The following is an 81,601-nucleotide window of genomic DNA, read 5'->3' on the forward strand; positions in this document are numbered from 1 at the left end:
CTGCTCGATGCCGATGCGATCACGATCCGGGTCGAGGGCGACCGGGTCACCCTGGAGGGCGCCGTCTCGTCGCTGGCCGAGCGCGACGCCGCCGAGCGGGCCGCCTGGTCGGTCCCGGGCGTGCGCGCGGTCGAGGACCGGACCGTGGCCCTGACGTGAGGAGACGACCATGGCGCATGGAACGCACAGTCCCGGGCATGATCGCGGCCATGCCGCGGCCGGGCCGGGCCCGTCGGCGGAGCTGCACCGCGTGACCCTGACGTTGGCGCGCTGCCCCGAGCATCCCGAGGGCAGCGCGGGGCGCGGCTACGATCTCGTCGCGCCGCTCCGGCCGGACGGGCACCTCGATGCCGGACTCTGGCGCGCGTCCCGCGACCATTGCCGCGTGCGCCGCTTCTGGACCGGCGAGCCCGACCGCCACGGCCGCCTCGTGCACCGGGCCGGCGGGGAGGGCGGGGCGACCTGGCTCATCGACTACGACGACCGCACGACAGACGACGACGAACCCGGCTACCGTCTCGGAACGCATGCCTTCGTGGTCGGCGAGTACGTCTCGATCCGCGACGCCGGCAGCGGCGACTTCCATACCTTCATGGTCGCGTACGTGAGCGAGGTCACGCCGGACCGGGAGCCGTGATCGTCCGGGGTTCGGCAACGAGACTTTCGATTCTTCGCGACTCGTCGTGCCCTGCGGTGATCACGCGGCAGGGGTACGGTCGGTTCCGGACTTGGACTTTCCCGACGGCCTGCGTGATACGGTTTCCGGATTGATCGCTTCGCGATGCGGAAACCGGCTTCGCTCAGGCGCCGCGCGGGCTGGCGATACGGCTTACGGAAGGAATCTTCCGGAAGCGGTCTCAGGAGGAGGAGCGCTTGTCGTAGGCGTCGGCGCCGTGGCGCGCGACGCTCTTGGCGATCTGCCGGCGATCGAGTCCTCCCAGCCGCTGAACGAAGCGGGTCTCGTCGGGACGCATGTCCTGCCCGGATGCTCGGGTCTCGACAGCCGGACGCCTCCCGGAGCACCTCCGGCGTGGCAGGGCATGCATCCAGACCAAAAAGTTTCTCCGGACAGCCCTGCGCCCGCGGGGAGAGGGCTGTGTCTCCGTTCGGACGACGCAGCAAGCGGAGGCGCGGCCGGAGCGAGGGTGAGGGGGTCTCGATGCGTGAGGCTCCTGCGGCAACACCTCCTCACCCCGCCCTCCCGGCTCCCTGAGCCCCTTCGGAGATCAGGCCTCTTCCCGCCCGCGGGGAGGAGAGGGGATTTCCCGCGCCATTCTTTTTTCCCGGACAGCCCTGCCGCAGAGGGGGAGGGTTCGGGCGCGCATCTCCCGACCATGCGAGACCCCTCACAGTTCCGGATTCGTCGGCTCCGTCCGCCGCGCCACCACCGTGTAGCAGAGCCGCTTCTGTCCGAGCAGCGTCTGGCGGTGATAGGTCACCGTCGATTCGCCGAAACCCAGGATCGCCAGGAGTTCCTGCATCGTGGTCGGGGCGATGGTCCACCAGGCATCGAAGCGGATCCGCTGGTCGCTGCGGGGCAGGAGGAAAAGCGGCAGGCCGATGCTGCGCGGCAGGAAGCGCAGGAATTGCAGCGACTTCGGCAGCATCTCGGTCACCACCACGGTCTCGCGGGTGAGCCGCAGGGCGCCGTGGAGGGCCCGGAACGGATCGCGCAGGCGTGCCAGCGCGTTGCCGAGCACCGCGATGTCGACCGGGCCGATCGCCTCCGGCACGCCATAGAGCGAGCCGCCGGCCCGCCGCGCCCGCGAGCCGAGGGCGGCATGCGAGAACCAGAACGCGTTCTCGAATCGCCGCAGATGGTTGCGGATCTCCGGCGCGATCACGGCGCGCTCGAAATCCGGGTAGGGCACCATCTCCCAGCAGGCTTCGCCGGCGAAGTCGTAGGACACCACCTCGGCGCCGCGCGCCTCCATGGCGAAGCCGAGGAAACCGCTGGTGGCGCCGAAATCGAGCACGCGCTTGCCCGCCACCGCGACGTGGCCGAGGGACGCGTCGAGCCCGGCCCGCAAGTCCCAGGCTCCCGCCATGGTGCCGTGCCCGGGCAGGTCGATGGTGTGGTTGAAGGTGCAGGCCGCCGGGTCGTCGACGGCGCGCGACCGCAAGAACGGTCCATCAATGGACGGCCCATCGATCTCAGGGTGAGCGGTCGGGTCCGCCATCGTCATGCGGGCATCGTCTCGTGCGGCGGGGGTTGAGCTGGGTGAGCGGGGCGGTCAGGATCCGCGCGCCCGCGGATAGGCCGGCAGCCCGGGCGGCAGGGCGACCCAGGACAGGCGGCGGGAGACCCAGACGTGGTCGCGCGGCGGGAACCGCTCGGGATCGTCGAGGCTCGCCAGCGTCAGGTCGATCTCGTCGGGCAAGGCGTCGGCCCGGTAGGCGAGCGGCGTGCCGCAGGACGGGCAGAAGCCGCGCTCCGCCCGCGGGCTCGAGCGGAACCAGGCCGGGTCCGCGGTGAAGCGGCAGGCCTCCCGCCTGACGGTCAGCCAGCCGACCATCGGCGCGCCGGTGGCGCCGCGGCAATCCTCGCAGTGGCAGACCGTGAGGTTCCAGGGCTCCCCGTCGGCCTCGAATCGCACGGCGCCGCAGCGACATCCTCCTGAGATCATCGCGTCGCCTCCGTCAGCGGGCCGACCCGCGGCTGCGGGAACGCGGCCGTCGCGAGCCGCGGATACAGCAGCGCCTGGCCGAGGCCGCGGGCGGCCAGGAAGGTCAGCATGGCGAGCCAGAGCCCGGTATTGCCGAGGTCCCGCGTCGCCGCCAGCATCGCGGCATCGACCGCGAGCGCCGCCAGCATCAGATTGCGCATCGCCCGGGTCCAGGTCGCCCCGATATAGATGCCGTCGAACGCGAAGGCGGCCGCCGCCGCGAGCGGCGTCAGGGCGGCGAAGACGAGGTAGTCGCGCGCGAAGGCCCGCACCTCCGGGGCGCTGGTGACCGCATCGATGAACGGCCCGCCGAGGCTGAGGAAGAGCCCCGAGACCGCCAGCGCGAAGCCGAGGCACCAGCCGAGGGAGAGCCGCACCGCGCCCCGGAAGGCGCCCTCGTCGCGGGCGCCGAGCGCCTGGCCGCACAGCACCTCCGCGGCCGTGGCGAAGCCGTCGAGGAAGAAGCTGCCGATCAGGAAGAGGTTCTGGAGGACCGCATTGGCCGCCAGCGTCACGTCGCCGGCCCTGGCGCCGAGCCCGGTGAACAGGGCGAGCGCGGTGATGAGCGCGAGCGTGCGCACCATCACGTCGCCGTTGACCGAGAGCATCCGGGTGAGGCCGGTCCGCTCCAAGATCTCGGGCAGGGGTACCCGCCAGGGCCGCGAGCCGAGGCGGTGCAGCACCAGGAGCCCCAAAGCCGTGCCGGCCACCTCCGCCAGCAAAGTCGCGAGGGCCGCCCCGGCGACGCCGGCCCCGAGGCCGAGGACGAACAGGAGGGTGAGCGCGACGTTGACGGCGTTGATCGCCACCTGGAGGGCGAGGCCGAGATCGGTGCGGCCGCGCCCCAGGGTCGAGCCGAGGATGGCGTAGTTCGCCAGCGTGAAAGGCGCGCACCAGATCCGTATGCCGACATAGCCGGCGAGCGCCGCGTTCACCGCCGGGCTCGCGCCGAACAGCCGGAGCGAGGCCGCCCCGAGCGGGCCTTGCAGCACCACCATGGCGAGGCCGACCGCCAGTGCCACCGCGAGCGCCCGGGCAAGCGTCCGGTCGATCTCGAGGCCGTCGCCGGCCCCGGCCGCCTGCGCGGTGAGGCCGGCGGTGGCCATGCGCAGCGCCCCGAAGGTCCAGAACAGGTAGTCGAAGACCACCGCCCCGAGGGCGAGAGCCCCGAGGAGCGCCGCGTCGCCGAGCCGCCCCACTGCCGCCGTCCCGACGAGCCCGAGGAGCGGCGTCGTGACGTTGGCGAGCGTCATCGGCACGGCGAGCGCGAGGATGCGCCGGTGCGTCACCTCGGGACTCGCGCCGGGGCGTTGCGGGGCGGCGGGATGCATCGCGACTCAGCGGCTGCGGGCGAAGACGCGCGAGAGGAACCACAGCGGCACCACCACGACGGCCCCGGCGATGAACCAGCGGCCGGCATCGTGGAAGGTGTCGAAGCCGAGCGCGATCAGCGAGTGGATCGTCTCGTAGGCCTGGGCGAAGAGCAGGCCGGGCGTCACCCCCATCATCGCCATGCCGGCGCCGACGAGAAGCGACAGGAACACCAGCCGCACCAGCACCGCCCCCGGCGAGCCGCCGAGGAAGCGGTTCAGGTTCGACCGCCGGTCGTCCCGGTAGCCCGGATCGTAGCCGCCGGGGCCCTGGCCGAACGGCTCCTGGCCGTGCGGTGCCTGCCCGCCGAAGGGGCGGTGAAATCTCTGCTCGCTCATGCGTCCTCGCGACCCTGCCGTTGCGGAATCCGGTATCCGAACGTTGCGGGATTGTCACATCCCTGACGAAACCCGGCGCGGCCCGGCGCATTGCACCGTTTGGCAATCCGGACCTGAGATGGCAACCTTCGCGGAATAACCCAAGATGTCCGCCGTACCATTCGGGCAGGATGGTGACCCGCCCGCAACCCCGAGACGCTCCGCCGCCCCGCGCCGGCGGCGCAGCGCCGCGAGATTGATACCCCCAGCATGATCGACCACGCGATCTTCGACCCGGCGAAAGCCGATCCCGACGCCGAGCGCCTGAACCGGGAGATCATCGCCGCCCAGGCGAAGGCGCCGGACCCCTGGTCCATGCCGGTGGCGGAGGTGCGCGAACGCCGCCGGCGCGGCAGCCTGGCCTATCCGGCGATGCCGCACAGCCCCCGGGCCGAGACGATCACGATTCCCGGGCCCGGCGGGCCGCTGGCGCTCCGGGTGATCCGGCCGCAGCGGAAGGCTCGGGGCGCCTACCTGCACATCCATTCCGGCGGCTGGGTCTGGGGCGGCGCCGACGAGCAGGACCCCTGGCTCGAGCGCATCGCCGAGCGCTGCGGCTTCGTCTGCGTCTCGGTGGAGTACCGGCTGGCGCCGGAATACCCCTATCCGGCCCCGATCGACGATTGCGAGGCGGCGGCGCTCTGGCTCTACCACGAGGGCCGCAAGCTGTTCGGGGTCGAGGCGCTGACCATCGGCGGCGAATCGGTCGGCGCGCATCTGAGCGTGATGACGCTGCTGCGCCTGCGCGACCGCCACCGGCTGCCCAAGGCGTTCCGGGGCGCCAATCTGTTTTCCGGCCTCTACGACCTCGGCGTCACCGCCAGCGCCCGCAACTGGGGCGAGGAGCGCCTGGTCCTCAACTCCACCGACATACGCCGCTTCGCCGACGGCTTCGTGCCCGAGGGCGTCGCCCGGCGCTCGCCCGACGTGTCGCCGCTCTACGCCGACCTCGCCGGCCTGCCGCCGGCCCTGTTCTCGGTCGGCACCCGCGATCCGCTCCTCGACGACACCCTGTTCATGTCGATGCGCTGGGCCGCGGCCAACAACGGCGGCTACACCTCGGTCTATACCGGGGGCTGCCACGTCTTCATCCGCTACGAGCTGGCCATGACCCAGCGGGCCCTGGAGCTGATCGAGCGCTTCCTGATGGCCCTGGCGTAGGGGCGGTGAAACACGGCCATTCGGCCGCGGCCGCCTACGCGCTGCTCGCCTTCGCGACGTTCCTCTGGGCCGGCAACGCGGTGGCGAGCAAGGTCGCGGTGGGCCTCGTCTCGCCGCAGGCCCTCGTGGCGTTGCGCTGGTCGATCGCGCTCACCGCCATCGCGCTGGTCGCCGGGCGCGAGACCTGGGCGCATCGGCGCGCCCTCCTGGCGCATTGGCCGATGATCCTGCTGATGGGGGGCGTCGGCTATACCGGCTTCAACGCCCTGACCTACGAGGCGGGCGCGCTGACGAGCGCCGTCAACCTGTCGCTGATCGAGGGCACCATCCCGGTCCTGGTGCTGCTCCTCAACTTCCTCGTCCGCGGCGTCGCGGTACGGCCCGGCCAGATCGTCGGCTCGGTCGTCACGCTGGCCGGCGTGGTGCTGGTGGCGAGCCACGGCGACCTCGCGCGGCTGCGCGCCCTCGACTTCAATCGCGGCGACCTCCTGGTGCTGCTCGCCTGCCTGTTCTACGCCGGCTACACCGTCGCCCTCCCGTCGCGGCCGGCGGTGCCCGGCCTCGCCTTCTTCGCCGCCATGGCGATCGCCGCCTGGGCGACCTCGATGCCGCTGCTGATCGGCGAGTGGGCGGCCGGCCGGATCCTGTGGCCCGGTGCCGCCGGCTGGGCGCTGATCGCCTTCACGGCGCTCGGGCCATCGCTGGTGGCGCAGCTCGCTTACATGCGCGGGGTCGAGACGATCGGGCCCAACCGCGCCGGCCTGTTCAACAACCTCGTCCCGGTCTTCGGGGCGATCCTGGCAGTCGGGCTGGTGGGCGAATCCTTCGGCCTCGTCGAGGCCGCAGCCCTCGCCCTGGTGCTCGGCGGGATCGCGGTGGCGGAGCTGTCAGGGCGCCGCAAGGCGGCCTGAGCGATCACCCCTTCTGCCCGCCGAGCCCGAGGCGGCGGATCAGCAGGAAGGCCGCCGCCGCCGACATCACGGCGACCAGAATCGCGACCGTCGAGCCGTCCTCCCACTCGGCCAGCGGCAGGCCCTTGGTGTTCATGCCGAACAGGCCGGTGACCAGGGTCGGGGGCAGGAACAGGGCGGTGAGGATCGACAGGGTGTGGAGCTGGCGGTTCGACTGGCGGGCGAGCAGCCCCGACAGCTCCTCCTGCAGCAGCCGGCTGCGCTCGGCCAGCACCACCATGTCGCGATCCAGCGCGTCGAGGCGCTGGGCGATGCGGGCGGCCGCCTCCAGGGTCTCGTCGGCCAAGTCCTCGCCATCGTCCTCCAGGCGGTGGAACACCGCCCGCAGGCCGTTGAGCTGGCGGTGCAGCCGCACGGCGTCGCGGCGGATCGGCCCGAGCTGGCGGGTCTCGTCGCGGATGCGCTCGTCGAGGATGTGGTCCTCGATCCCGTCGAGGCGCTCGGACAAGGTCGCGCCCCGGGCACCGATCGCCGCCGCGACCCGGCCGATCAGCGTTTCCAGAAGCGCCACCGGTCCGGGCAACGCCCTGCCCTCGGCGATCGCCTCGCGCACCGCGTCGGGCCCGACGATCGGGTGCCGGCGCCCGCTGACGAGGTAGTTCGGTCCGAGCACGAAGTGCAGCCGCCCGGCGGCGTCGGGCAGGCGCTCCGGCGCGGCGGATGCCTCCGCGTCGCGAGTCAGGTCGGCGTCGCGGGTGAGGTCGGCGATGACGCCGCCGACCTGGCCGTCCTCGATCGTGACCCGTTGGTGGGGATCGCTGGCGAAGGCCGCCGCCGCGAGGTCCGGCGGGCCGAGGCGCCCCTCCGCCATCAGGGCCGGCACCCGCGCGTCGTTGAGGTTGACGTGGAGCCAGACGAAGCCTTCGCCGAAGCGGCCGAGGGCCGGGATCTCCTCGCCGGGTCCGACCAACCGTCCGTTTCCCGTCGCGTCGAACCGCATCGCCCAGATCAGGCCCGGAAGGGCGGGTTCGTCGCTGAGGAGGGGCGGCATCGGGCGTCCTTGTCGTCCCACCCATCTGAAGGGGAACGACCGGGACGCCGCCGCACCCGGCCACCGTCGCTAGGGGCCGGGCGCGACGGTTCGATGACGGCTCAAGCCTCCATCGCCTCAAGCTCCGCGATCATGCCCTCGATCATCGACAGGCCGATCTGCCAGAAGGCCGGGTCGCGGGCGTCCAACCCGAACGGCGCCAGCAATTCGCCATAGGGCTGGCTGCCGCCGGCCGCGAGCAGCGCGAAGTAGCGCTCGACGAAGGCCTGTTCCGCAACGGAGTCGCCGCTCGCCCGCTGGTAGACGCCGTAGAGCGAGTTCACCAGGCAGTCGCCGAAGGCGTAGGCGTAGACGTAGAACGGCGAGTGGATGAAGTGCGGGATATAGGCCCAGTACGGCTCGTAGCCCTCGTCGAGCCGAATCGCCGGCCCGAGGCTCTCCGCCTGCACCGACATCCACAGGGCGTTGATCGTGTCGGCGGTCAGCTCACCCTCGCGGCGAGCGAGGTGGACCTTGCGCTCGAAGGCGTAGAACGCGATCTGGCGCACCACCGTGTTGATCATGTCCTCGACCTTGGCGGCGAGCATCGCCCGGCGCTGTACCGGCTCGGTGGTCGCTTCCAGCACGCGGCGGAAGGTCAGCATCTCGCCGAACACGCTGGCGGTCTCGGCGAGCGTCAGCGGCGTCGGCGCCATCAGCGCCCCGTTATGGCCAGCCAGCACCTGGTGCACGCCGTGGCCCAATTCGTGGGCGAGCGTCATCACGTCCCGCGGCTTGCCTTGGTAGTTGACGAGCACGAACGGGTGGGCCGAGGGCACGGTCGGGTGCGCGAAGGCGCCCGGCGCCTTGCCGGGCCGCACCGGCGCGTCGATCCAGCCGCCGTCGAAGAAGCGCCGGGCGATCTCGGCCATCTTCGGCGAGAAGGCGCCGTAGGCCGACAGAACGGTCTCGCGCGCCTCGGCCCAGGGAATCGTGCGCTGCTCGACCTTCGGCAGCGGCGCGTTGCGGTCCCAGTAGGCGAGATCGTCACGCCCGAACCACCGCGCCTTCAGCTTGTAGTAGCGGTGCGACAGGCGCGGATAGGCCGCCTGAACGGCGGCGACCAGGGCCTCGACGGTATCACGCTCGACCCGGTTGGCGAGGTGGCGGGCATCCGACACGTCGGTGAAGCCGCGCCAGCGGTCGGAGATCTCCTTGTCCTTGGCGAGCGTGTTGGTGATGAGCGTGAACACCCGCAGGTTCGACCGGAACACGGTGCTTAGCGCGCCGGCCGCGTCCCGGCGCACGGTCTCGTCCGGGTCCTGGAGCTTGTTGAGGGTCGGCTCCAGCGTCAGCTCCTCGCCGCGCAGGGGGAAGCGCAAGGACGCGATGGTCTCGTCGAACAGCCGGTTCCAGGCGGCGCGCCCGGTCACCGACTTCTCGAGGAAGAGCTTCTCGGCCTCGTCGCTCAGCTGGTGCGGCTTCTCGCGGCGGATGTCCTCGAGCCAGGGGCGGTAGCGGGCGAGGGGCGGATGGGCGGCCGCCGCGTCGATCAGGGCATCCTCGACCCGGTTGAGCTCGAGGGTGAAGAACAGGAGGTCGCTCGATGCCGCGGTCAGGCGCTCCTGGGTGTCACCGTAGAACTTGGCGCGGGCCGGATCGGTGGTGTCGCCGGAATAGACGAGGCCGGCATAGGACATCAGCCGGCCGAGCCGGTCCTCGATCGCCTCGTAGGCCGCGACCGCGGTGCCGAGCCGGTCGGAGGCGTCCTCGCCGGCGACGAGGTCCCGGACACGGCCGCGATAGCTCTCGGCGAAGCCCCGGCACTCGGCCTCGGCGCGGTCGAGGTCGGCGGCGAAGGCCGGGTCGTCGAGGCCGGCATAGAGGTCCGACAGGTCCCATTCCGGCAGCGGCCCGAGATCGACGGCGCGGGCCGTGGCCTTCGCGGTGCTCAGGGCGCTGTCCGACGGCGCGGCGGCACTCAGCGGCATGGACGATGTTCCTCTCGGGGAAAAGCGGTGAGGGGGACATATCGGCCCCGAGGGCCCCGCGATCAACCGAGCCGGCCACGATTGCCGCGCAAGGCCTCCCTGTGTCTCCCGACCGGGAACCTCTCGTTGGCGTTAAGAGCGACTTTACGGTTGTGACGCAGCATACGGCTCGAAACGAAACAGCCGCGTGATTCGCGGATGGCTCGCTCGAGGCAGGCCTCCGGACACGGCAAGGCTTTGCGGGCGGCGCTTCACGGCGCCGGTCCCGCCTGAGGAGAACAGATGACCACCACGGTCCTCATCGTCGACGACGATCCCGTGCAGCGCCGGCTGGCGGAGGCCATGGTGCGGCGCCTCGGGTTCGAGGCCGTGGTGGCGGAGAGCGGGGCCGCGGGCCTCGACGCCATCCGGGCCCCCGATTCCAGCATCGACGTGGTGCTCCTCGACCTCGCCATGCCGGGCGGCCTCGACGGGATCGGCGTGCTGGGCGAACTGCGCAAGGCCGGCATCGACACGCCGGTGATCGTGCAGACCGCGAACGGCTCGATCGACGCCGTCGTCAACGCGATGCGGGCGGGCGCGGTCGATTTCGTGGTCAAGCCGGCGGGCCCCGAGCGGCTCCAGGTCTCGATCCGCAACGCGCTCCAGGTCGATCAGCTCCAGGACGAGATCCGGCGGATGCGCCGGCGCGCGTCGGGCGCCCTGTCGTTCCGCGACCTCACCTCGAAGAGCCCGGACATGGCCCGGGTGATGCGGCTCGCCGAGCGGGCGGCGAAGTCCAACATCCCTGTGCTGATCGAGGGCGAATCCGGCGTCGGCAAGGAGGTGCTGGCCCGCGCCATCCAGGGCTCGGGCGACCGCCGCGGCAAGCCCTTCGTCACGGTCAATTGCGGGGCGATCCCCGACAACCTGGTCGAATCGACCCTGTTCGGCCACGAGAAGGGCGCCTTCACCGGCGCCACCGAGCGCCATCTCGGCAAGTTCGTCGAGGCCTCGGGCGGCACGCTGTTCCTCGACGAGATCGGGGAGCTGCCCCTCGACGCGCAGGTGAAGCTCCTGCGGGCGCTGCAGGAGGGCGAGGTCGACCCGGTCGGCGGGCGCAAGAGCGTGCGGGTCGACATCCGGCTGGTCTCGGCGACGAACCGCTCGCTCCTCGACCTCGTCAAGCAGGGCCGCTTCCGCGAGGACCTGTATTACCGCCTCAACGTCTTCCCGATGACCCTGCCGCCGCTGCGGGCCCGGCGCGAGGACATCCCGGACCTCGCCCGCTCGTTCTGCGCCCGGTTCGCCGCCGAGGAGGGCAAGCGGGTCCGCGGCATCGCCGCGGAGGCGATGGCGCTGATCACCCGCTACGACTGGCCCGGCAACGTGCGCCAGCTCGAGAACGCGCTGTTCCGTGCCGTGGTGCTCGCCGACGGCGACGAATTGACGATCGCGGAATTCCCGCAGATCGCCGCCCAGGTCCAGGGCTTCGACGTGCGCATCCCCGCGGCCCCGGCCCAACCCGAGCCCGGCACCGTTTCGGCGCCGGTGCGGGAGATCGTCCGCGTCGAGGTGCGCGATCCCCACGCCCTCTCGCTCGTCGCCGAGGAGACCGGCGAGATGAAGACGATGGAGGGGCTGGAAGGTGAGATCATCCGCTACGCCCTGCAATTCTACCGCGGGCGGATGTCGGAAGTCTCGCGCCGCCTCGGCATCGGTCGCTCGACACTCTATCGCAAGTTGAAGGAACTCGGCCTCGACGACGAGAAGGCCGAGGACGCCGCCTGATCTTCGCGCCCGCACGGGCCTTCGTCCGAAGAAAACCGCATTTGACGGGTTTTGGGCGGAGCAGCGTGGTCGCCGATCCCGGTTTTGCACCGCGACCAAGGCCGCGGTGCGCCACGACACGTCGCGAACGCCCACGGTTGCATGTCGTCGGGGTGTGGCTGCCGTGCGATGGCACGGCCTGCGCCGACGTGTTTACTAGTCTAGATTGACCAGCGTGGCCGCTCGTGATGGCCGCGGCTTCGAGGAGAGGACCATGGCTCCCAGGCGCAGGACCGGGCGGAAGGCGGGCGCGGCAGCGACCCTCGCGGTGCTGCTGGCGGCGCAATCCGGCCTGCCGGGGGCGCGGGCCGAGGGCGTCGCCGCGGTGCCGGGGCCGGTCGCGGGCGTGACCGCGACGCCGCCTCCGGCGATCACCACGATCCCGGACGCGGCAAAGCCCAGCCCGGAGGTCCCCAGGTCTGAGATCCCCAGGTCGGAAGTCACGAAGCCGGAGGTCCCGACGCCCTCGGCGGACGGCAAGGCCGGCGATGCGGCAAAGCCCGCTTCCGCCTCGGCCGAACCCACCTCCGTTCCGCCGGAGGCCGCTCCGGTCCAGCCCGCCGCCCTGCCCGGCACGGCGGCGCCGGCACCCGCGGATGCGGGCCCCGCTCCGACGGAGGCCGCGGCGCCCGCCCTGCCCCCGCCCGCCCCCGGCGATCCCGTCGCCGAGGTGGTGGCGGCGCGCCTCGCCGACCCGAATTTCAGCCTGATCCGCCGCCTCAACACGAAGCAGCGCGAGGCGATGCAGGCCTTCTACGCCCTCGGCGCGTTCAAGTCGGTCTGGCTCACCGACACTGGCTGGTCCGACGCCGCCAAGGCGGTGATCGCTCGGCTCCAGGCGGCCGGCGAGGACGGGCTCGATCCTCTCGCCTATCCGATCCCGCTCCTCGATCCGCCCCACGCCACGCCGGCCGACCGGGCCGAGGCCGACCTGAAGCTCTCGGCGGCCGCCGTGCTCTATGCCCGCGACGCCCGCGGCGGGCGCCTCGACCCGGCGCGCCTGTCGCGCTTCATCACCCCCAAGCTCGACTTGGCCAGCGCCGACGCCGTGCTGACCCGCCTGACCCCGGCGGGCGCGAATGCCGGCGCCCTGCTCCAGGCCTACAATCCGGGCCAGCCCGGCTACCTCGCCCTCAAGGCGAAGCTCGCCTCGTTGCGCGCCCAGCAGCCGAACCGTGCCGTGCCAATGGTGCGCCTGCCCAAGGGCCCGGCGCTGAAGACCGGCATGCGCGACGCCCGGGTGCCGCTGATCCGGGCCCGGTTCGGGATCGGTGGTGCGCAGGACGCCACGGCTTACGACGAAGGCGTGGCGACGGCGGTGGCGAGCTTCCAGCGCCAGCGCGGCATGAAGGCCAGCGGCGTCCTCGATCCGGCGACCGTGGCGGCTTTGGCCGGCCCGGCGCCGGACAGGCAGGAAGCCGATCTCCTCGCCAACATGGAGCGCTGGCGCTGGCTGCCGGCCGATCTCGGCCGCACCCACGTCTTCGTCAACATCCCCGAATTCAAGGTGCGGGTCATCCGCGACGGCCGCGTCCTCGACGAGGCCCGCACGATCGTCGGCAAGCCCGATTCGCCGACCCCGATCTTCTCCGGCGAGATGACCTACGCGGTGGTCAACCCGTCCTGGACGGTGCCGCCCTCGATCCTGAAGAGCCAGTTCCTGCCGGGGCTGGCCCGCGACCCCAACTACGCCGCCCGCCTCGGCTACCAGGTGGTCAAGCGCGGCAACGGCATCGCCATCCGGCAGCCGCCGGGCGAGCGCAACGCGCTCGGCTTCATCAAGTTCATGTTCCCCAACGACCACGCGGTCTACCTGCACGACACGCCGAACCGCAGCCTGTTCTCCCGCTCCGAGCGGGCGCTGAGCCACGGCTGCGTGCGCGTCGACGATCCGTTCCGCTTCGCGCAGGTGGTGCTCGGGCCGCGCTGGCCGACCGAGCGGCTGAAAGGCCTGATCGGCAAGGGCGAGCGCACCGTGATGCTGCCGGAAAAAATCCCGGTCCACCTCGCCTACTTCACCCTGGAGGCCGACGCGAACGGAACCCTGCGCAGCCTGCCCGACCTCTACGGCGTCAATGCCCGGGTGAAGGTGGCGCTCGGCCTCTCGAACGAGGCGCTGCCGCCCGAGGCCGGCCACAAGCCGAAGGTCGCCGGCCCGAAGCCCACCACAGTCAAGCCCACCACGGCCCCCGGCGCCGCGCCGCGGCCGAGCCGCGACCTCGCCCAGCATCAATCGCCCACGCACCGTCCGGCCCCGCGCCGTCCGGTCGCCACCGCGACCGAGGCCGAGGAACCGGCGGCGGTGCAGCCGGCGCCGGACTATTTCGGCGAGACCGGGGCGATCCGGCGTGGGTGGTGGTGACGGAGCGGGCGGGCCCGTGCCCGCCCGCTCCGTCCGTGTAGGATACAGGTTCGTCAGGGGAACTTTCGAGACGAGAAGAACGCGGGTTTCCCGTCTCCCCGCGGGCGGCAGGGCTGTCCGGAGAAGCTAGGAGGCACGGTCCGTTCTCCTGCAGCGCGTGGTCGTGATCGGTGTCGCGGTTTGTCTTGGTACGAGCAGGTCTGTGACCTCGGTCCAGGTTTGAGGCTCGAACAAGCCCTGCCGCCGCAGGTCGACGAAGCGCAAGGATCGGCACCCGCGGGACAGTGGCGGCGCAGCTGGATCCGGCCCGTGCCCATGCCCAGGCGCGAATCACCCTTGCTGGCCAGGGCGACCGCGTGGTCGGCCAGCAGCGTGAAGCCGTCGCCCTCCCGCTTCGGCTTGGGCGGCAGGGGGCGGCGGGTCCGCACGCGCAGGCGCATGTTGGTGTTGGGCCGGGTGGCCGGCCAGGCCGCCGAAGGTCTCGGTGAACACCGCCAGCGGCCGGCGCTGGTTGGCATCCGGGAGGGTCGAGCGGCGCAGCGGCCCGGTGCCGAGTTGGCGATGGGCCGCCGCGTGAGCGTTCCGGGCCACCTCCAGGATCCGCAGGCTGGCGGCCGGGCTGAGCTGGCGAAGATCGGCGCCAGCAAGCGGTCTCAGGAGGAAAAGCGCTTGTCGTAGGCGTCGGCGCCGTGGCGCGCGACGCCCTCGGCGATCTGCTGGCGATCGAATCCTCCCAGCAGCTGAACGAAGCGGATATCGCTGGCGTGCATGTCCTGCCCGGATGCTCGTGTCTCGACAACCGGACGGCTCCCGGAGCACCTCCGGCGTGGCAGGGCATAGCACCTACCCGAGAATTTTCCCCGGACAGCCCTGCGCAGAGGGGAGAGGGTTCGGACGGTGCGGCCTTCAGTAAGGTCGGCGCTTCACGCCGAGCGCGCCAGCTCCTCTGCATCCCGCCCGACGACGTCGGCCAGGCTCCGAATCCCCTCCGCCTCCATCCGGCGTACCAGCCCGGCCTTGATCTCCTCGACCAGGCCCGGGCCGGCATAGACCAGCGCCGAATAGAGCTGCACCAGGCTCGCGCCGGCCCGGATCTTGGTCCAGGCGGCCTCCGCCGAATCGACCCCGCCGACGCCGATCAGCGGCAGCGCGGCCCCGACCCGCAGGAAGGTTTCGGCGAGCAGGCGGGTCGAGGGCGAGAAGAGCGGTCGGCCGGACAGGCCGCCGGTCTCTCCCTTCGCCGCCGCCGCGAGGCTCGCCGGCCGGGCCACGGTGGTGTTGGAGACGACGAGCGCGTCGACGCCGCGGCGGCGTGCCGTGGCGGTGATCGCGTCGAGGCCGTCGAGGCCGATATCCGGGGCGATCTTGAGGAGGATGGCCGTTCCCGCCCCGGATTCGTCGCGGGCCGCGACCACCCGGGCGAGCAGGTCGTCGAGGAAGGCCTCCCCCTGGAGATCGCGCAGGCCCGGCGTGTTGGGCGAGGAGACGTTGACGGTGACGAAGTCGACGAGCCCCGCGAGCCCCCGCGTGCAGGCGACGTAGTCGGCGATGCGGTCGGCCGCCTCCTTGTTCGCCCCGATATTGACCCCGACGATCCCCGGCCGGCCGCGGCGGGCCTCGAGGCGGGCGCGCACCACCGCCAGCCCCTCGCTGTTGAGGCCGAACCGGTTGATCACCGCCCCGTCCTCCGGCAGCCGGAAGACCCGCGGGCGCGGGTTGCCCGGCTGGGCCCGGGGCACCACGCCGCCGACCTCGACGAAGCCGAATCCGAGCCCGAGCAGCGCGTCCGGCGCCCGCGCACCCTTGTCGAATCCCGCCGCCAGCCCGACCGGGTTGGGGAAGCGGCGCGACATAACGGTTACGCAGAGACGGGGGTCGTCGACTGGCGGGCGCCGCAGGGGAAGGCGCGCGAGAGCCCCCAGGGTCAGGTTGTGGGCGGTCTCGGCATCGAGGGCCTGCAACACGGGGCGAACGAGCGGAAATACGGCCGAGAGCACGATCAACCCCTTATGATATCTGGAAAAACATGCACGCCATCCGGCCCGGCCGGCAGTTTTGCGACGTGCCGGACGGCGGAGAGCGGCAACGGGCCGTAGAGATGCGGAAACAGGGCGCCGCCGCGGGACGGCTCGTAGCGCAGGGCTTCCCCCAGCGCCTCCGCGTCGATCGCGATCAGGAGAAGATTGTCCTGTCCCGCGAAGTGCTTGGCGGCCGTCTCGGGGGCCTGCGCGGCGGTCGAGAAGTGGATGAAGCCGTCCGCCAGATCGACCGCCGCGCCGTCGAACCGGCCGGCCGCCTCGGCGTCGCGCCACAGGGCGGCGGGGCATATCTTGTAGATGAGGGTCATGGACGCCGCGAGCCTCCTCGGCGGGGTGGGGGCGAGCGATAGCCGCCCCGGGACGGGCCGGCAACGCCCGTTGCCTTTCGGTGAGGGTTCGGTAGTTTACATTTGTTAGTTCAGTGGTGAACACCGCCCCGCGTCAGGCCAGGTCTCCCATGCTGTCCCACGAGCGAATCTGGTCCGCGATCGATCACCTCGCCGAGCGCAACAACCTGACCGCCTCGGGCCTCGCCAAGCGGGCCGGGCTCGACGCGACGAGCTTCAACCGCTCGAAGCGGGTGAGCCCGGATGGGCGCAAGCGCTGGCCCTCGACGGAATCGGTCGCCAAGATCCTGGCGGCCACCGGTGCCACCCTCGACGATTTCCTGTGCCTGATCGAGCCGCGGAGCGCGGATGCCCGCATCGCGGTGCCGCTGATCGGCAGCGAGGCCGCGGCGGGCCATATCGGCGCCAACGGCCTGCCGGGCAATGGCAGCGTCGTCGAGGAAGTGGTCCTGCCGGGCCTCGGACCGGAACGCTGCTTTGCCATCGAGGTGCGCAACGGCGTCCTCGCCCCCCTCTACCGGGACGGCGACGTCCTGGTGGTCTCCCCCACCGCGGCGATCCGCAAGGGCGACCGGGTGGTGACGTGCCTGGACGGCGGCGACATCCTGGTCGCCGAATTGAAGCGGCGCACCGCCCGGGCCGCCGAACTCGGCGCGCCGGTCCTCGGCGAGCCGGACCGGATCGTCCCGATCTCCGAGATTACCTGGATGGCCCGGGTGATGTGGGTGCGGCACTGACCCGAACTAGTCCGCGGCCGCCCTCTGGTCGCGCCACCGGGTCAGCAGGGCGCGGAGCGCGGCCGGCTTGAGCGGCTTGCTCAGGACCTGGACCCGCTGGGCGCCCGCCGCGTCGCGGACGTCCGGCGAGCGGTCGGCGGTGAGGAGCACCGCCGGGATGTCGGCGGCGAGCGCCGCCCGCAATCCGGCGATCAGGTCGAGGCCGGTGCCCTGGTCGAGGTGGTAATCGGCCACGATCACGTCCGGGCGTAAACGGCCGCCGAGCACCAGGGCCAGGGCTTCGCTGAGCGAGCCGGCGGTGTGCAGGGTGCAGCCCCAGCTGCCGACGAGAACCCGCATCCCGTCGACGATCGCCGGCTCGTTGTCGACTGCCAGCACCGTCAATCCGGCGAGCGGCACGGTGGCCGGGCGCGGCGCTTCGCCCTGCGCCTCGACCACCGGCCGCATGGGGGCGCCCGGCACGGCGACGCAGAAGGCCGAGCCGCGGCCCGGCCGCGAGGCGAGGCTCACCGGATGGTCGAGGAGCCGCGCGGTCCGATCGACGATCGATAGGCCGAGTCCGAGGCCGCGGGCCACCCGCGCGCCCTGGTCGAGGCGCTGGAACTCGCGGAAGACCAGCTTCTGCTGTGCCGCCGGGATGCCGAGCCCGGTATCCAGCACCATCAGCGCCACCCGGTCGCCGCGACGCCGCGCCCCGACGAGCACGCGCCCTTGCGGCGTGTACTTGATGGCGTTCGAGACCAGGTTGTGCAGGAGCCGGCGCAGCAATTGCCGGTCCGAGCGCAGGGCCAGGGACGACGGCATCACGGTGAGCCTCAAGCCCTTCTCCTGCGCCATCGGGCCGAATTCGCGCTGGACCTGGCGGAAGAGTTCCGAGACCCGCACGATCGACAGCTGGGGTTGGAGCGCCCCGGTATCGAGGCGCGAGATCTCGAGAAGCGCGGTCAGGATCTCCTCGACGGCGTCGAGGGAGGCATCGACGTTCTCGGCCAGCGTCGGGTCGGTGCACCGGTCACGCTCGACGAGCGCGCTGGCATAGAGCCGGGCGGCATTGAGCGGCTGGAGGATGTCGTGGCTGGCCGCCGCCAGGAAGCGGGTCTTCGAGGCGTTGGCCCCTTCGGCCTCGGCCTTGGCGCGGGTCAGCGCGGCGTTGAGGCGGGTCAGCTCCTCGGTGCGCTCGCGCACCCGGGTCTCCAGTTCCTCGTTGAGGCGGGTGCGGGCCTCCTCGGCAGCGACCATGTCGGTCACGTCCGTATAGGTCGCGACCACGCCGCCATTGGGCAGGAGATTGGCGCGGATCTCGATCACCCGGCCGCTCGGATGCAAGCGCAGGCGCTGCGGTCCGGATTCGAGCCGGAAGGCGGCGATGCGCTCCCGTACCAGCGTGTCGGCGTCCCGGGCCCCGTAGGCTCCCCGCCCGGCATTGAAGCGGACGATGGCCTCGAGATCGATGCCGGTCTGGATCATGTCGGGCGGCAGGTCGTAGAGGTCGGCGAAGGCCCGGTTCCAGACGATCAGCTTCATGTCGCGGTCGAAGACCGTGATGCCCTGCTTGGCATGATCGAGGCCGTGCTGGAGGATGTCGCGGCTGTACTGGAACGCCGCCGAGGCGTCGTCGAGGAGCTTGAGCGCCGCCTTCGGCGAGACGTTGCGGCGGCGCAGGAGCAGCGACAGGGCGAGCCGGGCCGAGGAGGCGCCGATCGCCGAGGCGAGCAGATGCTCGGCGTGGCGCAGTTCCGGCAGGCCCGCCACCGCGTCGTCGCGCAGGGGACCGCGGCCCTGTCCTTGCGCGAAGTCCTCGAAGGCCCGTATCGCCCGTTCCTCGCCGAGGAAGCGGGCCACGGTCGCGCGCAGTTCGCCCAGGGTGACGGCGCTGCGGAACAGCCGGAAGCTCGGCGCGCCCAGGCCGGCCTGATGCCCGAAAGCCTCGGCCTGCAGGCGCTCGATCGCGCTCGGCCCGCGCAGGAGCGAGAAGCCGAGATAGGCCAAGGTGTTGAGGCCGAGGCTCCACAGCGTTCCGTGGACGAGGCGGGGAAAGTCGTCGACGCCCATCAGGGCGGTCGGGCTCAAGAAGCCGATGCCGAACGGCCCGTCGGCGATGAGCGAGGCACCCCAGCCGTCCCCGGTGACGAGGCTCGGCAGCAGGAGCGTGTAGAGCCAGACCGCGAAGCCGACCGTGAGCCCCGCGGCGGCGCCCAGGCCCGTGCCGCGGCCCCAGTAGAGCGCGCCGACGAAGGCCGGGCCGATCTGAGCCACCGCCGCGAAGGACAGAAGCCCGATCGAGGCGAGCGCCACCTCGCCGGCGACCCGCGAATAGGCGTAGGCCACCAGCACCACCGCGACGATCGCGATGCGGCGCACCACCAGCACGTAGCCGCCGAGATCCGGGGAAGCGGGTTCGGGGGAGGGGGCCCCCGCCACCAGGTTGCGCCGGCGGAGCGCCACCGGGATGACGAGGTGGTTCGAGATCATGATGGCGACCGCGACCGATTCGACGATCACCATCGCGGTCGCCGCCGACAGGCCGCCGATGAAGGCGACGAGCGCGATGCCGTCGGCCCGCTCGTGCAGGGGCAGCGCCAGCACGGTCATGTCGCGCTGCACCGTGCCCTCCGGGAAGAGGGCGAGGCCGGCGAGCGCCAGCGGCACCACGAACAGGTTGATGAGAACGAGGTAGAGCGGGAAGGTCCAGGCCGCCCGCCCGACATCGGCGACCGCACGGTTCTCCACCACCGCCATGTGGAACTGGCGCGGCAGCAGCAGCACGGCGGCGGCCGAGAGCAGGGTCTGCACGATCAGGGTGGCGGGGCCCGAGGTCTGCCCGGCGAGCGTTCCAAGGCCGTGCACCGCACTCGAGGATGCCGGTAGGTCGCGCAGCATCCAGCCCACCACGAAGCCGCCAACGGTGAGGAAGGCGAGCAGCTTGACGAGGGATTCGAGCGCCACCGCGAGCGTCAGCCCGTCCTGGTGCTCGGTGGCGTCGGCATGACGGGTGCCGAAGGCGACCGCGAAGCCCGCCAGCACCAGGGCCACGAACAGGCCGAGATCCCCCAGCATGCCGGCCGGCGCCCCGACCCCGTCGGTGGCGGTGAGGAAGACCTGGAGCGAGGCCGCCACCGCCCGCAATTGCAAGGCGATATAGGGCACCGCCCCCACCACGGCGATCAGGCAGACCAGGGCGGCGATGCGCTCGCTCTTGCCGTAGCGGGCGGCGATGAAATCGGCGATCGAGGTCGAGTTCTGGGCCTTGGCGATCCGCACCACCCGGGCGACCAGCCGATGCCCGAGGCCAACCACCAGGATCGGGCCGACATAGATGGTGAGGAAGTCGAGACCGGCATGGCTGGCGAGGCCGACCGAGCCGAAGAAGGTCCAGGAGGTGCAGTAGACCGCGAGCGACAGGGCGTAGATCGTCGGCCGCACCCGCGCGTCGCGCATCAGCGTCCGCCCGGCCACGTCGCCCCAATGGGCCACCGCGAACAGGGCGCAAATGTAGACGAGGGCCGCCAGTACCACCGTCCAGCCCGCGATCATCGCAATCGGCCCATCTCCGGCCCGGGGAACCGGGCGTTGCACATGGTCGGGGCTTTAGAGCATGTGGGGGGCGCAATCACGCCCCCGGGTGTCGCGTCAGCCGTGGCAGGTGCAGCCGGCGTGGTCGCAGCCGGCATGGTGGGGATGGCCCTCGGCGCATTCCTCGCAGCAGAAGGCCTTGCCGTCGCGGGACACGGCCTTCGCCGCGGGCACCACGCAGACGCAATCCTCGCAGGCGCACTTGACGGTTTCGGTGGTCGGGCTGGTCATGGTTCCGGTTCCTCGTCGTGGGTGTGGTGGCCGTGCTCGTGCGGCTCGGTGAGGTGGGCGAGCATGTTGCGCAACACGTCGCGCACGTGATCGTCGTCGATCGCGTAGGCGACGTGCCGGCCGTGGCGCACCGCGCGCAGGATGCGGGCGGTGCGCAGCAGGCGCAGGTGATGCGAGGTCAGCGATTGCGAGAGTCCGAGTGCCTCGCCGATCTCGCCGACCGTGCAGGCCCTCTCCAGGCAGGCGAGTACGATGCGCAGGCGGTTCGGCTCGCCCAGGAGCCGGAACACCTCCGCCACATCCCTGACCTGCCCGGGCGACAGGGGCTGCACGCCGACCCACTCCTCAACACATGAGCACATATTCATGTGTTACTGACGCAAGGAGAGTTGTCAAGTCGCGACTGCTCGTCGAGGGGGCCCGACGGCCCGGCATCGAACCGTAGCCGTACATAGGATTAAAAACCTATTCTCGATCGAGACGGATCCGGGCGGTCCTGCGCCCGAGGTCCCGGACGCGATCGACCCCGCGGTGCCGACGGCACCGCGGGGTCGATGAGCGCAAAACGATGAGGGCCGCGTCGTGCGCGGCGAGATGCCGGTCCTGATCAGGCCGCCGCGCGGCCGCGCATCAGATCCGCGCCGTTGCCGATCACCCGGGTGTAGAGCGAGGAATAGCCGTCGGCGGCCTTGTCCCAGCCGAACTCCCGGGCCATGGCGCTGCGGCGCATCGCGCCGAGGCGGCGCTTCGATGCGAAGGCGTCGAAGGCGCGGCGGATCGCGCCGCTCAGGCCCTTGAGCGAGGATTCACCGAACAGGAAGCCGGTGACGCCGTCCTCGACGGTGTCGGCGAGGCCCCCGGTGCGGTGGACGATCGGCAGGGAGCCGTAGCGCTGGGCGTACATCTGGGCGAGACCGCAGGGCTCGAAGCGCGACGGCATCAGCAGGAAGTCGCTGCCGGCAAACATGCGGTGGGCGTCGGTCTCCTCGAAGCCGACCCGTACCCCGACCGAGCCGGGATGGCGCCGGGCGAGGTCGAGGAAGGCGGCCTCGAAGCGCGGCTCGCCCTGGCCGGTCACCACGAGCTGGCCGCCCTCGGCGACGATCGACTCGGCTGCCGCGAGGGTCAGGTCGACGCCCTTCTGGTGCACGAGGCGCGAGACGATGGCGAAGAGGGGCCCGCGCGAGACGCCGAGGCCGAAGCGGGTGCGGACCGCATCGGCATTCGCGCGCTTGCCCTTCCAGTCGTCCGGCTCGAACCGGGTCGCGAGGAGAGGATCGGTGCGGGGATCCCACGATTCGTCGATGCCGTTGAGGATGCCGGCGAGCCGCCCCTGATGGGCGCGGGTCCGCAGCAGGCCGTCGAGGCCGCAGCCGAATTCCGGGGTGGTGATCTCGTGGGCGTAGGTCTCGCTCACGGTGGTGACGTGCGACGAATAGAACAGGCCCGCCTTGAGGAAGGACAGCTTGCCGTAGAACTCGACCCCGTCGATGTGGAAGGCGCTCTCCGGCACGCCGAGGCGACCGAGATTCTCCCAGGGGAACAGACCCTGATAGGCGAGGTTGTGGATGGTGAGCACCGTCGGCGTGCGCAAGCCTCGCCAGGCCAGGTAGGCCGGCGCCAGGGCCGTCTGCCAGTCGTTGAGATGCAGGAGGTCGGCACGCCACTCGGGATCGACGCCTTGCGCCAGTTCGGCAGCGGCGAGGCTGAGGCGGCCGAAGCGCAGGTCGTTGTCGGGGAAGTCGACGCCCTGGTCGCCGTAGGGCGAGCCGTCTCGCTCGTAGAGGCCGGAATTGAGGATGACGTAGACGGGCAGGCCGTCGCCGGTCTCGATCAGGCCGAGATCGCAGGGCGGCATCTCGGCGCTGCCGGCGAGATGGGCCACCACGGTGATCTCGGGGTGCCGGTCGACGACCTGGCGATAGCCCGGGATCAGGATGCGAACGTCGTAATGCTGGCGCAGAGCCCGGGGCAGGGAGGCCGCGACCTCGCCGAGGCCGCCGGTCTTGACGAAATCCGCCATTTCCGGCGTGGCGTAGAGGATCCGCGGCTTGAGCGAGCCGCGCAAACCCTCGACGGTTCCCCGCGGGGAGCCGCCAGACGGCAGAGCCGGCGCCTGCGAAGCCGACCGTGCCGACGCCGGAAATGTCATGAAAGAGCCCCCACGCCGCGAGCCGGACGGATCAAGAGCGGACGATACCGCGGCGTACTGCCACGACAACGCGCTACTCCCGCCCAGGTTCCAGTGCACTGCACAATATCATGGCGGCGCCGGGCGGCAAGAAAAATTTACGTAGATCGGAAGAAAGAAATCCCGATTCTCGCCGGTCCGCAAAGCTGTGCCGCGTGGAGCGCAGAGCTTAGGCGGGTAAAGGTCGGATCAGCCGCTGCCCCCCGGAGCGCACCGGACGAGCACCAGCGCCTCGTCTCCCGCGAGTGCGAAATGCCCGTCCTGCGGGCCCTCGCCGCGCCGGCCGCCGGCGCTCGACAGCAGCACCTCCCAGCCCGATCCGGGCGGCACCTCGGTCGTGCAAGCTTCGTGCCCGAAATTGAGCGCGACCCGGATCACCGCGTCGCCGTGCAGGCGCTCGTAGACGAGGACGCTTTCCGAGACCGACACCGCCCGGTAGGCGCCGATGCCGAGGGCCGGATGGTCGCGCCGGAGAGCGATCAGGCGGCGGTGCAGGGTCAGGATCGAGGTCGCGTCGTCGCGCAAGGTCTCGACGTTGCGGGTCCGGGCCTGCGGGTCGAGGGGCAGCCACGGCTCGACGGTGGAGAAGCCGGCCTGCGGCCCGGGCTCCCATTGCATCGGCGTGCGCTCCGGGTCGCGGCCGCGGCCGGGCTCGTTGTGCTCCCAGGGGTCGCGCACGCGCTCGGGGGGAATCGGCACGCGGCCGAGGCCGATCTCGTCGCCGTAATACAGCGTCGGCGTGCCCCTCAGGGTCAGGAGCAGCACCGCCGCCACCCGGGCCTGCGCGTCGCCGACCCGCGCGGCGATGCGCGGCTGGTCGTGGTTGCCGAGCACCCAGTTCGGCCATCCGCCCTCGGGCAGGGCCGCCTCGTACTCGGCGATGAGCCGCGCCACGTCGCCGGCATGCCAGGGCGTCTGGATCAGCTGGAAGTTGAACGGCAGGTGCGCGCCGGAGAGATCGACGCCGTAATAGGCGACCAATCGCTCGAGCGGCAGGTAAATCTCGCCGATCAGCACCCGGGCGTCGTATTCTTCCAGCACCGTTCGCATCTCGGCGATGACTTGCATCACCTCGGGCTGGTCGGCGGAGTGGATCTGGAGCAGGCTGTTGATCTCGGGCTCACCCGGCCGATAGTCCGGATTGACCGGATTGTCGCGAAGCGCCTCGTCCTTCATCAGGTGCCAGATCACGTCGACCCGGAACCCGTCGACGCCGCGGTCGAGCCAGAAGCGCAGCACGTCCATCATCGCGGCGCGCACCTGCGGGTTGCGCCAGTTCAGGTCCGGCTGCTCGCGCAGGAAGGCGTGATAGTAGTATTGCCCGGTCGCGGGATCGAGGGTCCAGGCCGGCCCGCCGAAATTGCTGATCCAGTTGTTCGGCGGACCGCCGTCGGCCGCGGGATCGCGCCAGATGTACCAGTCGCGCTTGGCGCTGCCGCGCGACGCGCGGCTCTCGCGGAACCACGGATGCTCCTGGGAGGTGTGGTTCGGCACGAAATCCATGATCACCCGCAGGCGGCGGCGATGCGCCTCGGCCACCAGGGCGTCGAAATCCGCGAGCGTGCCGAAGAGGGGATCGATGTCGCAGTAATCGGAGACGTCGTAGCCGTAATCGGCCATCGGCGATCGGCAGACCGGCGACAGCCATACCGCATCGACCCCGAGCCAGGCCAGGTAGTCGAGCCGCGCGGTGATTCCCTTGAGGTCGCCGACGCCGTCGCCGTTCGTGTCCTGGAACGAGCGCGGATAGACCTGGTAGACGATTCCCGCCTTCCACCACAGCTCGCCGGCCAGCAGGGTTGCGGGCTTCGGGTCCTCGGTCATACGGGGCTCCTGCGCGTGCGGGGCTTTCGGGAGACGCCGCATTGGGCGCGATCGAGTTTTGTACGGGGGGTTGAGCGGCCGGGCGGCCGCCTTTATAGGGGCGCCCGCGGCGCGGGTTCCCCACGGGGAAGCCGTCCCGCCGCATCCGGTTCCCGCGCGCCCGCGCGCGGAGAACGAGCGTGGCACACCTGCATCACCGGTGGCCGCGACACCATCATGACGTCGCCGGCGTGGCGAGAGGATTGAGCCTCGTCCGTGCCGGGAGGTCCCGCGGCCGATTCGCCGGAAGAGCGACGTCCTGCCGCCGGAAGGTCAGACTCCGGAAGGTCGGACCCTGGCGCAACCCTGCCCTAACGGTTAGCCATTCCCCAAGGGCATTGCTTAATCCTAAGGTCCGGCCTGCGGGCGACCCCGAAAGCGTTCACACTCGCTTCAGGCCGCTCCGCCAAAATCAAGTCTCGTTTCCGTGAGACGTGTCGGGATAGCAACACGGCGTCAGTCATACGCTCAAGCTCGTCCCGGCGTCTCGACATCGCCGTTCCACAGCCACACGATGCTGCCGTGGCCGAAGGTTTGCTGCACGGCACGCGACACGAGATCGCGCTGCAGCAACACGAGACCTGCGGCAGGGAAGGGGGTTTCCAAGGTGCTGAACGAAGTTCATCTGTCCGGTCGCCAGCGCGACGAGGCTTCGCGCGAGGCGCAGGCCGCCGAAGCGACGCGCTCCTGGATACCGCTCGCCGCGCCCGCCGCGCCGGCGGGCGACGAGGTCACGGTGATGCGCACCGCAATCCTGGCCAAGCTCGCCTATGCCCTGGGCAAGACGCCCGCGACGGCGCGCGACCGCGACTGGTTCGTCGCCACGGCTCTGGCCCTGCGCGACCGGGCGGTCGCCGCCAGTGCCATCTCGGCCGGGATCGTGCCCCCGAAGCGCGTGCATTACCTCTCCCTCGAATTCCTGATCGGCCGCCTGCTCTCCGACGCGATGGGCAATCTCGGCGTTGCCGAGACCGTGCGGGCGGCGCTCGCGGGCCTCGACGTCGATCTCGACGCGGTGGCGGGTGCCGAGCCTGATGCGGCGCTCGGCAATGGCGGCCTGGGGCGGCTGGCCGCATGCTTCATGGAGAGCATGGCGAGCCTGGCGATTCCCGCCTACGGCTACGGCATCCGCTACGATCACGGCCTGTTTCGGCAGGTGATCGAGGACGGGGTGCAGCGCGAGGTGCCGGAGACCTGGCTGTCCGAAGGCAACCCCTGGGAGTTCGAGCGGGCGGAGGCCGCCTGCGATGTCGGCTTCGGCGGCGACGTCGCCATGAGCGTCCAGCCCGACGGCACGCTGCGCCGGGTCTGGCGCCCGGCCGAGACCGTGCGCGCCGTGCCCTACGACACCCCGGTGATCGGCCGTGGCGCCAAGCACGTCAACGCCTTGCGCCTGTGGGCCGCCCGCGCGCCGGAGGCGATCGACCTCGCCCGCTTCAATGCCGGCGACCATGTCGGGGCGGTCGCCGAGCGCGCCCGGGCCGAGGCGATCTCGCGGGTGCTCTATCCGAGCGACGGCACGCCGGCCGGCCAGGAACTGCGCCTGCGCCAGGAGTTCTTCTTCACCTCGGCCTCGCTCCAGGACCTGGTGCGCCGTCACGTCGTCGAGCGCGGCGACTTGCGCTCGCTGCCCGACCACGCGGCGATCCAGCTCAACGACACCCACCCGGCCATCGCCGTGCCGGAGCTGATGCGCCTCCTCGTCGACGTGCACGGCATGGCCTGGGAGGATGCCTGGCACGTCACCACCCAGACGCTGGGCTACACCAACCACACCCTGATGCCGGAGGCCCTGGAGACCTGGCCGGTGGAGCTGATGGAGCGGCTGCTGCCGCGCCACATGCAGATCATCTACCTGATCAACTGGATGCACCTCGAGGAGGTGGCGAAGCACGGCAGCTCGCCCGAGCACCTCGCCGAGGTCTCGCTGATCGACGAGAGCCACGGCAAGCGCGTCCGCATGGGCCATCTCGCCTTCCTGGGCGCGCGCCGGGTCAACGGCGTCTCGGCGCTCCACACCGAGCTGATGCGCCAGACGGTGTTCGCGCCGCTCCACGCCCTCGACACCGACAAGATCGTCAACAAGACCAACGGCATCACCTTCCGGCGCTGGCTCCACAACGCCAATCCGGGGCTCACCGCGCTCGCCGTCGAGGCGGTCGGTGCGAAGGTTCTCGACGATCCGCGCCACCTCGAAGGGCTCGCCGCCTTCGCCGACGATGCCGCCTTCCAGGCGCGCTACGCGGCGGTGCGCCGGGAGCGCAAGGAGGCGCTCGCCCGCGTGGTCGAGGAGCGCGCCGGCATCACCCTCGATCCCGACGCCCTGTTCGACGTCCAGATCAAGCGCATCCACGAGTACAAGCGCCAGCTCCTCAACATCCTGGAGACGGTCGCGCTCTACCAGGCGATCAAGGCCGAGCCGCACCGGGACTGGACGCCCCGGGTCAAGCTCTTCGCCGGCAAGGCGGCGCCGAGCTACCATCAGGCCAAGCTGATCATCCGGCTCGCCAGCGACGTCGCCAAGCGCGTCAATGCCGATCCGGACGTGGCCGGGCGGCTGACCGTGGCCTTCGTGCCGAACTACTCGGTGAGCCTCGCCGAATCGATCATCCCGGCCGCCGACCTCTCGGAGCAGATCTCGACCGCCGGCCTGGAGGCCTCGGGCACCGGCAACATGAAGCTGGCGCTCAACGGCGCGCTGACCATCGGCACGCTCGACGGCGCCAATATCGAGATCAAGGACCATGTCGGTCCCGACAACATCTTCATCTTCGGCCTCGACGCCGCCGGCGTCCAGCGCACGCAGAGCCAGCCGGGCTACGCCGGACGGGCCATCGCGGCCTCGCCCCGCCTGCGGGCTGCCCTCGACATAATCGCCGCGGGCGGGTTCTCGCCGGGCGAGCCGGGCCGCTTCCGCCCGCTCGTCGACGAACTGACCCACGGCGACCGCTTCCTGCTCACCGCCGATTTCGACGATTACTGGCGGGCCCAGCGCGAGGTCGATGCGGCGTGGCGCAAGCCCAGGACCTGGTGGAAGTCGGCGATCCTCAACACGGCGCGGACCGCGTGGTTCTCGTCGGACCGGACCATGCGGGAATACGCCGAGGAGATCTGGCGGGTGCGGGTGGGCTGAAGCAGCCTGACCTGAGATGAACGCAAGAAGCCCCGCGGCGGGAGCCGCGGGGCTTCTTTGCGACCGTCCGGGCGAGCCGCAAAACCACGGCCTGCCTCGATCTTGCCCTGCCTGGAGCAAGCGCACAGTGCTGGACACGCGCCCGGCTGGGATAGGGGCATCCATGTGCCCTGCGAAGGCAACTCGGCCCCGGACTGTGTGGCGGCGGACACCGAGAGCCGACGAGGTCCACACGTGATACCGACAGCTCACGATGCACGGCCCCTTGGCGGCGATGTCGGCACAAGCTATGTACGTGATGGCGTACAGAGACCAGCCATGACCCATGTGAGCCTGACCGACTTTCGACAGAGCATCGCCGCCCATTTCGACAGGGTCGAGCGTGACCGGGAAGAGCTTGTCGTCACCCGCCAGGGTCACGAACCGCTGGTGTTGCTGCCACTCGCCGAGTTGGAGAGCCTCCGGGAGACCCTGCACCTGCTGGGCACGCCCGCCAACGCCCGGCGACTGATGCGGTCGATCGAGCAGCTCGACGCAGGTCAAACGATCGAGCGCGCGCTCATCGAACCCGATCAGCCCAAGGGGGCCGCCGGGGGATGAAGTTGACCTTCTCGGACGATGCCTGGAGCGATTATTTGTTCTGGCAGGGTGAGAACACGGCCACGCTGGAACGGATCAATGCTCTCATCAAGGAGATCAAACGCACCCCCTTCACGGGGACGGGCAAGCCCGAGCCTTTGAAGTTCAAGCTCAAGGGTTGGTGGTCGCGCCGGATCTCGGGGGAGCACCGACTCGTCTATCGCGTGAGTGGTTCCAGCTCGACCCATACCCTCGAGATCGCGCAATGTCGATGGCACTACGATGACTAGATCATTGTCCGACGATCCGATGGCCGTTTCGTCGGACGATGATCCAGGAAGCAACGGCGTCACGCCGCCGGAATATACTGATACGTCCAGGTCTCGCTCAGCGTCTCGTCCCCGCGGCGCAGGAAGAGCCGCAGTTCGACCGGCTCCGCGCCCGTGACCGCCAGGTCGAACTCGGCCCGCCAATGGCCCGGCACGTCGTCCGGCACCGCCTCGGTGCGGGCGAGGGGGAAGGCGCCGCGCGACGCGGTGAGCACCGGTTCCGGCTTCACCCCGGCGGGCAGGCGGCCGAGCGGCTCGCCCAGGAACTCGACCACGAACTTGCGCACGCCCTTCGGCCGGTCGGTGCCGGCCTGGCCGCCATTGCCCTCGCGGGTGGCGACGACGCGGGCGAGGTTGCTCGGATAGGGCTCGTCCGCGACCCAGTGCAGGCGATAGGCGAGATCGTGCGAGGACCCGGCGCGAGCGGGCGCAGCTGGCACCCACATCGCCACGACGTTGTCGTGGATCTCGTCGTCGGTGGCGTTCTCGACCAGCTGGACGCTGCCCTTGCCCCAATCACCCAGGGGCTCGACCCAGAGCGAGGGCCTGCGGTCGTAATAGACGCCGTCCTGGTAGTGGTCGAACAGGCGGTCGCGCTGCATCAGGCCGAAGCCGCGCGGGCGCTCGTCGGAGAAGGCCGAGACCATGGTGCGGGGCGGGTTGCGCAGCGGGCGCCAGATCCGCTCGCCGGTGCCGGTCCAGAGGGCGAGGCCGTCGGAATCGTGCACCTCCGGGCGCCAGTCCACGGCGGTGGGCTTGGCGGTCTCGGAGAACCAGTACATCGAGGTCAGCGGTGCCAGGCCGAAGCGGCCGACATCCTTGCGCAGGTGCAGGCTCGCCTCGATGTCCATCACCACCGACTTGGTGCGGCGCATCTTGAAGCGGTAGGCGCCGGCGGCCGAGGGCCCGTCGAGGAGCGCCAGCACCGTGACGGTGTCGGATTCCGCCGCCGGGGTCTCGAACCAGACATGGGTGAAGTCCGGGAATTCCTCCGGCCGGTCCGGCATCACGGTGTCGAGGGCAAGGCCCCTTGCCGAGAGGCCGTATTGGTAGAGTTCGCCGATCGCCCGGAAATACGAGGCGCCGAGGAAGGCGACCCAGTCGTTGCGGCGCCAGTCGAGGGGGCCGCCGCGGCGCTCCTGGAAGCGGAAGCCCGCAAAGCCCGGATTCGGCGGCAGCCGCCGGGCCGGCGAATCCGCCGGCATCTCGAAGGCGGCCGGGTCGTAGATGATCTCCCGCGCCTGATCCCCCTCGACCACGTGCATCCGCACCGGCTTCTGGAAGTAGCGGCCGAGATGGAAGAAGGTGACCGGAAAGGCGCTCGGGCCGTCGGCCCAGAGCGCGTGGTCAGGCTTGAATTTCAGCTTGCCGTGGGCGTCGTAGTCGATCGCCTGAAGCACGTCGCGGTCGGGGATGGCGGGCGCCGCGTAGGGCCGGCCGGCCATCTCCCGCGCCCGCGCCTTGAGGGCGTCGAAGCTGAAGACCTCCGGTTTCCCGAGAGGCAGCTCGGCGCTCAAAACTTGAGGGCCGGAACCGAGCAGGAGCGCGGCGCCGGCAAGCAGCGTGCGGCGGTCGATCATCGGCGGGCCCTTAGCGGATCGGCTCGATGCTGGTGGCCCGTTGCCACAGCTGGACCATGATGTAGAGGGCCAGCAGGCTGAACAGCCCCATCAGCACGTGGCCGACGGTGTCGCCGAGCTCGAAGATGCCGGCGAGCGCCCAGCCCGCCGCGATCGCCACCGCGAAGACCTCGACGCCGACCAGCACCATGATGCTGAGGATGGTGAGGAGGCTGCGGGGCTTGAGGGATCGTGATGCGGGCACGCGGCCTGACCCTTGGTTGATGTGTGGCGGGGCGACGGGCGAGCGAAGCGCCTATCGTTTCATGGCTCCGGGGACTAGCCTGAACCGCAGGCACCGCGCAACCGCGCGGGACCCGCCTCGCCAACTCGTCACGTCGCCGTAAACCCAGAGTCATCCGAAGCCCCGATGCCCGAGACCCCCGTCTTCTCCCGCGCCGCCTGTGCGGCTCCCCACCACCTCGCGGCCGAGGCCGGACGGGCGATCCTCCAGGAGGGCGGCAACGCCGTCGAGGCGATGCTCGCCATGGCGGCGACCATCGCGGTGGTCTATCCGCACATGAACGGGCTTGGCGGCGACGGCTTCTGGCTGATCCGCGGCCCGAACGGCGTGGTGCGGGCGATCGAGGCCTGCGGGCCGGCCGGCAGCCTCGCGACGATCCGGCGCTACCGCGACAAGGACTACGAGACGATCCCCGAGCGGGGGCCCGACGCGGCCCTGACGGTCGCCGGCGCGGTCGGCGGCTGGGCGCTCGCCCGCGGGATCGCCCGCGACCTCGGCGGACGCCTGCCCCTCGACCTGCTGCTCTCAGATGCCGTCCGGCACGCCCGCGAGGGGGTGGCGGTGTCTCCCTCCGAGGCGCGCTACGTGCCGAAGGAACTCGACACGCTCCACGACCAGCCGGGCTTCAAGGAAACCTTCCTGATCGACGGCCAGATCCCGAAGGCCGGGACCCTGCGCAAGCTGCCGGCGCTCGCCGCCACCCTCGACCAGCTCGGCCATGCCGGGCTGGAGGATTTTTATCGCGGCGATATCGGCCGCGAGATCGCCGCCGACCTGGAACGGGCCGGCAGCCCGGTCATCCGCACCGACATCGAGCGCTACCGGGCGGTGTCGCGGGCGCCGCTGTTGCTCAAGCTGTCGGGCGGGACGGTCTACAATTGCCCGCCGCCGAGCCAGGGCCTCGCCGCACTCCTGATCCTCGGTCTCTACGAGCGTCTGGGCACCATCCGCCCCGAGACGGCGGCGCATTATCACGGCCTGATCGAGGCGACGAAGCGGGCCTTCCGGATCCGCGACGCGGTGGTGACCGATTACGACCGCCTGCGCCACGACCCCGCGAGTTTCCTGGCGCCGGAGCGGCTGGCGGCGGAGGCCGCGGCGATCCGCATGGACCGGGCCTCGCCTTATCCGGTCCGCCCGGTCGGCGACGGCGACACGGTGTGGATGGGGGCGATCGACCAGAACGGCGTCGCGGTGTCCTACATCCAGTCGGTCTACTGGGAGTTCGGCTCGGGCGTCGTCCTGCCGCGCACCGGCCTCACCTGGCAGAATCGCGGCGTCGCTTTCTCCCTCGATCCGCAGGCGGTCAATCCGCTGGAGCCGGGACGGCGGCCGTTCCACACCCTCAACCCGGCCATGGCCGTGCTGGCCGACGGGCGGGTGCTCTCCTACGGCAGCATGGGTGGCGACGGGCAGCCGCAATTCCAGGCTCAGGTCTTCACCCGCTATGCAACGTATGGGATGGGCGTCGCCGAGGCGGTGGATGCCCCGCGCTTCCTGTTCGGCCGCACCTGGGGCGCCAACTCGATGACCGTGAAGGTCGAGGACCGGTTCGACTCCGCCTGCATCGCGGCCTTGTCGCGGATGGGGCACGAGGTCGAGGAGCTGGGCGGCTCGTACATCGACTCGCTGGGCCATGCCGGCCTCTTGGTGCGCCATCCCGGCAACGGGCGGATCGAGGCGACGCATGATCCGCGGTCGGATGGGGGAGCGGCGGGTTTGTGAGCTACCGAGCCCGACCGGTCACAGCTTCGGCGGACCGTCGTCCTGCCGATGACGCCGGATCAGAACGGGTAGGCGGTGATGAGCCGTCCAACGGAATCCGACGGAAGGACTTGCCACACGGATGTCACGCGCCCGGTCAGACCTGTCGGCGACTCGATCGGCCCTCCGAATAGGAAGCGCACGTCGTAGATGGTGACTTTTGGTGGTTGGGAGACACTGCTCGGCAGTGTCGGATGCGCCAGAAGCGCTGCTGCCAGCAGGTTGGGCTCAAACGGATCAAAACCGCAGTTGATGAAATATCGAGCTTTCGGCCCACCATTCGGATGGGACAATTTCGGAAGGTAACCAGATATCTTGAGGGTATCGATTGCGAATCTAATGGGTGGCACTGGGTGCAAGGTCTGCACGCGTTGCCCCCGGTATCAGCTCCAGCTTCGCCAGCTCGACGGTCGCGAGGACCGGGATCGGATGGCCGTTCTCTGAAAATCTCTGATTCTCGGACTCGACCAGATACGCTGCACCGTCGCCGAGAATCGATAGCACCGTCCCGCACGAACCTTCGCGAATGGTTTCTGCCTTATCGCCTTTCACATTCGTGCGAACCACGACTTGGTCGAGTTCGTGGATGGACGCGGATGCGACCGGAAGCCAGGTATAGGCGAGGTGCATTGTCACGGCGCCGCCCACAGGATTTGAGGACCATCAGGCGTGGGGGTCGTCCGCACGTCGCGTCACGGGCAAGAGGCACGCGCGCCATCATCTGCCAGGATTGTCGAACCCAATCGTCGTCACGGGTTCCCCAAGTGTATCCCCAACATGCGGAGGGCCCGGCACCTCCCGGCGCCAAGCCCTCCGCTCTCCTCCATCAGCCCGCCTCAGCGCGGCGCGCGCTTGGCCAGGATCCGCTGCAACGTCCGCCGGTGCATGTTCAACCGGCGCGCCGTCTCCGAGACGTTGCGGCCGCACAGCTCGTAGACCCGCTGGATGTGCTCCCAGCGCACCCGGTCGGCCGACATCGGGTTCTCGGGCGGGTCGGCCCGCTCGCCGGGCTCGGCCATCAGGGTGCCGTGGATCTCGTCGGCGTCGGCGGGCTTTGCCAGGTAGTCGAAGGCGCCGAGCTTCACCGCGGTGACGGCGGTGGCGATGTTGCCGTAACCGGTGAGGATCACGCCGCGGGCCTCCGGCCGGCGCTCCTTCAGCCGGGCGATCACGTCGAGGCCGTTGCCGTCGCCGAGCCGCATGTCGATGACGGCGAAGGCCGGCGGCTTCGCGTCCACCGCCGAAACGCCCTCGGCCACGCTCTCCGCGACGTGGACCTGGTAGCCGCGGGCCTCCATGGCCCGGGCGAGGCGGGTCGAGAACGGCTTGTCGTCGTCCACGATCAGCAGGCTGCGGTCGGCATGGTTGAGGAGGGCGTCGCCCTCCGGGATGGTGCCGGCCGGGGCCTCCGGGCTTAACGTTCCGTATTGCGTCATCCGGCGACGCTCCTTGCGAAGTTCAATCAGTCTATTGAGAGAACTATATAGGAACGTCGCGAGCCTGCGTCAGGGGTGCGGCATCCCCCGTACCCGTGTTTCGACCGCCTTTGGCCTCCCTCTCGAAAACGTGACGAGGCCAGGCGATCCGCACCACCGCGCCGGTCGAGGGATCGACCGCGTTGGCGAGGGTCAGCTGCGCGCCGGAGCGCTCGATGAGCGTCTTGGCGATGAAGAGGCCGAGGCCGAGGCCGGTGCCGCCCTCCTGGGCGGCACTGCGGGTGCTGACATAGGGCTCGCCGACCCGCAGCAGCACGTCGGGGGCGAAACCCGGCCCGTCGTCGCGGATCTCCAGCGAGACCCGGTCCGGGCTCCAGCGCGCCTCGATCGCCACGCAGCTTTCCGCGAAGTCGACCGCGTTGTCGACGATATTGGCGAGCCCGAACATCACGCCCGGGTTGCGCCGGCAGGCCGGCTCCGGCCCGTCGCCCTTCGTCGTCACGTCGAGCACGATGCCGAGCGCGCGCTGCGGCGCCACCAGTTCCTCGACGAGGTGGCTCAAGGAAATGGTCTCGATGAAGCCGCCCTGGTCGGCATCGAGGGATGTGAGCTTGGCGAGGATGCCGCGGCAGCGCTCGACCTGGTCGCGCAGCAGCGCCAGGTCCTCGGCGACGCTCGGGGAGGCCGTCGGCCCGAGCTGCCGGTCGAGTTCCTTGGCCACCACCGTGATGGTGGCGAGCGGCGTGCCGAGCTCGTGGGCGGCCGCCGCCGCCAGCCCGTCGAGCTGCGACAGGTGCTGCTCGCGGGCGAGCACCAGCTCGGTGGCGGCCAGCGCCTGGGCGAGCTGGCGCGCCTCCTCGGCGACGCGCCAAGCGTAAACTCCCGTAAAGGCGGTTCCGAGCAGGATCGCGGTCCAGACGCCCGACACGTACAGGAACGGCAGTTCGAGCGTCTCTCCGGCGAACCACGGCAGCGGCCGGTAGACCAGGGCGAGGAGCGTCGAGAGGCCGACCGCCAGGAGCCCAAGCGCCAGGGTCCGGGCCGGGGGCAGGGCGGTGGCGGAGATCAGCACGGGGGCGAGGAACAGCAGGGCGAAGGGGTTCTGGAGGCCGCCGGTGAGGAAGAGGAGGGCGGCGAGCTGGATGATGTCGAAGGCGAGCAGCAGCACCGCGGCGTCGTCGCTGAGCCGGTGACTGGCCGGGTAGCGGATCCGCAGGGTGAGGTTGAGCCAGGACGAGGCCGCGATGACGAGGAAGCACCAGCCGAAGGGCAGGGGCAGGCCGAGCCCGAGATGGGCGCCGGCCACCGCCGCGCCCTGGCCCGCCACCGCGAGCCAGCGAAGCCGCACCAGGGTGTCGAGGCGCAGGTGGCGGGCATCGCGCACCAGATCGGTCTGCAAGGTTTCGAACATGCTCGAAACCATAGTGCGCGCCCGCCCGCCGGCCAGGGCGCGGAGCCGGAAACCCTTCGCGCTCCAGTGCGTTGCCTTCGACGGTGAAGGAGCCGGTTCAGGATCGGCGCATGGCGGATCCGGGCTGCATGCCGCACCGCACAAGGCACACGTGGGAGTTGAGGTAAAAAGGACACGGTTCCACCTTTTGACACCTTGGATTTCCGTAAGTGTTGCCCTTCAATATCGGACCTCTATTGTCCTGGCTCCCAATCGGGACAGGCGTCTCCCGGCGGGCGGTGCGCGCGCCCCTGGGTCAATCGTGGACGGTGGCGTCATGGATCTCTCGTATTTCTGGTATGAAGCCGCGCACTGGATGTTGACGCCTGCCCGAGCGGCCGCCGACGCCACGCAGCTCGTGTTCAAGAATCCCGTCAACCCGATCACCTACACGCCCTACGGCCGGACCGTGTCGGCGGCCTGCGAGATGTTCGAGCGCACGACGCGGCGCTACGGCAAGCCGGCCTTCAACCTGCCCCGCACGGTGGTCGAGGGCATGGTGACGGACGTGACCGAGCGGGTCGTGTGGTCGAAGCCGTTCTGCCAGGTGATCAAGTTCGACCGCGCCCTGAAGCGCCCGACGACCCAGGCCCAGCCGAAGGTGCTGGTGGTGGCGCCGATGTCGGGCCACTACGCGACCCTGCTGCGCGGCACCGTCGAGGCGATGCTGCCCGCCCACGAGGTGATGATCACCGACTGGATCGATGCCCGCATGGTGCCGCTCGAGGCCGGCCGCTTCGACCTCGACGATTACATCGACTACCTGATCGAGATGTTCCAGGCCCTGGGGCCGGACCTGCACGTGATCGCGGTGTGCCAGCCCTCGGTGCCGGTCTTCGCCGCCGTCGCCCGGATGGAGGCCGAGGGCATGCCGGGCGTGCCGACCTCGATGACCCTGATGGGCGGCCCGATCGACACCCGCCGCTCGCCCACCGCCGTGAACTGCCTCGCCGCCGAGCGCGGCTCGGACTGGTTCAAGCGCAACTGCATCACCGTGGTGCCCCCGGGCTATCCCGGCACCTGGCGCGAGGTCTATCCGGGCTTCTTCCAGCTCTCCGGCTTCATGGGCATGAACCTCGACCGTCACCTGACGGCGCATTGGGACATGTTCAAGCACCTGGTGCGCGACGACGGCGACTCGGCCGAGAAGCATCGCGAGTTCTACGACGAGTACCTGTCGGTGATGGACCTGACGGCGGAGTTCTACCTCCAGACCGTCAACACCGTCTTCGTCGAGCACGCCCTGCCGAAGGGCACGATGCGCCACCGCGACAAGCCGGTCGATCCGACCGCGATCCGCCACTGCGCCATCATGGCGGTGGAGGGCGAGAAGGACGACATCTCCGGCGTCGGCCAGACGCTCGCGGCCCTCGACCTGACGCCGAACCTGGGCGCAGAGCGCAAGCTCTACCACCTGCAGCAGGGTGTCGGCCATTACGGCGTATTCAACGGCTCGCGCTTCCGGGCCAATATCGCGCCGCGCATTTCCGCCTTCATGCACGAGATGCAGGGCACGCAGGCCCTCGCCGACTTGCGCGAGGCCTCCTGATCCTCCCCGTCCGGCGCCGCCTCGGCGGCGCCGGCCCTCTGCCATCACCCCTTTCACCATGACGACGTCGCCGATGCGTCGCCTGCGCGCCTGGTTCGCAGGCTTCCTCGGCCTCGCGCGGCGAACCGGGACGCTGACAGGCTCCGGGTCTCCCGGGTACAAGGGTGGCATGCGAGTCGCGCTCCTTCGCCGTTCGGCGCCCGAACCCACCCACGTCACCGTCATCCACGCCGGCACCTGCTACCCGGTCACCGTGCGCCGCCGCGCGGCGGCGCGGCGCATAACCCTGCGGGTGTCGAGCGCCACCGGCGAGATCGTGCTCACGCTGCCGGAGCGCACCGACCTCGCCGCCGCGCAACGCTTCGCCGATTCGCACGGTGCCTGGATCGCCACCCGGGTGGCGAAGCTTCCGGAACGCATCGCCTTCGTACCGGGCGCGACGGTGCCGCTGCGCGGCGTACCCCACCGCATCCTGCATTGGTCGACCACCTCCGGTGCGACCTTGGCCACGACGGAGCCGGACGGCACGCCGGTGATCGCGGTCTCCTGCGGCCTGCCCCACGTGGCGCGCCGGGTGCGGGACTTCCTGGAGGCCGAGGCGCGTCGCGACCTCGGCGAAGCGGTGGCGCGTCATGCCGGGGCGCTCGGCCGGACGCCGAAGCGCCTGACCGTGCGCGACACCCGCAGCCGCTGGGGCTCGTGCTCCGCCGCCGGCCACCTGAATTTTTCCTGGCGCCTCATCATGGCGCCACCGACGGTGCTCGACTATCTGGCCGCGCACGAGGTCGCGCACCTCGCCGAGATGAACCACTCGGACCGGTTCTGGCGCGTCGTGAAAAAACTCTCCCCGGGCTACGACGAGCCCGAGACCTGGCTGAAGCGGCACGGCACGGAGTTGCACCGCTACGGTTGATCGGGCCGAGAGCCTGTTTCGATGGGCCCTGCAAAATCTCAAACCCTCCGGGTCATTCCGGAGCCGCGAAGCGGAGCCCGGAATGACCCGGAGGGTGTTCATTCTGTCGTGATCAAAACAGTTCTGCCGCTCAGCCCTTGGTGCGCACCACCACCACACGCTCCGCCGGCCAGGCCGGGCGCGGATCGACGTGGCCGGGATTGAGGGTGCGGGGCGCGATGCTGTCGCAATTCTCGCGCTGACGCAGGATGACCTCGCCGTTCTCGCCCCGGCGCCGGATGATCCCGCCGTCGCGGCAGAACCCGGCAATCTCGGCCGAGCGCGAGGCCCGGCGCCCGCGCGGGTTGCGGGGCACCGGCGGGTGCTCGATCGTCAGCGTCGCATCCCGATTGAGCGAGCGCTCGACATAGGTGGTCTCGCCGATCGGCAGCGACTGGGCTTCGGCATATCCGGCGGCCAGGACCAGGAAGGCGAGGGAGGTGGCGGCGAGTCTCATGGTCGTCGGTTCTCGGGCGGCTCTCGCGAGCGGGGCGGGGCTGATCCGGGTCGGTCGATCCGATATGAACCGTAAAACCATGCGCAACCACTAACGGCATACGGCCCCGGACGCGGCCCGGCTCGATCATCAAGCTAAGCCGGTTCGGCGGCACGGGTTCCCGATCACGGGAGGGCGCCTCGGCTTGACAGCATCCCGGCCCCGTGGTCGGAACGCCCCCGGGCCGGCGGATGGCCGGGGCAGCGGAGCGGTGAACGGCGTGGGAGACAGATTGCGACGGATCGGACGCCGGGTGCGGGCCGCCGCCCTCGGACTCGGACTCGCTCTCGGACTGCCGGCCGGTGCCGCCCTGGCGCAGGGCGCGGTCAAGCAGACCTTCGACGACTGGCAGCTGCGCTGCGAGACGCCCGCCGGCGCCAAGGCCGAGCAATGCGCCCTGGTGCAGTACGTCGCCGCCGAGGACCGGCCGAACCTGTCCCTGGTGGTGATCGTGCTGAAGACCGCCGACAACCGCGGCACCCTGCTGCGGGTGGTGGCGCCGCTCGGCGTGCTCCTGCCCTCCGGCCTCGGCCTGAAGGTCGACCAGGCGGAGATCGGCCGCACCTCGTTCGTGCGCTGCCTCTCCACCGGCTGCGTCGCCGAGGTGGTGATGGACGACAAGCTCATCAACCAGCTCAAGAGCGGCCAGCAGGCCACCTTCATCGTCTTCCAGACGCCCGAGGAAGGAGTGGGCATTCCACTGTCCCTCAAGGGGTTCAAGGAAGGCTTCGACAGCCTGAAGTGATCGACGATCGGGAGAGGATTGTGACGGCTCGTTGTCTCCGCGGCCTCGCCACCCTGGGCCTCGCCCTGATGGCGGGCGTGCTCGCCGCCCCGGCGCAGGCGCAGAATGCGGCGCCGCCGGACGAGGGCAACCCCTTCGTCAACATCTTCAAGTACGGCGGCACCACCAAGCCGCCCGAGGCGCCGCCCAGCCCCGACGACGTCTACTGCCCGATCATCGACGTGGCCGAGGGCGGTTCCTCGCTGCAGACCATGGCGGGCGGCACGGTGCGGACGCAGATTCGCCTCGGCCAGCTCAGCCGCTCCTGCCAGCCCGGGCCGAACGGCGGCACGATCGTCTCCATCGGCGTGCAGGGCATGGTCCTGCTCGGGCCCGGCGGCGCGCCCGGCCGCTTCAACGCTCCCGTGACCGTCACGGTGAAGAACGGCACCCAGATCATCGCCCGGCGCAGCCGCCAGGGCTCCGCGACGATCCCCGCGGGCCAGGCCAGCGGCAGCTTCACGGTGGTGGAGGACGGGATCTCCGTCCCGGCCAACCTCGCGCGCGACTTCGAGATCGAGGTCGGCCTAGGCAGCTCGCCGAAACCCGGGCGGGCGCCCCGGCGCAAGCCCGCTGCCTCAGCCCCGGCCGACGGTTGACCGCCCGGGTGGCGAACTGGCGCCTCGCCCCCCGCCCGGACGATCCGGATTTTTCCCGCGCCCTGGTCTTCGAGCGGCCGACGGCCGGCCGCTGGCTCGCCCTCGATTATGCCCTCGACCGCTTCGCCGCGCCCGTGCGCCCGCTTCTGCGCTTCTCGCGATCCGACGGCACGCACGAGGATGCGCTGCTGCCCGGCCCGGTGCTCGGGCGCGCTTCCTGGCTCGGGCCGGTGCCGCCCGGCACCGCGGACATCCTGCTCGCCGCCCCAGTGGAAGGGTTCCGGATCGAGGCGGCGCGGCTCCTCTCCCGGGCGGCCGTGCTGGCGATCGGAGCCCGCCGCCGGCCGGACAAGCTGCCGGTCGCGCTCTATCAATGGCTGCGCCGCGACGCGCGCCGCCTGCGCAACACCCTGCGCATCGCCGCCTGCGTAAGGCCGCTTGCGCAATACCCGGCCTGGAAGGCCGAGCATGCCCGGCCCTTCGAGCCCGCCTTCGACCGGGTGCCGCCTGGGCTGCCGGGCCTCGGCCTGATCCTGGAGGCGGGGCCGGGGGACGAGGAGGCGGTCCGGCGCACCCTCGCGACCCTGCTGGCGCAGGGCCACCGCGACTGGCGCCTCGCTCTGCACTGGCAGGGCCCGCCGCCCGCCGCCCTCCCCGGCGATCCGCGGATCTCCACCGACGCCCTGCCGGAGGGAGCGGCGATCGGGTTCCTGCGTCCCGGCGATGCCCTCGCGCCCGATGCGCTCGCCCATCTCGCCGCCGCCTTCGCCGGGCCGGAGCCCGCCGACCTCGCCCATGCCGACAGCGAGGCCGACACGCCCGAGGGCCTGCGCCCGCATCTCAAGCCGGGCTGGAGCCCGGACCTCGCCCTGACCACGCTCTATCCCGGGCGGCCGCTCCTGGTGGCGGCGGGACTCGTCGCGCGCAGCGGCTGGGCGCCGGGGCAGGGCGCGCGCGCGCTCCTCCTCGCCGCGACCCTGGCGGGGCCGGAGCGCGTCCGGCGCATCCCCCGCATCCTCTGCCGCACCGCGCCCGAGGTGCCGGATCGCGACGGCCACGCCGCCGACCTGTCGTGGGCCCTGCGCCGAGCCGGCTCGCCCGCGGCGATGGTGCGGACCGGCGACATCCTCGATCTCGACTGGCCGCTGCCCGACCCGCCGCCCCCGGTCTCGATCATCGTCCCGACCCGCGACCGGCCGGAATTGCTGCGCGTCGCGGTGAAGGGCGTGCTGCACGACACCGCCTTTCCGAATCTCGAACTCGTCATCGTCGATAACGGCTCGACCGATCCGGCGGTCGCCGCCCTCTACGCCGAATGGGACGCCGATCCGCGGGTGCGCCGCCTCGACCGGCCGGGTCCGTTCAACTTCTCGCGCCTCGTCAATGACGGTGCGAGCGCGAGCCGCGGCGAGGTCCTGGTGCTCCTCAACAACGACGTCGAGGTGCTGCACCCGGACTGGCTCTCCGCGATGGTGCGTCAGGCCGTCCGGCCGGAGGTCGGCGCGGTCGGAGCGAAGCTCCTGTTCGGAAACGGCCGGATCCAGCATGCCGGGGTCGTGGTCGGGCTCGGCGGCCGGGCCGGGCACATCCTGCGCAACCGCCCCGCCGACACGCCGGGCCATCTCGGCCGGCTCACCGTCGCGCACGAGGTCGCGGGAGTCACTGCCGCTTGCCTGGCGGTGGCGCGGCACAAGTTCGAGGCGGTCGGCGGGCTCGATGCCGAGGCGTTTCCGGTCGATTTCAACGACATCGACCTCTGCCTGCGGCTTTCCGCCCGGGGCTGGCGATCGGTCTGGACCCCGAGGGCCGTGCTCGCGCACCACGAATCGGTCAGCCGAGGGCCCAGCGTCGGCGCGGCCCGGGCCCGGTTCGAAGCGGAAGGCGAGCGTTTCGCCGCGCGCTGGCGCCCGGTGATCCGGGACGACCCGTATTACCACCCGGCCTTCTCGGTCACGACCTTCGGGGAGGAGCTGGAATGAGGCTGCCGCCTCACCCGGCCTTCGACATCCTGCGCTTCGCGGACCGACAGCCCGGGCCCGCCCGGCGCTGGCTCGCCCGGCTTCTTTGGGCTCTGACGCGCCCGGGCGAGGCCTGGGACGTCGCCCGGGCGCTCCTCGCGGGCAAGCGGGTACGGGCCCGCGACCGCGCCGCGATCCTGTGGGGCGCCCGCCACGCCTTCCGGCCGCCGCCGCTCCCGGCGGGCGAGGCCGGGGCGGTGCCGGGCTTACGCGTCGCCACCCCGGCCGAGATCCTGTCGGGCGCCGCCGCCCCGGCCGCCCTCGTCGTGCTGACGGCGCCGGGCCACCGGCTCGTGCCGGGCGCCCTCGACGCCATCGCCGCGGCATTCACGGCCGATCCCGGCCTCGGCGCCCTCTACGGCGACGCCGTGGTGCTCGGAGGCAGGGGCGAGCCGCGGCTGCCGGTCCTGCGGCCGGCCTTCGACCCCGACTACCTGCTCGCCGCCGACCCGATCGGCCCGGTGGTCGCTGTCCGCCGGCCGGTGCTGGACCGGCTCGGGCTCGATCCCGCCTTGCCGGGCGCCGAGGTCGCCGACCTGCTGCTGCGGCTCGCGGCCGAAAACCCGCAGGCGATCCGCCATCTGCCGCGCCTGCTCTCGACCTGGTCGCCCTTCGCGGCCACGCCACCCGAGGGCTGGGCCCGATCGCGCCGGACGCTCGCCGAGCGGCACCTCGCGGGGGCCGGCCACGTCGAGGCGAGGGGCGGGATCCAGGCCCTGCGCCGCGACCTGCCCACGCCGCCGCTCGCCAGCCTCATCATCCCGACCCGCGACCGGGTCGAGCTGCTGCAGGCCTGCATCGAGAGCATCCGGGCCCAGACCGACTGGCCGGCCCTCGAGATCATCGTCTGCGACAACGACAGCCGCCATCCGCGCACGCTCGCCTATTTCCGGCGCCTGGAGGGGGAGGGCGTGCGGGTGCTGCCCTGCCCCGGCCCGTTCAACTTCGCCGCGATGAACAACCGGGCCGCCGACGAGGCGCGCGGCGGGCTCCTGGTCTTCGTCAACAACGACGTGGTGGCCCACCGGCCCGACTGGCTGCGGCGGATGGCCGAGGAGGCCCTGCGACCGGAGATCGGCGCGGTCGGCGCGAAGCTCCTCGACGTGCGCGAGCGCATCCAGCATTGCGGCATCGTGCTCGGCACCGGCGGCCTCGTCACCCACGCCCACCGCCACTTCCCCGGCACGGCGCCGGGCTATCTCGCCTCCTTGCGGGCGACGCACCGGGTCTCGGCGGTGACGGCGGCCTGCCTGGCGGTGGAGGCCGACAAATTCCGGGCGGTCGCCGGGTTCGACGAGACCACCTTCGCGGTCGATTTCAACGACGTCGATCTCTGCCTGCGCCTGGAGGCGGCGGGGTACCGGACCCTGGTGGTGCCGGGCGCCGTGCTCTATCACCACGAGGCGGCGAGCCGGCGCTGGAATCCGGAGGCCCGCAGCCGCCACGAAGCCGAGGTGGCGGCGTTGCGGGCGCGGTGGGGCGCGCGGCTCGATGCCGATCCCTGGTACCATCCCGGCTTCGATCCGCGGGTGGGGACGTATGTGCGGCTCAGGGCCTGGGAGGCGGCAGCTTTGCGCTGAGGCTCTACCCCCGTGAGGTTATACCTGATTTCAGAAAGTCGCGGGATCCCCTCTCCCGAGTGGGAGAGGGGTAGGAGGTGAGGGTGACACGCTGCCGAGTGAAGCACTGACCGTTCCGCTGCCAGCACCACGCTCAGCGCTTTACACTGAAGCGCGCCACCCTCACCCCTAACCCCTCTCCCACGCGGGAGAGGGGGATGCGCTCTATTTTGTGATACCTCTGGTTTTACGACTCCAGCCTTTGAAACGACGACGGGGCCGCCCCCTCCCGGAAGCGGCCCCGCCCTCGATCCCAATCCGGCGTCAGCCGGCCTTGCGTCACTGCACCAGGCGCGGTCCGCCGGTCTGCACCTTCTCGTTCTCGCCCAGGATGCCGAGGCGGCGGGCCACCTCGGTATAGGCCTCGATCAGGCCGCCGAGATCCTTGCGGAAGCGGTCCTTGTCGAGCTTGTCCTGGCTCTTGATGTCCCAGAGGCGGCAGGAATCCGGAGAGATTTCGTCGGCGACGACGATGCGCATCATGTCGCCTTCCCAGAGCCGGCCGGTCTCCATCTTGAAGTCGACGAGGCGGATGCCGACGCCGAGGAAGAGACCCGACATGAAGTCGTTGACCCGGATGGCCAGCGCCATGATGTCGTCGATCTCCTGCGGCGTCGCCCAGCCGAAGGCGGTGATGTGCTCCTCCGACACCATCGGGTCGTTGAGCTGGTCGTTCTTGTAGTAGAACTCGATGATCGAGCGCGGGAGCTGGGTGCCCTCTTCGAGGCCCAGCCGCGTTGCCAGCGAGCCCGCCGCCACGTTGCGCACCACCACCTCGAGCGGGATGATCTCGACCTCGCGGATCAGCTGCTCGCGCATGTTCAGCCGGCGGATGAAGTGCGTCGGCACGCCGATGTCGTTGAGGTGCTGGAACACGAATTCGGAGATCCGGTTGTTCAGCACGCCCTTGCCGTCGATCACCTCGTGCTTCTTGGCGTTGAAGGCGGTCGCGTCGTCCTTGAAATGCTGGATGAGCGTGCCGGGCTCGGGACCCTCGTAGAGGACCTTCGCCTTGCCCTCGTAGATGCGACGGCGGCGGTTCATAGGCGTGTACCGTGGTTTGAGGAAGTCCATGGGGCCGAGGCTCCTGACGACGTGTGGGACCCGCGGCGCGGCGACCTCTGAGGTAAGGAGGTCGGGCCGGGGGACGCGTCGCTCCGGGCGTCCCGGCGGCCGGGGGCAAATTACCCGAACCGCGAAGGCAGCACAACGCGTTAGCCTGTGCGCCGGGGAGAGCCCGGACGCCGCTGCGATGGATTGCGGTCGTTGGTCGCGCCCATATGCTCATCGAGTGACGAAGTTGCAAGCGTGGCGGGAAGGGGCGGCATGTCGCGGACGGGGGCTTGCGTGCCTCGACGGAGGCCTCCGGCCTGACCTAAGCTCCGGGTACGAGCCGCACGGGAACCGGCGGCCGATCCGGGAGGGATCACGATGGCGGAACGAGCGATGGCGGAACGGGGCGGCGCGGTGGCGGCGCTGGCGGCACGGTTCCGCGAGGGCAAGCCGCTGATCACCGCCTGGTGCGGCATTCCCGAGCCCTCGGTCGCGGGGCTGCTCGCCGCCGAGGCGTTCGACACCGTGACGCTCGACATGCAGCACGGCGCCCACGACTTCGACAGCATCAGCCGAACCGTCGCGCTGGTCGCGGCCCGCGGCAAGCCGACCCTGGCGCGGGTCCCGGTCGGCGGCTTCGCTACCGTGTCGCGCCTGCTCGATGCCGGTATCTCCGGGATCATCGCCCCGATGGTCAACACCGTGGAGGATGCGAAGCGCTTCGCGGCCATGGCCAAGTACCCGCCCCTCGGCGAGCGCAGCTGGGGCCCGGCCCCGGCCCTGATGCTGTCGGGCCTTTCCCCTGAGACCTACCTCAAGGAGGCCAACGGCTTCTGCCAGACGCTGGCGATGATCGAGACCAAGGAGGCGCTCGCCGCCCTCGACGACATCCTCGCGGTGGACGGGATCGACGGCATCTTCATCGGCCCCTCCGACCTCTCGATCGCGCTGTCGAACGGCGCCGGCCTCGACCCCGACGGCGCGGCGGTGCGCGACGCGCTCAAGCACGCCATGGCGCGCACCCGGGCGGCGGGCAAGCGGATCGGCATCTACTCCCTGTCCGGCCCGCGCACCCGAGAGCTGATCGCCGAGGGCTTCGACCTGATCGCGCTCTCGGGCGACGGCGCCCTGCTGCGGGCCGGTGCTGCGGCGGCGCTGAAGGAGGCGCGGGGCTAAACGCGCCGCGCCGCCCGGGCGAAGCCCGCGGCGAGGAAGTGCCCGGCATGGTGCAGGGCGCCGTCGTCGATGCCGTGGCCGATCCCGGCGGAGAGATGCCACTCCGCCGGCACGTCGGCCGCCGCCAGGGCTTCCGCGGAGAGGAACATCGCGTCGACCGGAATCACCTCGTCCTGGTCGCCATGGGCGAGGAGGACCGGCGGCACCGCCCGGACCTGCGGCTTCAGGCTCTCGGGCCCCTGGCCCTCCTCCATCACCAGCATGCCGGACAGGCCGACGACCGCCGCCACCGGGGCGGGCCTGCGCAAGGCGACGTGCAGGGCCATCATGCAGCCCTGGCTGAACCCCACCAGCGCCAATTGGTGCGGCCCCAACCCCAGGGCCTCGAGCTCAGCATCGAGGAAGGCATCCAGCGTCGGGCCGGCCCGGTTCACCCCGCGCCAGCGCTCGTGCGGATCGCGGAAGGTGAGGGAGAACCATTGCCGGCCGAAACCCTGGATGCAGGGCTCGGGCGCGTGCGGCGCCACGAAGGCGGCGTCGGGCAGGAGCGGCTGCCATTCCTGGGCGAGGTCGATCAGGTCGTTACCGTCGGCGCCGAAGCCGTGCAGCAGGACGACGAGCTGGCGCGGCTTCGCCCCCGAGCGGGGCATCAGGCGCGGGCCGGTGAGGATCGGCATCGGGTCGGGCTCCATGCGGCTCAGGACGGAAGGGGCGCGCCGTCGCGCGATCTACGAGGGAAGGGGCGCGCCGTCGCGCGCTTTCGCCACCCGGTAATAGGACCACAGCACCTTGGCGGCGACCCCGCGCCAGGGCCGCCACGCCTCGGCCCGGGCTATGAGGGCCGCAGGGTTCGGCCGGGTCTCCAGGCCGTCGGCGAGGCGCGCCGCTTCCTGAAGGGCGAGATCCCCGGCGGGGAACGCGTCGGGATGGCCGAGGCAGAACAGCAGGTAGACATCCGCCGTCCAGGGCCCGATGCCGTGCACCGCCACCATCAGTCGGTGGGCCTCGTCGGCCGAACGCGCGTGCAGGGTATCGAGGGGCAGGGCGCCACCGATGACCGCCTCCGCCGCCGCCCTCAAGGTGCGGATCTTCGGCGCCGACAGGCCGGCCCCGCGCAACATCTCGTCCGGCGCCTCCGTCAGGGTCTCGGCGGTGAGGTCCGGCAGGCCGGCGGTCAGCCGGCCCCAGATCGCCGAGGCAGCGGCGGTCGAGATCTGCTGTCCCACCACGATGCCGGCGAGCCCCTCGAAGCCGGGCGCGCGCTTGCGCAAGACCGGTTGCGCGCCTTGCGCCACCAGCCGCGCCATCACCGGATCGCGCGCCGCCAGCGCCGCCGTCCCCTCGCGCAGGGCGGCCTCGGAATCGAGCAGCGGGCCGGTGACGCCGGCCTCGGGCGGGCTTATGGCGTGAGGATCTGTCTTCGTCCGCATGCCGCCGTGCCGTCTCCCCGCCTGCGCTTCGCCCCGAGCCCGAACGGGCGCCTGCATCTCGGCCACGCCTATTCGGCCCTCCTCAACGCGCAGTTCGCCCGGGCGCTGCACGGTGATCTGCTGCTGCGCATCGAGGACATCGACCCGCTCCGCTGCCGGCCGGAACTGACGAACGGCCTGATCGACGACCTCGCCTGGCTCGGCCTCAGCTTCCCGGACCCGGTCTGGCGCCAGTCGGCCCGGATGTCCACCTACCGCGCCGCCCTCGACGATCTTCGGGCGCGGGGCCTCGTCTATCCCTGCACCTGTACCCGGCGGGAGATCCAGGCGGCGTCGGGCGAGGCCCGCGATCCGGACGGGGCGCCGCTCTATCCCGGCACATGCCGGGGCAGGGCGGTCCCGCAGGAGCCTCATGCCTGGCGCCTCGACAGTGCGCGGGCGCTGGCACTCTGCCCCGGGCCTCACACCTACACCGCCTTCGCGCCGGGCGAGCCCGACGCGATCCGGTTTGCGGATCCGGCCCGCTGGGGCGACGCGGTCCTCGCCCGCAAGGACGTGCCGACGAGCTACCACCTCGCCGTGGTGCTCGACGACGCCGCGCAAGGAATCACCCACGTGGTTCGCGGCCGGGACCTCGAAGCCGCCACCGATCTCCACGTGCTGCTCCAGCGCCTGCTCGGCCTGCCGACCCCGCGCTACCACCATCACGGCCTGATCCGCGACGCGGCGGGGCAGAAGCTGTCGAAGAGCCTGGGCTCCGAGGCGCTGGCGGCGTTGCGCGAGCGCGGGACGCGCCCGGGGGAGGTGCGGGCGCGGCTCGGATTCGCCGGGGAGCCGTGAGGCGGCCCGTTCAATGCGCCTCGATCGGCCCCCCCGACCGCGGCGGCTTCTTCAGGATCGCCACGACCGCGAGGCTGAGCACCAGGCTCACCCCAACGAGCCAGAACCCGTCCGCGTAGGCCATCACATAGGCCTCGCGCCGCACCTGTTGCGCCAGCATTCCGACCGCCGCGGCCTTGGCAGCCAGCGGATCGGCGATGTGGCCGTGCAGCCCCGCCGCCAGGGCCGCCAGGCGCTCCTGGGTGCGGGTGGCGTTGACGGTGATCGCCTCGGCCAGAACCGAGAAGTGCATGTGCTCGCGCCGCTCGATCATCGTCGACAGCATGGCGATGCCGATCGAGCCGCCGAGGTTGCGCATCATGTTGGACAGGGCCGAGGCATCGGCCGTGTCCCGCGGTGCCAGGCCGGCGGTCGAGAGCTGCGACAGCGGGATGGTGAAGAGCGGCTGGCCGATCGCCCGCATCAGCTGCGGCAGGATCAGCTGGTCGGCGCCGACATCGTGGGTCAGCCCGACATTGATCCAGCAGCTCGCGATGAAGAACAGGGTGCCGGTGACGACGAGAAGCCGCGCGTCGACCTTCCGCATGATGAGCGGCATCATCGGGAACAGCACGAGCTGCGGCAGGCCCGACCACATCACCACGTGGCCGATCTGCTCGGCGTTGTAGCCCTGAATCTGGGCGCAATAGACCGGGATGATGTAGATCGAGCCGAACGAGACCGCCCCGAGCACGGTCATCAGCATGCAGGCGCCGCCGACCGAGCGGTTGGCCAGCACCCTGAGGTTGATGAAGGGCCGTTCGGCGGTCAGCTCGCGGATGATGAAGCCGGCGATGCCGAGAACCGCCAGAAGGCTCGCCTTGACGATGACGGGCGAGCCGAACCAGTCCTTGCGCTGGCCTTCCTCCAGCACGAAGGTCAGGGCCGGCAGGCCGGTCGCCATCAGGCCGATGCCGATCCAGTCGCCCTTCAGCAATTCGCCCCAGCGCGCCGGCACCGATTCGAAGGCGCCGAGCTGGATCGCGGCGGCGAGGGGGCCGAAGATTAGGTTCAGGTAGAAGATGTAGTGCCAGGACAGGTTGTCGGTGAGCCAGCCGCCGACCGTCGGGCCGATCGCCGGCGCGAAGGTGGCGGTGAGCCCGAACAGCGCGATGCCGACGGCCTGCTGGCTCTTCGGCAGCCGGGTCCGCACGATCACGATCGCCGTCGGGATCAGCACCCCGCCGGTGAAGCCCTGGCCGGCCCGGAACAGGATCATCTGGCTCAAGTTGGTCGAGAGCGCGCAGGCGAGCGAGAAGCCGGTGAACAGGATGGTGTTGACGGCGAGATAGCGCCGCAGCCCGATCACCGAGGAGAGCCAGCCGGTGAGCGGGATCACGATGATCTCGGCCATCAGGTAGGCGGTCGAGATCCAGCTGCCCTCTTCCGTCGAGGCGCCGAGCGCGCCCTGGATGTCGGCGAGCGAGGCGTTGGTGATCTGGATGTCGAGGATCGCCGTGAAGGCGCCCAGGATCGCGCCGAACACCGCGAGCCAGTCGCGGGGACTGGCCTTCGTCTCCGGATTCATCGCGGCAGCGCCTCGCTGACGAGAGCGGTGGCCGGCCTCGGCCCGTGTCCCGCCTCGATCGCGCCGTGGGTATGCACCGTCGCCTCGACCGAGAGGCCCGGGCGCAGGCGGGGGAGCAGGGGATCGTCGCCGTCGAGCGCGATGCGCACCGGCACCCGCTGCACCACCTTGGTGAAGTTGCCGGTGGCGTTCTCCGGCGGCAGCAGGGCGAATTGCGCGCCGGTGCCGGGCGAGAAACTCTCGATCCGGCCGCCGAATTCGTGCTCGCCGAGCGCGTCGACCGTGAAGGTGACCGGCTGGCCCTCGATCATGCGGCCGGTCTGCGTCTCCTTGAAGTTCGCCACCAGGTAGATGTCGCGGCCCATCGGCACCACGGTCAGGAGCCCGGTCCCGGCGGAGACGAACTGCCCGACCCGCAGGGAGCGGTCGCCGATCGTGCCGTCGATCGGCGCGGTCACGGTCGCGTAGCTGAGGTTGAGCCGGGCCTGCTCGACCTTGGCCTGGGCGCCCTCCAGGGTGGCGCGGGCGCTCGCTTCCAGCGCCTTCAGGCTCTCGACCTGCTTCCTGGACGCTTCCAGCGACGCCACCGCCTTGTCGCGCGCCGCCCGCTTCTGGCGCAGGTCGGCATCGGCCTGCTGCTGGCGCTGCACCGTGCCGGAGCCGGTCTGGAGCAGGTTGCGGTAGCGGTCGTATTCCTTGGTCGAGAAGTCGAGCCCGGCCTCGGTGTTCTCGATCTCGGCCTTCGCCGATTGCACCTGCGCCTGGGCCTGGGTGATCGCCGCGGCGGTGCCGAGGATCTGGGCCCGCGCCTTCTCGACGTCGGCCTCGGCCTGCTTGAGCGCCACCCGGTACTCGCGGTCGTCGAGGCGCGCCAGTACCGTGCCGGCCTCGACCGGCTGGTTGTCGCCGACGAGCACCGCGGCGATGGTGCCGGCGATCCGGGGCGCGACCGTGACCTTGTCGGCCTGGAGATAGGCGTCCTCGGTCGTCTCGAGGAAGCGCCCGGTCGTCCACCAGTGCCAGCCATAGGTGCCGCCGCCGCTCAAACCCGCGAGAAGGACGAGGCCGAGGATCAGCCGGCCCTTGCGCCGCTTGAGCGGCACCGGGGAGATGGCGTGGGATTGCTGCATGGCGGCTGGCCGATAACGAAACGATACGGTATCGTTGTGATAGGCCGATCATCGGGGTCGAGCAAGGAGACGATCCATGAGCCAGGCGGTGCTCGCCGATGCGAGGGACGCGGGGCGGCGCAGCGGCGGGCGCCCGACCCGGGAGGAGGCGGAGCGGCGCGATGCACGGCTGGTCGCCGTGGCGACGCAGCTGTTCATGGAGCACGGCTTCGACGCGACCTCGATCGACGCGGTGGCGCAGGCGGCGGGGGTGAGCAAGCCGACGCTCTATGCCCGCTACCGCGACAAGCGCGCCCTGTTCGCGGCGGTGCTGGAGGAGCGGATCCGGGACTGGCTGGCGCCGCTCTCGGCGGCGGCGGAGGCGCAAGGAGCGACGGGAGAGGGGCGGGACGCCGCAACGGTCCTGGACGAGCTGAGCCGGACCCTCCTCGCCCGGGCACAGGCCCCGGGCGCGGCGGCGCTCAACCGCTGCATCGTCGCCCAGGCGCTGCATTTCCCCGACCTCGCGCGGCTGGCCTACGAGGAGGGCTGGCTGCGCGGCGTGCGGGCGGTGGCGCGCCTCCTTACGGTGCTCGACGAGCAGGGCCAGATCGCGGTCGAGGATCCGGAGATCGCCGCCGACCTCTTCCTCAACCTGGTGCTCGGCAGGACCTCGCGGCAGGCGCTCTACGGCATCGCGATCGACCCGGAGGCGCAGGAGAGGCGCCGCCGGGCCGCCTTGGCGTTGTTCCTGGCAGGCGTGCGGCCGCGCCCTACTGGATCAGGCGGGCGACCTTGAGCGCCTGGTCGAACATCGCGTTGAGCGCCGCCGTGATGTCGGCCGGCGCGTTGGCGGTGCGGAAATAGCCCGGCGAGGCGCAGGACTGGAGCGGCGTCGCCAGGGTCGGGCTGAAGCCGTTGACCCGGCCATTCTCCCAGGCGACGCCGCCGCCCTTATCGACGAAGCTGATCTGGTTGTAGGGAATGTAGAGGATCGAGATCGTCGCGCCGGCGGCTTTAAGAGCGTCGCAGTTCTTGGGGTCGATCTGCGACGGCTGCGAGCCGTCCCACCAGGCGTCGCCATAGCCCGGGAACTTCGAGGGATTGCCCGGATAGGCGTATTTGCCGTTGCTCGACGTGAAGAAGTGCTGACCGTTCTGCATCCCGTCGGTGACGAGGAACACGAAGGGCTTGCGGCTCGCGCTGGTGGACCCGTCACCGAAGCCGTTGAGCCCGACGATGCCCTTCATCTGCGGGAAGGCGACCTCGAAATGGGTGCCGCCCGAGCCGGTGCCGGTGGTCGGGTCGCCCGGGGAGTAGAGCTGCGTCGTGCCGGTATCCAGGAGGTTTGTGAAGGCGAGCGGCCAGGAACTCGAGCACTGGGCCATCGTCTTCAGGCTGGTGAGGTCGCCGGTGAGCGCCGCGAGCGTCGCCAGCTGGTTGACGAACGGGTAGATGCCGATCCGGTACTGGTTCGACACGGCCTGGTTCGAGGCCCGCTGGAGCAGCGAGCAGACGGCGTTGTTCACCGCGTCCGACCGCAGCTGGATCTTGCCCGCCGCCAGGCCCCAGCCGGTATTGCCGGGGAAGTGGCAGGCGAACTGGCATCCCTGCTGGTAGTCGGAATACATGTCGTTGTTGACGCTGGCGAGCTGGGTCATGCCGCTCGAGGTCGCGGGCAGGCCCATCGATCCCGACACGTCGACCATCAGGTAGAAGTCGAGGTAGCTCGGCAGGTCGACGGAGGCGGTCGCGGTATTGGTCACCGTCGTGGTCGGCACAAGGAACAGCTTCGAGAAGCTGTTGCTGATCGTCGCCGTGTACGAGATCGACGCGGTGATCGTCTGGCCGTTGGCCGAGGACGAGACCTGCGGCGTCTGCATCGTCACGGTGGCGAGGGGAACGTTGCCGGCATTGACGTTGAAGGTGTTGACGGCCTGTTTCGCGCCCGCGGCGAGAGCGGCATTCATCACGCCGCTCTCGCCCGAATGGGCGGCGACGTAGGCCTTGGCGGTCACGATGGCGGCGAGCGCCGCCGCGTCCGCGGCCCGGTCGAGCCGTGCCCGGTCGGTGACGGCGACGCCGTAATCGACCGCGAGCCCGACGAGGCCGACGATCGGGATCAGGCTCAGCCCGAACAGGATGTTGATGCCGCCGTCGCGGGCGCGGACCAGGGACGCCGCTGCCGCGGCGAACCGGGATGCACAGTTCAGAAGCCGGGACATTTCGTGGCGATTCCGTCGTTGCCGTTCGTGTCGAAATTGATGAGCGAGGCGTAGCGCGGCTGGATGTAGGCCGAGCGGGCGATCCGCAGCGAGGGGAGGTAGCTGGCCCCGAAGGTCGGGTTGAACGTGAACACCACGTCGATCACCACCATCGAGGCCGGGCCGAAGAGGGAGCGCGGCAGCGTCTGCGGGGTCGGATCCGCGGTGTTCGAGGCCGCGATCTGCGGCGTACCGCAGGGCCGGTAGGCCGGCCCGCCCGAAGGTTGCGTCGTGCCCGTGCTTGTCCAGACCACGTCGGCGCGGTAGCAGGCGGACAGATCGCTGCTGTCGCTGCAGGTCGTCGCAATTTGCGTGAACTGGATGCTGGCATAGTTGATCGTGACGACCTGCCACCATTGCTTGCCCTGTCGCTTGCCCTCGCCCATCACGTAGGGGAACAAGACGAGAGCCGAGTCGAAGCTATAATGCAGGTCGCTCGCATTGACGGTGGCGACGGTCGTAGAGCCATTGCTGGGAGGCGTGGTCTGCGAGATCATCTGGCTGATCGACTGCACCACCAGCTCGACCTTGCGCACCGCGTTGATGTAGGCAATGAGCTGGATGCCCCCGAGCATGATCACCAGGAGCACGGGCAGGATCAGCGCGGCCTCGACCGCGGCGAGCCCGTCATCGGCGGCGCGGAAGCGCCGGAGCCGGAGCCTGACACGGTCGCGCATCAGTATTGCTCGACGCGGAAGGCGGCGGTCGAGATCATCAGATAGGCCGGCTGGCCCTTGTAGGTGGCCTGGGAGGCGATCAGGTTGGTCACGAAGGACGGCAGGAAGGTGACCGGGTAGATCACCTGGAGGTACTGGTACTGCCCCTGCGTGCCGAGCGTGAACTGGCCGCTCCCCGGTGTCAGGTTCGGGATCGAGAGGCCGCTCTGATCGGAATTGACGTAGCTGTAGTAGCTCCCGTTCACGACGTACAGGTTGACGATGAGGTCGTCGCAGGAGATCGACGACGGCAGGATCGCGCACAAAGTCTGGGTGAAGGCGGCGAGCGTCGGTGGTGGATTCGACTTCTGCGAGTTGCCGACGATGATGTCCCGCGCCGCCTTCTCGACCGCGAAATCCAGCTTCTGATTGTAGTACAGAGTCTGGGCGACGCCCATCGTGAACAGCAGGGCCATGATGAACATCAGGCCGACCAGGGCGAACTCGACGGTCGTCGATCCCTTGTCGTCGCGGAGGAGGCCTAGCATGCGTCGCATGCCGCCAACCTAGGGTCACCGGGTTAAGATCGCGGAAATCTGACCGCCGAGACTCCCGGCACCTTACCGTCAGATGCCCATACCGGCCACTCTCAGGCTTAACCGTGCGTGACCCCGTTCGCCGAAAGGCGCGCCGCCGTGACGCCCGCCCGGCCGCCGCTCACGGAGGCGTCACGGATCCTTGGCGATCGCCTCGATGTCGCGGTCGACGCCGCTCTCGACCTTGAAGTCCTGGGTGTAGACCTTGCCGTCGTGGCGGGCGATGAGCTGGTACTCGCCTTCCGCCAGGGTCACCTGCGGGAAGGCGCCGATCGCCTCGCGGATCGTGTCGCCGCCCGGCGTCAGCACGCTGAAGGCGGTGCCCGCGAAGGCCTCGGTGCCGGGAGCGGCGACGAGCTTCAGGGTTACCGTCGCGGCGCGGTGGTTGAGGGTCGCATCGGTGAGGCGGCCGTTCTCCACCTTCAGGTCGGCGCGCTGGATCGCGTTGGAATCGCCCCAGGTCGAGACGACGTGGTAGGTCCCCTCGGGCAAGCGCACCACCTCGCCGGCCTTGACGCCGTCGCGGACGAGCCGCCCCTCCGGGTTGTTGCCGATCGGCACGAAGACCGCGAAGGCGAGCTGGCCGGCTGCGATCTTCGCCTCGCCGACCGCGCCGGCGAGCCGCAACGCCCCGGCATTGACGGTGAGCTGGTCGCTCGCCGCCCCGGAATTCAGGGTCACGCGCTTCGAGGTGCTGACGAAGCCGTAGGTGACGTTGGCCAGATAGCTACCCGGCGGCAGCCGGAAGGTCGGCTGCGCCTCCTCGGAGCGGGCCAGCACCACGGGCTTGCCGCCCTCCGGCCGGTCCTCGTAGATCCGCCAGGTCAGGCCGCCGCGCAGGGGCTTGGCCTCGCTGGTCAGCACCGCCCGCAAGGACAGGCTGGCCTCGGCGGGCGCCGGCGCCGGGGGCGGCCCCTGGGTCACGCCCTGGGGGGCGATGCCTTGAGGCGCGCCGCCCGCGGGCAGCGACGGGGTCTGTCCCAGGGCAGGGATCTGTCCCAGGGCGGAGCTTGCGACGAGCGCGAGCGCCAGGGCCTCACCGAACCGCCGTCTCGCCCGCGTCATCGTCCCTCGCCAGCAATTCGCTTGCCGCCGCCACCAGGTTGTCGACCGAGAGCGGACGGAACTTGAACTCGACCACGTGCTTGCCGGCCGGCACCTCGACCCCGCGGAAGAGCAGGTTGGTGCGCAGGATCGGGCGGCGGGCACCGTCGACCCGGGCCTGCCAGCCCGGATAGAAGATGTCGTGCAGCACCAGCACGCTGTCGCGGTCGGTCTCGACCTCCACCGTGACGATATTGCGGCGATAGGCCAGGATTGTCGCCGTGCCCTTGGCCGCGGTCACCGGCGCCGCCGGGTCCTTGAGGCCGAACTCGCCCGAGATCTTCGGCACGCTGTCCTTGTCGACGAGCGCGGTGTCGTTGCCCTCGAAGTCGGGCAGTTCGTCCTGGTCGAGCACGCTCTCGGAATCGACCGGGACGAGGCGGGTCGCCAGGTAGGCCCGGGGCTTGGCCGGGTCGAGGCGGTAGATCCACATCTCGCCCGAGCCGTAGAGCAGCTTGGCGCCGGTCAGCTGCGGGAAGTGCTTCGGCAGCCGCTCGGCCGGGCGGTCGAGGACGAGGTATTCGAGGCCAAGCAGGCTCGCGAGCCGCGAGCGGTAGCCGCGAAACAGCCCTGGGAACTGGCGCAGGTTCGGATCGGCGGCGTTCTCGCCGGGGCCCACCGCGCGCTCGTAATCGGCGAGCCGCAGGGGGTTGTAGCCGATCGTATCCTCGAGCCCGAGCACCATCGAGGCGTTCTGCCAGGCGCCGCCGAGGCCCAGGATCTCGACCCGCGGGTGCTCGCCCTTGGCGTGGCGCGCGTCGAGCTCGGCCTTCAGCAGCGTCAGGCCCTGGAGCTGCTCGGGCGGCAATTTCTGGAACACCGCATAGCGGCCCGCCGGCTCGGCGTTGAGGGAGTTGCCGGCATTGCGCCAGACCAGCTCGGCGCCGAGCAGGGCCACGAGGCAGGCGGCGGCGAGCGCCCGGCGGCGCGGCCCCGCCCGCAGCATCACCACGACGGCGGCGAGCGCGATGCCGGTGCCGATCAGCCCGTCGCGGATGGCATCCGGCAGGTGGTGGCCCCTCGCCGCGTAGCGGTAGGAGACCCACACGATCCCCGCCAGGATGGCGAACGCCGCGCCCGGCAGGGCGAGGCGGGCGGCCCGCGCGAGGCCCGCCGCGCCCGAAGACAGCCGGGGCGCGCCCTCGATGACGTAGCGGTGGACGAGATAGCCGGCGGTGAGCGCGAGCCCGATATTGATGACGAAGGTCGCATCCGCCGGCCGGCGATAGAGGTCGACGCCGGGGAAGTGATCGAAGATCGGCGCGAAGAGCGGGGTGTAGCGCCCGAGCGCATAGAGGATCGCGGCGGCGAGTACGATCACCGGATAGCGGATCTCCCGGGCGGCGAGGCGTCCGCCGGCGATACCGTGCCAGAGGATCAGCACGGCCGGCAGGGTCCCGGCGAACAGGTAGTTCACCGCCCGGTCGGTCCAGGTGTTGCCGTCCATCGATTGCCAGTCCGGACCCCAGTAATCGTAGGTCCAGCGCAGAGAACCGAACACGTCGGCGAAGAGCGCGGTGGCGAAGCTCGATGGCGGCAGCGAGCCCATGATCGCCGCGCCGTAGCCGAAGGACGGCCGGGTCGAGGTCATCAGAAACTGCATGGTGAGGAGCGAGGGCACGGCGAGCAGCGCCCCGCCGACCACGCCCATCACGGCGAGCACCCCGATCCGCGCGCGCAGGTAGGCCAGCGGCGCCGGCGCCGTCAGGATCGCGTGGAACGCGACGCCGATCAGGCTCAGGCCGCAGAGGAAGGCGACCTGGTCGCGCCCCACCGTCATCACGGCGGCCACCACCGCGAAGGCGAGCCCGAAGGCGTAGGAGCGGCGCGCCAGCGCCTCCTCCAGGAGCCACCAGGCGAGCGGCACGAAGCCGTAGGAGATGATCATGCCGGTATGCTGGAGCCGGGCCGACGCCGAGCCGCCGAGCACGAACACCATCGCGGCCGCGACCGCGCCGGCCGGGTGCCAGCCGCGGCGGCGGAACAGCAGCAGGGTCGCGACCGCGCCGGGGATCAGGTGGGCGAACACCACCGCGTCGAACAGCTCCATCGACGGCGACGGATCGAGCCACGCGAAGAACAGCATGGTCGGGGTGAAGAGCAGCGATTGCGGATCCGCGACCGACGGGTGGCCGGCGAAGTGGTAGGGGTTCCAGAGCGGCAACTCGCCGTTGGCGAGCGCGGCGCCGAGATAGCGCAGCATCGGGTAGAAGTGGTTCTTGGAATCCCACGGCACCACGGCGCCGGCGAGCGGCCACACCGCGGCGGCGGCGGCCCAGAACAGCATCACGGCAGCCAAGGCCAGCCAGAAGTCCCGGGAGCTCCAGGCATGGGCCGGTGGGAGATGGGCCGGTGATGAAAGGGGAACGGGGGAGCGCGTCATGGTGCGGTCGGCGTCCTCGGCACCGGCTCTCCCGGCGCAGGGCTATTCGTCACGCCCGGCCGTGGCCGTCCGGGGCGGAATGGTGCTTAAAGGGAGCATCGGGGCGCCAGGATGGCAGCCTGTCGTTCCGTTTGCCCGCTATAGCTCAAGCCACTGAAGCCGAGATGAACGCAATCCTCGACCTTCTCCGCACCCGCCGCTCGGTGCCGCCGGTGCAGCTCGCCGGCCCGGGTCCTTCCCAAGAGGAACTGGACACGATCCTCGCCGCCGCCTCGCGCGTGCCCGACCACGGCAAGCTCGCGCCCTGGCGCTTCATCCTGATCGAGGGCGAGGGGCAGACCCGGATCGGCCAGGTCGTGGCCGAAGCCTACCGGGCCGACCACAGGGAAGCCGACGACAAGCGCCTCGCGCTCGAGGCCGGGCGCCTCGCGCAAGCGCCCCTGGTGATCGCCGTGGTGTCGCGGGCCGGCCCGCACGTGAAGATCCCCGATTGGGAGCAGGTGCTCTCGGCCGGCGCCGTCTGCATGAACTTGATCGTGGCGGCCAACGCGCTCGGGTTCCGCACCGCCTGGCTCACCGAGTGGATGGCCTATGACCGCCGGGTGCTCGATGCGCTCGGCCTCGACCCGGCCGAGCGGCTGGCGGGCTTCGTCCATGTCGGCCGGGCCGGCGAGGTGCCCCCCGACCGGCCGCGGCCGGCGCTGCCTGAGATCGTGACGCGGTACTGAGCGTAAGCGGGCTGGCGCCGGGCCCGGAGGATGCTCTAACTGGCGGCGGACGGTCCGGAGGGGCCGCCGCTTCCAAGAGAATCCCGGGGCCGCCGATGCATTACGACGCCGAGACCCGCACCCTGCCGCACAACCCGTTCAAGGCCCTGGTGGCGCCGCGCCCGATCGGCTGGGTCAGCGCGATCGGCGCCTCGGGGGCGCTGAACCTCTCGCCCTACTCGTTCTTCAACGGGATCGGGGACAACCCCGAGATGGTGATGTTCTCCTCCTTCGGCCGCAAGGACGCGCTGACCTTCGCGGAGGAGGGGGGCGAGTTCGTGTGCAGCCTCGCCACCTTCGACACCCGCGAGGGCATGAACCAGTCCTCGGCGCCCCTGCCGCGGGGCGAGAGCGAGTTCGACTTCGCCCACCTCGCCACCGCCCCGTCGCGCAAGGTGCGCCCGCCGCGGGTGGCGGACGCGCCCGCGGCCCTCGAATGCAAATGGCTCCAGACCATCCCGCTGGTGCCCGCCGGCGGGGGCGAGGCGGCCTACTTCATGGTGATCGGCCAGGTGGTGTCGATGTATATCGACGACCGCTTCGTGACGCCGGAGGGCCGGGTCGATACCGGGGCGATGCGGCCGATCATGCGCGGCGGCTACTTCGATTACTTCACGGTCGAATCCGAGAACCGCTTCGAGATGCGCCGGCCGGCAGGCGGCGGCGACGCGCCGAAGCGGTGAGGGCGTGCGCCTCGCGCCGCCGGGGCTATCCGCAACAGGACCCGTGCGGATTTTCCCCTCGTTCCGCGGGCAGCTATCGGATTCACACAGTTCCTCTGAGAACCAACCCTTTGTGAATGTACGCGCTTTCCCCTCCCCCCTTTGGGGAGGGGCTAGGGGTGGGGGTGGTGCCGGATAAAGCTGAGTGGTGCCTCCTGCACCACCCCCACCCCTGACCCCTCCCCACAAGGGGGAGGGGAAGCGCGCTACCTTTGAAGGGGAAAGCACTCAAGCCGAGATGTGTAAATGCGATAGCCGCGGGCGGGGAGAGGAAAGAACCCGCGCTACACCTTTCCACGGACCGTCCTGGCACCCGCGGGAGGCCTCATGCATCAGGTGAGAGTTCCGAGCGCCGTGCTCGCCCCATGCCTCTCATGCCCACGAGCTAGGTCTCTCTCTCCGGGCCGCACGAGAAGCCGACATCGATTCGGGGCCGTGCTACCGTTCTTTGAGCACACGGCGAAGGATTCCCCGATGCAAGCCGCCGACAAAACGACCAGCATCAGCCTTCCATCCGAGCCGCTGCGCGAGAGCGTTGCGGCGGGCGAGCACGCCTCCCTCAGCGACGTCCGGCACGATGCGATGAGCCTGGAACAGCGCCAGCGCGAGGAGGAGCACGCCAAGCGCCTCGAAGCCATTCGCGCTCGCATCCGCCGTTCGCTGGACGATCCGCGGCCCGACCTGACTCCGGAACAAGTCGATGCTTTCTTGGAAGAGCTGTTCGCCGAGGCCGAGAGAGACGGCCGTTTCGCGGTAGGTGGCTCGTCGAAATTGTGAGCCTAGGGGCGGGGGAGGAAGGAACCCGCGCGGGACACCCCCAGCCGCGCCGCCTTCAACCTTCCTTTACCATAACCCCAGCATCCTGCGGCCCATGAGAGAGCCGGCCCGCGCTTCGCGGCGCCGCTCCACCGGGCCGCCATGTTCCTGTTCAGCAGCACGCCGTCGCAAGGGACTGCCAGCCAAGGGGCCAATGCCCAGGCCACCGCCCGTGCGGCGTCCGGCAACCCGGTGATCGACGCGATCCGCCAGGGCGCCGAGAAGACCGGCGCCGCCTTCGACTACCTGCTCTCGACCGCGCAGCGCGAATCGAGCCTCAACCCGAGCGCCAAGGCGGGCTCGTCCTCGGCGACCGGCCTGTTCCAGTTCATCGAGCAGACCTGGCTCGGGGTGATGAAGCAGGACGGTCCGTCGCTCGGCCTCGGCTCCTACGCGGACGCGATCACCGCCCGGTCGTCGGGCGGCTACACCGTCAGCGACCCGGCCGCCCGGCAGGCGATCCTCGACCTGCGGCGGGACCCGGAGATCGCCTCCGCGATGGCCGGCGCGCTGACCCGGCGCAACGCCGACGCCCTCTCCGAGGCGCTGGGCCGCGAGCCGAACCGGGCCGACCTCTACGCCGCCCATCTCCTCGGGGTGCGGGGGGCGCTGACCCTGATCCGTGCCGCCGAGACCGCCCCCGGGCGCTCCGCCGCCGCCGACCTGCCGGAGGCGGCCTCCGGCAATCGCGGCCTGTTCTACGACCGCGCCGGCCGGGCGCGCAGCGCCTCCGAGCTCTACGCGGTGCTCGGCACCAGCCCCGCCGTCCCGACCGCGACGACCACCACGCTCGCCGCACAGGCCGCGGCGCCCTCGGCCTATGCGCCGGAGGCCGGCAGCGGCCTGCGCTCGCTGTTCCAGACCGATGCCCGCCGCGGCCCGGTCTCCGACAGCGTCGCCCGCCTGTGGGGCAGCCGGAGCACCGGCGCGAGCGCGCCGAGCTATTTCCCGCGCTCGGGCGACGGGCCGGTCCTCGCTGCCGCTTCACCCGCGCCGAGCCCGCCGGCCGCCCCGGCCGGGATAGAGGACGGTCTCCGAGACACCCTTCGGGACACCCCGGCACCCGGCATGCCCCTGCCGCCCGCCCGTCCGCGGGAATTCGGCGGGCGCGGCCGCGCCGCCCTCACGTCCTCGTCGATCCAATCCTGACCGACCGCCCAAAACCCCTCCACGGAGCCGCGCCGATGATCGTCCGCCAGTTCCTGCTCTGGACGCAGCACGTATCCGCCGGAAGGCGGGCCGAGGCGGCCTCGTCCCTCGCCAGAGCCTACCTCTACGCCAAGCTCGACCCGGCCGCGCGCTGGGAGGCCAAGACCGCCATCACGGCGCTTCTCGACGATCCCTCGCCCCTGGTGCGGCGGGCCCTCGCCGAGGCCTGCGCCAACGCCGCCGAGGCGCCCCGGACCCTGGTGGTGGCGCTCGCCCAGGACCAGGCCGAGATCGCCGCACTGGTGCTGGCGCGCTCGCCGGTGCTGTCGGATGCCGATCTCGTCGATTGCGCCGCCGTCGGCGACGAGGCCGGGCGGATCGCCATCGCGGGTCGTCCCCACCTCTCGGCGATGCTGTGCGGGGCGCTCGCGGAGATCGCTGGCGCGCAGGCCCTGCGAGCCCTCGCGGCCAATCCGGGTGCCGAGATCACCCGCGGCAGCCTCCTGCGGATGGTCGAGCGCCACGGCGACGACGCGTCCTTGCGCGAGACGCTGCTCGCCCGGGCCGACCTGCCCGTCGACGTGCGCCAGGCGGTGACCGCCCGCCTCGCCAGTGCGCTGTCGGCCTTCGTGAGCGGCTGCGGCTGGCTTTCGCGGGAGCGCAGCGAGAGGGTGACCCGGGAGGCGCGGGAACGCACGACCCTCGGCCTCGCCGAGGCTTCCGACCGCGCCGACCTGCGCCGCCTCGTCGCGCACTTGCGCGGCGCCGGCCAGCTCACCGCCGGACTGATCCTGCGGGCGCTGCTGTCGGGCCGGATGGCCTTCACCGAAGCGGCGTTGACCGACCTCTCGGGCTTGTCCGCCGAGCGGGTGGCAGGGCTGCTGCACGATCCGCGCGGGAGCGGCATGACGGCACTCTACCGCCGGGCCGGCCTGCCGCCGGCCCTCGAACCCGCCTTCGCGGCGGCGATGTCGGCCTGGCACGAGGAGACGAGCGGCCTCTCCGACAGCGGCGGCGCCGGCCTGTCGCGGCGGATGATCGAGCGCGCGGTTACCGCCTGCGAGCGGCTGCCCTTCGCCGACGCCCACGCCATCGTCGCCCTGCTCAACCGCTTCGACGCCGAGGCGGCCCGCGACGAGGCCCGGGTGCTCGCCCGCGCCCTGGTGAGCGAGGCCGCGACCGACGATGTCGTGCCGGAGACGATCCCCGCCGGCCTGATCGACAGCTACCGCCGGGACCGGCCGCGGCTCGCGGCCTGAGCGCCTGTTCGCGTCGGCTCACCGACGTGAAACCATCGATGTCATCACGGGGCCGCGCAGCGGAACACGGGATCCATCACCACCTCCGTCTCAGGACGAGGCGGAAGGCCGGCCGCCTCGTTTGGCACCGGCAGCGGTGATGGATCCCGGATTTTCGTCTTCGACGAGCACCGGAATGACGTCCGAGGGATGTCGGTCTCTGTACCGGATCGATCGGCGCAGACGCTCGAACGGGCACTGACGCGTCAGCGCCCGCCGGCCCGCCGGTCGGTGCACATCACCGCCGCGGCGAGGTAGCCGGCCAGAGAGACGATCACGGCGTGAGGGTAGATCGGCCGAACGAAATGGGCGGAGACGCTCATCGATTCCTCCCGATTCTGGTGTTGCATCGAGCTTACGATGCCGGACACTGCGCGGACAAGCATGGGTCGCGAAGAATTTTATCCTCGCAATGGCGGATTAAGCTGCCGGGTGGTCTTTCGTGATCCCGGTATGGCGATGGTCTGCCTTGCGCCGCGTGTGGTTTTGCCTGATGGAACGTCGTTTCATCATGCGACGGTCATCCGTCCCGCCGTAGCCGACGCCCGTCACGCCGGGGCGGTCGCGGCATCCGCGCGCCTCCGGGGCGCAAGGGCGGCGAAGAGCACCGCGTCGTCGCCGTGCTCGGCATTCGGCGTCGTCAGCAGGGTGTCGCCGGAGAAGACCGAGTTCGCCCCGGCGAGGAAGCACAGGATCTGCGCCTCCCGCCCGAGCTGTGCGCGGCCGGCCGACAGGCGCAGGACCGAGCCCGGCAGGACGAGCCGCGCCGTCGCCACCATGCGCGCGAGGTCGAGGGGGTCGATGCGGGGCCGGTCGGCGAGCGGCGTGCCTTCCACCGGCACCAGGGCGTTGATCGGCACGCTCTCGGGATGCGGCGTCAGGCCCGCCAGGACCTGGAGCAGGCCGGCCCGGTCCGCCACCGCCTCGCCCATGCCGACGATGCCGCCGCAGCACAGGCCGATGCCGGCCGCCCGCACCGTCGCCAGGGTGTCGAGCCGGTCCTCGTAGCGGCGGGTGGTCACGATCCGTCCGTAGAAGTCCGGGCCGGTATCGAGGTTGTGGTTGTAGGCCGTCAGCCCGGCCGCGGCGAGGCGCGCGGCCTGGTGGGCCTCCAGCATGCCGAGCGTCACGCAGGCCTCCATTCCGAGCGCCCGCACGCCCTCGACCATTGCCACCACCGCGTCGAACTCGGCCCCGTCGCGCACCTGGCGCCAGGCCGCGCCCATGCAGAAGCGCTCGGCCCCCGCTGCCCTGGCCCGGGCGGCCTGCGCCAGCACGACACCCGGATCCATCAGCCGGTCGCGGGCGAGGTCGACGCCACGGTGATGCGCCGATTGGGGACAATAGGCGCAATCCTCCGGGCAGCCGCCGGTCTTCACCGACAGGAGGCTCGCCTTGTGGATCTGGTTCGGGTCGTGGTGGCGCCGGTGCACGGCGTTGGCGCGCCCGACCAGTTCGAGCAGGGGCAGATCGTGCAGGGCCTCGATCTCCGCCACGCTCCAGTCGTGCCGGACGGTCCCGTCCTCGTGGTGCGGGCTCATCGGGCGAAAACCCGGCGCAGGCCCGGCCGGGCGCAGGATCCGGCGGCGACGAGGCCGATCTTGACGAGGTCGCCGAGGAGGAACGGCGCGAGGCCGAGGGCGACGAGACGATCTGCCGGCACGAACAGGGCGAGCCAGGCGAGGCCGAAGGCATCGATCGCCGCGAGGCCGGCAAGCATCGCGGCGACCCGGCCGAGGAGCCCGCGCCCGGCGGCGAGGGCGCCGACCAGCCCGGCCGCGACGAGGTAGCCCGCCAGATAGCCGCCGGTCGGTCCCGCCATGTAGGCGAGGCCGAGACCGCGCTCCGGCGTGCCGGAGAAGACCGGCAGGCCGGCGGCGCCCGCCGCCAGGTAGCCGAGCATGCTCGCGACCGCGAGGCGGGGTCCGGCGGCCACGGCGAGGGCCATGACGGCGAGGGTGTGCAGCGTCATCGGCACCGGCCAGAACGGAATCCGGACCTTGGCGGCGATGGTGATCAGCACGACACCCGATAGGACGATGGCGAAGGTCCGGGCCGCGCGCAGGGGCGCGGCGCCGACGACGAGGGATGTCATCGGGCTCTCCATTTTTATAGATAATTATGCCGAGGCGGCGCGCAGAATGAGCCACGATTGCCGTACCAAGGCAATACGCTCTGAAAATAATAGATAATTTGTCGATTAGCCACCGCGGCGGGTGGCGCTGGGCCCCGGCCGATGCCCGACCCACTGGACGTGCCGTGCGAGGATGGCGGCGGCGGCATCGACGTCGCCGGCCCGCAGGGCGACGAGGATCGCCCGGTGGTCGCGATCGGTCGGCGCCTCCCATTCGGCACGCCAGCCGGCGAACAGGAAGCGGGCGCTGGCGGCCTGGAGGTCGTCGATCGCCCGCAGGAGGCGCGGCATGCCGCAGGGGGCCAGAATGAGGCGGTGGAAGCTCCGGTTGGCCTCCTCCCAGGCCTGGACGTCGCCGCCGGCCCGGTCGCCGGCCCGGGTCGCGTCCTCGGCCCGGTCGAGGATCGCCGGGGTGAGGTGCGGCGCGGCGTGGCGCAGGGCGAGCACCTCGAGGGCGGCGCGCATCTCGGCCACCTCGCGCACCTCCTCCGGGCTGAACCCCGCGACGCGCACGCCCCGCCGCGGCTCGCTCACCACCAGCCCCTGCGCCTCCAGACGGCGGAAGGCTTCCCGCACCGGGACGTGGCTGGCGTCGAACTCCTCCGCCACGGCGTCCTGCCGCAGGCGGGAGCCCGCCGCCAGGGCGCCGGAGATGATGCGCTCGGCGAGTGCCCGGCTAATCCGCAGGGCGATGGGTTCGTCCTTGGCTGTCGTCATGGATTATCGATAATCCATGACCATCGCGCCGTCACGCCGGCATGGCCGACCGGTGCCCCTCATGCGAGGCTCGGCCATCCGCGAATCGGGGAGGATGCGATGGGCAACGGCTGGGACGAGTCCGCCGCCGCATGGATCGCCGATATGGGCGAGGCGGGCGATTTCGGCCGCAAACACGTGCTCGACTCAGCCATGCTTTCCAGGCTGCGGGGAAGGGGCTTCCGCCGCGCCCTCGATGTCGGCTGCGGCGAGGGCCGTTTCTGCCGGCGGATGCAGGATCTCGGGATCGCCCCGGTCGGAATCGATCCGACCGATGCGCTGCTGCACCGGGCCCGGGCCTGCGACCCGGAGGGCGTGTATCTGCCCGGCCGCGCGGAGTCGCTGCCCTTCGCCGACGGGGCCTTCGACCTCGTCGTCAGCTATCTCACGCTGATCGACATCCCGGACATTCGCGCGGCGATCCCCGAGATGGCCCGGGTGCTGGCGCCCGGCGGGACGCTCCTGATCGCCAACCTGAACAGCGTCGCCACGGCTGGCGGCTGGAGGCAGGACGATGACGGCGTTCGGCGTTTCCGGATCGACGATTACCTGGAGGAGCGGGGGGAGTGGGCCGCGTGGCGCGGCATCCGCGTCCGCAACTGGCACCGGCCGCTCTCGCTCTACCTGGGCCTGCTGCTCGGGCAGGGGCTGGTCTTGCGCCACTTCGACGAGCCGGCGCCGCAGGGCGGCGACCCGGCCAAGGCCGCGCGCTACCGGCGGGTACCGTGGTTCGTGACGATGGAATGGGAGAAGCCGGCGGGGTGAGGGGGGCAAGGCGGCTCAAAGCCAAGTTGCACGTTCCGGCTTCTGTCTCCGGAACGATCTGATGGCCGGTGTTCTCCGTCCCATCCGCAACCTCATCCTGAGGTGCGACCGGAGGGAGCCTCGAAGGAGGGCTCCAGGGATCGCGATGACTTCTGGAGCCCTCTTTCGAGGTCAGCCGATTTTCGATCGACTAAATGGAAACCGATCTCACGCAGCTGATTTTACAGCTGAATTTTGAGCACAGGATCCCCCTCTCCCCGCCCGTGGGGAGAGGAGAGAACCCGAGCCAGAACGAGAACTGCCTTCGACGGCTGCAACGGGGACAGACAGCCGCAGCTTCGCTTCAGTCGCCAGGGACCGCGAAGCCGGTGACGAACTGGTACGGTTTCTGGAAGATCGCGTCCGGAAACCGTGTCACGAGCCCGCGCGGTGAAGCCGTACGCTTCACACGCCTGAGCGACGCAGATCTCCGCATCGCGAACGCGATTGCGCAGCAATCGCCGAGCGATCAATCAGACAGCGTATGACGCGGCCCTCCGCCTCACGCCCCCGGCCAGGCCGGCCGCGCGATTCCGAGGTGATCGCGCAGGGTGGTGCCCTCGTATTCGGTGCGGAACAGACCGCGCTCCTGCAGGATCGGCACCACCTCGGCCACGAAGTCGTCGAGGCCGCCCGGGAAGTAGGGCGGCATCACGTTGAAGCCGTCGGCCGCCTCCCCCTCGAACCATTCCTGCATCCGGTCGGCGATGTCGGTGGCGGTGCCGAGCACGATGTGGTGGCCGCGGCCGGCCGCGACGCGCAAGGCGAGCTGGCGGATCGTCAGGCCCTCGCGGCGGGCGAGCTCGGTCAGCAATTCGGCGCGGCTGCGCAGCTGGTCGGAGACCGGCAGGTCGGGCAGCGGCCCGTCGAGGTCGTAAGCGGACAGGGAATGGCCGATGCGCTCCTCGAGCAGCGGCATCGCGCTCGCGATCGGGGTCCAGCGGTCGAGCTCGCTCAGCTTCTCGCTCGCCTCCTTGAGGCTGCGCCCGACCACCGGCAGGAAGCCCGGCATCACCGCGACCGAGGCGGGATCGCGCCCGAAGCCGGCGACCCGGGCCTTCAGGCTGCGGTAGAAGGCCTGCGCCTCGGCCAGGCTCGCCTGGGCGGTGAACACGATGTCGGCGGCCCGCGCCGCGAGATCCTGGCCGGGCCCCGAGGAGCCGGCCTGGATCAGCACCGGGTGCCCTTGCGGCGAGCGCGGGATGTTGAGCGGGCCCTTCACCGAATAGTATGTGCCGGCATAGTCGAGTACCCGCACCTTGGCCGGGTCGGCATAGACGCCGCGTTCCTTGTCCTTCGGGAAGGCGTCGTCGGCCCAGCTGTCCCACAGGCCGCGCACCACCTCGACGAACTCTTCCGCGATGGCGTAGCGGGCGTCGTGCTCGGGATGGCTCTTGGAAAAGTTGTTGGCCGAGCGCGCGTAGGAGGTGGTCACGATGTTCCAGGCCGCGCGGCCGTGGCTCAGGTGATCGATCGACGCGAAGGCGCGGGCGAGGTGGTAGGGCTCGCCGTAGGTCGTGGAGGCAGTGGCCGCGAGGCCGATCCGCTCGGTCACCATGGCGAGCGCGCCGAGCAGGGTCAGCGGCTCGAACCGGGCGATCATCGAGGGGTGGGCGTCGACGCCGCTGGTCAGGCCGTCGGCGAGGAACACCATGTCGAACTTCGCGGCCTCGGCCGCCTTCACCACCCGGAGCAGCAGGTCGAGATTCTCGCTGCCCGATTCGGCGTCGGCATGGCGCCAGCCGGAGACGTGGTGGCCGGCGCCCTGGAGGAAGAGACCGAGATGCATGCGGCGGGGGACGGACGATGACTGGGCGGTCATGACGGCGCCTTTCAGGTGATCAGGAACGGCTCTGGCCGAGCAAGGCAAGAAGGCGGGCGAGGTCGGCGTCGTCGTCCATCCGGGCGACGAGGTCCGGGATTCCGGAAAAGATTTCGGCGCCCCCGGTCGCGTCGCGGAATTTTTCGCGCGCATCGGTCAGGCCCGGCAGGCCCTCGATCCGCCGGCTCATATGCCTGCCATCCCTGAGGGTGACGTCGAGGACCACGAACCGGGTCGCAGGGTCGGCCGACAGGCGCGGCGCCGCCTCGTCGTGGCGGCGCGAGACGCGGGCCGCGAGCACCGCGAGGTCCGGCCGCACCGGCCGCTCATCGAAATGACCGATGCCGAGCGCGCCGTCGGTCAGCGCGGCGGCGAAGACGTATTCCGGGCTGAATCGCGCCTCGATACCGGTGGTCGGGCGCGAGACGACGAGGGCCGCGTCGCCGCCGGGCGGGAAGGTGAGGGCGACGGAATCGACCGCCTCCGCCCGCAAGGCATCCGCCTCGCGAAGCGCGAGCGCCCCGACCGCCACCGGGTGCGCCGCCGTGCAGCACGGGAACGCCTTCAGGGTGAGGCCCGGCGTGAGGATCTGCCACGGCTCGCCCCAGCCGGCGAGCAGGCGGTCCGGCGCCGTCGCGCCGAACCCGAAGGCGTCGAGGAAGCCGATCGGGCCGTCGAGGAAGGCCGGCGCGCCGGAGAGACCCGCTTGCGCGAGGCACGCCGCCGTCAGCCCGGCGCGGGCGGCGAGGCCGGCATGGAGCGGCTTGGCGTCGGTGCCGAATTGCAGCCGCAGTCCCGCCGATTGCGTCGCGGCAAGCCCGAGCGCCACCGCGATCGTGTCGGGGTGTAAGCGCAGCAGATGCGCGACCGCCGCCGCGGCGCCGACGGGCCCGAGGGTCGCGGTGGCGTGGAAGCCGGTCTCGTAGTGGCGCGCGCCGAGCGCGAGGCCGAGCCGAGCCATCGCCTCCAGGCCGACGATGTAGGCGGCGATCAGGTCGCGGGCCGCGACCGGGTGAGTGCCGGCGAGGGCCAGGAGGGCCGGCAGGATCACCACCGTCGGGTGGCCGCGGACGCTGGCATGCACGTCGTCGTAATCGAGAACGTGGCCGCTATGCCCGTTGACGAGGGCGGCGGTGAAGGGGTCGGCGCGCCCGGACCGGCCGATGAGCACCGACGGGCCGATGCCGGCCCTGAGCGTCTCGACCAGGAGCCCGGTCGAGCGGTCGTCGGCGCCGCCGAGCGCGCAGGCGAGGAGGTCGAGGATCGCGAGCCGCGCCGCGACGATGGCCTCTTCCGAGGGCTTCGCGGTGGCGATGGCGACGGCGAAGCCGTGGGTGAGCGAAGTCGTCATCCGGTCAGATCCCTTCGCCGGGCTGTACCGCCTCGCGGTCGCCCAGCCCGCGCACGAATTGCCGGATGCGCGGGTTCTGCGAGCGGTGGAAGATCTGCTCGGGCGGGCCGTCCTCGACGATGCGGCCGTTCTCGGTGAAGACGATCCGGTCGCTGATCTCTTCGGCGAAGCGCATCTCGTGGGTGACGAGGAGACTGGTCATGCCCTCGCGCACCAGCCCGCGGATCACCGCCAGCACCTCGCCGACCGTCTCGGGGTCGAGGGCCGAGGTCACCTCGTCGAACAGCACCAGGTCCGGCCGCATGGCGAGCGCCCGGGCGATGGCGACCCGCTGCTGCTGCCCGCCGGAGAGCTGGCCCGGATAGGCCGCGACCTTGTCGGCGAGGCGCACCCGCTCCAGCAGGGCGCGGGCATGGCGCTCGGCCTCGGCCCGCTTCTCCTTGAGGATGCGGACCGGCGCGATGGTGATGTTGTCGAGCACGGTGAGGTGCGGAAACAGGTTGTATTGCTGGAACACGATGCCGATGCGCTTGCGCAACGCGATGCGTTCGGCCTCGGTCCGAAGCGTATCGACCCGCACGCCGTTGACGGTGATTCTGCCCGAACTCGGCGCGAGCAGCGCGTTGATGCAACGCAGGATCGTCGACTTGCCGGAGCCCGACGGGCCGATGATCGACACCGCCTCGCCGCGGGCGACATTCAGGTCGATGCCCTTCAGCACCTCGTTTTGCCCGAAGCTCAGATGCACGTCCTCGAGGGCGACGAGGGGAGGAGATGGTGCGGTCATGTGTCCGGACTCATCGCGCAAGCCGCCGCTCGAGCCGCTGCGTGAGGCGCGAGACCGGGTAGCAGAACAGGAAGAAGGCGAAGAGCACGGTGACGTAGGTGAGCACCGTGAAGTCGGTGCGGCTCACCGCCGTGCTGGCATCGGTCGCAGCATGCAGCAGTTCGTGGACGCCGACGAGCGAGGCGAGCGCCGTGCCCATGCAGATCGAGGCAGTGAGATTCATCCAGGGCGGCAGGGCGCGACGCAGGCACTGGGGCAGGATGATGAAGCGCAGGGCCTCGATCCGCGAGAAGCCGAGGCCCTTGGCGGCATCCCATTGCGGCGTCGGGATGGATTGCAGGGCGCCGCGGGTGATCTCGGCGGTGTGGGCGCTCGCCGGAATCGCCAGGCCGATCACCGCCTTCACCCAGTCGGGAAACGGGATGTAGTGGCCCAACGCAACGATCTCGAACGGAAAGATGTAGGTGGTGGCAAAGATCAGCACGAGGTGCGGGGCATTGCGAAACACCTGCACGTAGGCGACGGCCGGCGCCCGCACGAGCCGCATCTGGCTGAGCTCCATCGCCCCGAGCGCGACGCCGGCGAGCGTGCCCAACGCCATGGCGAGCACGCTGATGAGGATGTTCATGGCAAAGCCGCGGGCGAGGTAGGGCAGCCATTCGAGGAGGAGCCGCGCCAGCGACGGATCGAGGACGAGCCAGAGCGCGACCGCGGCACAGAACCCGGCGGCCATGACGAGCGGCGCCGACGAGGGCCGCGCGGAAGGAGAGATCGCCGTCACTGCCCGTATCCCGGCACCGCCAGCCGCCGCTCGACCGCGGCGCCGAACCGCGCCACCGCGAGATTGATGGCGCTGAAGAACAGGAGCAGCACGATCATCAATTCGACGACGTTGTCGCGCTGGGTCCAGATCATCAGCGAGGCGTAGGTGATCTCGTTGACCGCGACGGCGTAGCCGATGGTCGTGAGCTTCACCAGGTTGACGAGGTTGTTGACGATCGCCGGCAAAGCCGTGCGGACAGCCAGCGGCAGTTCGACCACCCGCAGCACCTCCAGCCGCGAGAAGCCTAACCCCCGGGCGGCCTCGACGGTGGCTGCCGGCACCGCCTCGATCCCGCCGCGCAGGGCCTCGGCATGGAGCGCCGCGACGTGCAGGCTGATGACCGCGACGAGCCAGAAATAGGCGCCGAGCGGGTTGTTCTGCGCGCCACCCAGCGCCTGCGAGATCAGCATGTTGACCACGAGCACCGTGAACATCAGCTGGACCAGCGTCGGGGTGTTGCGGGTGAGCTCGACATAGGCCCGCGCCGGCCCGGCGAGCCAGGGCCGGTTCGAGGTCAGCGCCGCCGCCAGTCCCACGCCGCAAACGAGGCTGAGCGGGATGGTCAGCGCGACGAGGACGAGCGTCGTCGTCATCCCGTCGAGCCACATCCGCAGCTCGAACGGGCTCGTCAGGAAGTCGAAATTGAGCCCGACCTGGGCCGCCAGGGCGATGAAGCCCCGGACCGCGTCCTGCATCCTGGTATCGCCTTGCCGGAGTCGCCTTGCCCGTTCAGCGCGCCGCCGAGAGCGTCTTCTGCTGCTCTTCGATGAAGGCCGTGTTGAGGAGCCGGTTGGCCTTGGCGATCTCCAGGAGCTTGCCGGAGGCGATCAGCTCGCGCAGGGCCTTGTCGAGGACGGCCGCGGTGTCCTTCTCGCCCTTGCGGATCCACACCACCGAATCGGCCGGCACGATCTCGGTCGGGATCAGGATGCCGTAATCCCTCCACTCGTCGGCCCGGTCCTCGAGCATCAGGCCGAGCGTGGCACCGGTATGGACCGCCACCACGCAGGTGCCGCCCTTCAGCGCCAGCAGCGATTCCGGCTGGCTCGGCAGGCCCTTCACCACCGCGCCGTATTGCTCGATCAAGGGCTGGGTGAAGTTCGAGCCCTGCGACACGCAGACCGGCTTGCCCTTCAGGTCGGCCCAATCCTTGATCCCGCTATCCTTGCGGCCGATCGCGGCGCCGCCGGCGCGGTCGAACACGGTGGGCGGAAAGTCCATGATCTTCGCTCGGTCCTCGGTGACCTGCATGTTGGCGAGGAGCGCATCGACCTTGCCCTGCTGCAGGAACTGCACCCGGTTCGGCGGCGTCACCGTGACGGTCTCGAGCGCCACGCCGAGTTTGTCCGCCAGCGCCCGGGCGAGGTCGATGTTGAAGCCCTTCTGCTCCTGCGTCTTCGGGTCGATGGAGCCGAACGGCGCGCCCGACAGGATGACCCCGACGGTGAACTTCCCCTTGGCCTTGATCCGGTCGAGCGTGGCATCGGCCTGGGCCCCCGAGATACCGGCGAGCAGGGCGGCGAGGAGAGCGGCGGCGCGCAAAGGGGTCTTCTTGCCGGTCGTCTTGGTGCCGGTCGTCTTGCGGATCATGGACGGTCTCGCGGTGTCTCGGCGCCGGGCGGCACCCTGCCGGGCCGCGGCGGCCCGGTCTCGGTCTCTCGCGCGGCATACCCGAATGCCGTCCGGGTTTGTAGGGCCCGGCCTGTTATTCCCTGCCGGGGCGCCTCAGGCCGGCGGCGCGGTCCACACCGCATCGCGCACGGTGATCGCCCGCGGGATCAGGCCGAGCCGGTGGAAGCGGTCGGCGGTGGCCTGCTGGCCGGCGAGGATCGCGTTGCTCAACGGGCGGACGGCGAACTGGGTGCGGTCGGCCGCGACCTTCTGGATCGGGTAGGGGATGCCGGTGATATCGGTGAGCGCCCGCGCCACCTGATCGCGATGCGCTTCCGCCCAGGCGGCGCCCTGTTCCAGCGCCCGCAAGGCCGCGCGCACCACCGCCGGATGAGCCTGCGCGAAGGTTCTGTCGGCCAGGAAGTAGCCGGAGACGTCGAGGGTCTGGCCCGAGGTGGTGAGCACCCGGGTGGCGTCGCGCGCCTGCGCGATGGCGAAGTACGGATCCCAGATCGCCCAGGCGTCGACGCTGCCGCCGGTGAAGGCCGAGCCGGCATCGGCCGGGGAGAGGTAGACCGGCGTGATGTCGGAAAAGCGCAGGCCCGCCTTCTCCAGGGCGGCGACCAGCAGGTTGTGCGAGGAGGTGCCGCGGGCCACCGCCACCTTGCGGCCCTTGAGATCGGCCACCGTGCGGATCGGCGACGCCTCCTTGACGAGGATCGCCTCGCCCTCGCCGGAGGGCGCCGCGGCGGCCGTATAGACGAGGTTGCCGCCCGCGGCCTGTGAGAAGATCGGCGGGGCGTCGCCCGTATAACCGAAATCGATGCTGCCGGCATTCAGCGCCTCGAGGAGCGGCGGACCGGCCTGGAACTCGAACCAGCGCACCTTCACGCCGCGATCGGCGAGTTGCTTCTCGATCAGCTGCTGCTGGCGGGTGACGACGATCAGGCCGATCTTCTGGTAGCCGATGCGGAACTCGCTCAAGGCGGCCTCGCCGGCGGCCCGGGCCGGCCCCGTCGCGAGGGCGCCGGCCGTCACCAGCCCCGCCAGGACGGAGCGGCGTGTCGGATGCATGGTGAAGACTCCATCAAGGGTAATTCGGCGCCGCGCGGCGATCATCGCAGGCCGCCGGTAGTCTGTGGAATTTCTCATTCCTGTCTGCTGGGGTCAATGAAGCGAAATACCAAAATCTGTTGTGGCGATGGACACGATTTCTTCGACAAATGATCGCCAAGAAAACTTCTTCTAAACGGTCACAGGGCTGTTCGTTGGAAGGAGTCGCGCGGGCTTAAGCCTCCCGCCTCTACGGGGGAGGGGGCCCGGCGGAGCCGGCGGGAGAGGAGCAGCGCGGCGCTGCTCCAGGTGGTGCCCTTCACAAAGGTCGCGACCTCTCCGGAAACGGCGTCCCCTCTCCCGGCTCGCTCCGCTCGCCACCCTCCCGCGCAGGGCAAGGTGATCGCATATGAGTATTGCCTAAAGTAAAAAATTCCTCCAACAAAGGCTTTTTGACAGTAAGTTTGGGAATTAAATTCTCCGATTCAAGCCCCTCTGAGAATTGGATTGCCATTCAATTCTTGTTTGTGATTGCCCTGCCCCGCAGAGGGGGAGAAGAAAACCCGCGCATTTTCCTTTCCCCGGACGGCCCAGCCGAAAATCGTGACGGGGAAGCGCGCGCAATGACAGCGGTCGGCAACCAGAAGCGACGTCGCGACGCCTCATCCGAATGACGGATGACGGCGAGATCGATCATCTTTACGCCAGTCGGGAATAAAGGAGCAGAAAAGATCGTAGTCCGCGAAGCCGTTGCTTGAGCCGATACACGATCGCACGCGACCGGCCGGCAACCCGGCCCGATGAGAACAGCGAAAAATCCATCTGGCCCGCGGGCCGCAAGGAGGCCGACATGCGTGTTCTGACCGCTCTGTGCGCCCTCGCCCTCGCCACCGGGCTGTTCTGGGGCACGATGCCGACCCGCCCGCCGACCGGCGAGGCGAGACCCGGGATCGGCATCGACACGCGCGAGATCACCCTGCGCGCGCATCTCCGGGATGCCGATCCCTGCGACGCCTCTTGAGGCGGCGAAACGTCCGACGAATGTCGGCGCTCAGTGATCCTTGGCGGCGGCGGTGACGGCGACGACCGGCTCCGGCATCGCCGACGAATGGTGATGCGCGATCAGCCACTCGCCGTCCTTCAGCACGTAGACGAAGCTGTAGCGCGCCGGCACGACCAGGTGCTCGCCCGGGTTCTTGCCGTCGACCAGGAAGGTGTAGGTGCCGACATCGGTCGCCAGGTTGCAGCCGATCTTGATCGTATGCGTGTTGATGACGCCCTGCGGGTGCTTCTCCAGGAAGTGCACGAAGTAATCCTGGATCATCGCCCGGTCGGTGCGCGGCGTGTTCGACACGGTCGGCAGCAGCACGGCGTCGGGCGCATAATTCGCCGTGACCTTCGCCGGGTCGAGCGTCGCCAGCGACGTGTTCCAGCGGTCGAACAGGCCCTCGATCTGGCGCTCGGTCACCGCGGCGCAATCCATCGCCTTGGCCCGCCCCGGCGAGGCGGCGAGCAGCATCGTCCCTGCGGCCAGGGCCGCGAGAATCGTCGTCTTCATGATTTGGTCGTCCCCGTGCCGCGATCGGCATCGGGACAATACGAACATAATGCCGCGCAATCGACAAGAATGCGCAAGGTTCCGAACGCTCGGACAATTCTTGCGATCTATATCGAATTATATAGTGCTAACAATTTTGTGCTTCGCGTCTCATAGAAGTGATTATTTGTCTCATTGCAGAATACGTGATAGTTAATTAAAGTTTATTTATTGATTTGTTAAGCGATCACTGAGTATTTGAGGCCTAATTCCAAAAAAATTTTTATAATTTATCCATCTACGACCTCATCCTGAGGTGTTAGTCGATCGAAGATCGGCTGACCTCGAAGGAGGGCTCCAGAAGCCTCTGCGATCTCTGGAGCCCTCCTTCGAGGCTCACTTCGTTCGCACCTCAGGATGAGGTCGTGGATGGGGCGAAAAGTTCCCGGCTATGCTGCCCCCGCTCGAACGACAAGCTCCAGGGAAGCCGAACGCGCCTCGACAGGCTCTCAGGCGAAGGCGGCGAGCGACCGCGTCGCCGCGATCAGCCATTCGCGGGTCTCCGGGTCCACCAGATCGGCGAGAGTCTCGCGCACCCGGGCATGGTAGGCGTCGAGCCAGGCGGTCTCGTCCGGGGTGAGCAGGTCGGGCACGACGAGCGCGAGGTCGAAGGGGGCGAGCGTCAGGGTCTCGAAGCCGAGCATCGGGCGCTCGGCGCCCGCCATCGCCCGCTCCTCGACCAGGACCAGGTTCTCGATCCGGATGCCGAAGGCGCGGGTCTTGTAGTAGCCCGGCTCGTTCGAGACGATCATCCCGGGCTGAAGCGCCGCCGTGCCGGTCTTGGCGATGCGCTGCGGCCCCTCGTGCACGGACAGGAAGGCGCCGACGCCGTGGCCGGTGCCGTGGTCGAAGTCGAGGCCGGCCTCCCAGAGCGGGCGACGGGCGAAGGCATCGATCTGCGCCCCCGTGGTGCCGCGGGGAAACACCGCGGTCGCGATGGCGATGTGGCCCTTGAGCACCCGGGTGAAGCGGTCGCGCATCTCGGCGCTCGGGGTTCCGACCGCCACCGTGCGGGTGATGTCGGTGGTGCCGTCGCCGTATTGCGCCCCGGAATCGATCAGGAACAATTCACCGGGCTGCACCCGCCGGTCGGTGCCGCGGGTGACGCGGTAATGGACGATGGCGCCGTTCGGCCCGGACCCTGAGATGGTCGGGAAGGCGATCTCGCGTAACGCATTGGTCTCGGCCCGGAACGCTTCGAGCGTCACCGCCGCGTCGATCTCCGACACCCCGCCGCCGGGGGCCTCGCGGGCGAGCCAGGCGAGGAAGCGGGTCACGGCGGCACCGTCGCGGCGATGCGCGGCGCGGGCGCCGTCGATCTCGGCGGCGTTCTTCACCGCCTTCATGGCGGTGATCGGATCGGGACCGACATCGAGCGTGCCGCCCGCCGCGGTGATCCGCCGGCCGAGCGCCACGGCGCCGGTGGCCGCATCGACCCGCACCCGGGCCTTGGCGGTGCCGAGGGCGTCGAGGGCCGCCGGCAGCGCGCCGGGCTCGTCCCGCTCGGCGAGGCCGTTGAGGGCGCGCGCCGCCTCGTCCGTCACCTTCTCGGGCTCGAGGAAGAGGCGCGCAACGCCCTCCCGCGGGATCACCGCGTAGCCGAGGGCGATGGGAGTATGCGCGACGTCGCCGCCGCGCAGGTTGAACGCCCAGGCGAGGTTGTGCGGGTCCGAGACGACGAGGGCGTCGAGCCGCGCCTTGGCCAGGGCGTCGCGGACGCGCGCGAGCTTCGCGGAGGCCGCCTCGCCGGCCAGGTTTTCGGGATGAGGCACCACCGGCGCGCGCGGGGCGGCCGGCCTGTCGATCCACACGAGATCGACGAGGTTGAGCGGCGTCGCTTCGACGCGCCCGCCCGCTCCCTTGGCGGCGCGCTCCAGCCGGGAAAGCCCGTCCGGCGTGTGCAGCCAGGGATCGTAGGCAAGCACCCCGCCCGCCGGCAGGTTCGCCTCGATCCAGGCTTCCACACTGGTCTCGGCGAGCGGCACCGGGGTGACGACGCCCGTATCCACCTGCTCCTCGGCCTGCAGGGTGTAGCGCCCGTCCACCACCAGGGCGGCCTTGTCGGCGAGCACGACCGCCGTGCCGGCCGAACCGGTGAAGCCGGTGAGCCAGGCCAGCCGCTCGGCGTTGGGGGGCACGTATTCCGACTGGTGCTCGTCGGCCCGCGGCACGACGAAGCCGGCAAATCCCCGTTGCACCATCGCGGCCCGGAGCGCGGCGATCCGCGCCGCGCCCTCCCGGTGGCTTTGATCCTCGAAGCTCTGGAAGCGGGCGGTCTGGCTCATGCTCCCAGGCGTACGACGCCGCGGGCAGGGCGGCAACCGCCCAACCCCCTCAATACAGGGGCTGCAGCCGCACGTTCGGCACCGCGAAGGGGCCGACGACCACCCGCCCGCCGGTGAGGCGCACGGTCGGCAGCACCTTGAGCGGCGGCTCGCCGGGCCGGTCCTGGGAATTCGCCCCAGTCCCCTGTCCTTGGCCCGGCGCCGGCTCCTTGCGGCGCCCGCCGAGGAACTGGCCGACGATGTTGCCGATCAGCGCCGCGCCGTCGCCGCCGAGCCGGGCGCCGATCTGCTCGCTGATCAGCGGCGCGATCACCTGCTCCAGGCCGGCGGTGCGCACGTCGAACTGCCCGGTCGGGCGGTGCTGGTCGTCGAGGCCGACGACCCCTTGCGCCCGCAGGCGCCGGCTGCCCTTCTCGGCGGCGAGGCTGGCGATCTCCACCGTGCCGCCGGCCTCGCGCCAGCGCTCGAGCTCCTGCGGGACCGGCCGGGTGCGGAAGCCCGTGGCCCGGGTCACGGTGGCGTCGAGCGCGATGTCGGCGGGCTCGGTCCCGCCGAGAATCGGATCGAGCACGGGCAGGCCCGCCCGCAGCACCCGGGCGCTCAGGTCGACGGCGCCGTCGGCGGCAAAGCGCCCCGGCGTCGGCCGTGCATGCAGTTCCAGGTGATCGACGGTGAAGTCGATCGGCGAGGGGTCGGCGCCGGTGACGGCGCCCTTGAGTCCGTCCGCCACCAGGGAGGCGCGCTGGAAACCGTCGCCCGTGACGTGCAGGCTCGCCTCCAGCTGGGTCCAGGTCACGTCCGCGTCGAGCCCGCCCTGCTGCACCCGGAACGGCCCGGTCGCCTCCAGGATCACGTGGCGCGGCTGATAGACCTGCGCCACGGCCACCAGCGGGCCGGTGGTGAAGCGCACGTCGGAGCGGGCAAAGCTCAAGGAAGCGCAGCGCAGTTCGAATCGGAACGGGAAGCCGGTCAGCGAGCGGTCCTGGCAGGTCCATTGCCGGCCGGCCTGCGCCTCGCGGGCAAACCACCCGTCGATCTCGCCCTCGGCCTTGCCCCGCAACCAGAACCAGCCTGCGCTCCAGGCCAGGCCCAAGAGGACGAGCAGCGCGAACGGTGCGAACAGGCCGAGGCGCAGGCCCGGCCCACGGCCCGGATTCCGGCTCGGCGGCGTCTCGTCGGTCGGCCCAACGGTGGTCGGCCTGTCCATCGGCATGATCCCGGCTCTGCGGCGGCCCGGCACGGGCCACCCGGATTGAACCGCGTCCCCGTAGCTGCTACCGGCCGCGCCCGGCAAGGGATGCAAGTTCGCAGGCACGCTCACGAGGTCGTGCCGGACGGACACTTGCCGGGAGGAAACGAGGCGATGGGGGCGGGCGAACCGTCGGATCTCTGGGTGTTCGGCTACGGCTCGCTGATGTGGCGGCCGGGTTTTCCATTCGTGGAGAGCCGGCCCGGCCGCCTGCGCGGCTATCACCGCTCGCTCTGTGTGCTGTCGCACGTCCATCGCGGCACGCCGGAGCGGCCGGGCCTGGTGCTCGGGCTCGACCGCGGCGGCTCCTGCCGCGGCATGGTTTTTCGGGTCGCGTTCCCGGAGGCCGCCGCTACGCTGGCTTACTTGCGCGAGCGCGAGCAAGTCACGGCGGTCTACGTCGAGCGGGTGCTCGGCGTCACCCTCGACGACGGGCGCCGAATCGAGGCGGTGACCTACCTCGTCGACCGCCGTCACCCGCAATATGCCGGCCGACTGCCCGAGGCCGAGCTGGTGCGGCTGGTGCGCCAGGGCCTCGGCCGCTCGGGCGCCAACCCGGATTACGTCCGCCACACTCACGACCAGCTCGTCGCCATGGGCATCCCCGACCCGATGCTCGCCCGCCTCGCCGCCGCCTGCGCGGTGCCGAGCCCGTGAAAGCGCGGCCGGGTCGAGCTCGGCCGTGCGCGCGATCATTTCCGGTTCAGGCGCGTTAGGTCGATAGGGACGGAAGATTCCGAACGACGGCCCGAACGGGCGAGCCGGAGCGCCTGCGCATTGATGAATCCCACCTCCCACCTCGCCCTGATCAACCTGTTCGTCGGCGACATCCAGGGCGGGCTCGGCCCCTTTCTCGGCACCTGGCTGGCGCAGGCGGCGCAATGGGGGCCGAGCGAGGTCGGCCTCGTCACCACCATCGTGGGCTTCGCCACCCTCGCCCTGAGCGGGCCGCTCGGTGCCCTCGTCGACCGGCTCGGCCGGCCCCGGCTGCTGATCGCGGCGGCCTGCGCGGCGATCCTCGTCGGCACGCTGCTGCTGCTGCCGGCCCGCTCGTTCATGACCGTGCTCGCCGCGCAGTTCGTCGCCGCCGCGGGCGGCACCCTGGTGGTCCCGGCGGTGACGGCGCTGACGCTCGGGATGGTCGGCAAGCAGGCGTTTCCGAAGCAGCAAGGCCGCAACCAGGCCTGGAACCATGTCGGCATCCTGGGGGCGGCGCTGGCGATCAGCTTCGGCACCCCGCTCATGGGTCCGAGCATCGCCTTCTGGGTGCTCGGCGGTCTCGCGGCCTGCGCCATCATTGCCGCGCTGACGACGCCGAAAAAGGCCTATAACGGCCGCCGCGCCGTGGGCTGGAAGGAGGACGACCCGGACGACACCCCTGAGCGCTCCGGCATCCTCAAGGTCCTGTCCGACCGGCGCCTGCTGATCCTCTCGGCGGCGCTCGCCCTGTTCAACCTCGCCAACGGCTCGATGCTGAGCCTGCTCGGGCAGAAGCTCGTCGCCGCGGGCCAGGACGGCACCGGCTGGACCGCCCGCTACGTCATCGTCGCGCAAGCCGTGATGATCCCGGTGGCGCTCTTTGCCGGGTCGCTGGCCGACCGGCGCGGCCGGCGCCAGCTCCTCCTCGTCGCCTGTGCGGTGCTTCCGGTCCGCGCGCTCCTCTCGGCGTTCCTGTCCGATCCGTACTGGCTCGTCCTGGCGGAGGTGCTCGATGGCGTCGCCTCGGGGGTGATCGGCGTCGCGGTGCCGGTGGTGGTGGCGGACCTGACCTGGGGCACGGGCCGCACCCAGACGGCGCTCGGCACCGTTGCGGCGGTGCAGGGCGTGGGCGGTGCCCTCTCGGGTTGGGTCGGCGGCCTCCTCGCGCTCCATCTCGGCTGGACCTGGGCCTTCCTGGCCCTGGCGGCTCCCGCCGTCCTCGCCCTGGTCCTGGCGCTGTGGCTGGAGGAGACCTGCGCCCCCGGAGGGCAGGACGGCGCCGGCGCCGCCTGCAGCCAGTCGAAGCCGCCTGAAGGGGCCGAGCCGCACCGCGGCGCGGTGGAGGCCTCGGCCGGCCCGTGACTGCGCCGGGGATTGCCCCGGGGTCCCACTGGACAGGCCGGAGGCCGCCGTGATGCTATCGCGGCCGTCACCCCCGAGGCTCCTGAGGTGAGTGCGCCATCATGAAGACGCTCCTCGTTCCGGTCGCCCGCCACACCCTGCTGGATTCGGTGCTCGACACCGCGATCCTGACCGCCCGTCGCTTCGGCGCCGGCATCGAGGGGTTCGGCCTGCGCCCGGCGCTCGCCGAATACGTCCCCGTCGACATGGTCGGGGGCATGACCTGGGTGCGCGACGAGGAAACCGACCTCGTCGAGGCACGCGATTGCGGCGGGTTGTTCACGGCCGCGATGGAGCGGGCCGCCATTGCCCGCGAGAGCGCCGATATCGGAAAGAACGGCCCGCGCTGGCGCTGGCGGCCCGACGCGCCTCCCGGCGACGGCTTCCTGGCGCAGCATGCGCGGCTGTTCTGCGCCACCGTGGTCGGCCGGCCCGGCAGCGGGGAGGGGGCGCCGCGCATGACGACCCTGGAGGCGGTCCTGTTCGAGAGCGGCCGCCCCCTGATCATCGCCCCACCGACCTCGCCCGCCAGCATCGGCGAGACCGTGGTGATCGCCTGGAACGGTTCGACCGAGACCGCCCGCGCGGTCGCCTTCGCGGCGCCGTTCCTGCGCGGCGCCTCTCGGATCGAGGTGCTGGGGGTCGATGCCGGCATGGTGCCGGGCCCCAGCGCGGAGGAGATGGCCGCGGCCCTCAACCGCGAGGGCCTGTCGGCGCAAGGCCGCACGATCGCCGCTGGCCGCCGCACCGTCGGCGAGATTTTCTTGACCGAGGCCGAGGCGATCGGCTGCGACCTTCTGGTCAAGGGCGCCTATACCCAGAGCCGCCTGCGCCAGATGATCTTCGGCGGCGCCACCAGCCACATCCTCGCCCATGCCGGCATGCCGGTGCTGATGGCGCATTGACGGGACTCATGAGCGATTTCACCCTCGACCCGCGGCTCGACGCCGATACGATCCTGCTCGGCGACCTCGCCCTGTCGCGCGTGCTGCTGCTCGACGACAAGCGCTTCCCCTGGCTCGTCCTGGTGCCGAGGCTCCCCGGCGTCTCGGAACTCACCGACCTTTCA

Annotated in this window: 76 protein-coding genes (2 of these 76 only partly in view); 32 read left to right on the top strand and 44 right to left on the bottom strand. The window is 70.7% G+C overall.

Translation table 11 applies throughout. The features are described from left to right. Together HBB12_RS15680 and HBB12_RS15685 are read left to right on the top strand one after the other, a co-directional pair. Nucleotides 1–159: the end of a BON domain-containing protein gene (locus HBB12_RS15680; RefSeq protein WP_236990202.1), read on the top strand. The gene continues 492 nt to the left of window position 1, outside the view; the window shows 159 of its 651 coding nt (coding positions 493–651); its start codon lies off the left edge, out of view; its stop codon occupies nucleotides 157–159. A gap of 10 nt (nucleotides 160–169) precedes the next feature. Continuing rightward, on the top strand, nucleotides 170–637 hold the full coding sequence (locus HBB12_RS15685; protein WP_236990203.1) for a hypothetical protein: 468 nt from the start codon (nucleotides 170–172) through the stop codon (nucleotides 635–637). Nucleotides 638–1,346: 709 nt separating this feature from the next. Here HBB12_RS15685 and HBB12_RS15690 read toward each other — a convergent pair. The 4 genes from HBB12_RS15690 to HBB12_RS15705 form a co-directional block, all read right to left on the bottom strand. Then, nucleotides 1,347–2,123 (bottom strand): class I SAM-dependent methyltransferase, encoded by a 777-nt coding sequence (locus HBB12_RS15690; RefSeq protein ID WP_236990204.1) that lies wholly within the window; start codon nucleotides 2,121–2,123, stop codon nucleotides 1,347–1,349. A gap of 111 nt (nucleotides 2,124–2,234) precedes the next feature. Next, nucleotides 2,235–2,627 (bottom strand): GFA family protein, encoded by a 393-nt coding sequence (locus HBB12_RS15695; protein WP_236990205.1) that lies wholly within the window; start codon nucleotides 2,625–2,627, stop codon nucleotides 2,235–2,237. Continuing rightward, nucleotides 2,624–3,997 (bottom strand): MATE family efflux transporter, encoded by a 1,374-nt coding sequence (locus HBB12_RS15700; protein WP_236990206.1) that lies wholly within the window; start codon nucleotides 3,995–3,997, stop codon nucleotides 2,624–2,626. The genes HBB12_RS15695 and HBB12_RS15700 overlap by 4 nt, the downstream gene beginning before the upstream one ends. 6 nt (nucleotides 3,998–4,003) lie before the next feature. Further along, nucleotides 4,004–4,375, bottom strand: coding sequence for a DUF6460 domain-containing protein (locus tag HBB12_RS15705; RefSeq protein ID WP_236990207.1), 372 nt, complete (start codon nucleotides 4,373–4,375; stop codon nucleotides 4,004–4,006). Between the two features lie 249 nt (nucleotides 4,376–4,624). Here HBB12_RS15705 and HBB12_RS15710 point away from each other — a divergent pair, with 249 nt between their 5' ends. Both HBB12_RS15710 and HBB12_RS15715 read left to right on the top strand, forming a co-directional pair. Beyond that, complete coding sequence (locus HBB12_RS15710) at nucleotides 4,625–5,575, top strand: alpha/beta hydrolase (RefSeq protein ID WP_236990208.1); 951 nt, start codon at nucleotides 4,625–4,627, stop codon at nucleotides 5,573–5,575. 5 nt (nucleotides 5,576–5,580) lie between these two features. Continuing rightward, a complete protein-coding gene (locus HBB12_RS15715) occupies nucleotides 5,581–6,486 on the top strand; it encodes a DMT family transporter (protein ID WP_236990209.1) in 906 nt (301 codons plus the stop codon). Between the two features lie 4 nt (nucleotides 6,487–6,490). On the opposite strand, the gene HBB12_RS15720 is transcribed toward HBB12_RS15715, so the two are convergent. Next, complete coding sequence (locus tag HBB12_RS15720; RefSeq protein ID WP_236990210.1) at nucleotides 6,491–7,537, bottom strand: transporter; 1,047 nt, start codon at nucleotides 7,535–7,537, stop codon at nucleotides 6,491–6,493. Between the two features lie 101 nt (nucleotides 7,538–7,638). Beyond that, on the bottom strand, nucleotides 7,639–9,507 hold the full coding sequence (locus tag HBB12_RS15725; RefSeq protein ID WP_236990211.1) for a M3 family oligoendopeptidase: 1,869 nt from the start codon (nucleotides 9,505–9,507) through the stop codon (nucleotides 7,639–7,641). A 282-nt stretch (nucleotides 9,508–9,789) separates the two neighbouring features. Between HBB12_RS15725 and HBB12_RS15730 the strand changes: the two genes are divergently transcribed. Continuing rightward, nucleotides 9,790–11,277 (top strand): sigma-54-dependent transcriptional regulator, encoded by a 1,488-nt coding sequence (locus HBB12_RS15730; RefSeq protein ID WP_236990212.1) that lies wholly within the window; start codon nucleotides 9,790–9,792, stop codon nucleotides 11,275–11,277. A gap of 253 nt (nucleotides 11,278–11,530) precedes the next feature. Beyond that, on the top strand, nucleotides 11,531–13,678 hold the full coding sequence (locus HBB12_RS15735) for a L,D-transpeptidase family protein (protein WP_236990213.1): 2,148 nt from the start codon (nucleotides 11,531–11,533) through the stop codon (nucleotides 13,676–13,678). A gap of 653 nt (nucleotides 13,679–14,331) precedes the next feature. Here HBB12_RS15735 and HBB12_RS15740 read toward each other — a convergent pair. The 3 genes from HBB12_RS15740 to HBB12_RS15750 all read right to left on the bottom strand — a co-directional run bounded on the left by HBB12_RS15740 (nucleotide 14,332) and on the right by HBB12_RS15750 (nucleotide 16,025). Further along, nucleotides 14,332–14,448, bottom strand: coding sequence for a DUF4372 domain-containing protein (locus HBB12_RS15740; protein WP_236990214.1), 117 nt, complete (start codon nucleotides 14,446–14,448; stop codon nucleotides 14,332–14,334). 153 nt (nucleotides 14,449–14,601) lie between these two features. Then, entirely contained in the window at nucleotides 14,602–15,675 is a 1,074-nt protein-coding gene (locus HBB12_RS15745; protein ID WP_236990215.1) for a quinone-dependent dihydroorotate dehydrogenase, read from the bottom strand. Nucleotides 15,676–15,677: 2 nt separating this feature from the next. Continuing rightward, entirely contained in the window at nucleotides 15,678–16,025 is a 348-nt protein-coding gene (locus HBB12_RS15750) for a DUF952 domain-containing protein (protein WP_236990216.1), read from the bottom strand. 149 nt (nucleotides 16,026–16,174) lie between these two features. On the opposite strand from HBB12_RS15750, the gene HBB12_RS15755 reads away from it, so the two are divergent. After that, nucleotides 16,175–16,801: a S24 family peptidase gene (locus HBB12_RS15755; RefSeq protein ID WP_236990217.1), complete on the top strand. Its 627-nt coding sequence runs from the start codon at nucleotides 16,175–16,177 to the stop codon at nucleotides 16,799–16,801. A 6-nt stretch (nucleotides 16,802–16,807) separates the two neighbouring features. Here the strand turns inward: HBB12_RS15755 and HBB12_RS15760 are convergent, their stop codons facing one another. The 5 genes from HBB12_RS15760 to HBB12_RS15780 all read right to left on the bottom strand — a co-directional run bounded on the left by HBB12_RS15760 (nucleotide 16,808) and on the right by HBB12_RS15780 (nucleotide 24,620). Then, nucleotides 16,808–20,335: a PAS domain-containing hybrid sensor histidine kinase/response regulator gene (locus HBB12_RS15760; protein WP_236990218.1), complete on the bottom strand. Its 3,528-nt coding sequence runs from the start codon at nucleotides 20,333–20,335 to the stop codon at nucleotides 16,808–16,810. Nucleotides 20,336–20,431: 96 nt separating this feature from the next. After that, nucleotides 20,432–20,605 carry a metallothionein gene (locus tag HBB12_RS15765; protein ID WP_236990219.1) on the bottom strand — a complete coding sequence of 58 codons (174 nt, stop codon included), beginning with the start codon at nucleotides 20,603–20,605 and terminating at the stop codon, nucleotides 20,432–20,434. Then, nucleotides 20,602–20,937: an ArsR/SmtB family transcription factor gene (locus HBB12_RS15770; RefSeq protein WP_236990220.1), complete on the bottom strand. Its 336-nt coding sequence runs from the start codon at nucleotides 20,935–20,937 to the stop codon at nucleotides 20,602–20,604. The genes HBB12_RS15765 and HBB12_RS15770 overlap by 4 nt, the downstream gene beginning before the upstream one ends. Nucleotides 20,938–21,212: 275 nt before the next feature. Further along, nucleotides 21,213–22,757: a glycogen synthase GlgA gene (gene glgA, locus HBB12_RS15775; protein ID WP_272913274.1), complete on the bottom strand. Its 1,545-nt coding sequence runs from the start codon at nucleotides 22,755–22,757 to the stop codon at nucleotides 21,213–21,215. Between the two features lie 228 nt (nucleotides 22,758–22,985). Next, entirely contained in the window at nucleotides 22,986–24,620 is a 1,635-nt protein-coding gene (locus HBB12_RS15780; protein ID WP_442919276.1) for an alpha-amylase family glycosyl hydrolase, read from the bottom strand. 646 nt (nucleotides 24,621–25,266) lie between these two features. Between HBB12_RS15780 and HBB12_RS15785 the strand changes: the two genes are divergently transcribed. From HBB12_RS15785 to HBB12_RS15795, 3 genes are all read left to right on the top strand, one after another. After that, nucleotides 25,267–27,792, top strand: coding sequence for a glycogen/starch/alpha-glucan phosphorylase (locus HBB12_RS15785; protein WP_236990221.1), 2,526 nt, complete (start codon nucleotides 25,267–25,269; stop codon nucleotides 27,790–27,792). Nucleotides 27,793–28,110: 318 nt separating this feature from the next. Then, nucleotides 28,111–28,392 carry a type II toxin-antitoxin system Phd/YefM family antitoxin gene (locus HBB12_RS15790; protein ID WP_236990222.1) on the top strand — a complete coding sequence of 94 codons (282 nt, stop codon included), beginning with the start codon at nucleotides 28,111–28,113 and terminating at the stop codon, nucleotides 28,390–28,392. After that, on the top strand, nucleotides 28,389–28,661 hold the full coding sequence (locus HBB12_RS15795) for a Txe/YoeB family addiction module toxin (protein ID WP_236990223.1): 273 nt from the start codon (nucleotides 28,389–28,391) through the stop codon (nucleotides 28,659–28,661). The genes HBB12_RS15790 and HBB12_RS15795 overlap by 4 nt, the downstream gene beginning before the upstream one ends. A gap of 59 nt (nucleotides 28,662–28,720) precedes the next feature. On the opposite strand, the gene HBB12_RS15800 is transcribed toward HBB12_RS15795, so the two are convergent. Both HBB12_RS15800 and HBB12_RS15805 read right to left on the bottom strand, forming a co-directional pair. Next, a complete protein-coding gene (locus tag HBB12_RS15800) occupies nucleotides 28,721–30,280 on the bottom strand; it encodes an OpgD/OpgG family glucan biosynthesis protein (RefSeq protein ID WP_236990224.1) in 1,560 nt (519 codons plus the stop codon). Between the two features lie 10 nt (nucleotides 30,281–30,290). Next, nucleotides 30,291–30,470, bottom strand: coding sequence for a hypothetical protein (locus HBB12_RS15805; RefSeq protein WP_203158940.1), 180 nt, complete (start codon nucleotides 30,468–30,470; stop codon nucleotides 30,291–30,293). A 219-nt stretch (nucleotides 30,471–30,689) separates the two neighbouring features. Here HBB12_RS15805 and HBB12_RS15810 point away from each other — a divergent pair, with 219 nt between their 5' ends. Beyond that, a complete protein-coding gene (locus HBB12_RS15810; RefSeq protein ID WP_236990225.1) occupies nucleotides 30,690–32,288 on the top strand; it encodes a gamma-glutamyltransferase family protein in 1,599 nt (532 codons plus the stop codon). A gap of 59 nt (nucleotides 32,289–32,347) precedes the next feature. On the opposite strand, the gene HBB12_RS34510 is transcribed toward HBB12_RS15810, so the two are convergent. The 4 genes from HBB12_RS34510 to HBB12_RS15825 form a co-directional block, all read right to left on the bottom strand. Next, nucleotides 32,348–32,695, bottom strand: coding sequence for a DUF6883 domain-containing protein (locus HBB12_RS34510; RefSeq protein WP_442919277.1), 348 nt, complete (start codon nucleotides 32,693–32,695; stop codon nucleotides 32,348–32,350). Beyond that, nucleotides 32,664–32,963 carry a hypothetical protein gene (locus tag HBB12_RS15815; RefSeq protein ID WP_236990226.1) on the bottom strand — a complete coding sequence of 100 codons (300 nt, stop codon included), beginning with the start codon at nucleotides 32,961–32,963 and terminating at the stop codon, nucleotides 32,664–32,666. The genes HBB12_RS34510 and HBB12_RS15815 overlap by 32 nt, the downstream gene beginning before the upstream one ends. Nucleotides 32,964–33,163: 200 nt before the next feature. Further along, nucleotides 33,164–33,763, bottom strand: coding sequence for an ActR/PrrA/RegA family redox response regulator transcription factor (locus HBB12_RS15820; protein ID WP_236990227.1), 600 nt, complete (start codon nucleotides 33,761–33,763; stop codon nucleotides 33,164–33,166). Between the two features lie 43 nt (nucleotides 33,764–33,806). Next, nucleotides 33,807–35,174: an ActS/PrrB/RegB family redox-sensitive histidine kinase gene (locus tag HBB12_RS15825; protein WP_236990228.1), complete on the bottom strand. Its 1,368-nt coding sequence runs from the start codon at nucleotides 35,172–35,174 to the stop codon at nucleotides 33,807–33,809. A 316-nt stretch (nucleotides 35,175–35,490) separates the two neighbouring features. On the opposite strand from HBB12_RS15825, the gene HBB12_RS15830 reads away from it, so the two are divergent. Further along, nucleotides 35,491–36,762: a polyhydroxyalkanoate depolymerase gene (locus HBB12_RS15830; RefSeq protein ID WP_236990229.1), complete on the top strand. Its 1,272-nt coding sequence runs from the start codon at nucleotides 35,491–35,493 to the stop codon at nucleotides 36,760–36,762. A gap of 169 nt (nucleotides 36,763–36,931) precedes the next feature. Beyond that, the gene (locus HBB12_RS15835; protein WP_236990230.1) at nucleotides 36,932–37,675 is read left to right on the top strand and encodes a M48 family metallopeptidase; all 744 of its coding nucleotides are present in this window, start codon (nucleotides 36,932–36,934) and stop codon (nucleotides 37,673–37,675) included. A 130-nt stretch (nucleotides 37,676–37,805) separates the two neighbouring features. Here the strand turns inward: HBB12_RS15835 and HBB12_RS15840 are convergent, their stop codons facing one another. Continuing rightward, entirely contained in the window at nucleotides 37,806–38,171 is a 366-nt protein-coding gene (locus HBB12_RS15840; protein WP_236990231.1) for a hypothetical protein, read from the bottom strand. 280 nt (nucleotides 38,172–38,451) lie between these two features. On the opposite strand from HBB12_RS15840, the gene HBB12_RS15845 reads away from it, so the two are divergent. From HBB12_RS15845 to HBB12_RS15860, 4 genes are read left to right on the top strand one after another with little or no spacing between them, the layout of a single operon-like run. Beyond that, nucleotides 38,452–38,955 (top strand): invasion associated locus B family protein, encoded by a 504-nt coding sequence (locus tag HBB12_RS15845; protein WP_236992796.1) that lies wholly within the window; start codon nucleotides 38,452–38,454, stop codon nucleotides 38,953–38,955. 20 nt (nucleotides 38,956–38,975) lie between these two features. After that, nucleotides 38,976–39,593: a hypothetical protein gene (locus HBB12_RS15850; RefSeq protein ID WP_236990232.1), complete on the top strand. Its 618-nt coding sequence runs from the start codon at nucleotides 38,976–38,978 to the stop codon at nucleotides 39,591–39,593. Nucleotides 39,594–39,601: 8 nt separating this feature from the next. Continuing rightward, nucleotides 39,602–41,572 (top strand): glycosyltransferase family 2 protein, encoded by a 1,971-nt coding sequence (locus HBB12_RS15855; RefSeq protein ID WP_236990233.1) that lies wholly within the window; start codon nucleotides 39,602–39,604, stop codon nucleotides 41,570–41,572. After that, nucleotides 41,569–43,191, top strand: coding sequence for a glycosyltransferase family 2 protein (locus HBB12_RS15860; RefSeq protein ID WP_236990234.1), 1,623 nt, complete (start codon nucleotides 41,569–41,571; stop codon nucleotides 43,189–43,191). The genes HBB12_RS15855 and HBB12_RS15860 overlap by 4 nt, the downstream gene beginning before the upstream one ends. A 318-nt stretch (nucleotides 43,192–43,509) precedes the next feature. Here the strand turns inward: HBB12_RS15860 and purC are convergent, their stop codons facing one another. Beyond that, entirely contained in the window at nucleotides 43,510–44,304 is a 795-nt protein-coding gene (gene purC, locus HBB12_RS15865; RefSeq protein WP_063928401.1) for a phosphoribosylaminoimidazolesuccinocarboxamide synthase, read from the bottom strand. Nucleotides 44,305–44,676: 372 nt separating this feature from the next. Here purC and HBB12_RS15870 point away from each other — a divergent pair, with 372 nt between their 5' ends. Further along, nucleotides 44,677–45,459, top strand: a complete 783-nt coding sequence (locus HBB12_RS15870; protein ID WP_236992797.1) for an HpcH/HpaI aldolase family protein — start codon at nucleotides 44,677–44,679, stop codon at nucleotides 45,457–45,459. Here the strand turns inward: HBB12_RS15870 and HBB12_RS15875 are convergent. Continuing rightward, on the bottom strand, nucleotides 45,456–46,136 hold the full coding sequence (locus tag HBB12_RS15875) for an alpha/beta hydrolase (protein ID WP_236990235.1): 681 nt from the start codon (nucleotides 46,134–46,136) through the stop codon (nucleotides 45,456–45,458). The genes HBB12_RS15870 and HBB12_RS15875 overlap by 4 nt on opposite strands. Nucleotides 46,137–46,187: 51 nt before the next feature. Then, the gene (locus tag HBB12_RS15880; RefSeq protein ID WP_236990236.1) at nucleotides 46,188–46,889 is read right to left on the bottom strand and encodes a DNA-3-methyladenine glycosylase family protein; all 702 of its coding nucleotides are present in this window, start codon (nucleotides 46,887–46,889) and stop codon (nucleotides 46,188–46,190) included. A gap of 6 nt (nucleotides 46,890–46,895) precedes the next feature. On the opposite strand from HBB12_RS15880, the gene gluQRS reads away from it, so the two are divergent. Continuing rightward, nucleotides 46,896–47,729 (top strand): tRNA glutamyl-Q(34) synthetase GluQRS, encoded by an 834-nt coding sequence (gene gluQRS / locus HBB12_RS15885; RefSeq protein WP_236990237.1) that lies wholly within the window; start codon nucleotides 46,896–46,898, stop codon nucleotides 47,727–47,729. 10 nt (nucleotides 47,730–47,739) lie between these two features. On the opposite strand, the gene HBB12_RS15890 is transcribed toward gluQRS, so the two are convergent. Together HBB12_RS15890 and HBB12_RS15895 are read right to left on the bottom strand one after the other, a co-directional pair. Next, nucleotides 47,740–49,296 (bottom strand): MDR family MFS transporter, encoded by a 1,557-nt coding sequence (locus HBB12_RS15890; protein ID WP_236990238.1) that lies wholly within the window; start codon nucleotides 49,294–49,296, stop codon nucleotides 47,740–47,742. After that, the gene (locus HBB12_RS15895; RefSeq protein WP_236990239.1) at nucleotides 49,293–50,426 is read right to left on the bottom strand and encodes an HlyD family secretion protein; all 1,134 of its coding nucleotides are present in this window, start codon (nucleotides 50,424–50,426) and stop codon (nucleotides 49,293–49,295) included. Before HBB12_RS15895 ends, HBB12_RS15890 begins: the two co-directional genes overlap by 4 nt. A 76-nt stretch (nucleotides 50,427–50,502) precedes the next feature. Between HBB12_RS15895 and HBB12_RS15900 the strand changes: the two genes are divergently transcribed. Continuing rightward, nucleotides 50,503–51,204 (top strand): TetR/AcrR family transcriptional regulator, encoded by a 702-nt coding sequence (locus HBB12_RS15900; protein WP_236990240.1) that lies wholly within the window; start codon nucleotides 50,503–50,505, stop codon nucleotides 51,202–51,204. Here HBB12_RS15900 and HBB12_RS15905 read toward each other — a convergent pair. From HBB12_RS15905 to HBB12_RS15925, 5 genes are all read right to left on the bottom strand, one after another. Further along, a complete protein-coding gene (locus tag HBB12_RS15905; RefSeq protein WP_236990241.1) occupies nucleotides 51,179–52,630 on the bottom strand; it encodes a pilus assembly protein TadG-related protein in 1,452 nt (483 codons plus the stop codon). The genes HBB12_RS15900 and HBB12_RS15905 overlap by 26 nt on opposite strands. Beyond that, entirely contained in the window at nucleotides 52,615–53,346 is a 732-nt protein-coding gene (locus HBB12_RS15910) for a TadE/TadG family type IV pilus assembly protein (protein ID WP_236990242.1), read from the bottom strand. Before HBB12_RS15910 ends, HBB12_RS15905 begins: the two co-directional genes overlap by 16 nt. Further along, nucleotides 53,346–53,873, bottom strand: coding sequence for a TadE/TadG family type IV pilus assembly protein (locus tag HBB12_RS15915; protein ID WP_236990243.1), 528 nt, complete (start codon nucleotides 53,871–53,873; stop codon nucleotides 53,346–53,348). The genes HBB12_RS15910 and HBB12_RS15915 overlap by 1 nt, the downstream gene beginning before the upstream one ends. Nucleotides 53,874–54,053: 180 nt before the next feature. Beyond that, nucleotides 54,054–54,986, bottom strand: a complete 933-nt coding sequence (locus HBB12_RS15920; protein WP_236990244.1) for an RgsD C-terminal domain-containing protein — start codon at nucleotides 54,984–54,986, stop codon at nucleotides 54,054–54,056. Beyond that, entirely contained in the window at nucleotides 54,958–57,408 is a 2,451-nt protein-coding gene (locus tag HBB12_RS15925) for a YfhO family protein (RefSeq protein ID WP_236990245.1), read from the bottom strand. The genes HBB12_RS15920 and HBB12_RS15925 overlap by 29 nt, the downstream gene beginning before the upstream one ends. A gap of 164 nt (nucleotides 57,409–57,572) precedes the next feature. Here HBB12_RS15925 and HBB12_RS15930 point away from each other — a divergent pair, with 164 nt between their 5' ends. The 5 genes from HBB12_RS15930 to HBB12_RS15950 all read left to right on the top strand — a co-directional run bounded on the left by HBB12_RS15930 (nucleotide 57,573) and on the right by HBB12_RS15950 (nucleotide 62,121). After that, nucleotides 57,573–58,136, top strand: a complete 564-nt coding sequence (locus HBB12_RS15930) for a nitroreductase family protein (RefSeq protein ID WP_236990246.1) — start codon at nucleotides 57,573–57,575, stop codon at nucleotides 58,134–58,136. Nucleotides 58,137–58,231: 95 nt separating this feature from the next. Next, on the top strand, nucleotides 58,232–58,858 hold the full coding sequence (locus HBB12_RS15935) for a flavin reductase family protein (RefSeq protein WP_236990247.1): 627 nt from the start codon (nucleotides 58,232–58,234) through the stop codon (nucleotides 58,856–58,858). Nucleotides 58,859–59,371: 513 nt separating this feature from the next. Continuing rightward, the gene (locus HBB12_RS15940; RefSeq protein WP_236990248.1) at nucleotides 59,372–59,674 is read left to right on the top strand and encodes a type II toxin-antitoxin system ParD family antitoxin; all 303 of its coding nucleotides are present in this window, start codon (nucleotides 59,372–59,374) and stop codon (nucleotides 59,672–59,674) included. Between the two features lie 141 nt (nucleotides 59,675–59,815). After that, on the top strand, nucleotides 59,816–60,862 hold the full coding sequence (locus HBB12_RS15945; protein WP_236990249.1) for a transglycosylase SLT domain-containing protein: 1,047 nt from the start codon (nucleotides 59,816–59,818) through the stop codon (nucleotides 60,860–60,862). Nucleotides 60,863–60,897: 35 nt separating this feature from the next. Continuing rightward, a complete protein-coding gene (locus HBB12_RS15950) occupies nucleotides 60,898–62,121 on the top strand; it encodes a DUF2336 domain-containing protein (RefSeq protein WP_236990250.1) in 1,224 nt (407 codons plus the stop codon). A gap of 587 nt (nucleotides 62,122–62,708) precedes the next feature. Here the strand turns inward: HBB12_RS15950 and bioB are convergent. From bioB to HBB12_RS15965, 3 genes are all read right to left on the bottom strand, one after another. Then, complete coding sequence (gene bioB / locus HBB12_RS15955; RefSeq protein ID WP_236990251.1) at nucleotides 62,709–63,701, bottom strand: biotin synthase BioB; 993 nt, start codon at nucleotides 63,699–63,701, stop codon at nucleotides 62,709–62,711. Next, nucleotides 63,698–64,255 (bottom strand): biotin transporter BioY, encoded by a 558-nt coding sequence (locus HBB12_RS15960; protein ID WP_236990252.1) that lies wholly within the window; start codon nucleotides 64,253–64,255, stop codon nucleotides 63,698–63,700. Before HBB12_RS15960 ends, bioB begins: the two co-directional genes overlap by 4 nt. 105 nt (nucleotides 64,256–64,360) lie before the next feature. Beyond that, nucleotides 64,361–65,011: a GntR family transcriptional regulator gene (locus HBB12_RS15965; protein WP_236990253.1), complete on the bottom strand. Its 651-nt coding sequence runs from the start codon at nucleotides 65,009–65,011 to the stop codon at nucleotides 64,361–64,363. A 99-nt stretch (nucleotides 65,012–65,110) separates the two neighbouring features. Between HBB12_RS15965 and HBB12_RS15970 the strand changes: the two genes are divergently transcribed. Both HBB12_RS15970 and HBB12_RS15975 read left to right on the top strand, forming a co-directional pair. After that, on the top strand, nucleotides 65,111–65,815 hold the full coding sequence (locus HBB12_RS15970; protein ID WP_236990254.1) for a class I SAM-dependent methyltransferase: 705 nt from the start codon (nucleotides 65,111–65,113) through the stop codon (nucleotides 65,813–65,815). Nucleotides 65,816–66,009: 194 nt separating this feature from the next. After that, on the top strand, nucleotides 66,010–66,342 hold the full coding sequence (locus HBB12_RS15975; RefSeq protein WP_236990255.1) for a hypothetical protein: 333 nt from the start codon (nucleotides 66,010–66,012) through the stop codon (nucleotides 66,340–66,342). Between the two features lie 14 nt (nucleotides 66,343–66,356). Here HBB12_RS15975 and HBB12_RS15980 read toward each other — a convergent pair whose 3' ends face one another. The 7 genes from HBB12_RS15980 to HBB12_RS16010 form a co-directional block, all read right to left on the bottom strand. Next, nucleotides 66,357–67,676 carry an LLM class flavin-dependent oxidoreductase gene (locus tag HBB12_RS15980; protein WP_442919278.1) on the bottom strand — a complete coding sequence of 440 codons (1,320 nt, stop codon included), beginning with the start codon at nucleotides 67,674–67,676 and terminating at the stop codon, nucleotides 66,357–66,359. A 19-nt stretch (nucleotides 67,677–67,695) separates the two neighbouring features. Further along, nucleotides 67,696–69,027 carry an MmgE/PrpD family protein gene (locus HBB12_RS15985; protein WP_236990257.1) on the bottom strand — a complete coding sequence of 444 codons (1,332 nt, stop codon included), beginning with the start codon at nucleotides 69,025–69,027 and terminating at the stop codon, nucleotides 67,696–67,698. A 4-nt stretch (nucleotides 69,028–69,031) separates the two neighbouring features. After that, entirely contained in the window at nucleotides 69,032–69,814 is a 783-nt protein-coding gene (locus HBB12_RS15990; protein ID WP_236990258.1) for an amino acid ABC transporter ATP-binding protein, read from the bottom strand. Between the two features lie 10 nt (nucleotides 69,815–69,824). Then, nucleotides 69,825–70,547, bottom strand: a complete 723-nt coding sequence (locus HBB12_RS15995) for an amino acid ABC transporter permease (protein ID WP_236992798.1) — start codon at nucleotides 70,545–70,547, stop codon at nucleotides 69,825–69,827. A gap of 44 nt (nucleotides 70,548–70,591) precedes the next feature. Continuing rightward, a complete protein-coding gene (locus HBB12_RS16000) occupies nucleotides 70,592–71,332 on the bottom strand; it encodes an amino acid ABC transporter permease (protein WP_236990259.1) in 741 nt (246 codons plus the stop codon). Between the two features lie 34 nt (nucleotides 71,333–71,366). Beyond that, nucleotides 71,367–72,227 (bottom strand): transporter substrate-binding domain-containing protein, encoded by an 861-nt coding sequence (locus tag HBB12_RS16005; protein ID WP_236990260.1) that lies wholly within the window; start codon nucleotides 72,225–72,227, stop codon nucleotides 71,367–71,369. A gap of 135 nt (nucleotides 72,228–72,362) precedes the next feature. After that, nucleotides 72,363–73,322: a sulfonate ABC transporter substrate-binding protein gene (locus HBB12_RS16010; protein WP_236990261.1), complete on the bottom strand. Its 960-nt coding sequence runs from the start codon at nucleotides 73,320–73,322 to the stop codon at nucleotides 72,363–72,365. 829 nt (nucleotides 73,323–74,151) lie between these two features. On the opposite strand from HBB12_RS16010, the gene HBB12_RS16015 reads away from it, so the two are divergent. Then, complete coding sequence (locus HBB12_RS16015) at nucleotides 74,152–74,322, top strand: hypothetical protein (RefSeq protein WP_236990262.1); 171 nt, start codon at nucleotides 74,152–74,154, stop codon at nucleotides 74,320–74,322. Nucleotides 74,323–74,352: 30 nt separating this feature from the next. Here HBB12_RS16015 and HBB12_RS16020 read toward each other — a convergent pair whose 3' ends face one another. The 3 genes from HBB12_RS16020 to HBB12_RS16030 all read right to left on the bottom strand — a co-directional run bounded on the left by HBB12_RS16020 (nucleotide 74,353) and on the right by HBB12_RS16030 (nucleotide 78,390). Then, nucleotides 74,353–74,859, bottom strand: coding sequence for an SgcJ/EcaC family oxidoreductase (locus HBB12_RS16020; protein ID WP_236990263.1), 507 nt, complete (start codon nucleotides 74,857–74,859; stop codon nucleotides 74,353–74,355). 488 nt (nucleotides 74,860–75,347) lie between these two features. Then, a complete protein-coding gene (locus HBB12_RS16025) occupies nucleotides 75,348–77,183 on the bottom strand; it encodes an aminopeptidase P family protein (protein ID WP_236990264.1) in 1,836 nt (611 codons plus the stop codon). 49 nt (nucleotides 77,184–77,232) lie between these two features. Beyond that, nucleotides 77,233–78,390 carry a DUF2125 domain-containing protein gene (locus tag HBB12_RS16030; protein ID WP_236990265.1) on the bottom strand — a complete coding sequence of 386 codons (1,158 nt, stop codon included), beginning with the start codon at nucleotides 78,388–78,390 and terminating at the stop codon, nucleotides 77,233–77,235. 156 nt (nucleotides 78,391–78,546) lie between these two features. Between HBB12_RS16030 and HBB12_RS16035 the strand changes: the two genes are divergently transcribed. The 4 genes from HBB12_RS16035 to HBB12_RS16050 form a co-directional block, all read left to right on the top strand. After that, nucleotides 78,547–79,089 carry a gamma-glutamylcyclotransferase gene (locus tag HBB12_RS16035; protein ID WP_236992799.1) on the top strand — a complete coding sequence of 181 codons (543 nt, stop codon included), beginning with the start codon at nucleotides 78,547–78,549 and terminating at the stop codon, nucleotides 79,087–79,089. 123 nt (nucleotides 79,090–79,212) lie between these two features. After that, nucleotides 79,213–80,493, top strand: a complete 1,281-nt coding sequence (locus HBB12_RS16040; protein ID WP_236990266.1) for an MFS transporter — start codon at nucleotides 79,213–79,215, stop codon at nucleotides 80,491–80,493. A gap of 101 nt (nucleotides 80,494–80,594) precedes the next feature. Further along, nucleotides 80,595–81,437: a universal stress protein gene (locus HBB12_RS16045; protein WP_236990267.1), complete on the top strand. Its 843-nt coding sequence runs from the start codon at nucleotides 80,595–80,597 to the stop codon at nucleotides 81,435–81,437. 8 nt (nucleotides 81,438–81,445) lie between these two features. Then, nucleotides 81,446–81,601, top strand: the 5' portion of a protein-coding gene (locus HBB12_RS16050; protein WP_236990268.1) for an HIT domain-containing protein. Its footprint extends 258 nt past the window's final position; only the first 156 of its 414 coding nucleotides appear in the window; its start codon is at nucleotides 81,446–81,448; its stop codon lies off the right edge, out of view.

It is taken from the genome of Methylobacterium sp. SyP6R, assembly GCF_019216885.1.
Taxonomy (GTDB): domain Bacteria; phylum Pseudomonadota; class Alphaproteobacteria; order Rhizobiales; family Beijerinckiaceae; genus Methylobacterium.

Excerpts from the sequence above, each read along its gene's own strand:
- HBB12_RS15685 (WP_236990203.1), top strand. The coding sequence starts at position 170 with ATGGCGCATGGAACGCACAGTCCCGGGCATGATCGCGGCCATGCCGCG.
- HBB12_RS15695 (WP_236990205.1), bottom strand. The coding sequence starts at position 2,627 with ATGATCTCAGGAGGATGTCGCTGCGGCGCCGTGCGATTCGAGGCCGAC.
- HBB12_RS15700 (WP_236990206.1), bottom strand. The coding sequence starts at position 3,997 with ATGCATCCCGCCGCCCCGCAACGCCCCGGCGCGAGTCCCGAGGTGACG.
- HBB12_RS15705 (WP_236990207.1), bottom strand. The coding sequence starts at position 4,375 with ATGAGCGAGCAGAGATTTCACCGCCCCTTCGGCGGGCAGGCACCGCAC.
- HBB12_RS15710 (WP_236990208.1), top strand. The coding sequence starts at position 4,625 with ATGATCGACCACGCGATCTTCGACCCGGCGAAAGCCGATCCCGACGCC.
- HBB12_RS15720 (WP_236990210.1), bottom strand. The coding sequence starts at position 7,537 with ATGCCGCCCCTCCTCAGCGACGAACCCGCCCTTCCGGGCCTGATCTGG.
- HBB12_RS15725 (WP_236990211.1), bottom strand. The coding sequence starts at position 9,507 with ATGCCGCTGAGTGCCGCCGCGCCGTCGGACAGCGCCCTGAGCACCGCG.
- HBB12_RS15730 (WP_236990212.1), top strand. The coding sequence starts at position 9,790 with ATGACCACCACGGTCCTCATCGTCGACGACGATCCCGTGCAGCGCCGG.
- HBB12_RS15735 (WP_236990213.1), top strand. The coding sequence starts at position 11,531 with ATGGCTCCCAGGCGCAGGACCGGGCGGAAGGCGGGCGCGGCAGCGACC.
- HBB12_RS15740 (WP_236990214.1), bottom strand. The coding sequence starts at position 14,448 with ATGCACGCCAGCGATATCCGCTTCGTTCAGCTGCTGGGAGGATTCGAT.
- HBB12_RS15750 (WP_236990216.1), bottom strand. The coding sequence starts at position 16,025 with ATGACCCTCATCTACAAGATATGCCCCGCCGCCCTGTGGCGCGACGCC.
- HBB12_RS15755 (WP_236990217.1), top strand. The coding sequence starts at position 16,175 with ATGCTGTCCCACGAGCGAATCTGGTCCGCGATCGATCACCTCGCCGAG.
- HBB12_RS15760 (WP_236990218.1), bottom strand. The coding sequence starts at position 20,335 with ATGATCGCGGGCTGGACGGTGGTACTGGCGGCCCTCGTCTACATTTGC.
- HBB12_RS15765 (WP_236990219.1), bottom strand. The coding sequence starts at position 20,605 with ATGACCAGCCCGACCACCGAAACCGTCAAGTGCGCCTGCGAGGATTGC.
- glgA (WP_272913274.1), bottom strand. The coding sequence starts at position 22,757 with ATGACATTTCCGGCGTCGGCACGGTCGGCTTCGCAGGCGCCGGCTCTG.
- HBB12_RS15780 (WP_442919276.1), bottom strand. The coding sequence starts at position 24,620 with ATGACCGAGGACCCGAAGCCCGCAACCCTGCTGGCCGGCGAGCTGTGG.
- HBB12_RS15790 (WP_236990222.1), top strand. The coding sequence starts at position 28,111 with ATGACCCATGTGAGCCTGACCGACTTTCGACAGAGCATCGCCGCCCAT.
- HBB12_RS15795 (WP_236990223.1), top strand. The coding sequence starts at position 28,389 with ATGAAGTTGACCTTCTCGGACGATGCCTGGAGCGATTATTTGTTCTGG.
- HBB12_RS15800 (WP_236990224.1), bottom strand. The coding sequence starts at position 30,280 with ATGATCGACCGCCGCACGCTGCTTGCCGGCGCCGCGCTCCTGCTCGGT.
- HBB12_RS15805 (WP_203158940.1), bottom strand. The coding sequence starts at position 30,470 with ATGGTGCTGGTCGGCGTCGAGGTCTTCGCGGTGGCGATCGCGGCGGGC.
- HBB12_RS15810 (WP_236990225.1), top strand. The coding sequence starts at position 30,690 with ATGCCCGAGACCCCCGTCTTCTCCCGCGCCGCCTGTGCGGCTCCCCAC.
- HBB12_RS15820 (WP_236990227.1), bottom strand. The coding sequence starts at position 33,763 with ATGACGCAATACGGAACGTTAAGCCCGGAGGCCCCGGCCGGCACCATC.
- HBB12_RS15825 (WP_236990228.1), bottom strand. The coding sequence starts at position 35,174 with ATGTTCGAAACCTTGCAGACCGATCTGGTGCGCGATGCCCGCCACCTG.
- HBB12_RS15830 (WP_236990229.1), top strand. The coding sequence starts at position 35,491 with ATGGATCTCTCGTATTTCTGGTATGAAGCCGCGCACTGGATGTTGACG.
- HBB12_RS15835 (WP_236990230.1), top strand. The coding sequence starts at position 36,932 with ATGCGAGTCGCGCTCCTTCGCCGTTCGGCGCCCGAACCCACCCACGTC.
- HBB12_RS15840 (WP_236990231.1), bottom strand. The coding sequence starts at position 38,171 with ATGAGACTCGCCGCCACCTCCCTCGCCTTCCTGGTCCTGGCCGCCGGA.
- HBB12_RS15860 (WP_236990234.1), top strand. The coding sequence starts at position 41,569 with ATGAGGCTGCCGCCTCACCCGGCCTTCGACATCCTGCGCTTCGCGGAC.
- purC (WP_063928401.1), bottom strand. The coding sequence starts at position 44,304 with ATGGACTTCCTCAAACCACGGTACACGCCTATGAACCGCCGCCGTCGC.
- HBB12_RS15870 (WP_236992797.1), top strand. The coding sequence starts at position 44,677 with ATGGCGGAACGGGGCGGCGCGGTGGCGGCGCTGGCGGCACGGTTCCGC.
- HBB12_RS15875 (WP_236990235.1), bottom strand. The coding sequence starts at position 46,136 with ATGCCGATCCTCACCGGCCCGCGCCTGATGCCCCGCTCGGGGGCGAAG.
- HBB12_RS15880 (WP_236990236.1), bottom strand. The coding sequence starts at position 46,889 with ATGCGGACGAAGACAGATCCTCACGCCATAAGCCCGCCCGAGGCCGGC.
- HBB12_RS15890 (WP_236990238.1), bottom strand. The coding sequence starts at position 49,296 with ATGAATCCGGAGACGAAGGCCAGTCCCCGCGACTGGCTCGCGGTGTTC.
- HBB12_RS15895 (WP_236990239.1), bottom strand. The coding sequence starts at position 50,426 with ATGCAGCAATCCCACGCCATCTCCCCGGTGCCGCTCAAGCGGCGCAAG.
- HBB12_RS15900 (WP_236990240.1), top strand. The coding sequence starts at position 50,503 with ATGAGCCAGGCGGTGCTCGCCGATGCGAGGGACGCGGGGCGGCGCAGC.
- HBB12_RS15905 (WP_236990241.1), bottom strand. The coding sequence starts at position 52,630 with ATGTCCCGGCTTCTGAACTGTGCATCCCGGTTCGCCGCGGCAGCGGCG.
- HBB12_RS15910 (WP_236990242.1), bottom strand. The coding sequence starts at position 53,346 with ATGCGCGACCGTGTCAGGCTCCGGCTCCGGCGCTTCCGCGCCGCCGAT.
- HBB12_RS15915 (WP_236990243.1), bottom strand. The coding sequence starts at position 53,873 with ATGCTAGGCCTCCTCCGCGACGACAAGGGATCGACGACCGTCGAGTTC.
- HBB12_RS15920 (WP_236990244.1), bottom strand. The coding sequence starts at position 54,986 with ATGACGCGGGCGAGACGGCGGTTCGGTGAGGCCCTGGCGCTCGCGCTC.
- HBB12_RS15925 (WP_236990245.1), bottom strand. The coding sequence starts at position 57,408 with ATGACGCGCTCCCCCGTTCCCCTTTCATCACCGGCCCATCTCCCACCG.
- HBB12_RS15930 (WP_236990246.1), top strand. The coding sequence starts at position 57,573 with ATGAACGCAATCCTCGACCTTCTCCGCACCCGCCGCTCGGTGCCGCCG.
- HBB12_RS15935 (WP_236990247.1), top strand. The coding sequence starts at position 58,232 with ATGCATTACGACGCCGAGACCCGCACCCTGCCGCACAACCCGTTCAAG.
- HBB12_RS15940 (WP_236990248.1), top strand. The coding sequence starts at position 59,372 with ATGCAAGCCGCCGACAAAACGACCAGCATCAGCCTTCCATCCGAGCCG.
- HBB12_RS15945 (WP_236990249.1), top strand. The coding sequence starts at position 59,816 with ATGTTCCTGTTCAGCAGCACGCCGTCGCAAGGGACTGCCAGCCAAGGG.
- HBB12_RS15950 (WP_236990250.1), top strand. The coding sequence starts at position 60,898 with ATGATCGTCCGCCAGTTCCTGCTCTGGACGCAGCACGTATCCGCCGGA.
- bioB (WP_236990251.1), bottom strand. The coding sequence starts at position 63,701 with ATGAGCCCGCACCACGAGGACGGGACCGTCCGGCACGACTGGAGCGTG.
- HBB12_RS15960 (WP_236990252.1), bottom strand. The coding sequence starts at position 64,255 with ATGACATCCCTCGTCGTCGGCGCCGCGCCCCTGCGCGCGGCCCGGACC.
- HBB12_RS15965 (WP_236990253.1), bottom strand. The coding sequence starts at position 65,011 with ATGACGACAGCCAAGGACGAACCCATCGCCCTGCGGATTAGCCGGGCA.
- HBB12_RS15970 (WP_236990254.1), top strand. The coding sequence starts at position 65,111 with ATGGGCAACGGCTGGGACGAGTCCGCCGCCGCATGGATCGCCGATATG.
- HBB12_RS15975 (WP_236990255.1), top strand. The coding sequence starts at position 66,010 with ATGGAAACCGATCTCACGCAGCTGATTTTACAGCTGAATTTTGAGCAC.
- HBB12_RS15980 (WP_442919278.1), bottom strand. The coding sequence starts at position 67,676 with ATGACCGCCCAGTCATCGTCCGTCCCCCGCCGCATGCATCTCGGTCTC.
- HBB12_RS15985 (WP_236990257.1), bottom strand. The coding sequence starts at position 69,027 with ATGACGACTTCGCTCACCCACGGCTTCGCCGTCGCCATCGCCACCGCG.
- HBB12_RS15990 (WP_236990258.1), bottom strand. The coding sequence starts at position 69,814 with ATGACCGCACCATCTCCTCCCCTCGTCGCCCTCGAGGACGTGCATCTG.
- HBB12_RS15995 (WP_236992798.1), bottom strand. The coding sequence starts at position 70,547 with ATGGCCGCCGGGTTCTGTGCCGCGGTCGCGCTCTGGCTCGTCCTCGAT.
- HBB12_RS16000 (WP_236990259.1), bottom strand. The coding sequence starts at position 71,332 with ATGCAGGACGCGGTCCGGGGCTTCATCGCCCTGGCGGCCCAGGTCGGG.
- HBB12_RS16005 (WP_236990260.1), bottom strand. The coding sequence starts at position 72,227 with ATGATCCGCAAGACGACCGGCACCAAGACGACCGGCAAGAAGACCCCT.
- HBB12_RS16010 (WP_236990261.1), bottom strand. The coding sequence starts at position 73,322 with ATGCATCCGACACGCCGCTCCGTCCTGGCGGGGCTGGTGACGGCCGGC.
- HBB12_RS16015 (WP_236990262.1), top strand. The coding sequence starts at position 74,152 with ATGCGTGTTCTGACCGCTCTGTGCGCCCTCGCCCTCGCCACCGGGCTG.
- HBB12_RS16020 (WP_236990263.1), bottom strand. The coding sequence starts at position 74,859 with ATGAAGACGACGATTCTCGCGGCCCTGGCCGCAGGGACGATGCTGCTC.
- HBB12_RS16025 (WP_236990264.1), bottom strand. The coding sequence starts at position 77,183 with ATGAGCCAGACCGCCCGCTTCCAGAGCTTCGAGGATCAAAGCCACCGG.
- HBB12_RS16030 (WP_236990265.1), bottom strand. The coding sequence starts at position 78,390 with ATGGACAGGCCGACCACCGTTGGGCCGACCGACGAGACGCCGCCGAGC.
- HBB12_RS16035 (WP_236992799.1), top strand. The coding sequence starts at position 78,547 with ATGGGGGCGGGCGAACCGTCGGATCTCTGGGTGTTCGGCTACGGCTCG.
- HBB12_RS16040 (WP_236990266.1), top strand. The coding sequence starts at position 79,213 with ATGAATCCCACCTCCCACCTCGCCCTGATCAACCTGTTCGTCGGCGAC.
- HBB12_RS16045 (WP_236990267.1), top strand. The coding sequence starts at position 80,595 with ATGAAGACGCTCCTCGTTCCGGTCGCCCGCCACACCCTGCTGGATTCG.